Source organism: Rhodococcus sp. MT28, assembly GCF_058792695.1.
This window is the reverse complement of the sequence record NZ_JBXAFD010000003.1, coordinates 430,554-545,896: the sequence shown is the minus strand read 5'-3', so window position 1 is coordinate 545,896 and position 115,343 is coordinate 430,554. Positions and strand designations below refer to the sequence as shown.

Here is a 115,343-nt window from a genome sequence, read left to right as displayed (position 1 = left end):
GCGGAATGACCCGCGTCGACATCGATCCGGTCGGCTGCCATGTCGTGTGGGACAACACGATTCGCAGCTCCGCGGTACCCCACCTCTCGACGGCTGACGGCTCGATTTACACCGTGACACGGGACGGTGCTCCGAACACCTCTCCGCTGGACGGTTACTCCTTCGCGGTGATCGACTCGAAGGACGGGTCGCAGATCGGTTCGACTCCGCTGCCGTCGACGATCCTCAACGACACCCTTCAGATGTCTGCACTCATCACCGAGTCGGGCGAGTACTTCCAGGGAACGATCTCGGGAATCGTGCGAGTTCGCGCGAACTGACGCGAGCTGGCCCCACGGCCGCGCAGTTCTGGTCTCGACGAGTCGGGGCAGGTGCGGAGCGAGCTGGCCCCAACGACGCGGGGCAGGTGCGGAGCGAGCTGGCCCCAACGACGCGGGGCAGGTGCGGAGCGAGCTGGCCCCAACGACACTGTGTAGTTGATGGGGAACTACGATCGTTGGCGTGGTGAATCGTGTGTATGCCGGATTTTTACGCTTGGTGGATCGACTACCTCTCCCCTCGCTGAAAACGCAGAAGATCATCGCGTTCATCGTGATCCTGACGCAGGGCGGCATCGCTGTCACCGGCGCGGTGGTGCGCGTGACGGACTCGGGACTCGGTTGCCCGACGTGGCCGCAGTGCTTCCCCGGTAGCTTCGTCCCGGTCGGCCACGGACAGGTCGCGGTGATTCACCAAGCCGTCGAGTTCGGCAACCGCCTGTTGACCTTCCTTGTCGTCATCGTCGCCGCTGCGATCGTGCTTGCGGTGACTCGCGCTCGCCGACGCAAAGAGGTGCTTGTCTACGCCTGGATGATGCCGCTCGGCACTGTCGTTCAGGCAGTGATCGGCGGTATCACCGTTCTCACAGGCTTGCTGTGGTGGACGGTCGCCATTCACCTGGTTGCGTCGATGCTGATGGTCTGGGTTGCCACGGTGATGTACGCCAAGATCGCGGAACCCGACGAAGCAACAACTCTGGTCGTGATGCCGAAGCCGCTGCGCTGGCTTACCGCGCTGTCAGGTGTCGCGCTCGCTGGCGTTTTGGTCGCTGGAACTCTCGTAACGGGCGCAGGCCCGCACGCCGGCGACAAGGGACTGGACCGGACGGTGCCTCGCCTGGAGATCGAGATCGTGACGCTCGTCCATCTGCACTCACAGCTTCTGGTCGGATATCTCGCGCTGGTCGTGGGTCTGACCTTCGGCCTGTATGCGGTCGGGACATCCGCAGCCGTGAAGATCCGTCTGAAGGTCCTGCTGGGACTGATCCTCGCGCAGTCGCTCATCGGTGTCGTGCAGTACTTCACCGATGTGCCGGAAGCTCTGGTGATCATGCACGTCGCCGGTGCAGGACTGTGCACGGCTGCGACCGCAGCAGTTTGGGCTGCGGGTAAGACCCGCCAGTACACGCCGACCAATTCGCCGATACCAGCTGTCTGACGCTTCAAGACACGTGTGGGGCGTAGGAACACCAAAAGGTGTTCCTACGCCCCACACGTCATTTCAGGATTCGTTGCGAGCTTTCGGGAACCGAGTCTGGTTGGCGACCCAACCGGCCATCTTCTTGAAATGGCCTTCCTGCGGGGTGACGATGCTCGTCAGTTCGCGCTCCCACTCGGCGACGGTGACGTTGTCGAAGGACGCGACGACCGCGTTTGCCCTGGCGAGGTCCTCGACGACCTGATCACCGAGGATGCCGTCGGCACCTACGAGGGTGATGCGAACGCCGGCCAGGCCGACCGGCTGGATGACGGCGCTGGCGGAGCCGCCGTGCTCGGCGACGAACTTGGTGATGGCGTTCACCGTGGACTTCGGCAGTTCCGGCGCGGACGGGGTGGCGTCCGACTTCTCGGTATCGGTGCTCATGACTCGACAATACTGGTCGGTAGCCCGGAAGCGACACCAGGCATGGACTGAGCGTCGGCCGCCTCGGGTGTAGAACAGAAACCATGCGAGCCATCTACGTGACCGAGACCGGCGGACCAGACGTTCTGACTCTGACCGAACAACCCGAACCGACACCCGGCCCAGGCGATCTACTCGTCAAGACCGAAGCGATCGGCATCAATTTCATCGACACGTACCTCCGAATGGGCCAGTACAAGCGTCCGCTCCCCTACATTCCCGGCGACGAGGGCAGCGGTGTTGTCGAAGCTGTCGGCTCCGACGTCAACGAATTCTCGGTGGGCGACCGGGTCGCGTGGGCCGCTGCCACTGGCAGCTATGCCGAGAAGGTGGCTGTTCCCGCCGCAGTCGCCGTGAAAGTGCCTGACGGTGTCCCGGCATCGGCCGCAGCGTCGGCGCTCCTGCAGGGGATGACAGCGCACTACCTCGCGAAGTCGACGTATCCGATCCAGAGCGGCGACACCGTGCTCGTGCACGCAGGCGCGGGCGGCGTCGGGTTGATCCTGACGCAGATGGCCGTCAGCCTCGGGGCGAAGGTCATCACGACTGTGTCATCGGATGCAAAGGAAGAACTCTCGCGTGGCGCGGGCGCCGCGGAGGTCCTGCGGTACGACGAGGACATCGCAGCGCGAGTCCGGGAGTTGACCGGCGGCGAAGGAGTAGCGGCGGCATACGACGGCGTCGGTGCGACAACTTTTGATTCGAGCTTGGCTTCCGTGCGCATCCGCGGCACGGTCGCTTTGTTCGGTGCGGCCAGTGGACCGGTTCCGCCTGTCGATCCGCAGCGGCTCAATTCGTCGGGTTCGCTGTTCCTGACGCGTCCGACGCTCGCGCATCACATTCGCACTCGAGAGGAACTGACCTGGCGTGCCGGCGATGTCTTCGACGCCATTGCGGCCGGGAAGCTCGATATTCGTGTCGGCGCCGATTATCCCCTCGCCGACGCGGCAACAGCCCATCGGGATCTGGAAGGTAGAGCAACGACCGGGTCGATCGTTCTGATCCCCTAGCGAAGTGCTGTGCGCCTTTATTAACCGCCCGCGGTGAAGAAAGGCGCACAGCAGAATCAGCTGAGCATGTCGCTGATCGTCTGCAGTCCGAGAACCGAGTCGACAGCGAGGCCGACGAACACGATCGCAAGATAGTTGTTGGACTGCAGGAACAGGCGGAGCGGTTTGACCTGAGCACCACCGCGAACGCTGCGGTACAGCTGATGTGCCATGAGCAGGAACCACGCACCGGCGACGATGGTGATTGCGGCGTAGATGACGCCCGACGCGGGGACGAGGACAAGCGTCGTGACGACCATTGCCCAGCTGTAGAACAGAATCTGCTTGGTGACGTGCTCTTCGGTGGCGATCACCGGAAGCATGGGAACACCGGCAGCTTTGTAGTCCTCTTTGTATCGCATCGCCAGCGCCCAGGTATGCGGCGGCGTCCAGAAGAAGATGATCAGGAACAGCACGACGGGCTGCCAGCTCAGCGACCCGGTGACAGCGGCCCAGCCCACGAGGACGGGCATACATCCGGCTGCGCCACCCCAGATGACGTTCTGCCAGGTACGACGCTTGAGAACCATCGTGTAGATGAGGACGTAGAACGCGATCGTGATCACGACGAGGATGCCGGCTAGGAGGTTGGCTCGCCACCACAGCCACAGGAACGACGCGAGTCCGAGAAGGAGCCCGAAGACGAGCGCGTTGCGCGTCGGCACCGCCTCGCGGGCCAGCGGACGCTTCGCCGTGCGCTTCATGACCTTGTCGATGTCGGCGTCGACAACGCAGTTGAGCGAGTTCGCACTCGCCGCGCCCATCCAGCCACCGAAGAGGGTGCTGAGGATCAGAACGATGTCGACCGTTCCGCGATCGGCCAGCAGCATTGCCGGAATGGTTGCCACCAACAGCAATTCGATCACTCGCGGCTTCGTGAGCGCGATATAAGCCAGAACCTTGCCCGTTGCGCGACCCCACACCGTATCGGTATTGGTCGCCCGCGGGGCGGCACCTGGGCTGCCGAAGCCATGTCCGCTCGGCTGTTGCCCTGTCCGCACGTTCTCTCCTTGCACCACGCGTTACCGCACTAACTCTTCACGACACACTGCTGACACTGTTCTCTACTACGAACGATGGTAGACCGCAGCCATTGAGGAACCGAATCGACCCGGACAGCCAGGACCATTAGGCTGGGTTACGCAGTGGAGGGACACCCCACCCTCGCAATCCACGTACACCATGTCAGGAGACATCTGCCAGTGTCGATCACAGACGAGATCCACGTCCTCACGCAACCCGTCCACCCCTCGGACTGGACCGACCTGGACACCAAGGCTGTCGATACCGCCCGCGTGCTCGCCGCCGACGCGGTTCAGAAGGTCGGCAACGGCCATCCCGGAACTGCAATGAGCTTGGCGCCGTTGGCATACACCCTCTTCCAGCGCGTCATGCGCCACGATCCTTCGGATGCAGAATGGGTCGGCCGTGACCGCTTCGTTCTCTCCTGTGGCCATTCATCCTTGACGCTGTACACCCAGCTCTACCTGTCGGGCTACGGTCTCGAGCTCGCTGACCTCGAAGCTCTCCGCACGTGGGGCGCACTGACCCCCGGCCACCCCGAGGTCGGCCACACCGTCGGCGTCGAGATGACCACCGGTCCGCTGGGCCAGGGCCTTGCGTCCGCAGTCGGTATGGCGATGGCTGCGCGTCGTGAGCGTGGGTTGTTCGATCCGGAGACCCCGGTCGGCTCCTCCCCCTTCGACCATCACATCTACGTGATCGCGTCCGACGGTGACATCGAAGAAGGCGTTACGTCCGAGGCCTCGTCTCTCGCCGGTGTCCAGGAACTGGGCAACCTCATCGTCTTCTACGACGACAACAAGATCTCCATCGAGCACGACACCACCATCGCTCTCGGCGAAGACGTCGGAAAGCGATACGAGGCATACGGCTGGCACGTTCAGCACGTCGAAGGTGGCGAGAACGTCTCCGGCATCCTCGACGCGGTTGCCGCGGCCAAGGCCGTCGTCGATCGTCCCTCCATCATCTTGCTCCGCACCATCATCGGTTTCCCGGCTCCGAAGAAGATGAACACCGGCGACGTCCACGGCTCCGCTCTCGGTGCCGACGAAGTTGCAGCGGTCAAGGAAGCCCTCGGCTTCGATCCGGCCAAGTCCTTCGACGTCGACGCCGACGCTCTGGCTCACGCCCGTGAGGTCGTCTCCCGCGGCGCCGACGCACGCAAGGCATGGCAGGTCGAGTTCGACGCGTGGGCTGCACGTGAGACCGAGCGCAAGGAACTCTTCGACCGCCTGTTCGCCGGTGAGTTCCCCGCCGGCTGGGCCGACGCTCTCCCGACCTACGAGGCCGACGCCAAGGGCGTTGCGACTCGCAAGGCCTCCGGTTCGGCACTCAACGCGCTCGGACCGATCCTGCCCGAGCTGTGGGGCGGCTCCGCCGACCTCGCCGGCAGCAACAACACCACCATCAAGGGCGCAGATTCGTTCGGCCCGTTCTCCATCTCCACCAACGACTGGAATGCGCAGCCTTACGGCCGCACGCTCCACTTCGGCATCCGCGAGCACGCGATGGGCTCGATCCTCAACGGCATCGCGCTTCACGGACCCACCCGCCCGTACGGCGGAACCTTCATGGTCTTCTCCGACTACATGCGTCCGGCGGTTCGCCTGGCCGCACTGATGAAGACTGCCGTCACCTACGTCTGGACCCACGACTCCATCGGTCTCGGCGAAGACGGCCCGACTCACCAGCCGGTCGAGCATCTCGCTGCTCTTCGTGCGATCCCGAACCTCGCCGTCGTCCGCCCGGGTGACGCCAACGAGACCTCGTTCGCATGGCAGGCAGCACTAGAGAACAAGACGGGCCCGACGGCTCTGGCACTCACTCGCCAGGACATCCCGGTTCTCGAAGGCACCAAGGAGAAGGCTGCCGAGGGTGTCAAGCGCGGCGCTTACGTCCTCGTCGACGCAGCCAACGGTTCGCCCGAGGTCATCTTGCTGGCGACCGGTTCCGAACTGCATCTGGCCACCGAGGCTCGCGAAACCCTCGAAGCCCAGGGCGTCGCAACCCGCGTTGTTTCCGTGCCGTGCCTCGATTGGTTCCTCGAGCAGGATCAGGCGTACCGAGACGAGGTCATTCCGCCCGCCGTGCGCGCGCGTGTGTCCGTCGAAGCCGGCATCGCGATGCCGTGGTGGCGCATCCTCGGCGACGCCGGTCAGGCCGTCTCGCTCGAGCACTACGGCGCTTCCGCCGATTACAAGACCTTGTTCCGGGAGTTCGGCATCACTGCCGACGCGACTGTCGAAGCCGCGCAGCGCTCCCTCGCAGCTGTGAAGGGATGATCTCGATGACACAGAACGTGAATACCGAAAAGCTCTCCGCTGCAGGCGTTTCCATCTGGCTCGACGACCTCTCGCGGGATCGCATCCAGTCCGGCAACCTGCAGAACCTCATCGACACGAAGTCGATCGTGGGTGTCACGACCAACCCGTCGATCTTCCAGGCGGCACTGTCCAAGGGATCGGCGTACGACGCTCAGGTCCGTGAGCTCGCACAGCGCGGCGCCGATGTCGACGCCACCATCACCGCGGTGACCACCGACGACGTGCGTGCTGCGTGCGACATCCTGGCTCCGCAGTTCGAGGCGTCGAACGGCGTCGACGGCCGCGTGTCCATCGAAGTCGATCCTCGCCTGGCACACGACACCGACGCCACCGTCGCGCAGGCGATCGAGCTGCACAAGATCGTCGATCGTCCGAACGTCCTGATCAAGATCCCCGCGACGCTGGCAGGCATTCCCGCCATCGCCAAGGTGATCGGTGAGGGCATCAGCGTCAACGTCACCTTGATCTTCTCGGTCGAGCGCTACGAGGCAGTCATGGGCGCATACCTGGAAGGTCTGGACACCGCCAAGGCTGCCGGCCGCGACATCTCGTCCATCGAGTCGGTCGCCTCGTTCTTCGTCTCCCGCGTGGATTCCGAGATCGACAACCGCCTCACGGCAATCGGCACGCCGGAAGCCCTCGAGCTTCGTGGCAAGGCTGCACTCGCAAACGCGCGTCTGGCGTACAACGCGTACCAGCAGATCTTCGAGGTGCAGCCGCGCTTCCAGGCTCTTCTGTCCGACGGCGCCAAGGCTCAGCGTCCGCTGTGGGCGTCGACCGGCGTGAAGAACCCGGATTACCCCGACACTCTCTACGTCACCGAGTTGGTTGCGCCGAACACGGTCAACACCATGCCGGAGAAGACGCTCGACGCTCTCGCCGACCACGGCGAGATCACCGGCGACACGATCTCGGGCACCGCTCAGGAGTCACAGGCGGTCTTCGATCAGCTCGCTGCAGTCGGCATCGATCTTGCGGACGTGTTCAAGGTCCTCGAGACTGAGGGCGTCGACAAGTTCGAGGTGTCCTGGAACGAGTTGCTCGACGCAACCGCCGAGCAGCTCCGCGCAGCAACCCAGAAGAGCTGAGCCTGTGAGCGATTCCGCGGCGGCATCAGATTGGGTGAATCCCCTTCGGGACAGCACCGACAAACGGCTTCCGCACATTGCGGGGCCCTGCGCCCTGGTGATTTTCGGTGTTACCGGCGACCTTGCCAGGCGCAAGCTCATGCCCGCCATCTACGACCTCGCCAACCGTGGACTGTTGCCGCCCGGATTCGCTCTGGTCGGGTTCGCCCGGCGTGACTGGACGGACGAGGACTTCACGAACGTCGTCCTCGAAGCAGTCAAGGACGGCGCTCGCACCAAGTTCCGTCAGGACGTCTGGGAGAGGCTCGCCGAAGGTATCCGGTTCGTGGAGGGCAGTTTCGACGAGGCCGAGGCCTTCCAGAACCTGTCCGACACGTTGGCCACGCTCGACAACGAACGTGGTATCGGCGGCAATCACGGTTTCTACCTTGCGATTCCGCCCAACGCGTTTCCTCAGGTGCTCGAGCAACTGTCGGCGTCGGGCCTCGCGCAGGCCGAGGACGGTCAGTGGCGACGAGTCGTCATCGAGAAGCCGTTCGGCCACGACCTCGAGAGCGCTCGCGAACTGAACGCCGTCGTCAACAAGGTGTTCCCCGAGGACACGGTCTTCCGTATCGACCACTACCTCGGTAAGGAAACCGTCCAGAACATTCTGGCTCTGCGCTTCGCGAACCAGTTGTTCGATCCGATCTGGAACGCGCACTACGTCGACCACGTTCAGATCACGATGGCCGAGGACATCGGCCTCGGTGGACGCGCGGGGTACTACGACGGCATCGGCGCGGCCCGTGACGTGATCCAGAACCACCTGCTGCAGTTGCTCGCGTTCACGGCGATGGAAGAACCCATCAGCTTCGAGCCGCTCAATCTGCAGGCGGAGAAGATCAAGGTCCTCTCGGCCACTCGCCTTGCCGAGCCCCTCGACGAGACCACCGCCCGCGGCCAGTACGCGGGCGGCTGGCAGGGTGGGCTGCCGGTGGTCGGGCTCCTCGAAGAAGACGGCTTCGCAGCGGACTCCATCACGGAGACCTTTGCCGCCATCACCCTCGAGGTCGACACCCGCCGCTGGGCGGGTGTGCCGTTCTACCTGCGCACGGGCAAACGACTCGGACGCCGTGTCACCGAGATCGCGGTGGTGTTCAAACGTGCACCGCACCTACCGTTCGACAAGACGATGACCGAAGACCTCGGCCAGAACGCTCTGGTCATCCGCGTGCAGCCCGACGAGGGTGTCACCATGCGGTTCGGTTCGAAGGTTCCCGGATCGAGCATGGAAGTCCGTGACGTCAACATGGACTTCTCGTACGGCCAGGCTTTCACCGAATCGTCACCGGAGGCGTACGAGCGACTCATTCTCGACGTGTTGCTCGGTGAGCCGTCACTCTTCCCGGTCAACGCCGAAGTCGAATTGTCTTGGGAAATCCTCGATCCCGTCCTCGAACACTGGGCAGCCGGCGGCAAGCCGGAACCCTACGAGGCCGGAACGTGGGGACCACCGTCTGCGGACGAAATGATGCAACGCACCGGACGCGAATGGAGGCGACCCTAGTGATTCTCGATTTGCCCTCCACCACCACGGTCCAGGTCAGCAAGAAACTGGTCGAGGTGCGTAAGACCGGCGGCGCTGTCACCTTGGGGCGAGTGCTGACGCTCGTCGTCTGCACCAGGGACACCGGGAATGCCGAGGAAGCCATCGAGGCCGCCAACGAAGCAAGCCGCGAGCACCCTTGCCGCGTCATCGTGCTTCTGCGTGGCGACGAGCAGAGTGAGCCCAGGCTCGATGCTCAGATCCGTGTCGGCGGGGACGCCGGCGCCTCGGAGGTTGTCGTGTTGCGTCTCTACGGTCCGCTTGCGGATCACGAGAGCAGCGTCGTCATCCCGTTCCTGCTCCCCGACACCCCGGTAGTCGCGTGGTGGCCCCTCGAGGCACCCGAGATTCCGGCGAAGGACCCCGTCGGGAAGCTCGCGATACGGCGTATCACCGATGCCACCGGCGCCCCCGATCCGACCGCCACCATCAAGGGGCGACTCGCGTCGTACACCGCCGGCGATACCGATCTCGCCTGGAGTCGCGTCACCTACTGGCGCGCGCTCCTCGCGTCGGCTCTCGATCAGCCGCCGCACGAGAAGATCACCTCAGCGGTGGTCTCCGGTCTCAAAACCGAACCGGCACTGGATATTCTCGCCGGTTGGTTGGCGGCCAAGATCGACGGTCCGGTCATTCGACGTACGGGTGAGCTGACGGTCGAGTTGAAGCTCGAGACCCGCAGTATCTCCATCAGTCGTCCGCAGGAGGGCACGACCGCTACGTTGATCCGCACCGGTCAGCCTGACGCGCTGGTTTCTCTGGGTCGTCGAGAGACACGCGATTGCCTCGCCGAGGAATTGCGTCGGCTCGATCCGGACGAGATCTACGAAGAAGCTCTGGCCGGATTGGAGAAGGTGAACTATGAGTGATGTTGTCGTGGAGAAGTTTTCCGACGCCGGCCAACTTGTCGACGCTGCCGCCGCACGCCTGGTCACGACCATCGTCGATGCCCAGAAGGCTCGCGGGTTTGCGTCCATCGTGCTGACTGGCGGTGGAACCGGCATCGCACTTCTCGAGAAGTTGCGTGAAGCTCCCGGCGACATCGACTGGTCGCAGATCGATCTGTACTGGGGCGACGAACGGTTCCTGCCGTCCGGCGATCCCGAGCGGAACGAAGTGCAAGCACGTGAGGCGCTTCTCGATCATGTGCCGGTCGATCCCGACAGGGTACATGCGATGGCCGCATCCGACGGTATCTACGACGGTGATCCACACGGGGCGGCGACGGCGTACGAACAACTGCTGGGCGCTCAGGCACACGGGAATCAGGTTCCGACGTTCGACGTGCACCTGCTCGGTATGGGCGGCGAAGGACACGTCAACTCGTTGTTCCCGCACACCGACGCTGTTCGCGAAGAAGCGCGTTTCGTAGTCGCGGTGACGGACTCCCCCAAGCCGCCACCGGTGCGGATCACCCTCACGTTGCCTGCTGTTCGGCGAGCCAAAGAGGTCTGGCTGCTCGTCTCGGGTGCTGCAAAGGCCGAGGCCGTTGCCAAAGCCGTCGGAGGTGCTTCGGCCGAGGACTGGCCGTCCGCCGGCGCCACCGGTTTGGTTGCGACACGTTGGTTCCTCGATACGGACGCTGCCTCGCAGCTTCCCTGATCTGATTTCACAGATCTGATTTCACACCGGTCGGGAATCGTCTTCCGGCGATTCCCGGCTTGGTGGTACGTCGACGACTTTCTCACCGTGGCGACTTTCGACTACCCGCCGAGTCCGGATCCGATGCGAATTTCCTTTTGACGGAACGGAACTCAATCCCGAGATCCCGTTTCTCCAACCGGCACTGCGCCCCACACAACGATTCATCTCTCCCCTTGCCTCCTTCATCCGAGTGATTACTACCTTGGACGCCGCGAAGTAAGGTTCGGTTCCGCAGATCGCGTTCACTCTTGAACGAAGCAATCCAGGCGAGAACAATCGAACAATGTCGTGGACACCGAATCCGGACGCACTTCGCGGGCGAGTGGCTGTAGTTGCCGGGGCGACGAGGGGCGCCGGACGCGGAATCGCCGCGGCCTTGGGCGAGGCCGGTGCAACCGTCATCTGCACTGGTCGGAGCACATCTGCCGGAATTCTTCAGTCGGACTATCCGCGCGGAGAGACCATCGAAGAGACGGCAGAGTTGGTCACCGAACTGGGCGGCGTCGGCGTGCCGATTGCCGTCGATCATCTCAAGAGCAAACAAGTGGCTGATCTCGCCGAACGCTTGCGAATCGACTATCACCATATCGACATCTTGGTCAACGACATCTGGGGCGCGGAATTACTCAAGGGTGGGCCGGCGGAGTGGAACACGCCGGTATGGGAACACGATCTGGACAAGGGGTTTCACATTCTGCGCCTGGCGATCGACACCCACATCACCACGTCGCACCACCTCCTGCCGCTCATGACCGATAGGCCAGGCGGACTGGTCGCCGAAATAACCGATGGCACTACCGAATACAACGCATCGAACTGTCGTATCTCGGTGTTCTACGACTTGGCCAAGGTGTCCGTGAACAGGCTCGCATTTTCGCAAGGCCACGAACTTGCCCCGTTCGGATGTACTGCCGTCGCCATCACTCCCGGGTTCCTGCGATCGGAGATGATGCTGGACAATTTTGGTGTCGGCGAATCGAATTGGCGGGACGCTCTGTTGCCGGAGCGGGATGGTCCGACTGCGCCCGCGGATTTCGCACGCTCCGAGTCACCAAGATTCATCGGACGTGCGATCGCGGCCATCGCTGCCGATCCGAATCGACAGCGATGGAATCAGCGATCGGTCAGTTCAGGCGAACTCGGAACGGAATACGGGTTCACCGACGCGGACGGCAGCCGCCCCGATTTCTGGCGGACCAAATGAATCCGGCTGCGACTATGATCCGCGCATGGCCGAATTCGCGACGATCGACGAATACATCGCTTCGTTTCCCACCGACGTGCAACCAGCCCTCGAGAGTATCCGCGAGACGATTCACAACACGGTTCCAGGCCTCGATGAGACCATCAGCTATCAGATGCCGACCATGACGGTGAACGGAAAGAACCTGATTCACTTCGCAGGCTGGAAAATCCACATCTCGATGTATCCGCTCCCGGCGGGTGACGCCGAGTTCGAGAAGTCCGTCGACCCTTACCGGGCTGCGAAATCAACGGTGAAGTTCCCGCTGAACAAACCGATCCCTCTCGATCTCGTGGCTCGGATCGTCGAATTGCTCGCGCAGCGCCACTAACATCCGTTCTCGTCGGAGCCTTGTGAGAACGTATGGCCGTGCAGAGACAACCCATCCGCCGCATCAAGGCTGGGCCATCGTCGGGCGCCGACGTAGGCAGCTGGCCGATGACGGTACCCGCTGTTGCGCAGATCGTTCAGGACGGTCTCGAACTTCCACCGGGTGTCACCATTCTGGTCGGCGAAAACGGAGCGGGAAAGTCGACCGTCATCGAAATTCTTGCCGCCGTTCTCGGTCTCAATGCCGAAGGCGGGTCGACCAATACGCGGCATCAGACTCGATCGAGTGAACCGGGCGGCCTCGACCTTGTGGTCGAGCGGAGTCCCGGCGCATCGAAGTGGGCGTACTACCTCCGAGACGAAACCCTGCACGGTTTGTACACGTACTTGGAGGACAACCCCAATCCCAAGCGACCTGAACCGCTTTACCATCACCTCTCCCACGGTGAGGCGCTGCTCGAGATCCTGTCGTCGAGGACCTCCGACGGCGGCTTCTATCTCATCGACGAACCCGATGCCTCACTCTCCTTCCAGGGGACCCTGACACTGGCGGCGCTGCTCGGCGAGCTGGTGGAATCCGGCGCGCAGGCGGTGATCGCGACGCACTCGCCGATCATCGCGGCGCTGCCGAACGCCAACCTGCTCGAGATCGGAGAATGGGGAATCCGAGCCTCGAGCTGGGAGGACCTCGATCTGGTGTCGAACTGGCAGCGGTTCCTCCACGACCCGCAGACGTACCTGCGCCATCTGATCTAACCTGGAACTCCACCCAAGGAGGCCTCCATGGCATACGACAAAGCGCTGGCTGAGCGTATCCGCGATGCGCTCTCGGGCGAGGACGACGTCGAGGAAGTAAAGATGTTCGGTGGGCTGAGCTTCATGGTGAACGGGAAGCTGGCCGCCAGTGCGAACTCACACGGCAACATCATGGTTCGGTGTGACCCCGATCGAGTCGACGAGCTTCTGACGCACAAGGGTGCAAGTTGGCCCGAGATGCGGGGTAAGCCGATGAGCAAGGGATGGATCGTCGTCGACCGAACCGGGACGAGTTCGAACGTCGAATTCAACGCGTGGATCAAGGAAGCTCTGGACTTCGTTCACTGACAGTTGGGGTGCGTTGCCGAAGATATCTGACGAGACTGGTGTGGCCGCGGGCTCTCGCGTCGATGAGGGACTGAACCGTGCCCGATCGACCTGAGATTGTCTGTATCTGCGGCTCTGCGCGATTCGCTGAAGAGATGCGGGAGGCGAACCGCGACCTGACGTTCGCGGGCGTGATCGTCGTCGCGCCGGTTGAAGCAGACGAGGCGGTCTCTGTCGAGCAGAAGAACCTGCTCGACGCGCTCCATCTGCGCAAGATCGACCTCGCCGATCGGGTTCTGGTCGTCAACCCTCGCGGATACATCGGTGAGTCCACGCGCCGAGAGATCGCGTACGCGCGCGCCGCCGGCAAACCAGTGTCGTTCACGACGCCGTTTGAACAGTAAGCGCCTCGTCGGTGCGGGCTGCAACGAATGTTCTCACGCCGAGTTGCTCGAGCCCTAGCGCCGGTTCAATCAATTTCGCTCGATTCGGCAAAAGTGAACTGGGCGGCCCTTAGACTCCGGAAAAGCATTGGATTGGGCGGCTCGACGCCGCGGAGGAAAGGTGGTCCGTCCCGTGACGTTCACACCCAATCAGCCGGATCACCAACGCGCCTTCGGGTTTCAGCTGCCGTCGACCCGCGCAATTCCCTCCCTCATGCCCGACCGTTTCGGACCTAGCCTCATCGGATCGCTCTGGGCGTGCGCCGGGATCGTCGCCGGAAGCCTCGGCCCGTGGACGTCATCCTCCGCACTGGACCACAGTGGTATCGACGAATGCGGAGTGATCACTCTCGTCCTCGCTCTGTGTGCGGTGACCGCGCTGATCACCCTCATGGTTCGAGACGTCACGCCCGAGATCAAGAATCACTGCACCGGCCCTTTGGTCGGAATCGCGGTCTTGATCGTTGCCGTCGGAAACGCCGCGTCCATCGTGCGACGTAGTACCGAGTTCGCAGGGCACACTGCCGGACCGTCCATCGGGTGGGGACTGTGGGTGGTCATCGCGTCCGCAGTGATCCTGTGCATCACGTCGTCGACCGTCGCGCACATGATCAGGTTTCAGGCAGCAATGATCACAAGGTCTTGATCAGACCGCCGTCGATCACGAAATCCGCGCCTGTCACGTTCCCCGCACGATCGCTGGCGAGGAACAACACCAGGTCGGCAACCTCTTCGGGGAAGGTGAACCGCCCAGTCTCGGCTCCGGCCGCGGCGCTTTCGACGATGTCGTCGGCGGCTGATCCGCTCGCCTTCGCCAGCGTCGAGGCCACTCCGTGCTTGCCGAGCCACAACTCCGTTTGCACCGGGCCAGGGCTGACGGTATTGACGCGGATCCCCTGCCCGCCCAGTTCTTTGGACAACGACTTCGAGAAGTTGGTCAACGCCGCTTTGGCGGCGCTGTAGTCGATCACCGTGGGGTCAGGTAAGAATGCGTTGACCGAACTGATCGTCACGATGCTCCCGCCACCTCGGCGGATCAACTCCGGCAGCGCAGCGCGAACAGTGCGTACAGCCGACAAGAACGTCAGATTGAACGACGCCGCCCACTCTTCGTCTGTGATGGCCGCGAAACCGCTCGTTCTCGGGGTGACGGCGCCGACGTTGTTGACCAGGATGTCGACGCCGCCCCTCGCTGCTGCAACCTCGAGCAGTCGGGTTGATCCTTCGACACTCGCGAGGTCGACGCCGACAAAGGTGACGGCGCCGCCGGACTGCAGCGATTCGAGTTCCGGCGAGAGCGTCCGCGAGCCCGCGACGACGTGGACTCCCTCGGCCACCAGGGCCCGAGTGATCGCCAACCCGATACCTTTTCCCGCGCCGGTAACGACGGCAGTTCGTCCGTCCAATTGCAGATCCACTGCGGTCCCCGTTCGGTCCGGTGCGCAGCGTTGGGTGTGCGTGCGACAGCTCTAGAGTCGCCGCACGCACACCCTGGTAAACCTGCAGAACCAGCCGCTGTTACCTAGCCACTGTTACGAAGCGCAGTGGCAAGGCCGTTCATCGTCAGCTGGATACCCCGACGCACCTGATCGCTCTCGTCGCCGGAACGGTACCGACGGATCAGCTCGACCTGTAGATGGTTGAGAGGTTCGAGGTACGGGAACCGGTTGTGGACCGACCGCTCGAGGCCCGAGTTGTCGGCAAAGAGGTTCTCGTTGCCCGTGATTGCCTTGTACATGCGAATTGTGCGTTCGTGCTCGTCGGTGATCATTCCGAAGACTCGATCGCGCAGTTCGGCGTCGGGCACGAGGTCCGCGTACCGGGCCGCCAAACCGAGATCCGACTTCGACATCACCATGGCCATGTTCGAGAGCACGGTTCGGAAGAACGGCCACTTCTCGTACAGGGCCGTCAACGTGGCAAGCCGAGTGTCGTCTCCGTCTATCCATCTTTCGAACGCGGCGCCGGTTCCGTACCAACCCGGAAGCATCACGCGAGACTGACTCCACGAGAGCACCCAGGGAATCGCTCGCAGATCGGAGATCGCCTTGGTCTGCTTGCGCGAGGCCGGACGAGAGCCGATGTTGAGTGCCCCGATCTCGGCGACCGGTGTCGACGCTTCGAAGTACTGCACGAATCCTGGTGTGTCGTGGACCAATTCGCTGTACGCGGTGCGGGCGAGGGCCGCGAGCTCGTCCAGTACCGCGTAGGCAGCGTCGGCATCGCTGCCGAGTCCTTCGACGTCGAGCAACGTCGACTCGATAGTCGCGGCGATGAGTGTTTCGAGGTTGCGATGTGCCAGACGCGGTTCGGCGTACTTGGCCGCAATCACCTCACCCTGCTCGGTGATTCGCAGAGAACCAGCGACTGCACCGGGAGGCTGAGCCAGAATCGCTTCGTAACTCGGTCCGCCGCCACGTCCGACGGTTCCGCCGCGGCCGTGGAAGAGCCTCAACCTGATTCCGCTCTTACGCGCGGCATCGACGAGGTCGAGCTCGGCACGGTACAGCGCCCAGTTGGCAGCTAGATAGCCACCGTCCTTGTTCGAGTCGGAGTACCCGAGCATCACTTCCTGACTGTCACCGCGAGAACGGACGATCGCACGATAGATCGGGATGTCGAGCGTCGCCAGCAATGTGTCGGCGCCGCCCTGCAGATCCTCGATCGTCTCGAACAACGGGACGATTCCGATCGGGCAGGAGGGTTCGCTGCCGACGCCCGGATCGAGCACCCCGACCTCTTTGAGCAGCACTGCGGCCTCGAGCATGTCACTGACCGAGGTACACATGCTGATGATGTAGTTGGGTACCGCACCCGCTCCGAGAACCCGCACTGCCTTGGCACCGGCCGCCATGATGGCCAGTTCCTTGGTGGTCAATTCGCTGAACTCGGCGTCCGGCGAAGTCAGTGGTCGCCGCGTCGTCAACTCGGCCGACAGCAATTCGACTCGATCGGCTTCCGGCAAGGACGCGTAGTCCGGGTGAACTCCGGCCCACGCCAGAAGTTCTGCGACGACGCTTTCGTGTACCTCGGAGTTCTGCCGCATGTCCAGACCGGACAGGTGAAAGCCGAACACCTCCACCGCTTCTCGGAGCCGATCGAGTCGATCGTCGGCGATGGTCTCGTCACCGAAACGACGCAACGAGGTGTCGATGATTCCGAGATCCCGCTGCAACTGTGCCGGGTCGGTGTACGCCTCGAGTCCGTCGTCGGAGCCGTGGGCGGGCAACTCCCCCAGTACCGTCAGTGCTGTGGCGCTCAAGCGCCCGCGGATACCGCGAATCGCGCGACGGTACGGCTCGTCGGCCCGGAAGGCAGAGTCGTCGCCGGAGGTAGACGCCAGCAGATCGAGTTCGGGCGTGACGGAAACCAGCCGCGCCGACATCGACAGTTCACGCTCGAGATGTTCGAGTTCCTCGAGGTGATGCTCGAGAGCAGTCGCCGCAGCGCGCGACGTGGCGCGCTGGACGATTTCGCCGGTCACGTACGGATTGCCGTCTCGGTCACCGCCGATCCACGAACCCGGCCTCAGGATCGGTTCCGGCAGCAGGCCAGCTTCCGGCCAACGCGCGCGCAGAGCTTTGCGAACCTCCGCATTGATCTTCGGAATCACCTCGAACAACGCTGCGTCGTAGTAGCGCAGGCCTACCTCGATTTCATCCTGGATGCGGAGGCGGCTGAGCCGGATCAGAGCCGTCTGCCACAGGGTCAGGATCTGACGGCGCAATTGCAGATCTACATCAGCGGTTTCTGCGACGCTCAGCGCCGTGCGCTCGCGGTATCGCATCAACTCGGTGATCCGACTCTGCGTCTCGAACACCGTACGGCGTCGAGTCTCCGTCGGGTGAGCGGTGATGACGGGTGAGACCAGGGCGCCCCGAAGCGCTTCTTCGACGGTGGCCGAATCGATATCGGCTGCATCAAGTTTGGTGTACGTGGCCGCGAGAGTGCTGTCGCGGGGCGGTTCCCCCGCATTGACGTGGATGGCCCGTCGACGCTCGCGATGGATGTCCTCGGCCAGGTTGGCGAGCAGTGCGAAGTGACTGAACGCCCGGATGACGGGAATGGCGTCGTCCGTACTGATTTCGGCGAACAGCGACACCAGTTCGGCGCGATCGATCTCCGAACGACGGACTCGGAACGACTCGACACGGGCTCGCTCGACCAGATCGAACACATTGTCGCCGGCTTGCTCTCGCACTATTTGTCCGAGTATTCCGCCGAGAAGCCGGATGTCTTCGCGCAGCGGCTCGGTGGCCTCTCGCGGTGTTTCTCGATGCGACGCGGTTTCAGTCATCACACAATTATCGACCGAAACAAAGAACCCCGCTCGATAGGCGGGGTTCCGTGTCTGAAATTCGTGTGTGAAAAACTACCGGCTGTAAGTCATGAGCCGAGAATCAGGCGAACTTGATCTCCAGGCCGATGCCGACGATCGAAATGAGCCAGATCAACGCGGTGAAGACCGTCAACCGATCGAGGTTCTTCTCGACAACAGTCGATCCGGACAGGCTGGACTGGACACCGCCACCGAACAGACTCGACAAACCGCCGCCCTTACCGCGATGCAGGAGCACCAAGGCGATGAGGAGCAAGCTGGTGATGACCAGCAGGATATCCAGGAACAGTTTCATGTCTGTCTACGTCCACCAATCCAATAGGGACAACTACAACCGATAACACCATACAGGCGCGCGCAGATAGCCTGACCACATACCCGCCTCGCACATGACTTTGCACCCGGCCAGGCACGACTCTTGGTCAGTGGCATCGATCACACTGTCGAGATACCGATTCAGTAGTTTTTCAGTTGACGCGACTCTACCTCCGAAAGGCCGGCTCCATGCTTTCCGACACTGCCCTGCCCAACACTGCCCTGCCCGACACACCCCTGCCTGACACACCGCGTCTGGCTTCGATTCACAACTTCCGCGACGTGGCCGGCCCCGGGTACGTCACGACCAGCGGACAGGCGATGAGCCGCGGAGTCTTCTACCGTGCAAACGTACTGACGCCCTCGCCCGAGGATCTTGCAATCGTGGAATCGCTGGGGCTGACCGCCGTCTATGACGTGCGCTCCGAAACCGAGGCGAACGAAACTCCCGACATCGTGCCGGCGCCGGCGATGTACGCCCACATTCCCATCCTGTCCGGAAACATCCACGCCGAAGCGATGGCTCTCCGAACAGCGGACGCTGCAACAGCTTTCATGCAGAACATCAATCGCAGCTTTGTCGCAGACCCCGTCACTCGGAACGGATTTTCGCAGTTGTTCGCCGCCCTGGCGACCACCGAGGGGCCGCAACTCTTCCACTGCACGGCGGGCAAGGACCGAACAGGTTGGGCGGCAGCACTACTGCAGACACTCGCTGGTGTACCGCGCGAAACGATCACGGCGGACTACCTGCTCACGAACACGTACTCGGCCGAGTACATCGATGCAACAGTCGCGAAGATCGCCGCTGCCACAGATGCAGACAAGGGCGAGGTGATCCGGTTGCTGCTTTCCGTCGACGCGAGTTACCTGGGCGCTGCCTTCGAGCAGGTCGAGCACCACTACGGGACCGTCGAGAACTATCTGACCGCCGGGTTGGAGCTTGCTCCCGAACTCGTCGGCGCTCTGGAAACCAAACTGGTGAGCTGACTCGCGAACAAAAAACTGCGGGTGTGTGGCCTACTCGGTCACACACCCGCAGTCTTAGTCTCGAGCAGTTTCAGCTCACTACCCGATCATCACGGGAGTGGACCGCCTGCAGCGATCGCAGACAGTGTCGCGAACTCGTCAGCCTTGAGTGACGCGCCGCCGACAAGAGCGCCGTCGACGTCGGTCTGGCCGACGATCTCTCCGACGTTCTTCGAGCTGACGCTACCGCCGTACAGAACGCGAACGCCGGCCGCGACCTCGGCGTCGGCAAGTTCGGCCACTGTTGCTCGTACCGCAGCACACACTTCCTGTGCATCGGCGGCAGAAGCGACACGGCCGGTGCCGATGGCCCAGACAGGTTCGTACGCAATGACGATCTTGGAGATCTCCTCCGCGCTCAGGCCCGCCAACGAACCCTTGAGCTGTTCGACGTTGTAGGCGACATGCTCGCCCGCTTCGCGGATCTCGAGGCCTTCGCCGATGCACACGATCGGCGTGAGGCCGTTCTTGAGAGCGGCCTTCGTCTTCGCGAGGACGGTCTCGTTGGTCTCACCGTGAAGGGTGCGACGCTCGGAGTGACCGACCACGACGAAGGTGCAACCGAGCTTGGCCAGCATGGAGCCGCTGATCTCGCCCGTGAACGCACCCGAGTCATGAGCCGAGACATCTTGCGCGCCGTACGTGAGGAGGAGCTTGTCGCCCTCGATCAGCGTCTGGACGCTTCGGATGTCGGTGAACGGCGGGATGACCGTGACGTCCACTTTGTCGAAGTACTTCGCAGGCAAAGAGAAAGCGATCTTCTGCACCAGGGCGATAGCCTCGAGGTGGTTCAGATTCATCTTCCAGTTGCCGGCGATCAACGGCTTACGTGCCATGTCGGATCAGCCTTCCAGTACTGCGATGCCAGGCAGCTCTTTGCCCTCGAGGTACTCGAGGGAAGCGCCACCACCGGTGGAAATGTGCGAGAAGCCCTCGTCCGGGATACCGAGCTGACGAACGGCTGCTGCGGAGTCGCCGCCGCCGACGACGCTGAAGGCGCCCTTCTCGGTTGCCTCCACGATTGCCTCGGCGACACCGCGGGTGCCTGCCTCGAACTTCGGGAACTCGAACACGCCCATCGGGCCGTTCCAGAACACCGTCTTGGCGCCGGTCAGGATCGCGGCAAAGCGCTTGACCGACTCCGGTCCGATGTCCAGACCCATCCAGCCGTCGGGAATCTTGTCGAACGGAACGATCTTCGACTCGGCATCGGCCGAGAAGGAGTCCGCGACGACAACATCCTGAGGGATGTGGATGACGTCGGCGTACCGGTCGAGGAGATCCTTGCAGGTCTCGATCATGGACTCTTCGCACAGCGAATTGCCCACGGACACACCCTGAGCCGCGAGGAACGTATAGAACATTCCGCCGCCGATCACCAGAGTGTCGACCTTCGGCGCCAGTGCCTCGATGACGGCCAGCTTGTCCGAGACCTTGGAGCCACCGAGCACCACCGCGTACGGACGCGCCGCGTCCTGCGTGAGCTTGGCGAGCACCTCGACCTCGGCGCCGACCAGGTATCCGGCGTAATGCGGGAGCAGCTTCGCGACGTCGAAGACCGACGCCTGCTTACGGTGAACAACACCGAATCCGTCGGAGACGAATGCGCCGTCGTCACCGACCAGCTCGACGAGAGCCTTGGCGAGCTTGACCCGCTCGGCTTCGTCCTTGCTGGTCTCGCGAGGGTCGAAACGGATGTTCTCGAGCATCAGGACGTCACCGTCGGTGAGTCCTTCGGAACGAGCCAGCGCGTCCTGTCCCACGACGTCACCGGCGAGTTGCACGTTGCGACCGAGGATTTCGGCCAACTTCGCGGCAACCGGTGCGAGGGAGAACTTGGGATCGGGCTGACCGTCGGGGCGCCCGAGGTGCGCGGTCACGATGACCTTCGCTCCACCCTCGGCAAGTGCCCGCAGGGTGGGAGCGGACGCGACGATGCGACCCGGGTCCGTGATTTCTCCGCCATCCAACGGGACGTTGAGGTCGGAACGCACCAGTACGGTGCGCCCTTCGACCCCAGCGTCCAGCAGATCCTTCAGCGTCTGAACTGCCACTGTTATCGAAACTCCGCTCAGAGAGACTTGGCGACGAGGCCGATGAGGTCGGCGAGGCGGTTGGAGTAGCCCCACTCGTTGTCGTACCAGGAGACGATCTTGACCTGGTCGTCGATGACCTTCGTCAGACCCGAGTCGAAGATCGACGAGTGCGGGTCGGTGACGATGTCCGAGGAGACGATCGGTGCGTCGGTGTACTTCAGGATGCCCTTGAGGGGTCCTTCGGCAGCAGCCTTCATCGCAGCGTTGATCTCGTCGGCGGTGGCCGACTTCTTCAGGTTCGCGGTGAGGTCGGTGACCGAGCCCGTGGGGATCGGCACGCGCAGTGCGTAGCCGTCGAGCTTGCCGAGCAGCTGCGGGAGAACCAGGCCGATTGCCTTGGCTGCACCGGTACCGGTGGGAACGATGTTGAGGGCAGCTGCGCGGGCGCGACGGAGGTCTGCGTGCGGAGCGTCCTGCAGGTTCTGATCCTGGGTGTACGCGTGGATCGTGGTCATCAGACCCTTGACGATGCCGAACTCGTCGTCGAGAACCTTGGCGATGGGGCCGAGGCAGTTGGTGGTGCACGACGCGTTGGAGATGATGTTCTGGCTGCCGTCGTACTTGTCGTCGTTGACGCCCATCACGATGGTGATGTCTTCACCCTTGGCCGGAGCCGAGATGATGACCTTCTTGGCGCCGGCTTCGAGGTGTCCCTTGGCCTTTGCGGCGTCGGTGAAGATGCCGGTGGACTCGACGACGACGTCGACGCCCAGCTCGCCCCAGGGAAGTTCGTTCAACGGGCCACGGTGTGCGAGGGCCTTGATGCGCTGATCGCCGACGACGATCGTGTCGTCACCGTCGAGCGACACGTCGTACGGCAAACGGCCGAGGATGGAGTCGTACTTCAGCAGGTGAGCGAGCGTCGCGTTGTCAGTCAGGTCGTTGACTGCCACGATCTCGATATCGGTGGTTCCGAGCGCCTTCTGCGCATCCACCGCCCTGAAGAAGTTACGTCCGATACGGCCGAAACCGTTTACGCCAACCCGGACAGTCACAATTCGCTCCTTTGACCATGATTCTGGTGTGCAACTTGACCCACGCATACTCCGAATCCGTGTGTGCACGACGCGGACGTGGGGTTCATCGGTCGATGTGACTCATACCCTAATGCGCGTGGCCCGAACGTGCGCAGCCCACCCTGACGGAGGGCAGGTCACCCCTCTTCGAGTAGCTCCACATTCACTGCGGATTCGGTGTCGGGTATGCCCGTTTCCTTGGCCTTGCGATCAGCCATCGACAGCAGGCGACGGATACGTCCGGCAACGGCGTCCTTGGTCATCGGCGGGTCGGCCAACTGGCCGAGTTCTTCGAGGGACGCCTGCCGATGCTCGACGCGCAGTGCACCCGCCGCCGCGAGGTGATCGGGCACGTCCTCACCGAGGATCTCCAACGCACGCTCGACGCGCGCAGCAGCCGCAACGGCAGCGCGAGCAGAGCGTCGCAGGTTTGCGTCGTCGAAATTGGCGAGACGATTGGCGGTGGCGCGGACCTCGCGTCGCATCCGCCTCTCCTCCCACACCAGACGTGTGTCCTGGGCTCCCATTCGGGTCAGGAGATCGCCGATGGCCTCACCGTCGCGGATCACCACACGATCCGTTCCGCGAACCTCACGTGCCTTCGCCGAGATCCCCAGACGCCGCGCAGCTCCAACCAGAGCAAGTGCAGCTTCCGGGCCGGGGCAGCTCACTTCGAGCGCCGACGAACGGCCGGGTTCGGTCAGGGAACCGTGCGCGAGGAACGCACCGCGCCACGCTGCTTCGGCGTCGCCGACACTTCCGCCGACGACCTGCGCAGGCAAGCCGCGAACCGGGCGCCCGCGAAGATCGAGCAGTCCCGTCTGGCGCGCGAGGGCCTCACCCTCCTTCGCTACACGCACGATGTAGCGAGCGGACTTTCGAAGCCCGCCCGCACTGAGTACGTGCACATCGGCACTGTAGGTGAACAGGTCGAATATCTCCCGGCGCAGACGTCGCGCCGTGGAGCCCAGATCCACCTCTGCTTCGACGACCACCCGGCCGCCGACGATGTGGAGCCCACCGGCAAAGCGCAGCAACGCGGAGACCTCTGCCTTGCGGCAGCTGACCTGAGTCACCACTAACCGGCTCAGTTCGTCCTTGACCTCCGCTGTCATTGCCACGAAGCGTTCTCCCTCTGTTCTTCGGATTGCTGTTCTTGCAGGGAAGACTGTGTCGAATCCCCTACTGCCGCACTGCTCGACAGTTCAGCCAGTACATCGGCCAGTTTTGCCGGATCGTGTACATGCGCTGCGCCCGGTGAGGTGTCCGCGACATCCGCGTACCTGACTTCGGCTGAAAATTGATCCGCCGCACGCTGCAGATGTTCACGTTCACGCCCGGCCGGTACCGACGCCGAGTCGACCACCACGTAGTCGACCCGGAAATCGGGCACGTGTTGGGAGAGTACGTGCAGGTGACGCTCTGCGGAGAATCCGGCGGTCTCCCCCGGCTCGGGTGCGAGATTGAGCACCAGTACCTTTCGAGCCTTCGTCGACGACAGTGATTCGACGAGTTCGGGTACCAGGACGTGTGGGATCACGCTCGAGAACCACGATCCCGGGCCGAGAACCACGAGATCGGCACGATCGATCGCAGTCACGGCATCGGGGCACGCGGGCGGATTGGACGGGAGCAGTCTCACACGCCGAACCTTGCCCGGGGTCGTCGCGACGGCAACCTGTCCACGAATGCAGCGGCTGACGCGGGGGTCCTCCTCGAGTCCCTGAACGTCGGCTTCGATCTCGAGCGCGATCGGCGACATCGGCAGCACACGACCACGGATTCGCAGCAGTCGCGCCATCTCGTCGAGCGCGGCGACCGGATCGCCGAGCACCTCGGTCAGTCCGGCCAGGATGAGATTGCCCACCGAATGCCCGGCAAGTGCGCCGACACCGCCGAAGCGATGCTGAATGGTCCGAGTCCAGTCGACTATCTCGGGTTCGTCCGACGCGAGAGCAGCCAGCGCCATCCGGAGGTCTCCAGGCGGGATGACGCCGAGTTCGGCGCGCAGCCGGCCCGACGAACCACCGTCGTCGGCGACCGTGACCACGGCGGTGACGTCGACCGTCAAGCGTCTGACGGCCTGGAGCGTGGCGAACAATCCGTGCCCGCCGCCGAGCGCGACGATGGCCGGCCCTTCGGGTGTCTCCCGCGAGCGATGTGTCGGTTCACTCATTCGCGCCCCAGATCCCGGTGCACGATGCTGACCGAGATGTCGTCCTCGGAACCCAAACGCCTCGCGAGAGCTTCGGACATGGCTACGCTTCGGTGCTTACCGCCGGTGCATCCGACCGCAATTGTCATGTAGCGCTTTCCTTCTCGTCGATATCCGGCGATCGTCAAATCCACCAGATGTCGGTAGGTGTCGAGATAGTCTTCCGCGCCCTCGCGGGACAACACGTAGTCGCGGACGTCGGCATCCTGACCGGTGTGCGGGCGAAGTTCAGGGATCCAGTGGGGATTGGGCAGGAAACGAACGTCACAGACGAGATCGGCGTCCATCGGCAGGCCGTACTTGAATCCGAACGACTGGACCGTCACCTTCATCGTGCGGTTGGCATCGTTTCCGAACGCCGTTTCGATCTTCTGACGCAGCTGATGCGCCTTCAGTGCCGACGTGTCGATGACCAGATCGGCGGCCGCCTTCACCACGGCCAACTGCCGACGCTCGGCTGCGATCCCTTCGGACAACGTGCCGTCGATGCCGTCGTTCTGCAACGGATGACTGCGGCGCACCTGTTCGAACCGTCGGATCAACACGTCGTCCGACGCTTCGAGGTACAGCACCCGAGTATGGATCGGTTCCGCCTCGAGTTCGGTGAGCACCCACCCGAGATCGCCGGTGAAGAGTCGACTCCGCACGTCGATCACGACGGCCAGACGATCGACCGGCGGATCGGAGGTCAGGCTCAGACCGACCATTCGGGAAATGAGCTCAGGTGGCAAATTGTCCGCGACATACCAGCCGAGGTCTTCGAGCACCTTGGCAGCGGTACTCAAACCTGCTCCGGACAATCCCGTCACCAGCAGGAAATCCATCGTTCGACTGTCTTTGGCGCTGTCGGTAGTCACTGTGCACTCGGCCCCGTCGTCGGCATGGACAATTCTCGCGACTCGGAGCCCTCGTCACCGCTACCGGATTCGGCGCTGGGCGCGTCAGCAGACGTAACAGACGATTCGGATTCCGTGTCCAGCTCATCATCCCCTACCGCGGCTGGCAGCGCTCGAGCTTCAGCACCCGCGTCGGCTGCAGCCGAATCCGTGCCGAGTGCGGCCAGAACTGCTGTGGCGGTGGTCTCACCGATACCGGGGACCTGCATGATCTCCTCGACCGTTGCCGTTTTCAGCTTCGCCACGGAACCGAAGTGAGCCACCAGAGCGGTTCGACGAGTTTCACCGAGCCCCTTGACCGAATCCAGAGCCGAAGCCGTCATCCGCCTCGAGCGTTTGCTGCGATGGAACGTGATCGCGAAGCGGTGGGCTTCGTCTCGGATGCGCTGCAGTAGGTACAACGACTCGCTCGTCCGAGGGAGGATGACCGGATCTTCTTCCCCCGGCACCCATACCTCTTCGAGTCTTTTGGCCAACCCGACTACCGCGACGTCAGTGACCCCCAGCTCGTCGAGGACCGCCGCTGCCGCCGTGACCTGAGGGGCGCCGCCGTCCACGACGAACAGATTGGGCGGATAGGCGAACCGCCGAGGCCGGCCCGTCGCCGGGTCGATCGCCGCTTCGGGAGCCAGGTCCCCACCGTCCGAGTCCATGGTCGACGCCGACGCCGCGAGGACGCCCAGGTCGCGGTTGTGGCGCAGGAACCGCCGACGCGTGATCTCGGCGATACTCGCGACGTCGTCGGAATGACCGTCGCCGGCAGCTTCCTTGATCGCGTAATGGCGGTAGTCCGACTTACGCGGGAGCCCGTCCTCGAACACGACCAGTGACGCCACGACGTCGGTTCCCTGGACGTGACTGATGTCGATGCATTCGATTCGTAGCGGAGCCGAGTCCAGGTCCAGTGCTTCCTGGATGCCCTGCAGCGCCGCGGAACGCGAAGTGAAATCGCCGGCGCGCTTGAGCTTGTGCTGCGCCAGAGCCTCTTTCGCGTTTCGCTGGACTGTTTCGGCGAGGTCTTTCTTGTCGCCGCGTTGCGGAACCCGCAGTTGCACTTGCGATCCCCGAAGCTTGCTCAGCCACGCCTGGATCTCGGTCGCGTTTGCCGGCAGAACCGGCACCAGAACTTCCTTGGGAACTGCGCTGATCCCGGCCTCGGAACCCGCTCCCGGGTCGAGGGCCGCCTGCTCCCCGTAGAACTGGGTGAGGAACTGCTCGACCAGGATCGGCAGGTCGGACTCGGCGTCGAGTGCGGCCCAGTCGATGGCGTCGCCTGCCTTCTCCACGACCCATCCACGCTGACCCCGCACGCGTCCGCCCCGCACGTGGAACACCTGAACGGCGGCTTCGAGATCATCGGTGGCAAAGGCGACGAGATCGGCGTCGGTGCCGTCACCGAGTACGACGGCCTGCTTCTCGAGCGCCTTGCGCAAAGCCCCGATATCGTCACGCAGACGGGCTGCGGTCTCGAAGTCGAGATCCTCGGAAGCCTGCTGCATGCGCTTTTCGAGATCTTTGACCAACTTGTCCGTGCGGCCGGCGAGGAAGTCGCAGAAATCTTCGACGATCTGACGATGCTCCTCGGCGCTGACTCGCCCGACGCAGGGCGCCGAGCACTTGTCGATGTAGCCGAGCAGACACGGACGACCGATCTGGTTGTGCCGTTTGAAGACTCCGGACGAGCACGTTCGTGCGGGAAAGACTCGTAGCAGCAGATCGAGAGTTTCGCGGATCGCCCAGGCATGGGAGTAGGGACCGAAGTACCGGACACCCTTGCGCCGCGGACCGCGGTAGACGAACAAGCGCGGGAACTCTTCGTTGAGCGTCACCGCGAGAACCGGATACGTCTTGTCGTCGCGGTACCGGACGTTGAACCGCGGATCGAATTCCTTGATCCAGTTGTACTCGAGCTGAAGCGCTTCGACTTCGGTACTGACGACGGTCCACTCGACGCTGCCGGCGGTGGTCACCATCTGCCGAGTACGGGGATGAAGTGTCGTGACGTCCGCGAAGTACGAGTTCAAACGTGAACGGAGGCTTTTCGCCTTTCCGACGTAAATGACCCGACCATGCGGATCGCGAAATTTGTAGACGCCCGGCGCAGCCGGAATGGTTCCGGTAGCGGGGCGGTAAGTCGAGGGATCCGGCACGGTTTCAGGTTAGTCGCCGCCACCGACCGACTCGGAAACGCGCAGGATGCGGGCACCGAACCGGTCGGAAGACGTCAGTTGCTCTTGTGCGCGACCGGTGCGTAGCGGTCGGCCAGTTCGCGGAACTTACCGACCGTGTCGACGGCGTACTCGCGGTCGTTGGACTGGATCGCCATCACTGCCATGTACTCGTCGTCGGGCAATTCGATGCGTGCCCAGGCGGCACCGTCGGGGAACGAGAGTCCCTCGAACAGATCCCAGTCGACGATCTTCTCGCCCAGGATGTTTCGTACGGCAATACCCTGCTTGCCCACCTTGACCCGGGGCCGCGTCAACATCAGCACACCGAGAGCCAGAATGGTGCCGATGCCTGCCATCGCGATCTGGTCCGCGGCACGGAAGTACACGCCGGTGGACCCCTGGCGAAGCAGGAGTGCCAGTGTGACGTGAACGATCACCAGGAGGACGGCAACTCCGATCGCGTATCGCGTCGACTTACGCGGTGACGCAATCAGTTCCCAGTTCTCGTTGTCGCCGGGTGTACTCATCGAAACGAATCCTCGGTCCATGGTGCTCGGAGATGGCGCAGGGTCACTGCGGTGTCCAGTGCGGCGGCGCAGGCCTGTGCGCCCTTGTCCTCGACGCTACCCGGCAGACCCGAACGGTCAAGAGCCTGCTGCTCGGTGTCGGTGGTCAGGACACCGTTCCCCACGGGGGTGCTTTCGTCGAGCGAGACGCGTGTGAGGCCCGCGGTGACCGCGTCGCACACGTACTCGAAGTGCGGCGTGCCGCCGCGGATGACAACACCGAGAGCGACGACGGCGTCGTGCGTGCGCGCCAATGCCTGCGCAACGACCGGCAGTTCGATCGCGCCGGCGACACGGACCAGTGTCACGTCCTTGATCTGTGCCTCCTGCGCGACGCGCTGCGCGCCGGCGATCAGAGCCTCGGAGATCGTCGCGTGCCACTGCCCGGCAACGATCGCCAGCTTCAGATCCTTGGCCTCGGCGATCGCGAGCTGCGGCTGACCTTCCCCGCTCACAATGCGGTTCCCGGCTGTGCGGTGTTCTGGTTCGCCTCGTACTCGTCCAGTCCGATCAGATCGTGCCCCATCCGATCGCGCTTGGTGCGCAGGTAGGTGAGGTTCTCCGCATTCGCGCGCAACGGCATCGGAACACGATCGGTGATCTGCAGGCCGTAGCCGTCCAGACCCACACGCTTGGCCGGGTTGTTGGTCAGCAGACGCATCGACGAGATCCCCAGATCGACGAGGATCTGGGCACCGATGCCGTAGTCACGGGCGTCCGCCGGTAGGCCGAGTTCGAGATTGGCGTCGACGGTGTCGGAACCGGCGTCCTGGAGCTGGTAGGCCTGCAGCTTGTGCATGAGACCGATGCCACGACCCTCGTGCCCGCGCATGTACAGAACAACGCCGCGGCCCTCTTGGGCGACCATGTCCAGTGCGGCGTCGAGCTGCGGGCCGCAATCGCACCGCAGCGAACCGAAGACGTCGCCGGTGAGGCACTCGGAGTGAACGCGGACGAGCACGTCGCTACCGTCTCCGTCGGGGCCTGCGATGTCGCCACGCACCAGCGCAACGTGCTCGACCTCGTCGTAGATGCTCGTGTAGCCGACAGCGGTGAACTCACCGTGGCGGGTGGGGATGCGGGCCTCGGCGATGCGCAGTACGTGCTTCTCGTGCTTGCGACGCCACGCGATGAGGTCCGCGATCGAGATCAGAGCAAGGTTGTGTTCGTCGGCAAATACTCGCAACTCGTCGGTCTGAGCCATCGCGCCTTCGTCCTTCTGGCTGACGATTTCGCAGATGACGCCGGCAGGACGCAGGTCCGCCATGCGGGCGAGGTCGACTGCAGCTTCCGTGTGGCCAGGACGACGCAGTACTCCGCCTTCCTTCGCGCGGAGCGGAACGACGTGACCGGGGCGAGTGAAATCGTTGGCACCGGATTCGGGGTTGGCGAGCAGACGCATCGTCGCAGCGCGGTCCGACGCCGAGATGCCGGTACCGATTCCCTCACGGGCGTCGACGGTGACGGTGTACGCCGTGCCGTGCTTGTCCTGGTTGGTGGCGTACATCGGGGGCAGGCCCAGCCGATCGCAATCGTCACCGTCGAGCGGCACGCACAGGTAGCCGGAGGTGTACCGGACCATGAACGCCACCAGTTCCGGGGTGGCTTTCTCGGCGGCGAAGATGAGGTCGCCCTCGTTCTCGCGATCCTCGTCGTCCACGACGACAACAGCTTTACCTGCAGCGATATCTGCTACTGCGCGCTCGATACTGTCGAACCTGGTCACGTGCTCGCACTCCAAAGTCTTGACTTTTCACATCATCGAATACAACAAGTGCATCCGACGGATGCACTGACAACCCTACGACCAATCGGACGGGTCCGATCAGCCTGGTCCTACCGACCGGCAGAGTGAAGCCGCTCGACGTACTTGGCGATCACGTCCACCTCGAGGTTGACCGGCGTACCGACCACAGCGGTTCCGAGCGTCGTCAACTCGAGCGTTGTCGGGATCAGCGAGATCTCGAAGTACTCGAACCCGCGGTCTCCTCCCAGCGCGGAGACCGTCAGCGAGACTCCGTCGACGGTGATCGAACCCTTCTCCACGACGTAACGGGAAATGGAGTCGGGCAGTGCGATCCGCACTACCTCCCAGTTCTCGGACGGCGAGCGGGAAATGACGTGGCCTGTTCCATCGACATGCCCTTGAACCAGGTGGCCGCCGAGTCGGCTGTTCAGCGCCGCGGCACGCTCGAGGTTGACGCGAGAGCCGACATCCAATTTCGCCAGGCTCGAGCGGTTCAGGGTTTCCTGCATGACATCTGCGGTGAACGAACCGTCGGCAAGCACGTCGACCACCGTCAGGCACACTCCGTTGACCGCGATCGAATCACCGTGGCCGGCGTCGGAGGTGACCAGTGGCCCGCGCACCGTGAAACGTGCAGCATCGACCAGTTCTTCCTTGGCGACAATTTCGCCGAGTTCTTCCACAATTCCTGTGAACACGCGCCCTACTCCTCGTTCCCCGGAGCAGAACTCTCCGGAACCAGACTCAACAAAATATCGGGGCCGATCGTTACCGCGGACTCCAAACGGAATCGGTGGGCGTCGGTGATGGTGTGCACTCCGGCATCGACGAGTGCGGAGGCGCCCGCGCCGAGCAGGATCGGAGCGATGTATGCCTCTATGACGTCGACATATCCGGCGGCAAGGAATGCTCCGGCCAGACGGGGCCCACCCTCGAGAAGTACGTCCGTGTACTCCCCCAACGCCTCGACTACTTCGTCGATGTTGTCGGTGTTGAGCACCAGAGTCGGTGCGGTGTCGTCGAGAATGCTTGCCGTCGAGGGTATTTCGCGCTTTCCGACGACGACGCGAACGGGCTGGTGCGCCGCGAGCTCACCGGTGGGCTGACGTGCGGTCAGCCACGGATCGTCGGCGAACACGGTGCCGGTACCGACCACGATCGCATCGATCTGCGCTCGCTGCGCATGCACGCGCGCCCTCGCCTGCGGACCGGTGATCCACTGACTCGTTCCGTCCTCGGCGGCGCTGCGTCCGTCCAGACTGGCCGCGTACTTCCACGTTATGTGCGGGCGACCGGTGCGCTGTTTGTGCAGCCAGGCCCGCAGTGGACCAGCTTCCACCTCGGGTGCTCTCAGTCCGGCCGTGACGCTGATTCCAGCGCGCATGAGCGTCGCTGCGCCGCCGGAAGCCTCGGGATTGGGATCACCGACGGCGTAGACAACCGCCGAGACTCCGGCATCGATCAATGCCTGTGAGCAAGGGCCGGTTCGTCCCTGGTGATTGCACGGTTCCAGTGTCACCACTGCCGTACCGCCACGCGCTGCATCGCCGGCCTCGTCGAGAGCCACGACCTCCGCGTGCGGTCCACCGGGCGGTTGCGTCATACCGACGCCCGCGATGGTTCCGTCGGCAGCGAGGATGACCGCGCCGACCGGTGGGTTGGGGCTGGTGAATCCGCGCGCGGAATCAGCTGCGGCCAGCGCGATCTGCATCGCGGCGTCGAGATCAGCCGTCGACGCCTGTCCACCCTTTGCCATCGAGCGGCTCAGACCGACAGCGTCAGGTGCGGCGACGCCGAGGCGGCCTGCGCGCGCAGCTTGCGCACCGCCTCACCGGGATCACTCGCTCCGTACACCGCCGAACCGGCGACGAAGCAGTCGATCCCTGCTTCAGCGGCCTGCTCGATCGTGGAAGCGTTGATGCCGCCGTCGATTTCGACAAGGAGCGTCAGCTCACCCGAGTCGACGAGCTTTCGAACTGCGCGTGCCTTGTCGAGCACCTGAGGCATGAAGGACTGACCACCGAATCCGGGTTCGACGCTCATGATCAAGAGGGTGTCGAAGTCCTCGAGGATTTCCAGGTAGTCGTCGATCGGTGTTCCAGGCTTGATGCTCAGCCCCGCCTTGGCACCAGCTGCACGAATATCGCGGGCAACCGAACGCGGATCGTCGGTGGCCTCGGCGTGAAACGTGACGTTGTACGCACCGGCCTCGGCGTACGGCGGCGCCCAGCGCTCCGGATTCTCGATCATGAGATGGCAATCGAGCGGAATATCCGTCGCCTTCAGCAGACTCTCGACCACCGGCAGACCCAGCGTGAGATTGGGAACGAAATGCGCGTCCATCACGTCGACGTGAAGCCAGTCGGAGCCGGACACGGCAGTCGCTTCATCAGCGAGTCGAGCAAAATCTGCGGACAGAATGGACGGTGCAATCATCGGGGAAGCCACGACGCCGAGTTTAGCTGTGTCTCATTGCCGACCGTGCATGCACATCGGAGCCGGTGCAATCAGATCAGTTCTTGACGACGGTGTGGAGCTTTCGCACCTTGGCCGGTGCCTTGATCCGCCACGCGTCTTCGAGCATCTCACCCAACTGCACCTCGTCGATCAGTTCGAGGTGCACGAGGATCGAGCCGTGCCCGTGATAGTGATCGGTGGTGAAGAAAGCCGCCTCGCCACTGGCGAGTAGCGCCTCCTTCTCGTCCAGACCGCACATCACGACCAAAGCGCCCTCCGCTTCGGTGCGGAGCCGTGCAAAAGTCTTACCTGCCACCTTGAGTGCCGGGGTGTTGTACGAGGTCGACTCTTCCACGGAGGGAAGAGCCGAACCGAGTACTACAACCTGTTCCCACGTAACCATGTAGGCACCATACGACTACCGATGCCCAGAAGTCATCCGATCAGGCCAGCGGCTTGCGCAAAGCGGCCATGAACATCGCATCGGTCCCGTGTCGGTGCGGCCACAACTGAACCGACGATCCGTCGCCGACGTCTGGGACACCTGGCACCAATTCCTTGGTGTCGAGTTCCACGACGCCGTGACGTCGCACTGCATCGGCGACCACTGCCAGCGTTTCCGACAAGTGCGGCGAGCACGTGGAGTACAGCACCACTCCGCCGGGGCGAACCAGTTCGATTGCGGCAGCGAGCAATTCGCGCTGCAACTTCACGAGCGGAGCCACATCGGACGGCTGGCGACGCCAACGTGCCTCCGGGCGCCGACGCAGCGCACCCAACCCGGTGCAGGGAGCGTCGACGAGGATGCGGTCGTATCCGGGTTCGAGCCCGGATTCGCGGCCGTCCGCCACGTGTACGTCCACGGGAAGCTCGCGAGTGGTCTTGCGAATCAACTCGGCACGGTGTTCGACGGGCTCGACGGCGTCGAGTCGCCCGCCTTCGATACCGGCGAGAGCGCCGAGAAGCGCTGCCTTACCGCCCGGACCTGCGCAGAGATCGAGCCAGCGTCCGGAGTCTTCACCTTCGATAGGAGCAATGCTGAGGGCGCGGGCCACCAGCTGACTGCCCTCGTCCTGCACGCCCGCCAAGCCTTGGCGGACCGCCTCGAGCTGTCCGGGGTCACCGCCGTCGAGATGCACGGCGTACGGCGAGTACGGCCCGATCTCGCCGCCGGTCACCAGTGCTAGCTCCTCGGCGGAGATCTCGCCGGGGCGGGCGACGAGGTGTACTGCAGGGCGGGCGTCGTCGGCGATCAGGACGTCTTCGAGTTCACCGGCAGCAGCGCCGAGCGAGTCGGCAAATACCTGCGCGATCCACAGGGGGTGAGCGTGCTCGAAGGCGAGCCGGCCGACCGGGTCCTTCGGGGCCAGCAGCTCGACCCACTCCTCCTGGGTGCGTTCGGAAACACGGCGCAGGACCGCATTGACGAATCCTGCTCGGCCCTGGCCGTTTTCGGCGCGGACCAGATCGACCGAAGTTGCGACGGCAGCGTGCGGTGCGACACGAGTGCGCAGCAATTGGTACGAGCCGAGTCGGAGAACATCGAGCAGCGTTCCGTCGATCTCTTCGATCGGCCGACCCGCTGCATGCGCGATCACCGCATCCAGCAGCCCCTGAGCACGTGCCGCGCCGTACGCCAGTTCGGTTGCCAGCGCAGCGTCGCGTGCGTCGAGTTTGCGGTCACGCAGGAGCCCTGGCAGAACCAGGTTCGCGTACGCGTCACGCTCACGGACCGCGCGCAGGACGTCACGCGCCGCCAGACGCGGTTGATCGAGCCCGGCGGTTGCCGGATCAGGCCGCTTGGCCTGCTTCGGCTTGGTGTTCTTGGCGCCGCCGCCGGTCTTGGCTCCGGGACCCTGTGTCCGCCGTGCCGGTCGTCGTGATTCGGTCACTGTGCTCGTACCTCCGCGTCGAGTCGGGCACCGCGTGCCCAGTCCCCTGCCGACATCAATTTCTTGCCCGGGGGCTGAATCTGCCCGAGTCGCACCGCGGTGGTCGCGGTACCGATGTACAGACCATCCTTGCGTACCGAGATCTCACCGACTGCCAGGGTCTCGTCCGTGACTGTGATCGGGCCGACCTTGACTCGAAGATCACCGATCATCGTCCATGCCCCGGGTGCGGGTGTGACGGCTCGGATATGCCGGTCCACTGTGCGAGCGGGCAGTTCCCACCGCACGCGGGCCGCGTCCACCGTCACCTTGGGGGCATACGAGACGCCGTCGGCAGACTGCGGAACCGCGTTGATCTCGCCGGCCTCGAGTCCGTCGAGTACCGATTCGAGGAGGGCAGCGCCGTTTTCCGCGAGACGTCCGAGCAGGTCGCCCGCCGTATCGGTGTCGCGAATCCGCTCGGTCATCACTCCGTACACGGGGCCGGTATCCATCCCGGCTTCCAAACGGAACGCGCTCGCACCCGTCACCTCGTCACCGGCACTGATCGCGGCCTGCACCGGCGCGGCGCCGCGCCACGCGGGAAGCAACGAGAAATGCAGATTGACCCAACCGTATTTCGGAATGTCGAGGACGTTCTGTGGCAACAGGTTTCCGTAGGCGACGACGGGTGCACAGTCCGGTTCGAGGCGGGCGAGTTCGGCCGCGAAGTCGGGATCGGACGCCTTGGCCGGCGTCAGCACCGGGATGCCGTGCTCGTCGGCAAGCAGACCGATCGGCGATCGGGTGACTTTTCGACCGCGGCCCGCCACAGCGTCCGGACGCGTGACGACGGCTACCACTTCGTGGTCGGCGGATTCGATGAGCCGACGCAGTGAAGGAACCGCGGGTTCGGGTGTTCCGGCGAACACGACGCGCATGTCAGCTCTCCCGTTTCGTTGGGCTCTTCGGACTCTGATCAGCCGATCGGCCTGTCGAACGCGGTGGACTGCAACTCACGAAAATGCTCCCGGATGTGTCGGTGGGTGGAACTGTCAGTCTAAGGACTGCGAGAGCTACGACCTACCTCGCGCCGCACCGAACCACTTTCTCAGCAATTTCTTTGATCAGAACCCTGCACATTCACCGGTCCTCGGTATTGACTGTTTCTGTCGTCGCCACTCGGCGGAGGCTGATACGGGATACACCGATCACACGGAGGAACTTAGATGGCAGGCATCGACAGTAAGTTCGACAAGGCCTACGCAGGAAAGTCCGTCGAAGAATTGGCGGACGCCCCGGTCGCGGCACTCAACGGCGTAAGCGATTCGGACGCAGAACATTTGAAGGCAGCGTTCAACATCAAGACCGTCCGCGACCTCGGAACGAACAAGTTCTTCCTGTGGGCGCAGGCCACTGCCAAGCTCGCCGAGTAAACATCCCGACCCACGTGATCTCGGTGCTCACGAGTTAGCAGCTCACGAAGTTGCAGCTCACGAAGTTGCAGCTCACGAATTTGCGTCGATGACCACTTGCGGAATATCCGTGCCGAGCGGCACCACGCTGCACGAAGCGTGCCGCTCGGCATCGGGGTCGAGGACCGTCCGGATGACGTCGATCACGTATGGGTCGTACGGCATGCGGAAGTGGCCGGTCAGGTTAGACGGGCACAGATCCTGGAGGACGATGTTTTCTGCGCCGGCACCGCGGAGCGCGATGTTCGAGGACGGCTGGATCATCTCGTCGACAGTGGACCCGATGGTCGTGTAGCGCACTCCGGGTACGGTGTCACCGCCGGCGTTGAGGGTGTTCAACATATCCGACCCTTGCATCTGCTCGCGGACAGCTCGCGAAAAGACGTCTTCGACAAAGTCTTCTCCGCCGGGGATCGCACGGACAATGGGAACCAACCCGAACATCACCCCACCGTAGGTCGGCGAAGCCAAACCGACCCAATGATCGACGTAGGCGTCGCCGCCCATCTTGTTGACGTAGTACCGCGTCACCGTCGCGCCTTGGGAATAGCCGATCACGTCGACCTTGTCCGCTCCGGTCGCGGTCAGCACCTGATCGACGAAAGAACCGAACGCGGTGGCACTACCGACTATGTCGCCGACGCCGTAGGTCTCGTGTGCGACGTCCCCGTCTTCTTCTTTGATCGCACCGCCGTAATTGAGAGCGAAGACGCAGTAGCCGTCAGCTGCCAGTGCCGGCGACAGGGCCGCCCAATCCGCGTACGCCTCGGTGTCGGTTCCGTGGGCGAGTACAACCGGTCGGGGATGCGTGGCGGAAGGCTCACAACCGAAATCGTTCGACCCGGCAGGTGCGGATCCTGGATGAGCATGAGCGAATGCGGTGGCTACCGAACGCGACACCTGGCCTGGGCCGATAACGAGGGGAACATCCATCGCGTCGGCACTCGCAGACGGGAGCGTCGGTGCTGCAGCCGATATCGCCGGCGGTGCTCCGATCAGCAGCGCCACTGCTACCGAAAATGTCAGTCCCACAGACCGTTTGACGCCAGACATTGTTCCTGCTCCTGCTCTGATCCTACGAGGGAGCTGACCGTAACACCAGAAACTTCGAGGCGCATACCCTACCGAACAGTAGGTATCCGACGTCTCAATTGCCGCCTTCATCGGAGTCATCACCGGCAAGCACTCGGTAGAGCGATTTGCGCGCCTCGACAAGCACGTCGGCTGCGGCCTTGACCTGCGCTGGTGTGCCTACAGCAGCCACTTGACCGGCCGCGCCCATCAGCTGGCCGATCAGTTCTCGAAGGTCCTGCTCCGGCTCCCCTACGCTGAGACGAACGTCATCCCACGGCGCCCCGAGATCGGCGCGATGTTCCTCGACGTACGCGACGCCTTCTTCTGTCAGCTTGGCGGTTTTGCGGCCGGCAACCTTTTCGATGATCACCAGTCCTTCGTCCTCGAGTTGGGACAGCGCGGGATAAATGGAGCCCGGACTCGGCTTCCAGACGCCGCCGCTGCGCTCGACGATCTGCTGAATCAATTCGTAGCCGTGCATCGGCTCTTCCGCGATCAACAGCAGAATCGCAGCGCGCACATCTCCTCGACGACCTCGTCCGCCACGTCCTCGCCCGCGACCGAACTGAGCGCCCGGACCGAAGCCGGGGCCGGGTCCGCCGTCTGGACCGAAACGCCCCCGCCGATGGCCTCTGCGTGGCATGTCACCGAAGCCCGGCCGCTCGTGCGGTCGACCGCGTCGTCCACCGTCTCGATCGCCGGGACCATCGCCCGACGCGCCGTCGTCCGTCGGCACCCACATCACAAATGGTGGCCGTTGCTCACGGCCGAAACCGCCGAAGAAACCGCGCCGGCCGAACATCCCCTCGTTCGGGAAACTTGCATCCATCGTCGAACCTCCATCACTATCGTTGATAGTTCGACGATATATCGTCATATCGGGTAGCGCAAGGATTCCTCCGACAACTCGAAAATCAGCCGATGCGGCGTGGGTCGATCTGAATGCGGACCGGACCCGAAGACTTCCGCGCACTGCGCGCGGCCCTCGCATGTGCCAGAGCGTCCGCAAGGCCGCGACCGTCCTTGCGTGGAACGCGGACCAGCATTCGCTCCGGCGCGACACCGCTCTCGTCCTCACCCGAATACGGAAGCCTCTCCCCCGCAGGCAGTTCCACTGGTCCGAGCAGTACAGCACTTGCCGGCAGATCAGCCGAGTCCACCAACTCCGCAATTGCTGCGGATCCACCGTCGATCGCAGCCATGTGAACGGCCGGAGGAAAGCCGACCTCGTCTCGCTCCTCGAATTGAGACTGTGCGTGCCCCACTGGATCCCATCGGACCAACGCCTGCACCGTCGGGATACCCGAGTCTGCGACAACCACAACTTCACCGCCTTCGGACAGCGGAATCACCATGGCAGCAGCCGACATCCAGCGTCTGAGTGTTTCCTCGGCGGCGCGAAGATCGGGCCGGCCGAGAAGTGCCCAACCGTCGAGCAAGAGCGCGGCGCCGTAGCCGCCGGTCATCACCGGCTCCGCACCCACTGTCGAGACCACCAACGCGGGCCCATGTGGCAGTTCCTTGACCACATCACTGCCCCCGGACAGAACAACTTTCACACCGGGAAACGCCCGCCCGAGTTCTTCGGCGGTCCGGCCGGCACCGACCACCACAGCGCGCAACGCTTTCGCCCCGCACGCGTGACATCGGTAGGCGGCATCGGCAACCCCGCACCAGCGGCACGCCGGTGTCCCGGCGCCGTCGGGACCTGCCGCAGCGGGAAGAGCCAGTGGGCCGTTGCACCGACGGCACCGTGCCGGGGCACGGCACTTTCCGCAGGCCAGGGTCGGTACGTACCCCCGCCGAGGCACCTGCACCAGGACTCCGTTGCCCTCCCCCAGAGCGCGCCGGGCGGCCGCGAATGCAATAGCGGGCAAACGAGCCGCTCTGGCTCCCGGATCGCGGGCCAAGGCTTGATCGCTGTCGGCAAGCGCGGTGATCTTGGGTGCGTGGGCACGAACGACGTCCCGCGTAGCGACCAGATCGTGCGCCCATCCCGAGTCGACGAGTACCTGCGCTTCCGCCGTACGGGAGAACCCACCGATCACGACAGCGCACCCGGCGACGTAGCCACGCAGGACGGCAACTTCGCGGGCATGTGGATACGGCGACCGCGGCTCGGACAAGTTGTCGTCGCCGTCGTCCCAGACGACGACAAGACCGGTCTCGGGCGTCGGCGCAAAAACAGCACTCCGTGTGCCGACGACGATCCGGGCGGTCCCGCGCAGTGCAGCGAGCCACCTCCGATATCGCATGGCCGGCCCCAGGCCCGCGGACAGACCTACCACCGCATCCGCTCCGGAGAGTTCGGTACAAGCGGCGACGACGCGGTCCAGGTCGCGTTGATCGGGCACAACCAGGATCGCGGATTTACCACTTGCCGCTACGGCCCCGGCCAGTTCGGCCAGGCGCAGTGGCCAGTTTTCACCAGGCAACGCCTGCCAGACCGCACGCGGGCTTTTCGACTCGCGAATGGCGGACAGGAAGGCGTCACCGAATCTGTAGAGATGCCAACCATTTTCGATCGGTTCAGGAGCGGACGGTGACTCGGCGGGCTCCCACGGTTCCGCCTCGACCTTCGCGTGGCGCGGCGGTACCGCCAAACGGAGAACATCGGCGCGGGTTCCGGCATAACGCTCCGCCACACGATCGACGACTTGCGCGATTTCGGCCGTCAGGACCCGCTCGGACGAGATGACGCGTTCGAGCCAGCCGAACTTCCCCTGATGGTCACTGGTCGCCTCGCGCGAGACGATGAAACCGTCCACCAGACGACCAGCGAAGCGGATGCGCACCCGGACTCCGGGCTGCGCATCCGCTTCGAGTTCACGAGGAACGAGGTAGTCGAATTCACGGTCGAGGTGAGCGAGCGGGAGCATCGGCAGCACCCGGGCGACCGGATCGACTTCTGCCGCTACTCTTTCCGCGCCCACCCGCGCCCCGTCTGTACGTCAGTGATCAGAGACCAGCTGCGCTACGCAGCTTGTCGGCGCGATCGGTGCTCTCCCACGGGAGGTCGATATCGGTGCGACCGAAGTGACCGTATGCCGCCGTCTGCGCGTAGATCGGGCGCAGCAGGTCGAGGTCGCGGATGATCGCTCCCGGACGCAGGTCGAAGATCTCGGTGATCGCCTTCTGGATCCGTGCCGGATCGGTCTTCTCGGTGCCGAAGGTTTCGACGAAGAGTCCGACCGGAGCTGCCTTGCCGATGGCGTAGGCGACCTGAACCTCGATGCGGTCGGCCAGACCTGCGGCAACAGCGTTCTTGGCCACCCAGCGCATGGCGTAGGCAGCGCTGCGGTCGACCTTTGACGGGTCCTTGCCGGAGAACGCGCCGCCACCGTGGCGAGCCATTCCGCCGTAGGTGTCGACGATGATCTTGCGGCCGGTCAAACCGGCGTCACCCATCGGGCCACCGAGGACGAACTTGCCCGTCGGGTTCACCAACAGGCGAACATCGGAGGTGTCGAGATCGGTGAGGTTGACGTCGGTCAGCACCGAGTGAAGCACCTTCTCGCGAAGATCGGGCGTCAACAGGTTGTCGAGGTCGATGTCAGCGGCATGCTGGGTGGAGATGACCACGGTGTCGAGACGGACAGCCTTGTCACCGTCGTACTCGATGGTGACCTGGGTCTTGCCGTCCGGGCGCAGGTACGGCAGCACGCCGGACTTACGGACCTCGGTCAACCGGCGAGAGAGACGATGAGCCAGCGCGATGGGCAGCGGCATCAGTTCCGGCGTGTCGGTGGTGGCGTAGCCGAACATCAGGCCCTGGTCGCCCGCACCCTGACGGTCGATCTCGTCGTCGCTGATTCCGTCGACGCGAGCCTCGTGCGAGTGATCGACACCCTGCGCGATCTCGGGCGACTGGGCGCCGATCGCGACGTTGACGCCGCAGGAGTTACCGTCGAAGCCCTTTGCGGAGCTGTCGTAGCCGATTTCGAGGACCGTGTCGCGCACGATCTTCGGAATGTCCGCGTACGCAGTGGTCGTGACCTCACCGGCTACGTGAACCTGGCCGGTGGTGACCAGTGTCTCGACGGCCACGCGGGCGCGCGGGTCCTGGGTGAGCAGCGCGTCGAGGATCGAGTCGCTGATCGCGTCACAGATCTTGTCCGGGTGCCCCTCGGTGACGGACTCGCTGGTGAATAGCCGACTGCCGGACTTGCTCACAGATCTCCCTCTCGACGACTGAGTTCTTGACTACAGCTTATTGAAGTATCCGAATCACCGTTCGGTGACCGTTTTGTCATGCTTTGTTAGCTGGGGGCTGAGCCGACGATAACGGTTGGACCGCCTGCGCAACACCCTTGTACTCACCCGATTATCGTGGGGTAACTCTCACCACCGGGCGCGTGTCGCTACTCGGGAAAGAGCTTGACCAGGGCGTCGAGTACTCGACTGGCCATCAAAGCCTTGGATCCGTGTTCGAGAGCGGACTCCGAGCCGTCGGAACCGAGCAACCAACCGTCGTTGTGATCGACCTCGAACGCCTTGCCCTCGCCGACCGCATTGACCACGAGGAGATCGCAACCTTTGCGGGCAAGCTTGGAGCGGGCATAGGTGAGAACGTCACCATGGGCGTCACCGGTCTCAGCGGCGAATCCGACGATCACCGTTCGAGCATCCAAGTCGCCGTCACGACGCGCTTCGACGAGACCGGCGAGGATGTCGGCATTTCTGGTGAGGCTGATCGAGTCGGGTTCGTTTGCGCCCTTCTTGATCTTGCTGCCTTCGACGGTGGTGGGGCGGAAGTCCGCGACAGCCGCAGCCATGACGACTCCGTCGTGTCCCGGTGCGTGCTTTTCCACTGCCAACCGGAGATCTTCGGCCGTCTTGATGTGCACGACGTCGACAGCGGCGGGGTCGGCGAGATCAGCCGTGTACCCGGCGATCAGTGTCACGTGCGCGCCGCGTTGCGCGGCAAGACGGGCGAGCGCGTAGCCCTGTTTGCCCGAGCTGCGATTACCGAGAAAGCGCACGGGATCGAGCGGCTCGCGAGTACCGCCGGCGGTGACCAGAATGCGGCGACCCTCCAGGTCGCGCGGCAACGCGTCCGAGCGCTCGAGGAGCAACGATGCCAACCCGACGATCTCGTCGGGTTCGGGAAGTCGACCGGCTCCGGTGTCTTTCCCTGTCAAACGCCCGGAGGCAGGTTCGATCACGTGGACGCCGCGCGAACGCAGTGTCGCCACGTTCGAGACCGTTGCGGGGTGCTCCCACATCTCGGTGTGCATTGCTGGGGCGAAGACGACCGGACAGCGCGCGGTCAACAAAGTGGCCGTCAACAGGTCGTCTGCGCGACCCATGACCGCTCGCGCCATCAGATCAGCGGTTGCCGGCGCGATGACGACCAGATCGGCTTCCTGTCCGAGACGGACATGCGGAACCTGCGGGACGTCGTTGAAGACGCCGGTGTGAACCGGGTTGCCGGAGAGTGCTTCGAACGTCGCGCGCCCGACGAACTCCAGAGCGGATTCAGTCGGAATCACGCGGACGTGATGACCGCTCTCGGTGAAGCTGCGGATGATCGAGCACGCCTTGTAGGCGGCGATACCCCCACCGACACCGACGACAATGCGCTTACGTATCGATGTGGGCGCGTCGGACACTCCCCCGACACCCGAACGAGGTTCGGGTGCGGCAGATGTGGTGCTCACTCGCCTTCGGTGTGCTCGAGGAGATCAGCGTGGATTTCACGCAACGCGATGGACAGCGGCTTTTCCTGCAGACCGGGCTCGACCAGAGGTCCGACGTATTCGAGGATGCCGTCACCGAGCTGGTTGTAGTAGTCGTTGATCTGGCGCGCGCGCTTGGCCGAGTAGATGACCAGGGCGTACTTGGAAGAGGTGCGTTCGAGCAACTCGTCGATCGGCGGGTTGGTGATGCCGAGCGGGGTGTCGTAGGCAGGCAGAGCGCCCTGACCTGCTGCGGACGCGGCTGAAGTGCTGCTCACTCTTGTGTCTCCTGAATTAGATCTTCATTGAAGAACTAGTTTTATCGATCCGGATATCTGAGAAACGGGGTGGAAATCGGTTCCCGAAGGGTGCGGAATCAGTTCCCAACCAACAAGGATACCAACTCATCGCAAGCACGGCTTACATCCTCGTTCACGATGACCGTGTCGAACTCGTCCTGTGCGGCCAATTCCACTCGGGCCGTCTCGAGTCGGCGCGCCACGACGTCTTCCGTTTCGGTTCCACGTCCGGTCAGCCGTTGCACCAGAACGTCCCAGCTCGGTGGAGCCATGAACACCAACAGAGCCTCGGGCATCGCCTTGCGGACAGCTCGTGCTCCGGCGAGATCGACCTCGACGAGAACGGGCTTTCCAGCTTCGAGCGCTTCTTCGACCGGAGCTGCGGGGGTGCCGGAGCGCTGCAGGCCGCCGTGGATTTCCGCCCATTCGAGAAGTTCACCGGAGTCGATCATCCGTTGAAATTCTTCACGGGAGGTGAATCGGTAGTCCTTGCCGTCCACTTCACCTGGACGGGGATCGCGAGTGGTCGCCGAAACACTGAAAACGAGTTCAGGCAACCGAGTTCTCAGCTCGCGAACGACGCTGGACTTACCGACAGCCGAAGGGCCGGCCAGTACAACCAGCCGACCCCTCCGCACTGCGGTCTTGCTCTCTGACACTGTTGCGTCAGCAATCATCAGACACTGCCGCGTCAGCAATCATCACTTGTCGGCTCAGGCCTCGAAGTCGAACTTGGTGAGCAGAGCCTTGCGCTGCCGATCACCGAGGCCACGAAGGCGACGGGTCGGTGCAATCTCCAGCTCGGTCATGATCTCCTGAGCCTTGACCTTGCCCACCTTGGGCAGCGCCTCGAGCAGTGCCGAAACCTTCATCTTGCCCAAGATTTCGTTGTCTTCGGCGTCCTTGAGGACCTGCTTGAGGTCGGTGCCGCCACGCTTCAGGCGCTCCTTGAGCTCAGCCCTGGCCTTGCGGGCAGCAGCTGCCTTCTCCAAAGCAGCAGCGCGCTGCTCATCAGTCAACTGGGGAAGGGCCACGGTTCCTCCGTCTCGTCGTGTGCAAATTTTGTCTATTCCGCTGATAACCAGCAGCGATAGCGACCGTACTCACGCCTGGCGCGAATTGCTAACCCACCCCCCGCGGTCCGATGCAGATCGCGGTGGGTTATGCGCGTCGAATCGATGTCACGGATCGTCACCGTTTTCGGCTGGATCGAGACGAATTCGACGCCACACGAACGTGCGTACAGTACCGAAATAGACTGTAACACAATGTATTTCGACCCATAGCGTGCGACACCCCCGTGCGAGTGTGCGAAATCGTTACCTGCGGGAATGAACGTGGTCGCCGACACATCCAAAATTTTCGAGCATTTTCGACGCCTATGCGCGTGTCGCGGCCCGTTTTCAGGTCTGCAGCGACGATTTCGGATCGCCGGCGTCGACCGTCTCGGGTTCGATTCGACTCACGCCGGGGGCGGCCAGAGCGAGCACTACCGCGAGGCTCGCCCAGAGCAATGAATTCTCCAGCACGAAGCCGACTACCGGGATATCCATGTCCGCGCCGACTCGAGGAAGCCGAAACAGCACTACGACAGCGGTGAGACCGATCGCGATCCAGGACCACACAGGGACCGATCGAGTGCCCTCCCCCACGCCCGACTTGATCGGAACGAGGAGTACACCCACCGCCGGCACCAACCACACGAAGTGGTGCGTCCAGGCAATGGGAGTCACGATTGCCGCCAGCAGAGCCACCACCGTGAAACCGGCGAGATCGCCCCGCAGGCGCTGAGCGCGCCGCGTCGCGACAATTCCGAGGACACCCAACACCGCACAGGCGACGAGCCAGGCCGGACCCACCAGGCCCTCGGGAAGTAGCCGCAAGGCCATTCCACGCACGGACTGGTTACCGAACACGGACGGGTCGCCGACGGCGACGCGCCCCGAGAGTGAGGCGATGTCGCCGAAGTAGTCGATCGTCTGGCGCTGGAGAACCGCAAAGCCCAGAGCCGTGGCGCCGAGGAAGCCGGCGAGGCCGCCCGCAACTGCTTTCCAGCGCCCGGTGATCACGTAGTAACCGATGTAGACGAGTGGCACCAGTTTGACCGCGCCGGCGATCCCCACCAGCACGCCCTCGGGAATCCACCGTGGTCGAGCCAGCACGTCGATCAAGCACAGGAGAGTCAGAAACAACCCGACCTGGCCGTACCCGAGGTGATCGGAGATCGGCGATGCCGCCGTCCAGAGGACCAGGAAACCCACGTAGACGACGACTGGCCGCTTACGTGTGAACGGGACTTCGCGATAGCTGAGCACGATGATCGCGGCCAGCATCAGGAGGCTGACGAAACTCCATCCCCACTGGACCGCACCCCAGGAACCCAATGCGACGGGAACGGCGACGAGCGCAGCGAAGGGCGGATACGTGAACGGCAATCTCGCGTTGAACGACTCGTCGTACAGGTTCGAGCCGTCGAGGACGGCCTGACCCGCTGTCCGGTACACGGCAAGATCGTCGCCGTGTACGCCGGTGACGGATTGGAACCCGGTGGCCAGCAGCGCGCACGCCGCGACGAGAAGTCCGATCTGCCACCAACGATTCACCGACGGACGGTACCACCGGGTTCCACCGCTCGAACGAGCCTCGAGGTCACTCACGGATCAGTTCGCCAATGCGGCTTCGATCTCGTCTCGGTCACGCATTGCTGCCTCCCGAAGTGCCGATACCGAAGGACCATGCTTGAGCACCCCGCGGGAAGTGTTCGGCAGCAGGAGCTCGGTCGATCCCGCGAAGATGTCTGCGAGATCCGCTGCCGTCGCACCCTGCGCGCCGAGTCCCGGAGCGAGAATCGGGCCGTTGAACTGCGACAGGTCCAGACCGTGGTCCCGAGTTGCACCGACCACCAGTCCGACGGTGTCACGGCCGTCGACGTTCGCATCGACCGCAGCGTCGACGATCGACTGAGCCACGCTCACACCGTCAGCCGACGACTGTTGAAGTACGCCGCCTTCCGGATTGGAGGTTCGTGCCAGGACGAAGATCCCGCGTGCGTTCTGCCGTGCCAGTTCGAGTGTCGGAGTCAGCGCCCCGAATCCCAGGTACGGCGAAACGGTGACCGAGTCGGAGGCCAACGGCGAATCACCCAACCAGGCTTGCGCGTACGCGTCCATCGTCGAACCGATGTCACCGCGCTTGGCATCCGCGACGACCAGCGTTCCCGCATCACGAAGAACCGAGATGGTCCGCTCCAATACGGCGAAGCCGGCGCTGCCGTAAGCCTCGAAGAACGCGACCTGCGGTTTGACCAGTCCGACCTCACCGGTGAACGCCTCGACGCAGATCTCGGCGAAAGTCTCGAGACCTTCGGCCGTACGCGGCAGTCCCCACGCGTCGAGAAGCGCGGGATGCGGGTCGATACCGACGCACAGCCGCCCCCGGTCCGCGATCGCGGACCGGAGACGCTGCCCCCAACTGTGACTCACGACTGCTGTGCCGGCTGACGAAGACCTGCGTGCAATTCCTGCAGGGAGTGAACTCCGATGTCGCCGCGAATGGCTGCTTCGATGCCCTGCACGGCAGCCGAGGCGCCCTGCACCGTCGTGATGCACGGGATGTTCGACGCAACCGCTGCGCTTCGGATCTCGTAGCCGTCGACACGCGGGCCGTTGTTGCCGTACGGCGTGTTGATGACCATGGCGACCTCGCCGCTGCGGATCTGGTCGACGATGGTCTCGGCACCGGCCGGAACATCTTCACCCGACTGCTTGTACACCTGCTTGCACTCGATACCGTTGCGCCGCAAAACATCTGCGGTTCCTTCGGTGGCAAGAATGGTGAATCCGAGGTCTGCCAGGCGCTTGACCGGGAAGATCAGCGAACGCTTGTCCTTGTTGGCGACCGAGACGAACACCGCGCCCGTGGTGGGCAACGAACCGTAGGCGGCAGTCTGCGACTTGGCAAAAGCCGTACCGAAGTCGAAGTCGATTCCCATGACTTCACCGGTGGACTTCATTTCCGGGCTGAGCAAGGTATCCACGCCGGTACCGTCGGCGCGGCGGAAGCGGTTGAACGGCAACACAGCTTCCTTGACCGCGATCGGTGCACCGGCCGGGGTGTTTCCGCCGTCGCCCTTCGCCGGCAGAATGCCGCTCGCACGCAGTTCCGCGATGGATTCGCCGAGCATGACGCGGGCGCATGCCTTGGCCAGCTGGACGGCCGTCGCCTTGGACACGAACGGAACCGTGCGGCTGGCGCGGGGATTTGCTTCCAGCACGTAGAGGATGTCGTCCTTGAGGGCGTACTGGACGTTGAGCAGGCCCTTGACGCCGATGCCCTTCGCGAGAGCCTCGGTGGAGCGGCGGACGTTCTCGAGATCCGCCCGGCCCAGAGTGATGGGCGGGAGCGCACACGCCGAGTCACCGGAGTGAATGCCGGCTTCCTCGATGTGCTCCATGACGCCGCCGAGGTACACCTCGGTGCCGTCACACAGAGCGTCGACGTCGATCTCGACCGCGTCTTCGAGGAAGCGGTCGACCAGGACCGGACGATCGTCGGAGATCTCCGTGGCGCGCGAGATGTAGTCGGCGAGGGAAGCCTCGTCGTAGACGATCTCCATGCCGCGACCACCGAGCACGTACGACGGACGCACCAGCACCGGGTAGCCGATACCTGCCGCGATCTCGCGGGCGCCGTCGAACGTGGTGGCGGTACCGAACTTCGGTGCGGGCAGACCGGCTTCGGTCAGTACGCGGCCGAATTCGCCGCGGTCCTCCGCCAGGTCGATGGCTGCGGGGCTGGTTCCCACGATGGGGACGCCGGCAGCTTCGAGACGCTTCGCCAGTCCGAGCGGGGTCTGGCCGCCGAGCTGGACGATGACGCCGGCAACGGTGCCCGACTGCGCCTCCGCGCGGTAGACCTCGAAGACGTCCTCGAACGTCAGCGGCTCGAAGTACAGGCGATCAGCGGTGTCGTAGTCCGTGGAGACGGTCTCGGGGTTGCAGTTGACCATGACGGTCTCGTACCCGGCCTCGGACAGCGTCTGCGCCGCGTGGACACACGAGTAGTCGAACTCGATACCCTGACCGATGCGGTTGGGGCCGGATCCGAGGATCAGAACCTTGGGTCGCTCGGTCTGCGGAGCAACTTCGGACTCGGCCTCGGGATCGAGCTCGTAGGTCGAGTAGTGGTACGGCGTCTTGGCCTCGAACTCTGCGGCGCAGGTGTCGACGGTCTTGTAGACAGGGCGCACGCCCAGCTGATCACGCAGAGCGCGAACGGCGTCCTCACCTGCGTGCGTGTCACCACCGAGTTCGGGGCGCAGAGCCGCGATCTGGCGGTCCGAGATGCCGTGGTACTTGGCCTGACGCAGGGAAGCCTCGTCGAAAGACTCTGCAGCGCGCAGCTTTTCACCGAGCTCGTGAATCTGCTGGAACTGGTCGAGGAACCACGGATCGATCTTGGTGGCGTCGAAGAGCTGCTCGACAGTTGCGCCGAGCGCGAATGCCTTCTCGATGCCGTACATGCGGCCGTCCTGCGGAACGCTCAGATCGGCGAGCAGTGCATCCAGGCTCTCCGTCTCGATGTCGGCGCCGGTCCAGTAACCCGCACGCTTGGTCTCGAGCGAACGCATGACCTTGCCGAAAGCCTCGGTGAAGTTGCGGCCGATGCTCATGGCCTCGCCCACCGACTTCATCGTGGTGGTCAGAGTTCCGTCGGCACCGGGGAACTTCTCGAAAGCGAACCGCGGAGCCTTGACGACGACGTAGTCGAGCGTCGGCTCGAAGCAAGCCGGGGTTTCCTTGGTGATGTCGTTGACGATCTCGTCGAGCGTGTAGCCGATGGCAAGCTTGGCCGCCATCTTCGCGATCGGGTAACCGGTCGCCTTCGACGCCAGAGCCGACGAGCGGGAGACACGCGGGTTCATCTCGATGACGACCAGGCGGCCGTCCTTCGGGTCCATCGCGAACTGGATGTTGCAGCCGCCGGTGTCGACGCCCACCTCACGCAGAATGTCGATGGAAAGGTCGCGCATCGCCTGGTACTCGCGGTCGGTCAGCGTCATCGCCGGGGCGACGGTGACCGAGTCTCCGGTGTGGACACCGACCGGGTCGACGTTCTCGATGGAGCAGACGATCACGACGTTGTCGCGACTGTCGCGCATGAGCTCGAGTTCGTATTCCTTCCAGCCGAGGATGGATTCCTCGATCAGGACGTTCGCCGTCGGCGACGCGGCCAGACCGCCACCGGCGATGCGGTTGAGATCGTCGACGTCGTACGCCATGCCGGAACCGAGGCCGCCCATGGTGAAGGACGGACGCACGACAACCGGGTAACCGAGTTCGGCGACCGTGGCGTGTACTTCGTCCATCGTGTAGCAAACTGCGGACTTCGCGGATTCGCCACCGACCTTGGCGACGATGTCCTTGAACTTCTGGCGATCCTCGCCGCGCTGGATGGCGTCGAAGTCGGCGCCGATCAGTTCGACGTCGTACTTCTCGAGGATGCCCTGCTCGTGCAGCGCCACTGCGGCGTTGAGCGCAGTCTGACCGCCGAGCGTCGCGAGGACGGCGTCGATCTTGTTGCCCTGCAAGGCTTCCTTGGCGATGACCTTCTCGAGGAACTCGGCCGTGATCGGCTCGACGTACGTGGCGTCGGCGAACTCGGGGTCCGTCATGATGGTGGCCGGGTTGGAGTTGACCAGGCTGACGCGCAGGCCCTCCTCCTGGAGGACGCGGCAGGCCTGGGTGCCCGAGTAGTCGAACTCGCAGGCCTGACCGATGACGATCGGACCGGAGCCGATTACCAGGATGTGCTTGAGATCTGTACGGCGTGGCATTAGTTCTTGACTCCGGTTTCTTTCCGTGCGGAGAGCAGGCTGGTGAAGCGGTCGAAGAGGTACGCGGCGTCGTGCGGGCCGGCTGCCGCCTCGGGGTGGTACTGCACCGAGAAGGCCGAATCGTCCAGCAGGCGAACACCTTCGACGGCTCCGTCGTTGGCGCAGGTGTGGCTGACCACCGCGCGGCCGAACGGGGTGTCGAATTCCTGACCGGCTTCGCCTTCGAGCGCGAAGCCGTGGTTCTGAGCGGTGATCGCGATGCGACCGGTCTGATGCTCGATCACCGGGATGTTGATTCCGCGGTGGCCGAACTTCATCTTGTAGGTGCTCAGGCCCAGGGCGCGGCCCAGGATCTGGTTACCGAAGCAGATACCGAACAGCGGCAAGCCCTGTCCGATGACCTCTTTCGTGAGGTGGACTGCGCCGTCGGCGGTGGCCGGGTCACCGGGACCGTTGGAGAGGAACACTCCGTCGGCCTTCAGGTCGAGGATCTGTTCGAGACTCGCATTGGACGGCAACACGTGGACGCGGATACCGCGCTCGGCGAACATGCGCGGGGTGTTGGTCTTGATACCGAGGTCGATGGCGGCAACCGTGTACAGCGCCTCCCCGCCCTTCGGCTCGACGACGTAGCCGCTGGTGGTGCTGACCTCACCGGCAAGATCAGCGCCGAGCATGGTCGGCTGATCCTGAACCCGTCGGACCAGTTCGTCATCGGCGGCGATGGCTTCACCGGAAAAAATTCCGGCCTTCATCGAACCGCGAGTACGCAGGTGGCGAACCAGGGCACGAGTGTCGATCCCGGCGATTCCGACGATGCCCTGCTCTTCGAGCTTGGCCTGCAGCGAACCAGTTGCACGCCAGCTCGAGGTGACGCGCGAGGGGTCACGAACGACGTACCCGGCAACCCAGATCTTGGCGCCGGCACGCTCGCCGGTCGGTCCGACCGACTCGTCGTCTTCGTCGTTCCAGCCGGTGTTGCCGATCTGCGGTGCGGTGGAGACGACGATCTGGCGGTGGTAGCTGGGATCGGTGAGCGTTTCCTGGTAGCCGGTCATTCCGGTGCTGAACACCGCTTCGCCCAGGGTCTGTCCAACCGCACCGAAGGTGGTTCCGCGGAACACCCGTCCGTCTTCGAGGACCAGTACTGCGGGGCTGTTGTCAAAGCCGCTCATGCGTTCTTTCCGTTCTGCTCGATGTCGCCAGAGCTTGCGTCTTCGTTGTCATTCGTCTTGTTCGAAGCGGTCTTGTTCGAAGCAGTCACCGGCTTGACCCAGTCCGGATAAACCGTCTTGTCGTCACCGCGCACGCCCGTGTCGATCTCGGTTCCGCTCGGCAATTCCCAGCGAATCACCAGGACGCCGTCCTTGCTCATGACCTTGCCGGCAAGACCGTTCTCCGTGCGGATCGCGCGGATCGACTTCTCCGGAATCCAGATCGCCGACGCGCCGTCACGCTCGACCAGAATTCCGCCGCTGTAGCGGCTGATCTCGCAGGTGGCGCGGAAACCGAGGTCGCCGACGGCGATACGGTCCTGCCAACTGGGTGCGATGGTGCTGCCGACGTACAGGCCGGTGGTCGGCAGGACGAGCAGTTCACCCAGGGTTGCCGGGACCGTCGGCAGTTCGCCGATCTTGTCTTTCTGGCGTCGAGCGCGTCCACGCCAGCCGACGTACATCAGGCCGATCATCGCGACCCAGAAGATCGCCAGACCGATGATCCACAGTGCTCTGTCCATGACGCGCTACTCCTCGCTACTCCGCAGCCGCACATTCCCGTCGTGTGCGGTGATGCGGCCACGTAACAGTGTGGTCGTGACCCGAGCGGGCAATGTCATCGACTCGTACGGAGTGTTATGCGCGACACTCGCCAGGTCGGGACCGTGGACCGTCCACTCGGCCGATGGATCGACCAATGTCAGGTTCGCGGGCTCCCCCACCTCGATGGGACGGCCCTGATCGTCGAGGCCGACGATTGCCGCGGGGCGCTCGCTCATGACCCGGGCAACACCGCGCCAGTCCAACAAGCCGGGCTGGACCATCGTCTGCACGATGATCGAGAGTGCGGTCTCGAGGCCGAGCATTCCAGGGCGAGCGGCTGCGAACTCGCAGCACTTGTCCTGCTCGGCGTGCGGAGCATGGTCGGTCGCGACGCAGTCGATGATTCCCTCGGCCAGACCCTTGCGCAGCGCGGCAACATCACTGGCCTCACGCAAGGGCGGGTTGACCTTGTTGATCGCGTCGTACGTCTCGAGCCGTGAATCGTCGAGGAGCAGGTGATGCGGGGTGACCTCGGCGGTGATCGAAATCCCTTGGCTGCGAGCCCACTTCACGAGTTCGACGGTTCCGGCGGTGGAGGCGTGGCAGATGTGAACGCGGGCGCCGGCGTCACGCGCGAGCAGTGCGTCGCGGGCCACGATCGATTCTTCGGCTGCTCGCGGCCATCCGGCCAGGCCGAGACGCGCGGCCGTGGGGCCCTCGTGGGCGACCGCACCGACGGTCAAACGCGGCTCTTCCGCGTGCTGGGCGATCAGGACGCCCAGTGAGCTGGAGTATTCGAGCGCGCGACGCATGATCAGTGGGTCGTAGACGCAGTGGCCGTCGTCGGAGAACATCTTGACCTTGCCGACGCCTGCGGCCATGGTCGCCATCTCGGCGAGTTGCTTGCCTTCCAGGCCCGCTGTGACTGCGCCGACGGGGTGGACGTCGACGAGGCCGACTTCCTGCCCGCGTCGCCAGACGTGATCGGTGATGACCACCGAATCGGCGACGGGACTCGTGTTGGCCATCGCGAAGACCGCGGTGTATCCACCCAGAGCCGCTGCCGAGCTTCCGGTTTCGATGGTCTCGGTGTCTTCGCGGCCGGGCTCACGCAGATGTGTGTGCAGGTCCACGAAGCCGGGAAGCAGGATCTGCCCGCCGGCATCGATCACCTCGGATGCCGTGGCCGGATCGAGGTCCACGCCGATCTCGAGGATCGTGCCGTCGCCGACGAGTACGTCGGTGGGCTCACCTTCTCCGTAGATCAGGACTCCGCGGAGCAGGACACTCACGGGTGATTCTCCGTTCTCGTTTCTGGTCACAGCGCACCGTCCTCCGACCCGACCAGCAGTCGGAACAAGACAGCCATGCGCATGTGTACGCCGTTGGTAACCTGTTGCAGTACAGCAGTTTTGGAGGAATCGGCAACGGCGGATGCAATCTCCATGCCGCGCAGCATCGGGCCGGGGTGCAGGACCACCGCGTGATCGGCCAGCATCGCCAGCCGCTTCTCGGACAGGCCGTAGTTGATCGAGTACTCGCGCTGCGACGGGAAGAAGCCACCGTTCATGCGTTCGGCCTGAACCCGCAGCATCAGCACCGCGTCGAGTCCGGGCAGTTCCGCGTCGAGCGAATGCGAAACCGTGACCGGCCACGTGTGCGCACCGACCGGCAGCAGTGTCGGCGGCGCAACAAGAACAACCTCGGCACCGAGCATCGAGAGCAGCAGTGCGTTGGAGCGGGCGACACGGCTGTGCAGGATGTCGCCGACGATGGCGATCCGCTTGCCCTCGATGTCGCCGAGACGCTGGCGAAGGGTCAAAGCGTCGAGAAGCGCCTGAGTGGGGTGCTCGTGCGTGCCGTCACCTGCGTTGATGACTGCCGGGCCACCGTCGTCGGCCGCTCCGGTCCACTTTGCGATCTGGTGGGCGGCGCCCGAAGCCGGGTGGCGCACGATGAGTGCGTCGGCACCGGCCGCGCGCAGGGTCATCGCGGTATCGCGCAGGGATTCACCTTTGGACACCGAGGAACTGGATGCGCTGACATTGATGACGTCGGCACTCATCCATTTGCCTGCCACCTCGAAAGACACCCGGGTGCGCGTCGAGTTCTCGAAGAACACCGTCATGACCGTGCGTCCGCGCAGCGTCGGGAGCTTGCGTACCTCTCGTCCCAGAAGTGCCTGCTCGAACCGTTCTGCCTCGTCGAGAAGTTCTACCGCGGACTCACGATCGAGGTCCGCGATGGAAAGTAGGTGCTTCACGCGCTCTTACCCCCGGAGATGACTACCGCTTCCCTGCCGTCGTGCTCCTGGAGGAGAACCTTGACGTCCTCGGACCTCGCGGTCGGGACGTTCTTGCCGACGTAGTCGGCGCGCAGCGGGAGTTCGCGGTGACCACGATCCACGAGCACTGCGAGTTGGACCGCGCGGGGGCGGCCCAGATCGCGCAACGCGTCGAGTGCCGAGCGCACGGTGCGACCGGAGAAGAGGACGTCGTCCACGAGAACGACCAGCGCATTGTCGACGCCACCCTCGGGGACGGACGTGCGCTCGAGCGGGCGGTGCGGCTTGTTCCGGAGATCGTCGCGGTAGAGGGTGATGTCGAGAGATCCGATGGGAAGTCGCACACCGGAGAATTCTTCGATCTTGGCGCGCAGTCGCGTGGCGAGGGTGGTTCCACGCGTCGGGATACCGATCAGGACCACACGAGGGGCAGTTCCCTCGGGTCCGTCGAGTGCGGTCTTCTCGATGATCTCGTGAGCGATCCGCGCGATGGTCCGGCCCACATCCTGGGCGGACAACAATTCGCGGGTTTCGCTACCTGCCTCGGCACCGACCGGCGCCTTCGAGTTACCTGGACCTGCAAGATCGGATGGGCGAGACCCTTCGGGCACGCTCATGCAGCGACCTCCTTCTCCGCCTCACTGGACGGATCGTTAAAGGATGTCTGACGGTCCCCACCCTATCAGCCGACAGACCTGATCCCGCCGTGCGAGCAGCGACTCCGACCGGTTGTGTGCAGACACACAACGCGCTCGGTGACACTCGCACGGCGGTGGTGGAACAAAACTTGCTACTCGGTACCCGAATCCGATTCCTGCGCGCGCTGGGAGGTCGCGGCCGCAGCCGATCGAACCTGCGGCGCAACGAGAACGACCTGGCCGAGGATTCCGTTGACGAATCCCGGAGAGTCGTCCGTCGAGAGCTGCTTCGCGAGTTCGACGGCCTCGTCCACGGCGACAACCGGCGGAACGTCCGTCGCGTGGAAGAGCTCCCACACGGCGATACGCAGAATCGCACGGTCGACGGCGGGCAGACGCTCGAGCGTCCAGTCCTGCAGATGCGAGGAGATGACCTGATCGATCCGGTCCAGATTCTCCGCAACGCCGGACACCAACGTGACGGTGTAGGCCGCGACGGGTGCTACCGCGTCGTCCTTGACGGACAGATCGGAACGCTCCGACGCCAGTGCGACCGGATCGAGGTCACGTGCCTCGGCTTCGAAGAGGAAGTCGACGGCACGCTTGCGCGCCTTGTGGCGTGCACCGAGTTTCTTATGTGTGCCGGACACTCAGGAATTCACACGCCCGAGGTAGTTGCCGTCACGAGAATCGACCTTGAGCTTGTCACCGGTGTTGATGAAGAGCGGGACGTTGATCTCGGCACCGGTCTCGAGGGTCGCAGGCTTGGTGCCGCCGGTGGAGCGGTCGCCCTGCAGGCCCGGATCGGTGTGCTTGACGACGAGCTCGACGGTGACCGGAAGCTCGACGAAGAGGGGAACGTCTTCGTGGGTCGCGACCTGGACTGCCATGTTCTCGAGCAGGAAACGCGACTGGTCGCCGACGGTGGATTCGCTGATCGACACCTGGTCGTAGGTGTCGCCGTCCATGAAGATGTAGTCGCTGCCGTCGTGGTACAGGTACGTCATGTCACGACGGTCGACCGTGGCGGTCTCGACCTTCACACCGGCGTTGAACGTCTTGTCCACTACCTTGCCCGAGAGCACGTTCTTGAGCTTGGTGCGCACGAAGGCAGGGCCCTTGCCGGGCTTGACGTGCTGGAACTCGATGATCGTCCACAGCTGGCCTTCGATCTGCAGAACCAGACCATTCTTGAAATCACTGGTGGAAGCCACTTGCTTCGCGTCTCCTAGGGGTCGGGAAACCGTCTCAGACGACGGTAAGGTCTTTTGCGGTCAGTGTGAGCAGCTCTGGCCCCTGCTCACGAACAACGAGCGTGTCCTCGATCCGTACACCTCCGCGCCCGGAGAAGTACACGCCCGGCTCGACGGTCACCGCCGCGCCGGAAAGAAGTGTACCGGTGCCGAGCTTGCCGATCCCCGGTGCTTCGTGGATTTCGAGCCCCACACCGTGGCCGAGGCCGTGCAGGAACAACTCGCCGTAGCCTGCATCGTCGATCACCGCACGGGCGACGGCGTCGACTGCCGCACATTCGACACCCGGCGCGAGCGCGTCGCAACCGGCAGCTTGCGAACGCGCGACGAGCTCGTAAATCTCCCGTTGCCAATCGGAAACGGACTCGAGCACGTAGGTCCGTGTCATGTCCGAGTGGTACCCACCGACCTGGGCTCCGAAGTCGAGTTTGACGAAGTCACCCGACGCCAGGATCGCATCGGTCGGTCGGTGATGCGGAATCGCCGAGTTGGCGCCGGCCGCCACGATCGTCTCGAAGGAAATACCGTCCGCCCCGTTGTCGAGCATCAGATTTTCCAGCTCGCGGCCGACCTCTCGTTCCGTTCGGCCAGGTCGCAGGCCACCGCGAGCGATCAACTGCGCCAACGCGACATCGGCTGCGGTGCACGCGGCTCGCAACAACTCCACCTCGTACTCGTCCTTGACCATGCGCAATTGTTCGACGAGTCCGCTCACCGGTTCGAACCGGATCTTCGGCGCTGCTTCGGTCCAAGCCCGATGTTCGGCGAACGTCGCCACATGTGACTCGAACGCGAGAACGGGCGCCGTGGACTTCTCGATCAAGTGCGCAGCACTCGAACGGGCGATTTCGGCCCGAAGGTCCGGCACCTGCTCTGACACCTGCGTCACGTAGCGGCCGTCGGTGCAGATCACCGTCTCACGCTCGTCGGACGCTGAATCGGATGCACTGACGACGAGCGCCGCATTGGAACCGGTGAAACCGGTGAGGTATCTGATGTTGAGGAGATCTGTGACGAGAATCGCGTCGAGTTCGCGCTCCGAGAGGAGACGTCTGAGGGATTCACGGCGTGTTCTGAAGTCGACCGGCATCCCTCGAACCTACCGCCCGCGCAGACCTGCCGATCAACTCGAAACTCGCGGTTACAGCAATAAGTGTGGGTTAGGCCACAAGGTGTAATGGGTTCTAGTTAGGCTGTACCCATGAATGCGTGGTTGGTACGTGGCCTCGGCATGGCCCTGATACATGTTGTGTTTCGTGCGTTGCTCGGTGCAGCGATCGCACAGTGGCCACTTCAGGGGTCCACCCTGCGCTGGCTGTCCCTGTTGATCGTCATCGTCTTCGCCGCGATCTGGGGTGGTATCGACGGCATTCGTGACCGCCGGAATTTCCCCGAACCCGAGGACGGCGCCGATCTGACCATGCTGTGGCTCAAGGCCGCATTGGTCGGCGGGTTCGTCGCCGGCGCTGCCAGCTGGGCACTCAGCCTGGTCCCCTCCCTCGAACTCACCCAGCAGGGCTTGTTCTTCGAGGTGACCTCCGGTGCGGCGTTCACGATCCTTCTCATCTTCGTCCCCGCCATGATCGCCATCACCGTCGGACGCTTCTTCGTCAGCCGTGAACAGCGCAAGAACGGAACAGCTCCGCAGACCCCGTCCCACGAGCGTCACCACGAACCGGTGCCCGTCAGCGAGGGCTACGACTCCCCCACCGAGCAGCACGCATACAGCGGAGCCGCGATGTCCGTCGAGGAATCCGACGCCGATACCGCGGTCTTCCCGGCGATCGATCTGGGCAAGCGCGAGCAGTAACGCCCACCGTCCACACAACCGAATGCGGCCCCGAGGATATTTTCCTCGGGGCCGCATTCGTGTGGCTGTTTTTTCGACTTCCCTCGTTCAGCCTCGCTCGGCGAGGAACCTGATCGCCAGCGGATACGCGGCGACGCCGAGTCCGACGATCACTCCGGTCGCAATCGGACTCAGGTAGGAGTGGTGCCGAAACTCTTCTCGCGCATGAACGTTCGAGATGTGTACCTCGACGAGACCTGCGGTCAGTTCGGCGCATGCATCTCGCAGGACCACCGACGTGTGCGTCAAGCCACCGGCATTGAGGATCACCGGTTCCCCCGCGTCCGCCGCGTCGTGGATCCAACCGAGCAGATCGCCTTCGTGATCGCTCTGACGGACGATCACCTCGACGCCGAGCTCCTTGCCTGCCGCGACGCACAATTCGATCAGATCGTCGTGTGTGGTCGCGCCGTAGACCTCGGGCTGACGCTTACCCAGACGCCCCAGATTGGGTCCGTTGACGACGTTGATCCTCACAACAGGACCGTTCCGCCGGCCGGCCGCGCATCGCGGGCAATCGCGGAGTACGCCGCAACCAGCAGACTCGGATCCGGCCCCTCGAGGCGACCCGGCTTGGCCAGTCCGTCGAGGACCACGAAACGCAGCAGCCCGGCACGGTTCTTCTTGTCGGTCTGCATTCCCTTCATCAGATCGCCGAACGCATCACCGTCGTACGACGTCGGCAGCCCGACGAGATCGAGGATCGACTTGTGACGATCCGCGGTGGCGTCGTCGAGTCGGCCCGCGAGCCGTCCGAGTTCGGCAGCGAAGACCAGGCCGACGGAGACAGCGGCACCGTGGCGCCACTTGTAGCGCTCACGACGTTCGATCGCGTGGCCGAGGGTGTGGCCGTAGTTGAGGATTTCGCGCAGATCCGACTCGCGCAGATCCGCGGCCACGACCTTGGCCTTGACCTCTACGGAGCGCCGAATCAACTCGGGCAGAACAGTTCCCGACGGATCGAGAGCTGCCTTGGGATCGGCTTCGATGAGATCCAGGATCACCGGGTCGGCGATGAATCCGGTCTTGATGACCTCGGCCATGCCTGCAACGATCTCGTTGTGCGGCACAGTCTCGAGCGTCGCGAGATCGATGAACACCGCTCCCGGCTCGTGGAACGAACCGACGAGGTTCTTGCCCGCTTCGGTGTTGATACCGGTCTTGCCGCCCACTGCTGCGTCGACCATCGCGAGCAAGGTGGTGGGGACGTGAACTACCTTGACACCGCGCATCCACGTAGCCGCGACGAAGCCGGTGAGGTCGGTCGCCGCTCCCCCGCCCAAGCTCATGATCGCGTCGCTGCGAGTCAGGCCGATCCGGCCGAGCACGTCCCAGCAGAAGCCCGCCACAGCAAGATCCTTGCCGTCCTCGGCATCGGGGATCTCGATACGGTGGGCGTCGATTCCCTTCTCCGCCAACGCAGCTCGTACGGCCTCCGCGGTCTCTGCCAGCGGCGGCTGATGGAAGATCGCGACAGTGCGCGCGCCGTCGAACTCGGCAACGAGATCACCGAGCAGGCCGCGGCCGATCACGACCGGGTAAGGACTTGCGGTCTTCACCTCTACACGTACGGGTTCGGTCACTGCTCCACTACTCCGCTCCGGTTGTTCATTTGTCTTGAAGTTTCGACACCAGTTGCCCGACGACGCGCGCCGGACTTCGGCCGTCGGTCCGAATCCGAATCGTGGCCGAACGCCGGTACAGCGGACGACGACGCCTCATCAACTCCTGGTACTTGACCTTGGGATCTCCGCCGGCCAGCAGCGGGCGATGATTGTTCGCCCCCGTGCGGCGAAGCCCTTCGGCGACACTGATCTCGAGGTAGATGACCGTGTGCCCCTGGAGCAGTTCGCGCGTGCGATCGGAGAGGATCGCACCACCGCCGAGCGAGACGATTCCGTCGGTGGCCTGCAACGCTTCGCGAACCACCGATTCCTCGATTTCACGAAACCGAGGCTCTCCGTCATGGGTGAAGATCTCCGGGATCGTCCTACCCGTGGTCCGTTCGATCTCGGCGTCGGTATCGACCAACTCGAGTTCGAGTGCCTGCGCGAGACGTCGACCGATGGTCGATTTGCCGGCACCGGGCGGACCGATGAGTACAGCCTTCGGCTTCATCGATACGTGAGTCCTATCGAGGCGGTCGGGCTGCGATGCCCTCGGCGTAACGACGGTAGTTGGCAGTGGTTTCAGCAATGGAATCACCACCGAACTTTTCGAGTGCGGCCTGAGCCACGACGAGCGCGACCATCGACTCGGCGACGACGCCGGCGGCCGGAACCGCGCACACGTCGCTGCGCTGGTGGATGGCAACCGCTTCCTCGCCGCTCTCCATGTCGACCGTCGCCAGAGCGCGCGGAACCGTCGAGATCGGCTTCATCGCGGCGCGAACTCGAAGAGCCTCACCATTGGTCATGCCACCTTCGATTCCGCCTGCGCGGTTCGTGGAGCGCACGATGCCGTCCGGGCCCGGACGGATCTCGTCGTGAGCTTCGCTGCCACGACGGCGCGCGGTCTCGAAGCCGTCGCCGACCTCGACGCCCTTGATGGCCTGAATTCCCATGAGAGCAGCAGCAAGTCGTGAATCGAGACGCTCGGCGCCGCTGACGAAAGTGCCGAGTCCGACCGGCAGGCCGTGGATGACGACCTCCACGACGCCACCGAGGGTGTCGCCGTCCTTCTTCGCCGATTCGATTTCGGCGATCATCGACTCTTCTGCAGCCTTGTCGAATGCGCGGACCGGGCTCGCGTCGATCGCGTCGAGATCCTTGCCCTCCGGCACGGGGCCGACGTACGGCTCGGAAGCACCGATGGAAATAACGTGTGAAACGACCTCGGCACCGAATACCTGACGCAGGAAGGACCGTGCGACGGTTCCAGCGGCTACGCGGGCCGCGGTCTCGCGAGCGCTGGCACGCTCGAGGACGGGACGCGCGTCGTTGAAGCCGTACTTGAGCATGCCGCTGTAATCGGCGTGTCCGGGACGCGGGCGCGTCAACGGGGCATTGCGAGCCTGATCGGCGAGCAGGTCCGGGTCGACCGGGTCGGCGGACATGATGGTTTCCCACTTGGGCCACTCGGTGTTGCCGATCTCGATGGCCACGGGGCCACCGAGCGTAAATCCGTGGCGGACACCGCCGATGATGGTGACCTTGTCGGCCTCGAACTTCATCCGTGCGCCACGGCCGTAACCGAGTCGACGACGGGCAAGTTCGGACGAGATGGCCTCAGAGGTCACTTCGACCCCCGCGACCATGCCCTCGAGCATCGCGACGAGGGCGGGACCATGGGATTCTCCGGCAGTTATCCAACGCAGCACGCCGACCATCTTTCCACGTCGCAGACCTCAGTTGTCACAGTGGTCCTCCCGGTGAACACAGATGGCCCACACGCACGAGGCGTGTGGGCCATCTCAGAGGTACCTGTGGGTCTAGAACAGGCGGAATCCTCCACCGTTTGCGTTGATGTCAGCCAAACCGATGTTGATGTCCGCCGAGTTGTCGGGAGCGTGGAACGGCGGCGGAAGCGGCTCGAAGCAGTACGGCGGGTAGCCATTGCTGATCAAGCCCACCAGGCGGTCACCGACGACGAGCGGTCCACCGGAATCACCGGGAATCGAGCACGTGTGCTCGACGATCTCACCGTAGACGGAGTCGTAACCCCAGGTGATACCGCACGTGTTGCCGGTCGAACGGCCTTCCTTGCACACGATGGTGCCCGGTGCCGGCGGGGCGCCGATTCCGTTGATCGTCGTGCCGCCGACGGTACGCAGCGGAGCTACCTTGGCGTCGTCGAGATCGATCACGGCGATGTCCGAGACCGGACTCGAGTAAGAGAACCGACCGATGGGTCCGGCCTCGGGCAGGTACTCGGCGAACACCCGGTCCCCGACAACTCCGCAGTGTCCGGCGGTGAGTGCCACGAGAGAACCGGCGTTGTCGTAGCCGACCGCGGTCAACGTGCATGCTGCAACTCGGTCAGGATCGGAGTGATCCACGTCCGGCAGCAGGATTCCTGAGCCCCCGCCCAGTGCCACCGATGAAGGTGCAGGCGCGGCGCCGGCGACGCCCGCTCCTGCAGCCACAGCCGCCAAACAGGCTGCCGCGGCGACGAAAAGCCTTGTGCGCATAGGTTCCCCCGATAATCGAGTGCGAAACGAGATTCGTTTTGTCCCATTTCCGAAACCTCAGTGAACGTCAGGATGTGGACATTCGGCAAGTCCGACTCGCCGCATATTGGGACCGCGCGCTGGCAATACCCGCATTTATGAAACCGACGGTTACGTCTTTCCTGCAGTTCACCGTCCGTCGTTGAACGGTCAATAACGCCAGACTTCTCGCGGATGTTGCACTCGTCACGTCAGCCAGGCAAACGCAATCGAACCGCAGGCTGCCAGGCACATCGAGGGTCCGTGCGCAATGGGCGAATTGTGGGCTACCGGCCCTCGTCTTCGCAGTTCCAGCGCGGTGCCCAGCGTTGCGGTGAGCACCGAGGCAGACACCAACGACCACAGCCAGGCGTCCGCTCCCACCAATCCGGTCACGGCGCCCAGAGGAAGCGACAGCTTCACATCGCCGACGCCCATGGAACCAGGCGACATCACGTGCGCCAGGAGGTGGATTCCGGCGAGCAGTGCCGACCCCACCACCGCCACCCACACCGTTCCCGACACCGTCGCGTAGACCATCACGACGGCGTAGCCCGGCAGCGTGAAACTGTTGGGCAGCCGACGCACAGCCAGGTCGACAGTCGAGATCGCGACGCACCACCACACCACGGCGAGACCGGAAAATAGCTGCACCACCGAGGTATTCAGCGCACCGACGACAACCCAGCCTGTTGCGACGGCGCACTGCGGCACACAACAGAAAGTCACGACTGGTCGATAACCGTGTCGCCGCAACCAATTGTCGACGATCGCCCGAGCACCGAAACCAGCGATTACCCCAGCGCCTGCCAAGACCACCAACATCCACATGGTTTCGAGCTTGGCGTCTGCCGTTCACCAGCGGCAGACTACGAATCGCCTTGTGGACTACCTCGACACTGTGAACAGAGCTAGGCGATAGCGGCTGCCATCGCCTCTCGCGGAGCGGGCTTGCCCGTGAACTGCTCTACCTGCCCGAAGGCCTGATTGAGCAACATCTCGAGGCCGCCGATCACCGTGCCACCAGCCGCCTCGACAACCGAAGCGAGTGGCGTCGGCCAGGGGTTGTAGATCGCGTCGAGGACAAATCGCGCCTTCCCCAATTGCTGGGCAAAGGGCGCTGCCGCTTCCGCGGGAACGGTACTGACCAAGACCGAGGATTCGGCGCAGATCCCGCCTAGCCGTGCGTCGTCGAAGGCGACCAGATCAATGTCCAACCCGACCGCGCCGCCGCATTCGATGGCACCGGATGCGCGCCCCGGATCACGCGCGACCACGGTGACCGTCCGAACTCCCATGTCGGCCAACGCGACCAATGCCGGCCGCGCGGTGCCGCCCGCGCCGACAACTACCGCCGAAGTGCCGCTGAGATCGCCGACACCGCCGGCGATCAACGCACCGCTGACTCCGTCGACGTCCGTGCAGTCGGCACGCCAACCGCCGTCGATGCGAACCAGGGTGTTGGCCGAGCCGATGGTCACCGCTCGCGGTGTGCGTTCGGTCGCATATTCGAGTGCTGCGATCTTGCCCGGCATCGTCACCGAGAGGCCGATCCATTCGGGGCCGAGTGAGTCGACGAGGGCAGGCAACTGCTCGCCGGTGCATTCGATCCGCTCGTAGGTCCAATCGCTCAGCCCCAAAGCCGCGTACGCCGCAAGATGCAGCAACGGGGACTTCGAGTGAGCGATCGGGCTTCCGAGAACTGCCGCCTTACGTGGCGTCGCGAGCGAAGTCGCGGTACTACCGTCCACTGTCGAGAATCCCACTTTGCTGTGCCAGTTCGATGTTGGCCAAATGCTCCTCGTAGCTCTTGGTGAAGAGCGTCTGGCCTTCCTTGTTGATCGTGACGAAGTACAACCAGTCACCGGCCGCCGGCGATTCCACGGCCTTCAGCGCGTCGATGCTCGGCGAAGCGATGGGCGTTGCAGGCAGACCCGGCATTGCGTACGTGTTCCACGGCGTGACGCGCTCACGGTCGGCATCCGTGGTTGCGACCTCGGTGGTGTCGAGTGAGTAGTTGACCGTGGAGTCGAACTGCAGAGGCTGATCGACTGCGAGTCGGTTGACGATCACCCGCGCGACCTTGGCCATGTCTGCGGGCAACGCCTCACGCTCGACCAGCGACGCTGCCACCAACAACTGGTACGGAGACATTCCGACCCCGCTGCCGGCTGTCAGAATTCCCGTGGCCTCGTACTTGGCGGCGCTACCCTCGACCAACGACCGCAGGATCTCGGTGGGCGTCGAAGTGGGATCGAAATCCCAACTGCTGGCGGCGATCAGGCCTTCGAGCTGACGGTCCTTGTCCGGCACGCTCTTGACCGACGACATCGCCCATTCGGGCACGCCGAGCGAAGCCAGATCGGAAGATGCTCCCGCAGTGTTCAATTCGTCTGTCGAGACACATTTCTGAGCGGAAACCGGGCCGACACAACTCGCCTCGGAAATGAGGTTGTAGATGCCCTTCTTGAGCGAGCCGGTCTGCGCGTCCGAACTGTCGTGCAGCTGACGCCCTTCGGCGATGACAACACTGCCGACTCGGGAGTCCGGGGCAACCAAGGTGTCGAGAGCGCTCGCGGCGCTACTCTGCACCGGCACCTGGTAGAAGCCGGGTTGCACCTTCTGGATCTCAGACGGATTGGCGATCGCCGCGTTGTAGAAAGCAGCGGAACTCGCGACGACGTTCTTCGCCTCGAGCGTCGCACCGATCTCCGATGCGGTTTCTCCACTGTTGATCTGGATGACCACGGGTGCGCCGCCGGGGCCGGCAAAATCCTCCGCGGTCTTGTTGCGATCCATGTACCAGAGAGCGCCGTATGCACCGACACCGAGGACTGCGATCACCAACACCAGCAGGGCGAGAACGCCGACCTTCTTGCCACGCTTGGCGCGCTTGTTGCGCGCTTCGCGTTGCTTGCGTGCCTCGGCTCGCGACATATGCGGCGGATCGATGTTCTGCGGCAGTGCACGCATGACCATGGTCTCGTCGTTGTCGAAGTCGAACGAACTGGTGGGCCGGCTTCCGCCGCCCTCATCCCACCGCGCGTTCACAGATCGCCCTCCAGTGCAGCGTCCTTCGACGACTCCCCTGGTTTCACAGCTCTACTCCGCTCGTCCAGCCAGCCTTGCAGGATTTCCACCGCCGCAGCCTGATCGATCATCGGTCGCTGGCCGCGTGCCTTGACTCCACTTTCGCGGAGATTGCGCGCAGCCGTGACGGTCGTCAGTCGTTCGTCGGACAGTCTCACCGGGATCGGTTCGACGGCCCGCTGCAGTCGTTTGGCGAATGCAGTCGCGATACCGGCGGCCTTACCTTGCTCACCGCGCAGCGTCTGTGGCAGTCCGACGATAACCTCAACGGCCTCGTATTCGGACACGATGGCGATAATGCGCCGGATATCCGGCGCGTCGGGCCCACGCTCCTTCGAGCGTGGAACCGTTTCCACCGGTGTCGCGAGGATGCCGTCGGGGTCGCTGGACGCGACGCCGATGCGAACACTGCCCACGTCGATGGCGATGCGCCGCCCGCGACCAGGGTCGTCGATGCCGGGGCGATCGGGACCCTGTTGCGTAGCCACCACCGTCAGCTGCCGCCCGCCAGCTCTCCGACTCTGTCCCGGATCGCATCGAGCGCCGCCGGGATTCCGGCGGAGTCCGAACCCGAACCCTGGGCCATGTCGGGCTTTCCGCCGCCGCGGCCGCCGATCTTGGGACCGAACGACGCGACCAGCTCACCGGCCTTCACACCGAGACCTTGAGCTGCCTTGCTCGAGGCGACCACGAACGGAACCTTGCCGTCGACATCACCGAGCAGAGCTACGACGGCAGGTTCGGAGCCGAGGCGACCCTTGATGTCCGTGACGAGGCTGCGCAGGTCGTTTCCGCCGACTCCGGCGGGAGCAGGCTCGGCGATGACGAGGACACTGCCGATGCGCTTGGCCTTGGCGACGTACTCGCCTGCCGACGCCAGCACAGCCTTGGCCTTTGTCTGCTCGAGTTCCTTCTCGGCCACCTTGAGTCGCTCGACGAGCGCCTCGACGCGGGCGGGCACCTCTTCCGAAGGAACCTTCAGCGAGGAGGAGAGTCCGGCCAGGAGCGCGCGTTCCTTGGCGAGGTAGCGGTAGGAGTCCAAACCGACGTACGCCTCGACGCGTCGGATTCCGGAGCCGACCGACTGCTCACCGAGCAGCGTTACCTGACCGATCTGTGCGGAGCTTCCGACGTGAGTGCCACCACACAGTTCCATCGAGAACGGGCCGCCGATTTCGACGACACGAACCTCGTCGCCGTAGTTCTCACCGAAGAGTGCCATCGCACCCATCGCCTTGGCCTTGTCGAGATCCGTGACAAATGTGTTGACCGCGTAGTTCGACGCCACGGCTTCGTTGGTGAGTGCCTCGATGTCCTGCTTCTGGGAGTCGGACAGCGCGCCCTGCCACGAGAAGTCGAAGCGGAGGTAACCCGGCTTGTTGAGCGAACCCGCCTGCACCGCGTTGGGGCCGAGCACCTGACGCAGCGCCGCGTGCACCATGTGGGTGCCGGAGTGCCCCTGGGTTGCACCCTTGCGCCACTCGGCGTCGACGTGCGCGAGTACGACGTCGCCCTCGGTGATCTCGCCCTTCTGCACCGTCACCTTGTGCGTCCAGACCTTCTTGGCGATCTTCTGTACGTCGTTGACCTTGGCTTCGAGGCCCGGAGCGGTGAGCGAACCGATGTCGGCGATCTGTCCACCGGACTCTGCGTAAAGCGGGCTGCGGTCGAGGATGACCTCGACGTCCTGACCGGCCTTCGCGACCGGCACGCGGACACCGTCGACGATCAGTGCGAGGACGTGAGCCTCGGAGACGAGCTCGTCGAAACCGGTGAACTCGGTGGCGCCTCGGTCGAGCAGTTCCTTGTAGACCGTGAGGTCGGCATGGGCGTGCTTGCGCGCTTGAGCGTCGTCCTTGGCGCGCTTGCGCTGCTCGGCCATGAGCGTGCGGAAGCCGTCCTCGTCCACGGTGAGACCGGCCTCGGACGCCATCTCGAGCGTGAGATCGATCGGGAAGCCGTAGGTGTCGTGCAGTGCAAATGCCTGATCGCCGGCGATGACCGACTTTCCGGACGACTTGACCGTCTCGGCAGCATTCTCGAACAGAGCAGAACCCGAAGCCAGCGTCTTGAGGAACGCGGTCTCCTCGCCGACGGCGACGTTCTCGATGCGCGTGAAGTCGGTTTCCAAAACCGGGTACGACGGCGCCATCGTGTCGCGGACGACGACCATGAACTCGCGCATGGTGGGCTGCTCGCTGCCGAGCAGTTTGGCCGAACGCACGATGCGACGCAGCAACCGGCGCAGGACGTAGCCGCGGCCGTAGTTGCCGGGGTTCACACCGTCGGCGATCAACATCGCTGCGGTGCGTGCGTGGTCGGCGATGACGCGGAAACGGACGTCTGAAGTGTGGTCGGTCCCGTAGACACTGCCGGTCAGTTCGGCGGCCTTGTCGATGACGGGGCGGAGAAGATCTGTCTCGTAGACGTTTTCGACGCCCTGCAGGAGGAACGCAACGCGCTCGACGCCCATGCCGGTGTCGATGTTCTTCTTCGGCAACGGTCCGAGGATCGGGTAGTCGCCCTTGTTGGTGCCCTCGCCGCGCTCGTTCTGCATGAACACGAGGTTCCAGATCTCGATGTAGCGATCCTCGTCGGCTTCGGGGCCACCCTCGACGCCGTATTCGGCGCCGCGGTCGTAGAAGATCTCCGAGCAGGGGCCGCACGGCCCGGGAATGCCCATGGACCAGTAGTTGTCCTTCATGCCGCGGCGCTGGATGCGCTCTTCGGGCACTCCTACCTCGTCGCGCCAGATCGAGAACGCTTCGTCGTCGTCGAGGTAGACGGTGGCCCACAGGCGCGTGGGATCGATGCCGTATCCGCCGTCCTCGACCGAACCTGTCAGCAACTGCCAGGCGTGGGAGATGGCTTCCTTCTTGAAGTAGTCACCGAAGGAGAAGTTGCCCGCCATCTGGAAGAAGGTGTTGTGGCGGGTGGTGATGCCGACCTCTTCGATGTCCAGGGTGCGGACGCACTTCTGCACGGACGTCGCCCGTGAGTAGGACGGCGTCTGCTGCCCGAGGAAGAACGGCACGAACGGAACCATGCCCGCGTTGACGAACAGAAGGTTCGGGTCGTCGAGAATCAGCGAGGCGCTGGGCACCTCGGTGTGGCCGGCCTTGACGAAGTGGTCGAGGAATCGCCTGCGGATCTCGTGGGTTTGCACTAACCGGTCCTTACCTTCAAGAGCGTCGAGCTATGGGTGTCCAGACTAACGCGTCGGCCGGTGGAACCTGGCAGGCGTCAGCCACGAACTATTCGGCGAAGTTTGCTCACCCGATCGGCGATCTCCCGCTCGTTGCCGTGCGCGGTGGGCTGGTAATAGTCGACACCCACCAGATCGTCCGGTGGATACTGTTGCCGCAGAACACCATCACGTGTGTCGTGCGGGTACTTGTATCCGACTGCGTTGCCCAATTGCTCGGCGCCCTTGTAGTGCCCGTCACGCAGGTGCGGCGGTACCAGTCCGGATTTTCCGGCGGCCACGTCGGCCATGGCCGCGCCGAGTGCGGCGATGACCGCACCCGATTTGGGAGCCGTCGCCAGATGAATGGTGGCCTGTGCCAGCGCCAGACGAGCCTCCGGCATACCGATCAGCTGCACTGCCTGCGCCGCGGCGGTGGCAGTCTGCAGCGCCATCGGATCAGCCATGCCGATGTCTTCGCTGGCGTGAACCACCAGACGCCGTGCGATGAAGCGAGGGTCTTCGCCCGCGGTCAGCATCCGTGCGAGGTAGTGCAGGGCGGCGTCGACGTCTGATCCACGAATGCTCTTGATGAATGCACTGATGACGTCGTAGTGCTGATCTCCGGCACGGTCGTACCGAACCGCGGCCTTGTCGACACTGGCCTCGACGGTCGCGAGGTCGAGCACCACCGGGCCCGAAGCGTCACCGGCCGTGTCCAGTGCAGCTCCGGCGGCAGCCTCGAGTGCCGTCAGGGCTCGGCGGGCGTCGCCGGCCGCCAGACGAACGAGGTGTTCCATCGCGTCGTCGTCGATCGTGATCGCTCCGCCGAACCCGCGTTCGTCGGCGACAGCGCGCTCGAGCAGTTCCTGGACATCCGCAGCGGTGAGCGATTGCAGTTGCAGGACCAACGAGCGCGACAACAGAGCGGAGACGACCGAGAACGACGGGTTCTCGGTGGTCGCGCCGACCAAGAGCACGATGCGGTTCTCGACCGCGGCGAGCAAGGCGTCCTGCTGGGTCTTGGAGAAGCGATGAACTTCGTCGATGAACAAGACGGTTTGTTCGCCGTTCAGCAGGCGGCGGCGCGCGAGTTCGATGACACCGCGGACTTCTTTGACTCCGGCGGACAGAGCCGACAGAGCCTCGAACCGGCGGCCGGTAGCACCCGAGATCAACGATGCGAGCGTGGTCTTGCCGGTGCCGGGAGGTCCGTACAGAAGTACCGATGCGGCGCCGGACCCCTCGACCATTCTGCGGAGTGGCGCGCCGGGCCCGAGTAAGTGCTGTTGGCCGACAACTTCACCAAGAGTGAGCGGACGCATGCGGACAGCCAGAGGAGCACCGGGCGGCACCGAGGACAGGGCGCGCTCGGCTACAGACACGACATCTGGTTCGTCGACGATCGCGGATTCCTCCGGAGTTGCCTCGAACAGGCCGTCTTCCGCCACCACGCCGTCTTTCGCCCCCACACTGTCTTCCGCTTGCCAATCGCTCACGAATCGACGCTACTAGAGACCACCGACGCCCGACACAATCCGCTGTTCCGCCAGCCCTCACCCAGTCGTGAATCCGCATTGGATAGCGTTGTCGCCATGAGCACCTCCGAGATCGCCACCGTCCTCGCGTGGCACGATGCACTCAACTCCCAAGACGTCGACACTCTGCTGCAGTTGTCGAGTGACGACATCGAGGTAGGCGGCCCCAAGGGCGCGAGCCAGGGACTCGCTGCCCTGCGCGAGTGGGCCACCAACGCCGGCATCACGCTCGTCCCCGGAAAGATGTACGTCCACCACGGCGTGGTCGTCGTCGAACAGACCGCAACGTGGGCGGCCGAACCGGACAAGTCCGCGACCCTGGCCTCTGCTTTCCGAGTCGTGGCCGACCAGGTGACGTCGACGTTCCGGCATCCCGATCTGGCGTCAGCGCTCGCGGCGACGGACCTGTCCGAGAACGATCTGGTCTCCGACAACTGAGCGGACTCGACCGAGAAAGGGCGCTCGTGCTTCGTGCACGGGCGCCCTTCTGTGTGTGATCGGTCAGCTGAACTCGGTCCGCAGCGCCGCCACGACGTCGCGGGCGTGTGCCTCGACGGCGTCGTTGCCGGCGAGCTGAGCCGAGCGTGCGAGCCTGGCCCAGCGTCCGACCAGTGCGTCGGCGCGTGGAATCGAGAGATAATGTTCGCGGACGGCGGCGATACGCGAATGATCCTCGGGCAGGTACAGATAGGTACTGAGCCAGACCCAGATGAGTTGGGCCTCGACGATCCTGCGCCCCAATTCGGCCTCGTCGGCCAGGGCGGGCCACATCCCCACTACCTCGGCCCGCCAGGCATCGACCATCGCCGACGCCCGCTCTTCGGTCAGGTCGATGTTGCACAGGCAGCCGGGAAAAGACACCAACGCGTAGGTGATGTCGAGGAGGGCGTCGCGGTAGCCACCCCACTCGTAGTCGAGGAACTGCACGCCGTCGTCGTTGACGATGATGTTGTCGGGGCACAAGTCCGACGGACTGAAGGCACGGAACCGACCGCCACTGAACAGTGTCTGCGCGTGCTGAACCTGCTCGAGAATGTCCGAACTCACATCGATCCCGAGACTTTCCACCAACATCGCGGGAACACCGGTCACTGCGCGTCCCACCTGATCCGCAACTTCATCGGAGCAATGGGCAACCTCGGCTCGACGCAGCAGTGCGGTGAAGTCGTCCTCCCGGCCGACGGTCGCGGCGTGCATGCGTCCCATTGCCTGAGCCATGGCCATCAACGTGTAAGTGACGGTGTCCGGGTCGGAGTCTTCGAGTCGGACGCTGATTGCGGTGGCGTCGCCGAGATCACTCAGGATCAGGAGGCGAGCATCGAGGTCGGACGCCAACAGTTCGGCGCCGGGGCGTGCGTCCTTGGCAAGCGCGTTGGCGAACTGATACGACACCGCTTCACGAAGGAATGCGGTCTCGACGTCGAAGTCACCTTCGGACGCGGCCGGGAGCGCAATCGCTGTTTTGGTAGCTCCCTGGAAGTTGTCGCGGACTTGCTTGATCACCAAAGTTCGGGGCAGGGAGAACGGGTTCTCGGCGACACGAACGCGCAGCACGACGGTGCGGCCACTCCCCCCGAGATCTACGGGATCCACCAGGGTTACGGGTGCCCCTGTGCGGCGTGTCAGCAACTGCTCAGCAGCTGCGACGACTTCGGAAACGGGGTCTGCCAGTAATGCGGTCATCACCGACCAACTTACCCGTTAGTGACTCCGATCATGCCCAGCTCGTCCGCTCGCAGCGGAGAATTCAAGGCCTCACAGCAACAGAAATTGCCGACTACCTGCGGCGATGACAAAAGTCCCCAATCGCCACACCGGCACACAGTTCTCTCGAGAATTTTGCTGTCGGTGAGCAGAACTCCGAACCGGCGACGTCATGGAGTTTTGTCCTCGTCGACAAATCGAGAAATGCCTTTCAACGCTGCTTCGAATTCCTCGTCGGCCCGGGTTCTGAGCCAGAGAACAAGCACGCAGGCAGTGACGATCCCAAGCAGGTTGACAGCCAGTTGCAGAGACGACAACCCGGCGATCCGCCATTCTCCGTTTGCTGCCGCAACCACCGCGAAACCGGCGGCAGGAACCGTGGTGACAGAGATGAACACCCCGACCAAGGCAGCGGACTTCGACGAGACGAGTGCCAGCATCCCAGCCGCACCGGCAAGAAGCGCGACGACAAACGAAATGGGCCCGACCTTGTATACGAAATCGACCTCGTGGAGTGACTCGAGACTGACGACGTCCATCCATCCGAAGAACTTCACCACGAACGTTGCGGCAAGCGTCACGCCCATCGCGATGGGGAATCCGACGGCAAGCGCGAGAATCGAACGTCGACGCAACCGTCGATCTCGCCGTACGAGTGCGACTGCCAAAGCAGCCAGCGGACCGAACTCCGGACCGACGACCATGGCGCCGACGATCGTGATCTGAGAGTCGGTGACGACGCCGATCGCGGCCAGCAGACACGCAATGGTCAGGAACGCGACGAACAATCCGTTGAGAGTCGACTCTTCGCGAGTGCGGGACAGCAATTCCTCCCACACGACGGAATCCGCGGGATCACCAGGCACGTCACGCTCGGCTTTGCGCGCCGACGCCGACAACACCGTCTCGACCGGTACGAGCGTCATTCCGCCGTCCTCGGCGACGCCGAGTTCGTTCAGGGCATCGACGACGTCGTTTGCCGCCTCACGGGCGACGTCGGCCTCCACCATGTCGCCGGCAGGATGAACCGCGACATCGCGCATCACGACGATGTGTGTCGCGCCCCGCTGCGACGCGAGCGCACCGAGAACTTGCTCGGTGCGCTCGGTCGGGCAGATCACCCGCAAATGCAGCATGGCGATCCGGTGTCGGCTCTACTTGGCTTCGCCGGTGTCGCCTTCGGACTTCTTGTCCTCCGACTTCTTCTCGGGCTTCGCGTCGATACCCGATTCCTTGCGCTGCTGAGCCGAGATCGGTGCCGGAGCATCCGTCAGCGGGTCGACGCCGCCGCCGGATTTCGGGAACGCGATGACCTCACGGATGGAATCCATGCCGGCGAGGAGCGCGGTGATGCGGTCCCAGCCGAATGCGATTCCGCCGTGCGGCGGCGCACCGAAGGCGAAGGCGTCGAGGAGGAAGCCGAACTGCTCCTGCGCCTCTTCCTCGGAGATACCCATCACCTTGAACACTCGTTCCTGAATGTCCTTGCGGTGGATACGAATACTGCCGCCGCCGATCTCGTTGCCGTTGCAGACGATGTCGTAGGCGTAGGCGAGAGCGGAATCCGGATCGGTGTCGAACGTGTCGAAGAACTCCGGCTTCGGCGACGTGAACGCGTGGTGCACGGCGGTCCACGCGGAGTGGCCGAGAGCGACGTCACCGGATGCAGTGGCGTCGGCGGTCGGCTCGAACATCGGAGCGTCGACGATCCACACGAAGGCCCACGCGTCAGGATCGATGAGGTCCTTCTTGCGGGCGATCTCACCACGGGCAGCGCCGAGGAGGGCGCGCATCGGCTTCGTTGCACCAGCTGCGAAGAAGACGCAGTCTCCCGGCTGAGCTCCGACGTGGGCGGCCAGGCCCTCACGCTCGGCGTCGGTCAGGTTCTTGGCAACAGGTCCACCGAGAGTGCCGTCTTCACCGACCAACACGTACGCCAGACCCTTGGCCCCACGCTGCTTGGCCCATTCCTGCCAGGCGTCGAGTTGCTTGCGCGGCTGGCTTGCACCGCCGGGCATCACGACGGCGCCGACGTACTCCGCCTGGAACACGCGGAACGTCGTGTCCTTGAAGAAGTCCATGCACTCGACGAGTTCGATGTCGAAACGCAGGTCCGGCTTGTCGCTGCCGTAACGACGCATTGCCTCGGTGTAGGTCATGCGGTCGATCGGCGTCTTGATCTCGTGGCCGACGAGCTTCCAGAGCGCCGTCAGGATTTCCTCGGCGAGCAGGATGATGTCGTCCTGGTTGACGAAAGCCATCTCGATGTCGAGCTGAGTGAACTCGGGCTGGCGATCGGCGCGGAAATCCTCGTCGCGGTAGCAACGTGCGATCTGGTAGTAGCGCTCGATGCCGCCGACCATGAGGAGCTGCTTGAACAGCTGCGGGCTCTGCGGCAGTGCGTAGAAGCTACCGGGCTGAAGGCGCGACGGCACCAGGAAGTCACGGGCACCCTCGGGCGTCGAGCGCGTGAGCGTCGGAGTCTCGACCTCGACGAACTCGTGATGCGCGAGAACGCCGCGCGCTGCAGCACTTACCTTGGAGCGCAAGCGAATTGCGGAGCCGGGGCCTTCACGACGCAGGTCGAGGTAGCGGTACTTGAGGCGCGCTTCTTCGCCGACCTGATCGTCGAGCTGGAACGGCAGCGGTGCGCTTTCGTTGAGAACCTCGAGTTCTGTGGCGTTGACCTCGATCGCTCCGGTGGGGATCTCGAAGTTCTGGTTGCCCTCTGGGCGAACCTCGACCGTTCCGGTCACGCGAACGCAGTATTCCGCGCGCAGACGGTGCGCCTGCTCGGCCACGTCACCTGCCCGGAAAACTACCTGCGCAACTCCGGATGCATCACGGAGATCGATGAAGATCACTCCGCCGTGATCACGACGCCTGGCTACCCAACCGGTGAGCGTTACGGTCTGCTCTGCCTGCTCGGGTCGCAATGAACCGGCGAGATGTGTGCGCAGCACGGGATTCCTTTCGAACTACTTCCAATAACCGACGACCGACTACTTTGCCTGCGATCCTACGGAGCGAACTGCACAGAGCGGAAACGCGGACCCGCATCGCATGCGAAGCTATCTCCAGAAGTGACGGCAAGCACTTGTTCACGACAGCAGAAAGCGGACATAGATGACCTTCAACGAGGGGGCCCGCGGCGAAGCGGGACGCGTTCAGGTTCAAGGCGGCGGGGGTGGCGGTGGCCGCGGCGGCAAAATCGCGATCGGCGGTGGCGCGGGCGGCATCATCGTTCTGATCCTGGCGCTGTTGTTCGGCGGCGATCCCGGCTCATTACTGGGCACGTCCACCGAGACTTCGAGTTCGTCGACCGGACTGTCGTCGGTCGACGAGTGCACCGGCGCTCAGGCCAACGCCGATGTGAACTGCCGAGTAACGCTGACCGTCGGAAGCCTCGACGACGTTTGGGAACAGCAGTTGGTGAAGCAGACCGGCACGGCGTACGTGCGTCCCGAAGTTGTCTTGTTCAGCGGTTCGGTCAACACCGGTTGCGGCCAGGCGTCGAGTGACGTCGGTCCGTTCTACTGCCCGGCGGACCAAACGGCGTACTTCGACACGAGTTTCTTCCAACTACTCGTCGACCGTTTCGGTTCCAGCGCCGGACCGCTCGCACAGGAGTACGTGGTCGCGCACGAGTTCGGACATCACATCCAGAATCAGCTCGGCGACATCGGCCGCGCGCAGGCCGACCCGCAGGGTGAGCAGTCGGGTGCGGTTCGCACCGAACTCCAGGCCGATTGCTACGCCGGCGTCTGGGCACATTTTGCGGACACGATTCCCGACGAAGCGACCGGTCAACCATTCCTGAAGCCCTTGTCCGAGAGCGATATTCGAGACGCCCTCTCGGCGGCGTCATCGGTGGGCGACGACCGCATCCAGAAGTCCACGACCGGTCGGGTCAACCCCGAAGGCTGGACACACGGCTCCTCCGCACAGCGGCAGGCGTGGTTCAAGACCGGATACCAGACCGGCCAGATTTCGTCGTGTGACACGTACTCGGCGCGGGATCTGAACAACCCGCCCGACCTCAAGCGATAGCGAACCTCCGAAACCATCCCACCGACAATTTTTTCTGTCTTGACAGATTCAGTTGTCGGTGGGATGGTTTTCTCATGTTGGACGTAGCAGTCATCGATCGCCCCGGAGCTGCCGAGGCGTCGCTCGATCCGATTCGGCAACGGATTCTGGCCGAATTGGCGGTGCCGGGATCGGCATCCTCGCTGGCGCCCCGGATCGGGCTGACACGCCAGAAGGTGAACTACCACCTGCGCACTCTCGAAGACCACGGACTTGTCGAGCTCGTCGAGGAACGCAAGCGAGGCAACATGACCGAGCGAATCATGCAGGCCAGTGCCGCGTCGTACGTCATATCCCCTGCCGCCATGTCGGCGCTCGCCCCGGACCCGGGCCGGTTCCCCGATCAACTCTCGGCGCGCTGGCTCGTCAGTCTCGCAGCGCGGATCGTCCGAGAGGTCGGCGAACTGATCGCCGGAGCAACTGCAGCCGGAAAACCGTTGGCGTCCTTTGCCATCGACAGCGACATCACCTTTGCCACGGCGGCCGACCGTGCCGCCTTCGCCGGCGAACTCGGCGAGTCGATCAACTCACTCGTCGCCAAGTATCACGACGGCAATTCCGAAGGCGGACGCAAACACCGCCTCGTTGTCGCCCTGCATCCCAGCCTCACCACACCCCAAACCATCACAACCCAAGCGATCGACGCGCCCGAAACGGAGAAGTAGCAATGTCCGAGAAATTCGAAATCCGCCGCGAGGTGGTCGTCCCAGGAACCCCCGAGCAGATCTGGGCCGCCATCTCGGCCGAAACGGCCGGCTGGATGTTCCCCTCCCCTCTCGAGATCCCCGCCGACGGCAGCCGCCCGGACAGCCCGATCATCGCCACGTGGGAGCCACCCCGCGAACTCGCCATCCACATGCAAGGCCCCGACGGCTGGTTCAACAACCTTGAATACGTCGTCGAGGCCCGCGACGAGAGCACCGCCGTTGTCCGCTACGTCCACGCCGGAGTGTTTGCCGATGACTGGGACAACCAGTACGACGGCGCGAGCAAGCACACGGACTTCTACCTGCACAGTCTCGGCCAGTACGTGCGGTACTTCGCCGGCAGGCCCACCACCTATGTCTCGGCTGAAGGCCCGGAATCCTCTTCCGCGCCGCAAGCGATGGGAACGCTTCGCAGCGCCCTCGGAATCACCTCGGGCGCCGCTGTCGGTGACTCCGCGTCGGTGGAAGTCCCCGGAATCGGAACCGTCGACGCGATTGTCGACTACATCAACGACTGGTTCATCGGCTTGCGCACCCAGGACGCATTGCTGCGGTTCTACGGCCGAAATGCTTTCGGCGGCACCGTCGACGCGGCCCATCACCTCTTCGCAGAGGGTGCTGACGGTGGATCAGCAACGGCAGCGTGGCAGGGCTGGCTCGACGGCGCGTTCGCCTGAGTCGTCACACTCCCCGCTCTGCTGACACGCGACCGTCGTCGATCGCGGTCAGCAGAGCGGCGTGATCGCGAGCATTGCGCTTGGCGTAGGCAGCCGCGAACTCCCCGATCGCGAAATCGAATTCGGTTCCGTCACCGAGATATTCGGCGATCGCTATCCGATCGGACGAGCGAGCGTGTGCGTAGGCAAGGACCCTGGCGCACAGGCGCCCGTAGAGTTCCAGCCCCTGCGGCACCATCTCTTCGATGACTGCCGACCCTTTACCGTCACGCAGTTGACGAATGTAGAAATCGTGCTCACCCTCGTCGAGCCCCGGCCCTCGTTCCCAGCCGAGAAAGATGTCGCTTGTCGCTTGCATCAAGCGTTGCCCGTTGACGACGCGTTCCCCTTCGTTCTTGAAGGTCGGACCATCGACGTAGCCGGACAATACCGAGGGTTGCGCTTCCTTGACCTGCAGGATCAACGGATCGTCGTCGTCGACGCCTTTCATGAGGATCATCCATGCGCGTGTTCCGACGCTCCCGACACCGACAACCTTCCGCGCAATGTGCGTCATCTCGAAGCTTTCGAGCAACACCCGACGGTCCCACTGCAGCGTGCTCCGATACGACCGAACGCGCTGACGTAGCAACTCCTCGATCTGCGTGAGATCGGTCCCTGCGAACAACTCGTTTGCGGGCACGATCAGCGGCGGATCACTGATGAATTGCCGCCGGCCGTCGACGATTTCGGTGAACTTGCCTGCCGCCTGCACACTGTCGCGGCGACGAGCCTTGTCCAGCGTCGCTTGTGTGCGAGCAAGCATGCGCTTCTTCAGGTCGATCTGGAGAGCCTCGAGCCCGTCCTCGGGTGCGATGTGCGAGTACCAGACTGCAAGATTTCCCAATCCTGCCTGGGTGATCATGGTTTCCCGATACTCGGCCGCGCATCCGCGAACGATCTTCTTTCGCTCCTTGCCCGAAAATCCGTTGTCCTTTGCGGCGATCACCAAACTTGCGGCCAGACGCTTGACGTCCCATTCGAACGGTCCCGGGTACGTTTCGTCGAAGTCGTTGATGTCGAACGCGAGCTTTCGCTCGGGCGTCGCATAGATACCGAAGTTGCTCAGGTGCGCGTCGCCGCAGAGTTGGCTGGCAAGACCCGAATCCGGACTGCGTGACAAATCGTCGGCCATCACCAGCGCAGCGCCGCGGAAGAACGAGAACCGCGATGCCGACATCCGCCCGTATCGGATGGGCACCAGGTTCTGTACCCGCGACTTCGCCTGCAATTCGAGCAGTGATATCGGATCACGGTCACTCTCTGCCAGATCCGCGAGCGCGGCCAATGGCGTATCTCTACGCGCCTGGCGCCCGCGCGCCCGCCTTTCGTCGACCGTGAGATGCTCGGTACGCACTGCTGTCATCTGCCCGACCTTTCACTCGCAACGGCTATCGCTACGAACTCGACGCGTCGGGCGTCGTGCGGCCTCCTGATCCGCGCGCTGCGCGTACCAGGAGTTCCGGACTTGACACCAACGCCTTGCGCCACGGAAGTACCCCGTCGATCTCAATCTGAATCGACAGGCTCAGCACGGTCCTAATAAGAACGATCATGCCCAGAACTGCGGCGTCTGTCAGCGACGGCGACGACGTCACCGTCTTCACCAGATCAGCGGCGACAAGGATCTCGAGGCCGAGAAGGATGACCGCGCCCATGGTCTCGCGCAGAGTACGAAACGCCGAACTACCGTCCCGCGTTCGACTCCATGCGCGCCCCGCGATCACGAATGCGAACACGAACCCGAGAACCATGGCGACAACACCGAGTACCTCGAACCATTCGGTGACCAGCTCGAAGAACCTGATTTTGTCCATGGTCATGATTCTCGAGGTAATGCACCGATAAGTCGAGGTGACACGACGGCGTCAGCTGAAGATCCGCTCGATGTCGTCGAGTCGCAGCTCGGTCGCGCGGGGAGAATAGCCCGAGCCCCACAGGCTGTCGTCGACGTAATGGACGTTCCCCGAGCGGACAGCGGGAAGACGCTCCCAGAGCGGGTTCATCGCCAACTGCGCGCGGACGTCCTGCTGGTCCTGGAATGCGCCCACGATGATCACGTCGCTGGTCACCTGATCGAGTTGCTCCGCTGTGAGTGTGCGCGTGAACTCCTCCGATGTAGCTCGATCGCCGGGGAAACCGAGGGCGTCGAGAAGAGCGTCGACCTGGTTGTAGACGACACCGTTCTCGCCGGTGCGGAGGAGGGTCACCGACGGCAACGAACCGAGGGCGGAGAGTCGATCCTTGATTGTGAGGAGGCGCTCTTCCGTTCTCGCGTTCAATTCCGCAGCAGCGTCTTCGCGTCGGACCGCGACGCCCATCGAGGTGACCAATTTCTTCATCTCGTCCCACGTGAGGTACCCGTTGAAGCCGGCGAATACTGGAACACCGGTCGCGGAGAGTTCGTCGTAGGACTTTGCCGCATAAGCATTTCCGGCGGTCAGGAGCATGACGATCAGATCCGGCGACGCGCCGATGATCGCTTCCTTGTTCCACGTCCCCGCCGTGCCGAGGTTCGGGATGTTCGCAGCCTCCGGCATCGTACGCAACACCGCGTCACCGCTCACACCCTCGAGACCGAAGAAGCCGCCGACGATCTTCTCCGGCGGCACACCGAGGTCGAGCACCGTCGCCATGGCGCTGACATGGGCGATGACCATTCGCTGCGGATCCGACGGAATCTCGACACTGCCCGTCTCATCCTGCACTGTGACGAGACCACTTGGCGCCGAGCCGTTTTCGTCGCTGCTGCACGCTGCCAGCAATGTCGCGGCCGCGACACCGAGCCCGGCGCCGAGGAAACCCCTGCGCGTCAGCGCATCGACGATGCGTCTCCACTGCTCGTCTGTATCGAGTGCGGTGTTATCGAGTGCGGGCACCAGGCAGATCGAGTTCGGCACAGTTCGGTCCATTCGTTCGAGCGGTCGAGAATCACCTCGATTGTGGCTATCGAACCGTCGAAACTGAACAGGATTTCGAGCCGACAACTATCGCTGTCCGGTCACACCTTCTTGACGACGCTCGACTTCAATTGCATCGGTCCGATGCCGTCGACCTTGCAGTCGATGTCGTGGTCACCAACACCCTGAACAAGGCGGATGTTGCGAACTTTCGTACCTGACTTGATGCCGGTCGGACTGCCCTTCACCTTGAGCGTCTTGACGACCGTCACCGTGTCGCCGTCCGCAAGAATGTTGCCTACGGCATCTTTCACCACACCCAGGTCCTCGCCGGCACTATCGGTCAGCGCCCACTCGTGCGCGCAGGACGGGCAGACCATCAACGCGCCCATCTCGTAGGTGTATTCGCCGGCGCATTCAGGGCAAGGGGGCAAGGTGTCTTCCACGCGGTTCATCCTATCCACCAGGCACCCGATCCCCATTTTTGCATTTCATGAGGCATTCTTGGGCGAAATATTGCATTCGATGAAACTTTGCACTCTGTGCAATTATGGATGAAATGGGAACCGAAACTCTCGGATTGCGCGAACGAAAACGAATTGCGACGAGGCAGCTGATCGAGCACACCGCCGTCGAACTCGTTCTCGACCTGGGCTATGACGAAGTGACCGTCGAGAAAATCTGCGAAGCCTGCAATCTGTCGACCCGCACGTTCTTCAACTACTTCCCCACCAAGGACGCAGCGATCGGTGGGCTCATGCTCGTCGTGCCAAGTGAGACGACCATGCTCACGCTCATCGGCGAGCACCCGGACGATCCGCTGCGCGGCGCTCTCGCGGTATTCGAGGCGGCGATGCAAATCGTCGACGAGCGACCCGATCTGCTCGCGCATCGACGCGAATTGTTCGAGCGTCATCCCACGCTGTTGCAACAACATCTGGCCACCTTCCACGATCTTGAAGACACGCTCACCCGGATCCTCACGCGGGAGTTGTCGAACAGAACCGAGTATCGCCGCCTGCACTCGGACACAGCCGCTGCCGACGAAGCCACAGCAACGGTCATCACCGCAGGCGCCGCGATGCGTTACGTCTTCCGAAAATGGCAGAACAGTGAACGGGCAAGCCCCAGAACAGATTTGCTCGATCCGGCACTACTCCTGATGGCTCGAATACTGAGGTCCGAGAGCTGATCCACACTCTCGCACCCGCCGTCACTCAACTAAGGAACTACATGTCCACTCGAGAAGCTGCGACCGTCGAGCCCGACGGCACGCATACCGACACCGAGGCCTCGCCGGACAAACGGTCGATCATCCTCGTTTTTGTCGGGCTGATGATCACGATGCTTCTGGCTTCGCTCGACCAGATGATCTTCAGTACCGCTTTGCCCACCATCGTGGGCGAATTGAACGGCGTCAACCACATGGTCTGGGTGACGACGGCATACATCCTCGCCTCGACCGTCATGATGCCGGTGTACGGAAAACTCGGTGACCTGATCGGCCGCAAGGGCCTCTTCATCGGCGCCATCAGCATTTTCATCGTCGGTTCGGTGATCGGCGGTCTGTCCCACGACATGACCACACTCATCGCTGGTCGAGCCGTGCAGGGACTCGGCGGCGGCGGATTGATCCTGCTGTCCCAGGCGATCATCGCCGACGTCGTCCCCGCCAGGCAACGCGGCCGGTACATGGGTGCGATGGGCGGGGTGTTCGCACTGGCTTCGGTTGCCGGTCCCCTACTCGGCGGCTGGTTCACCGAGGGCATCGGTTGGCGTTGGGCCTTCTGGATCAACATCCCCCTAGGCCTACTCGCCATCGCGAGCGCGATGGCATTTCTGCACCTGCGGAAGCCGAACCTCGGCAAGCCTCGCATCGACTATCTGGGCATGGTTCTCGTCGCGACGGCAGCGACGTGTCTGATCCTGTTCACGACCTGGGGCGGAAACACCTACGCCTGGGGATCGGCCGTCATCATCGGGTTGATCGTCGGCTGCGTCGTGACGGCAGTGGCTTTTGTCTTCGTCGAAAAGCGTGCCGACGAACCGGTGATTCCGATGCACCTGTTCGCTCAGCGCAACTTCGTGTTGACCACCGTCGCCGGCCTGATCATCGGAATCGCCATGTTCGGTGCGCTCGCCTACCTGCCGACCTACATCCAAATGGTGACAGGCAAGAACGCCACCGAAGCTGGATTGATGATGATTCCCATGATGGCGGGCCTGCTCGTCGCCTCCATCGGGTCCGGCCAGCTGGTCAGCAAGACCGGCCGCTACAAGATCTTCCCCATCGTCGGAACATCCATCGTCGCTGTTGCTCTGGTCCTGCTCTCACGTCTGACGCCGTCGACCTCACTGCTGGTCTTCGGTTGCTACATCGCACTCATGGGTATCGGACTCGGCCTCGTCATGCAGATCTTGATCTTGATCGTGCAGAACACCTTCCCCGCGGCCGAAGTGGGAACGGCCACCGCGTCGAACAACTTCTTCCGCCAGATCGGTGCGTCGTTGGGCAGCGCGATCGTGGGCAGCCTGTTCGCCTCGCGTCTGACCAATCTCCTGGCCGAGCGACTCCCGGCGAATGGCGGCGCGGTCGGTGGTGACGAGAACTCCTTGACCCCGGGAATCCTCTGGAAGTTGCCGAGCCAGGTTCGCGAGATCATCGTCGGTGCATACAACGACGCGCTGGCGCCGATCTTCCTGTACCTCGTCCCCTTGGTCATCGCGGCGGTTGTCCTGTTGCTCTTCGTCAAGGAGAAGCCCCTCGCGACGACGATCGATCGCTCGGCGCCCCCGCTCGAGTAATTGACTATCGTGGCGTGATGTCGCACGCACCGAATACGCCCAGACGCACTCTCGCTGTTCTGGGCGTATTCGGCGTTGTGGTGGTCGTAGTTGTCGCCGGCGCACTGTGGTGGTTCGCGCGCGGCGACGACGCTCTTGCCGGCGAGAATCTCGATTCGTTCCCGGCCGTCGACCACAGCATTCTCAGCGCTCAGCAGAGTGCGCTACTGGGCGTCCTCGAGCAGGAGTGGGAGTCAGGGAGTCCCGGCACCAAATACGCCGAGGGTGTCGAAGAATCGTGGTGTGCCGATTTCGTGAGCTGGTCGATGAACCAGATCGGCACGCCGTTCTCGAACCCCAACTCAGGGTCGTGGCGCATCCCCGGGGTGTACACGCTGCAGGAGTATTACGAGTCCGTCGACGCGTTTGTCCCCTACGGTCAGGACTACCAACCCAAGGTCGGCGACACGATCCTGTACGGCGACTCGAGCCCCTTCGGCCAACACGTCAACGTCGTTCTGGTCAACGACGCCGGCACTCTGACGACCGTCGGCGGCAACGAGAACAACAAGGTCATGCTCCATCGCATCGTCCCGTCGGAAGTCCCGGGGATCGTCGGGTTCGGCGTCATCTGAGCCCGAGCCCCACCGTCGTTGCTTGATGGTTCTTGCGATGTGCAGAGGTGAGGCTACAGATTGGGGGTTGCCGTTGGATGGCACTTGCTTTCAACCAATATTCGGATAATTCCGTGTTTCCGTCATTGACAGATATTGGACATCTGTGAAGAAGTTTCCCTGCCAACTAGATTCGTATCCAGCTGTCCCCCACCCAGAACAGGAATTCGATGCGCCCTGGTGAGCTCACCACTCTCGAGCAGATACAACTCATGGCCCGCGCGGCTGCTGCGCAGGCCATGAGTGCTCCGTCGATGCTCCGACTCCGGCTCGGCCGCTACCCCACTCGCACACCCGAGCTGCGCAAACGCCCACTCCCCGACACCAAGCTGTGCAGCGAAGCGCTCGATCACGCCAGAGGAACCCTCTCCCCCGCGGTCTTGAACCACAGCCTGCGCTGCTGGATCTGGGCCGACGCCTTCGCGCAGATCGATGCGATCGAGTACGACCCCGAAGATCTCTTCACTGCGTGCGCCCTTCACGATGTCGGACTGGGCGCAGAAGGATCGGCCGAGCACGGGTGTTTCACCTACATCAGTGCCGCAGACGCAGAAGAACTCGCGACCCGAGTGGGAACTTCGGAGAGGTCGGTACAGCGAATCGGCGAAGCGATCCGTCTGCACATGGATCTGACCGTCGACCGCGGCGCGGGCGCTGACGCCTATCTACTGCATGCCGCAGCGCATTTCGACGTTGCCGGTCGGCGTGCGCCCGAAATTCCGCGAGCAACTGTTGATGCAACAATCGCGGAGTACCCGCGAACAGGGTTCACCGACGAGTTCACGCAGTCGATGCGGCGCGAGGTCCAGCTCCGTCCGCACTCTCGCGCGGCGACGCTCTGGAGATCGGGCATGGCACTGCCGCTCCGAACCAATCCCCTGGATTGGAAGAGCCGCTAGCTACGTCCAGTCCTCGAGCACCGCGGTTCGTGATCCTCCGACGTTCCCGGTATTCACCACGCCCACGGGTTCGATCAACATCACCTCCGCTTCCTCTTCGGCGATGGGACAATGCTCGACTCCGCGAGGTACAACGAACAATTCACCGGGCCCCAGCGAAACATCTCCGTCGCGCAGTTGGATTCGGATCTGCCCCTTTGTCACCAGAAACATTTCGTCGGTGTCGGTGTGGGAGTGCCAGACGAATTCACCTTTGATCTTGACGATCTTGATCTCGTAGTCATTGAGGCCCGCAATCTTCTTGGGCGACCAGTGCTCGGTGAACTGACCGAACTTCTCGCGGAGCGATACCGCTGTTGCCGAACTGTTCATGTTGTTCCTCCCTCGGGCGCGCCACCACTGCGATGACGACCCCGCCACTCTTCGTCACCCGAGGCAGCTGCGTCTTGTACGTTTCTGACATGGATCCCCGCGGCGCACAGATCACCGCGTGGGCACCGGGCCTCGCGGGAATCACCGAGGTCTTCCATGCCGATTTCGTCGGACACGCCTATCCCAAACACACGCACGATCAGTGGTCCCTGATGCTCGTCGACCGCGGCACGATTGCATACGACCTCGATCATCGCGCTCATGGCGCAGCACCAGAGATCGTGACTCTGTTGCCGCCAGGCATCGCACACGACGGAGTTCCGGTCACCGAGGCCGGATTTCGTCAACGAATCCTCTACCTCGACACGTCAGTTCTCGGCGAGGTCCTCATAGGCCCGGCGGTGGACAGCCCCGAGATTCGAGACCCTCTGCTGCGCCACCGCATTGATCAACTGCACTCTGCACTCGGCCCACACGGCGAATCACTCGAAGCCGAAAGTCGCCTGGGGTTCCTCGCTGAAAGATTGAACGAGATCCTCACACCGGCCACAGGTCGATCCCGTCACACGCCGACCGTTGACGAACGCGTTGCCGATCAACTTCGGGACCTGCTCGATGCGCGACTCACAACGGGAATCACGATGCGGGAAGCGTCGAACATCCTGCAGCGGAACCCCACGTATCTGATCAAGAACTTCGCGAAGCATTTCGGGCTTCCGCCTCACAAGTACGTGACGGGACGTCGAATCGATCTGGCGCGACGCACAATCCTCGCCGGGCGCGAATTGGCGGACGTGGCCGTCGACGTCGGATTCCACGATCAATCCCACCTGTCGCGGCACTTCGTCAAGCATGTCGGGGCGCCGCCCGGTAAATACGCACTGAACGTGGTCGGCAGAGCGCGCTAGTCGAAGCACCTGGCACCGGTTTCGTCGAGCAGACACTGACTCCGATCAGCTGGAGTCTGTGTCCACTGAATGAAAACGGTGTCAGGTCCCAACGATCAAGCAGCCGTCTCGAGGTCGACCAGGAGGAAGTCCTCGCGCCGCGGCCCGTATTCACGATCGGTCAGCTGATACGAGCGCAACGCACGAGGTGCACGGGCCAACTCGTAGAACCGCTCGGAGCCAGGCACGAATTGCCTCGTAGCCCAACCCCAGTTCGGGCCGTGCGGAAACTTCGGGTCGGGCAGCATGTCGGACTCCATCGACATGAGCCGCAGGCGCCGAACTACCCCGGTCGTGGCGGCATCCGCGCCGAAGTCTATCCACGCCTGACGCGCGTTTGGGTCGTCACGAGGAGTTCCGGCGCGTAGTTGCAAAGCGCCCGCGGCTTCGATCCGAGAAGGCAACGGTGGTTCGGCGTCGAACATGAATTGCAGTGCAGCGACGCGAGCGATCGCCGGCTGGACCGGCTCCCGAATGCCTGACCCGTCGCGAGGCAGTCTCCACATCAATGGTTTCGAACTCGTGCGCACTTCCGCCGTCAAGACCCACGCCGGCTCGACTACCGCCCACCTGCTCGGGCTGTCGACATTCCAGGAGAGTCCCCACCGGACGGTCTCCCCCAATTCTGGAGGAACAAACCACCGAAAACGCAGACCGTCGATGACTACCGGCGTGATCATCGTGTCGAGGTTCGCCGACGCACCGACCATTCGACCGGCTCGACCGCATCGTCCAGCCCGAGAACCACGCGAGCTGCATTGCGCCCTTGATCGAACAGGGACTGGCGAACCGTTGTCAGGCCGGCGTCCGATGCGGCTGTTGTGTCGTCCCATCCGACGACTGCGACATCGTCGGGCAGCGCGAGGCCGAGTTCGCGGATCGCGTCCAAAACCCCCAGAGCCAGTTCGTCACTCATCGCCAAGATGACATCGGGCCTTCGGCTCTCGGGAACGTCGAGCAGGGACCGAGCCATTCGCGCACCCTCGCTCCGCTCGTTGACGGTGACCACCCCCACCCGCACCGAGGACCAATCGAGGCCCGCATCGCGGACGGCACGCTCGTAGCCCTCGAGCCGATGGCGGGACACCGGAAAGAACGCTTCACCTGGATCCACGTCCATCCGAATCTCGGACCGACGCTCACGATCCCACGGAAGGCTGATCACCGCGGGCCGCTGCGCCCCCGACAACCCGACTGCCGCGATCGCAACGGCGCCGGCAACATCGTCCATCCCGACGAGATCCACACCCTCGTGCACCGGACCACCCTGGATGCATGCGGGTTTTCCGGTGCCGACAATCGCGTCGAGGATGGGATCGTCGAAGACGGTGGTCCAGACGACAAAACCGTCTACTGCCGCGTCGCGAACTCTGTCGACGTCTCCCGGTTTCCCCGAGTTCGGCAGCATCATCAGCCCGGCGTTCGCATCCAGGCACGCTTCGGCGACTCCCGAGAGGAATCGCCGAGCTACTGCGTCTTCGAAGGCGTACGTCAGCTTCTCGCTGAAGACGACCGCGATGTTGTTGAATTTCCCGCTCCGCAAGGACTGCGCCGCCCGGTTCGGGCCCGCGTACTCGAGCTCTTCGGCGGCGGCGAACACCTTGGCCCGCGTTGATTCAGACACGCGCTCGGGCTGCGCGAAGGAGTACGACACCGACATCACCGACACGCCTGCGGCCTTGGCGACGTCGGCCATCGTCGGACGACTCGAACGCTGCGCACGTATGGCCATGAGCATCAGCATAGCGAGTGAAAAGTATCCATTGCGCAGGTGTGTATCGATACATGTATCGTTACACACCATGAGTGCTCGACTGCCGAAGGCAACCACGCTACGGCTGATGACACTGGCCGGAGCAGCCTTCGCCTACGTGACGGCCGAAATGCTCCCCGTCGGACTGCTCAGCGAAATCTCGACGGACCTCGACGTCACCGAAGGGCGTGTCGGCCTACTGCTGACCTTCTACGCATACGGTGTCGCGGTCTTGACGCTTCCGCTGATCGGAGCGGTCAAAACCTGGCCGCGACGACGCGTCGTCGTTCTGACGGTGGCCACCCTCGCGGTGTCGCAACTGGTCGCAGCATTGGCCGTCAACTATCCGATGCTGGTGATCGGACGATTGCTCTGCGCTGCGACGCACGGAGTGTTCTGGGCTGTCGTTGCACCGGTCGCAGCCACCCTCGTTCCGCGCGGACAACAGGGCAAGGCCATCGCGATGGTGTATGCCGGAACGTCTCTCGCTTTTGTTCTCGGAGGGCCACTGTCTTCGGCGATCGGCCAGTCCTGGGGTTGGCGGACCGCATCGGCGGCAATCGGTGTGGTGGCAGTGGTCATTGCTTTCTCACTGCATCGTGCGTTGCCCGAAATGCCGGTCGATCAACACCATCGGAGTAGGCGAGACAAACCGAAGCCGACACCGGCGATGAAACGGGCACTCGCCGTCATCTGCGCGGCAACGCTGTTTGCCGCCCTGGGGCAATTCGCTTCGTACACGTTCTTCACACTTCTGGTGGAGGAAAGCCTCGGCTCGTCCGGTGGCATCCGTACCGCGATGCTTCTGGTCTACGGCGCCGCCGGCGCCGTCGGAGTGTGGGTCGCCGGCAAGTACTACGACCGCCGACCGCGCCTCTTCACGCTCATCGCGATCGCGACGGTGGCAGGCGCGCTGGCCATCTTCTGGCTCTTGGCGCCGTCGATGGGAGCGTTCGCTGTCGTCGCCACGATCTTGTGGGGTGCGGCGTTCACCACCGTTCCGATCTGCCTCCAGTCCTCGGTTCTGCGTGCCGTCCCGATCGGGACCGACCGTGCCTCGGCCATCTACGTCGTCGTGTTCCAGATCGCGATTGCAACGGGCGCTCTGCTCGGTGCGGCCGTCGTCGACAGTGGCGGGCTCTCACATCTGGCGGGCATCGGGGTCGCTCTGATGATCGCTTCGTTGGCGATAGTCGGGTTCGGCCGACGCGCGTTTCCCCAGGAACCGGAACGGTCTACTCACTCCCCCACCGACGCGCCGGCCGGACTCTCGTCGTAGATCAGGGTGTATCGCCAGAACAGTCGTCTCCTGATCCGGCTACCTGGCAGACACAACGCGGCCGCGCGCCGGACGTCAGCCATCGACTCACCCGGTTCCGCGGTGGGAGCTGTCATCGCCTTCAGTGGCTCGGAGGCAACCCGTCGATGCTTGACGACGCCGACGACGGGATTGCACACGGTCGCCAACACCGACAGGAGTGCGTCGGTGGCTGTGGTCGATCGATAACACCCGACCACGACGAGCCGCCCGCCCGGTTCGAGCAGGCTACTCAGCTGCTTCATCGATTCTTCGAGTGGAAGATGATGCAACGCTGCGACGACTGTGATCGCGTCGTACTTCGCCTCGGATGCAAAGTCCTCGATCCGCTGCGCGTCGATGATCACGTTCCCGTCGTCGACAAACCTTGCGCGCACGGCGGCCGAGGTTGTCAGGTCGGGTTCCACACCGACCACCACGTCGAACCGCCGACGCAAGAGGTCGATCAGATTGCCGGTCCCGCTCCCCACGTCGAGAGCGCGACCGGACCTGACCCCGCGCAGATTACGTAGAACCCACCGGCCGTAGTGATCGTTGTGACTCCACGGATGGCGTCGATTGAAACCGTCCAAGCGAGCAATCACACCCATACCCGACGGTATCAATCCGAGCCCGCGCACCGGCCGTCACAACCGCGGGTCGACCGGCTCCGATTCGAGAGCCAGCACCGCGAACACGGCCTGGTGCGCTCGCCACAAAGGTTCACGGTCGACGAGCCTGGATACCGCCTCCATGCCGAGCGCGTACTCGCGCAGCGCCATCGACTGCTTGTGTCCGAGGTTGCGGTTACGCAATCTCGCAAGCGTCGACGGTTCGAGGTAGTCGGCACCGTAGATCAATCGCAGGTACTCCCGGCCGCGGACCTTGATCCCCGGCTGAACCTTCGCGTTGTACCCCCGCGGTCCGTGAATCTGATTCGCCAGCGGTTTGACGACCATCCCCTCACCACCGTCGCCGGTGAGCGACTCCCACCACTTCGTCGCTTCGAACACCGAGTCCTCGGAACCGAGATCGACCACCAGGCGACGTGTAGTGGTAAATCGACTCGGGTCGGCCGCGGCCAGGCGGTCCGAAATACCGAGGTGCCATTCGTGATCCCGTTCCCCGTACGACTGGCCCTCGGCCGCCAGAATCTGGAACGGCGCGATGGTGACGCCGTCCAGTCCGTTCGTCGGCCACACGTACCGTCGGTACGCCTCGCCGAAGCGCTCGATACTGGCGGCCCGAACAGTTGTCTGTTCGAACATCTCCGCCACGTCCAGGCCCCGCGACCCGGCCCGCGCCAGCACGGCCTCGCGAGCTGTGAGGTCTGATCGCCCGGCCGCCGCGACCGACGCGTACTGCGAGCGCAGCAGACCTTCCGCTTTGACGTTCCACGGCAACAGTTCGCAGTCGAGGAGCAGCCAGTCGGTGCCCAGCTCTTCCCACAACCCAGCGGAGGTGACTGCGGCGGCGATGTCGTCGATCAACTGCTGAGTCAGGTCGTCGTCGAAGAACTGGCGGCCGGTGCGGGTGTGCACCATCCCGGTGAGCGCATCCGGTGCATCGAAGCGGGACTGAGCAACCGATCGATCACGGCACACGAGCACCACTGCCCGCGAACCCATGTGCTTCTCTTCGCAGATCACTGTTCCGATTCCGCCGGCCCGGTATGCGTCGAACGCGGTCGACGGGTGTTCCAGATAGTCATCGGATTGGGCGCTCGCGCAGGGCGCCATGGTCGGCGGTAGGTACCGCAGCCATTGCGGCGCGACCGCGAATCGGCTCATCACTTCCAAGGCGCCGGCAGCGTTGTCGGTGCGAACGGACACTCGACCGCGCAGTTCGGTGTCGACGCCGGTCGTTTCGAGGACGTCGGCGAGATCGAGCACGTCCGGATCACGAGTCGGCGGTGCCAGCGGTACCACCGGCTCGTACCAAACCCGCTCCGCCGGAACCGACACGATCTCTCGTTCCGGGTATCGAAGAGCCGTGAGGGATCCACCGAACACACAGCCGGTGTCGAGGCACGCGGTGTTGTTGATCCATTCCACCTCGTGCACCGGCGTGTGACCGTAGAGGACCATGGCTGATCCTCGGTAGTCCTGCGCCCACGGGTATCGAACGGGTAAGCCGAATTCGTCCGTCTCACCGGTAGTTTCACCGTAGAGCGCAAAGCTCCGGACTCGGCCGGACGCCCTGTTGTGGTAGTCCTCCTTGAGACCGGCGTGCGCAACCACGAGTTTGCCGTCGTCCAGAACGAGGTGCGCGACGAGCCCGTCACAGAAGTCGACGACGCTGTCCCGGAACTCCGCCGACTCGGTGGCCATCTGCTCGAGGGTCTCGGCGAGTCCGTGACTGGCCGTGACCTTCTTACCGCGCAAGGCCTTGACGAATTTGTTCTCGTGGTTACCCGGAACCGCTATCGCATGTCCCGCCGCGACCATCCCCATGACCAGACGCAGCACACCGACCGAATCCGGTCCTCGATCCACGTAGTCACCGAGGAAGACGGCAGTTCGCCCTTCCGGCGGCACCGCATCGACAGCTCTGCCGTCCGTCCCGTAGTCGACGGTGTAGCCGAGTTTCACGAGGAGCGTCTCGAGCTCACTTCGACATCCGTGGATGTCACCGATGACGTCGAACGGACCACGCTCGACACGCAGATCGCTGCGGAGCGGGTGGCGCAAGAATGTGGCTTCGGAAACCGCGTCCTCACCTCTGAGGATGTGAACCGAACGGAAACCTTCCTTACCCAGCCCGCGGAGCGAGCGAGTCAACTGTTGGTGCTGACGGCGAATCACGTCGCGTCCGAACGTCCGATCAGAGCGAGCGTCGTTTCGTGCAGAACAGACCGATTCCGGAACATCGAGCACGACTGCCACCGGCAGTATGTCGTGCTCGCGAGCCAACGCAACGAGTCGCTTGCGCGCGGCGGGCTGGACGTTGGTCGCGTCGACCACCGTGAGACGTCCGCGTCGCAAACGCTTGGCCGCGACGAACTCCAGCACTTCGAAAGCATCGGACGTCGACTCCTGTGAGTTCGGATCATCACTGACCCACCCTCTGAATGTGTCACTCGAGAGAGTTTCGAACTCACCGAAGTGGCGCGCCGCGAAGGTCGACTTTCCCGAGCCACTGACGCCGATGAGTACTACCAGGGCGAGATCTGGAATCTCGTACACCGTCATGACGTTCGTGCCTCCTTCGTGAAGATTGCCATCTGTGTCGGTCCGCCAAGGACCGGATCAATTGCTCCGACAAATTCGAACTCCACGCAATAGCCGTGGACTCGGGCCGTTTCGGTTGCCCAGTCGCGGAATTGGGTTCGGGAGAACTCGAACCTGTGATCGGGGTGCCTGAACTCTCCCGCGGCCAATGCCGGATACAGCACGTTGTAGTCGGCATTCGGAGTAGTCAGCAGCACATACTGCGGTGCTGCGTCCACGAAGACCGATCTGACCAGCGCCGGCAGGCGCGCCGTGTCGACGTGCTCGACCACCTCCATCAGCACGGCTGCGTCGAAGCCTTTCAAGCGTGCGTCGCGGTACGTCGCGGACGACTGCATCAAAGACACACGTTCACGTTGGGCGTCGGACATTTCGGTGAACTTCAATCTGCGTTGCGCCCGTGTCAGTTCGCGCGCGCTCACATCGACGCCGACAAGTTTGTCGAATTGAGCGTGCGGCATCAGCGCCTCGATCAGTTTGCCTTCGCCGCAACCGATGTCGACAATCGTTCTGACGTGCAGTCGCTGAAGTGTCGCCAAAACTGCGTCGACGCGAAGCCGTGCCAGCGGCGGATCCGGTCGCGGTAGTTCGATCTGCGCCTCTGCTTGGTCGGGAATCAGTCGATCGACCACCGATTCGACCAGGTCGCGTCGACGCGCCAGGTAGCGGGACATGATCAGCGCGGAATCCGGATGCGACGCCAACCACTCTCCAGCGACGCGGATCAACTTGTCTGCCTCGTCGGGTCCCACCCAGTAGTGCTTCACGTCGTCGAGGACCGGCAACAGCACGTAGAGGTGCCGAAGGGCACTCTGCACCGTGTGTTCCCCGGTGAGCGTCAACGACACGAAGTCGGAGTTTCCCCACGTCGGCAGGTGCGGATCAAGCTGCACCGGTATCGCGGCCACATCCCAGCCCAGCGGCTCGAACAACCGACGAGGCAATTCCGCATCGCCGCCGCACGGAACCACCGGAATCGAGACGGTCAACGCGAGTTCGGTTCCGACGAGTTCCGGGTGCGACTTGCACGTTCCCGTCAACGCGGTGCGAAACAGCTTCGACAGAGCAACCGAGAGTATGGACGACGCCGCATACGGCCGATCGTTGACATACTCACCCAGCGAAAAGTTGTCGCCACTCTTGCCGCGTCGATACCTACTCTGCACAAGTTCGATGGGGTCGACGTCCACAATCACTGCCACCGTGGTCTTTTCGGCTGAGGCCTCCGGGTACAGAACCGTGGCGGTGCCGATCGCCAAGTCGAAGCTTTGCACGCGGTCGGGATGTTTGTGCAGCAGGTAGCTCAACGCGGTCGCATCAGGAGTCTGCGGGGTCGGGGTGGACGTCAGTGTGAGTAGCACCAGGCGAATGTAGCCCGGCAAACGTCCGGGGCGCCTCCGATTTACGCGCCCGCGGCCGTCAGAACAAAGTGAGAGCTGCTCCCGCACCCACCAGTTCCCGGGGCGCCTCACGCGGCTCACTGCCAGCTGCACTGACGTCTCGATGCTCCGAACGACCACCCAACCCATGGCGCTCGACCAATGGCTCGACACGGCTTGCGAGCCAACGCTTGTATTCGGGAGTGACATACGCGCCCCGCCCGTACAGCTCGCGGTAGCGACGGATGAGCGCCGGATGTTCCTGAGCAAGCCAATTCATGAACCAACCCCGAGTACTCCCCCGCAGGTGCATCGGGAAGACCGTCACACTCGTCGCACCGGCTTCGGACAGTGCCTCGAACAGCCCGTCGAGATGACTGGTGGAGTCGGTGAGGAACGGAATGACCGGCGCCACCATGACATTGCACGAGAATCCCGCGTCGGTGATGGCGCGGATCATCTCGAGACGCGCCCGCGGCGACGGGGTACCAGGCTCGATCTGCTTCTGAAGTGCAGCGTCGTTGATCGCCAACGACACTCCGATTCCGACGTCGACCTGCGCCGCCGCCATTTTCAACAGCGGCAGGTCCCGTCGGAGCAAAGTTCCCTTCGTCAAGATCGAGAAGGGAGTTCCGGATTCGGTCAACGCGCGAATAATGCCGGGCATCAAGCGGTATCGGCCCTCCGCTCGCTGATAGGGATCGGTGTTGGTACCCAGTGCCACCGCCTCCCGCTTCCAGGACTTTCGCGCCAACTCTTTGCGGAGCACCGCGGCAATGTTCGTCTTCACGACCACTTGGGAGTCGAAATCCGCGCCGGCGTCGAGGTCGAGATACTCGTGACTCGGTCTCGCGAAACAATATCGGCATGCGTGCGAGCAACCACGAAAAGCGTTGACGGTGAAGCTGAACGGCAACGTCGACTCTTCGGGCATCTTGTTGAGCGCGCTCTTGCAGAGCACCTCGTGAAACGTGATTCCCTCGAACTCGGGAGTCTGCACGGAGCGAACCAACCCGGCTCGTTCGAGTCCGGGTAGCGCTCCGTCATCTGCATCCAATGCCTGACCCGACCACCTCATGGCCCCAAGTCGAACACTTGTTCTAAGGTATGTCAAGATGGAGCGAATACCTGACCGTGCCTCACCACGGCCGGGAAGTTGTTGGCAGAATTCGGTGCATGTCGAACAGAATCAATATTTCGTCCGGTTCCGAATGGGAACCCAAGATCGGTTACTCCCGTGCCGTGCGCATCGGTAACCAGATCGCAGTCTCCGGCACCACCGCTCCTGGTGAGACCCTCACAGATCAGACCCGCGCAGCGCTCGAAACTATCAAGGCAGCACTTGCCGAGGCCGGCGCCTCGCTCGACGACGTCATCCGCACTCGCATGTACCTGCGCGACATGACGCAGTGGGAGCAGGCCGCTCTCGCGCACGGTGAAGTGTTCGGCGAGATTCGTCCCGCCACGACGATCCTCGAGGTCAGCTCGCTGATCGACCCCGCTCTGCTCATCGAGATCGAGGCCGACGCGGTTCTCAGCTGATCGCCAATCCGGACATTTGTGAAATGGGCGCCTAGTCTGAGCCGATGAAACCGATGCGGCTGTATCCGTTGACGCTCGCGCTCGGCATCACCGCCGCTTTCCTCTCGCCCGGTTCTGCACTCGCAGAACCGGGCGAGAGTCTTTCGACGGCTTGCGGCAGCCAGTTGAGCAATGCCGAGGTGGGCCGGATTGCCGAACTCAGCGACGTCACGACCCTGAACGGTGCCGGACTGCCTCGGCTCGAGACCGCTGTCGAACGTCATCGTGAGATCACGTCGATCCTCGTCTCACACCACGATTGGCGAGGCTTGTTCTCCATCGGCCTCGACGCTGTCGAACACGAGGCGGTGATGCCGCTGCAGCGAGACCCTGCGGCCTTCGCCGATGACGAGTGGGCCCATTCCGTCAGCTTCGAATTGCTGCGCAGGTACCTGGTGAACGTCCATGCGGAGTTCACCGGTACTCCCACCGATCCGGCGTGGAGCAACTACTTCGCCCTGACACGTCAGTGCGACGCCAGTCCAGCACGGGTCGCCATGGCCGGCTACAACGCGCATCTCACCGTCGACCTCGCTCACGCCGTCGCCACGTCCGGAACCACTGCGGAGGATGTCCCCGATTTTTACAAGATCGTCGATTCCATTGCCGTCAAGGGTGGTTCGATCGTGACCCTCACCAAGGCCGAGTACGACGCCGATCTGGGGCCGCTCTGGCGGTTCTACTTCGTCGGCGAAGGACTCGACCGATTGGCCGGAAACTCGCAGCCCTCGGAACTGCTGCTCCGCGCCGCCGACAGCGGATACAACACCATCACGCTGGCCAACGGATTCGCCCTCCAGAATCCGCAGACACGTCCGGGCGCAGAACAGGAGATCGACGCACTCTGGCGTACTACAGATTCCGCTCTCGACGTACTCTCGCGACTCGGTGGTCTCTGACATCTCACCCTCCGCTGCCTGAACCGGACACACCTGCGACAATGACCCCATGACGGGGCACTCGACGGGGCAAGGCATGCAGAGTCCCGCCATGCGCCGGGTGCGAGACCTGTTGCGCGGGCCCGCAATTGTCTGCGATGGCCGAGCAACCATCCGCGAGGCCGCGAAGTTGATGACCGACGCGGGCCGCCGCGCTGTTGTGATCCCGACGGAGACAACCGGTTTCGGAATCTTCACCGAAGGTGACCTACGTGCTCGTGTGGTAGTCGGTGGTATCGACAGCAATCAGCCGGTATCAACGGTGATGACGCCGTCAGCAGTGACAGTCGATCCGGATCGATTGGGCGCCGACGCCGTGACCGACATGCTCGAGTACGGATTGCGCCATCTCCCGGTCGTGACCGAGGCAGGCGCACTGATGGGTGTGCTCGAACTCAGCGACCTCCTGACTTCGGCCACCAATCAGGGTTTCGAACTGCGCGCAGCGCTCGCCACAGCACAGGACGACGCCCACCTCGTCGAAACAGCCCGCGCGGTCCCTGTTCTGGTGACGGAATTGGTGGCGTCACGGGTCTCTCCGCTCGACATCGGCGCGACGCTGGCCGTGCTGATCGACGTAACAGTCAGGCGAGCCATAGAATTGGTGGTGGGCGGAGACGAGCGACCGGATTTCGCGTGGCTGTCGCTCGGCAGCGTCGCCAGGCGTGAAGCGCTCCCCTCTTCGGATATCGACAGTGCGCTGGTGTGGGGGGGCGAATCTCATCACGAGGGAGCCGACGCCGCGAAGACCATCCACGACATCCTCGATCTCTGCGGGTTCCCTCGCGACACCAAGAACGCCGTCGCGACCCAGGCCAGGTTTGCTCGGACGCTCCCACAATGGCGCACTGCGCTGCGGAAATGGGTGTCCAACCCGTATCAGGACCAAGCCCTGGTCATGTTGTCGATGCTGGCGGACGCCCGTGTCGTCGCAGGCGATCCGGCGTTGGATCCTCGCCCTGCGGCGTTGGATCAACTGCGACTGCACCCGGCCGTCATGCGACTGCTCCTTCGCGAAGCCGTCGGGGACAAGGCAAAGCTCCATTCGTTCAAGGACGTGATGACGCGTCGGACCGGAACCGTCGACCTCAAAGCCAGCGCCGTCCAACCGATCGTGAACATCGCTCGTTGGGCGGGGATTTCCGTGGGCGCCCGCACGAGTTCGACACTCGAACGCCTCAAGGCTGCAGCGGGAAGCGGTTTCCTACTCGACGACGACGCCCAGGTACTGATCGAATCTTTCGAGGTGTTGCAGCAGATTCGTGTCCGCCACCAGACCGATCAGTTCGCGGCAGGTCGGCCACCGACCGACGAAGTCGTGATCTCCGAACTCACTCCGCTCTCGCGGAGCTTGCTGAGCAATGCAGTGCGCGAGGTCGCAGGTGTGCAACGACGACTCGAATATGCCGCGTCCGCGTCGGCGCTACCCGACATCGATCCGTGAATCGCACTGCGCTCGAACAGGTTCTGGCGGCGGAGCGCCTCGAAGGCTGGGATCCGAGCGATGAACAGATCGCGGAACTCGAGGCCGTGATGATCGGGATGCTTTCTCGGCGTGAGTATTTCGAGCAGGAATTGGCGCGAGCCGTCGGCCTCTCGTCTGCGATTCCCCCGCGGATCCGCTGGCGACGATCAGCGCCGTACGTCTATCGCGGTACATCGGTTCTCGAGAACAATTTCGACGTACGAGATCCCGCCGCACTGCAATCACTCGAGTTCGCGGCGACCGCGCTTCGCCTGGGTGAGGCGCATCTCGGCAGCGACCTCGTACAGCACACGCGAGACACAGCCGAACTTCTCCTGCTTCACCAGCACGTTTTCCAAGATCTGTACCAGTGGGCCGGCCACATCAGAACCGTCGACATCAGGAAAGGTGCGGCAACGTTTGCTCCGGTCTCGGCGATTCGGAACTACCTGTCCGAGGTGGAAGAGATCATCGCCGCCGTCGATTGGGTAGCGCTCGATAACGGCGCTGCGTCGTTCGCGCTCGCATCGGTGTACTCGACGCTCAATCATGCCCACCCGTTTCGGGAAGGAAACGGGCGAACCGGAACCCTCTTCCTGCACCGACTCGCCGCGGACACCCGGTATCAGCTCGACTTGTCGCGGGTGAGCAGAACCGAGTGGGTATCCGCGTCGAGGGATTCTGCGCCTTTCCGGCCCACCGGAACCCCGTCGCCTCGCCCGTTCATCGATCTGTTCAATCGCGCGCTGACTCGCTGACGCAGACATCTGCAACCGTTCCAGGCGGACTGAACACCGTTACTGCTGAGTGAGCACCGCTTCCGCCACACTCGAAGCGGTGCTCACTCTAAGACGACTGTGCTCACTCGACCATCAACCGGGCAGCGCGAACTCCCCTGCGTCGGACCAGCGCTGACGCTCGGCCCCGAACGCGACGGACTGCATCGCGCGGAACTCCTCGATCGAGCGCGAGTTCGACGCGAGGAACTCCTGATGCTCGGCCAGCGAGAAGCTGCCGTCCTCGATCTCGACGCCCCCGCCGCGGCCGGCGGCGGTGTCCGCGCGCAGATCCATCAACTCTTCCGGCTCGACGGGGTACCAGGAGATCCGGTCGAAGAATCGCAGCAACCACGGAGTGCCCTCCTCGAACGGCCCGGACTTCGCGGGGTGGCGGTGATTCCACACCTGCGTCGTACGTCCGACGAACTGGTACCCGCCTGGGCCTTCCATGCCGTAGATGCAGAGGTACGCCCCACCGATCCCGACGGCGTTTTCGGGGGTCCAGGTGCGGGCGGGGTTGTACTTGGTCGTGACCAGACGATGACGCGGATCGAGCGGCGTCGCGACCGGCGCTCCGAGGTAGACGTCACCGAGTCCGAGCACCATGTATTCGGCGCCGAAGACGGTGTCGAACACGTCGTTCACGGATTCGAGACCGTTCATCCGGCGGATGAACTCGATGTTCCACGGGCACCACGGCGCGTCGGCGCGAACCCCGTGCATGTACCGCTGGATCGCTTCGCGCGTTGCCGGGTCGTCCCACGACAGTGGCATCCGCACAGTGCGACTGGGCACAACGAGTTCGTTGGCCGCCGGCAAGGTGTCCTCCGCCTCGGCGAGCATTCCCATCAGCTTGCGGACGGGCAGCACGTCCGGGTCAACGCGGACCTGCAGGCTGCGGATTCCCGGGGTGAGATCGAGTAGTCCGGCCGGCTTCTCGGCTTCGAGTCGCTGATGCAGTGCATGAGCACGCGCACGTAACGCCAGGTCGAGATTCATGTCGCCGTATTCGACCAAAACGTTGTCGTCGCCTGAGCGCCGGTACGTGACCGTGGTGTCGCCGTCACGACGGGCTATGACGCCGTCGTCGCCGTCACCACCGGAGGAATGAACAACCGAATTGGACGCTCGACGCGATACTCCGAGGTCACGCCGGGAGGCTGCCCGTTCGGCGCGGACCGGCACGAAGCGAATCTTGTTCCCGGGAGCCAACTGTCCGAGCTTCCAGCGATCAGCGGACACCACTGTGATCGGGCAGACGAAGCCGCCGAGGCTCGGTCCGTCTGGTCCGAGGAGGATGGGCGTGTCGCCGGTGAAGTCGAGTGCACCGATCGAATACGCGTTGTCGTGGATGTTCGAAGGGTGAAGTCCGGCTTCGCCGCCGGTGGTTCTGGCCCAGTCTGGTTTCGGACCTATCAACCGGACACCGGTGCGGTCGGAGTTGAAGTGGACCTCGTACTCGGTCGCGTACAGCGTGTCGATGTCGGAGCGGGTGAAGAACTCCGGCGCCCCGTGCGGGCCCTCGGTCACCGCAAGTTCCCAGCACGTGTGTATCGCCGGAACATGCTCGGCGGGAACAGCTCCCGCGACCCCGGTCGCCTGTCCGAGTTTGAGAACGTCTCCTGCCCGCAGAGTCCTACCTTCGTGTCCCCCGAACCTGCCCAGGGTGAAGGTCGACGCACTGCCGAGATAGTCGTCGGTCTCGATTCCGCCCTGTACGAGTACGTAGATGCGCAGTCCCGGGCCGCTGACCGTTCCGACGTCGAGCACCGATCCAGCGGGGACGAGAACGGGACGCCACTGACCGTGTACGACGCCGTCGACGGTCACCGACACCGGGGCACCCGTGATGCAGACCGTGGTGTCTTCGTCGAACGTCATGGCAGGTCCGGCCATCGCGCATTCGATGCCGGGGGCGCCTTCGGGGTTTCCGAGTGCGGTGTTTCCCAACCGAAACGACAGGTCGTCCATCGGGCCCGATGGTGGGACTCCGATCTGCCAGTATCCGACGCGTCCTGGATAGTCCTGAACCGTCGTCAGCATTCCGGGACGCACGATGGTCAGTTTTGCGTTCATTCGTCTGCTCCCGGCCGTGTGACGATCATGCGGACGGCCGTGGGATCGAAGCCGTTGCACGGGTTGTTGATCTGCGGGCAGTTGGACACGAGGACGAGCACGTCACGTTCGGCACGCAACGCGAGCCGCTTGCCTGGTGCCGACAGTCCGTCGACGATTCCGAGTGTGCCGTCGGGGTCGACCGGGACGTTCATGAAGAAGTTGATGTTGGACACCAGGTCCCGCTTACCGAGCCCCCATTTTGCGCCCTCGACGAGGAAGTTCTCGACGCACGCGTGCTGATGCTTGGTGTGGTGGCCGTATCGCAGGGTGTTCGATTCCTGTGAGCACGCGCCGCCGACGGTGTCGTGGTTTCCGACCTCGTCTGCGACCAGGGTCATGAGTGGAGTTCCGTCGTCACTGCGGAGCACGGAGCCTGTGGACAGAAACAGGTTCTTCTGGGCTGTGACCGTCGCTGCTGCCGAGTACCGAACGCTGTGATCGTCACCGGCGTAGACGAGGGTGTCGACGGCTTGATTTCCGTGTAGATCGACGACGGTCAGAACGTCACCGGCACGGACAACTGCGGACCACGGCCCGAATGCGTCAGCAATCTCGTCGAGGATCACCGTTCCGGGAACGAGGGCGGGGACATCCAAGGTGGTGGTCATGCGATCTCCTCCAGGTTCGAAGCCGTCCAGGCATCTTCGGTATTGAGCACTGCGCGTTGGTATTCCGGCCCGAGATCGTCAAGGCCGCCGAGTTCGTCGGCCGCGTTCCACGCGAGCACTTCGAGGGACGTGGTGGGAAACTGCGGCGCCGGATCGAGTGGGTGCGCGGTGTTGGCGATCATCACGATGACGGGCAGGTGGATCAGAAGGTCGACCGTTGCGCCTGAGCCGGCGGACCCCGTACTGGTGAGAGCGCCGTCCGCCTCGACGCGGACACCATGGAAGAAGGACAACGGAGGCGCGATGTCCTGCGGCCCGAGCCCGTTCTTCGCGGCAGCGACGGTGAACAGTTCACGCCCGGCGGGTGAGGCACTGTGCAGCGAGCCCTGCCCGTACTTCGCCTCGTTGGTGGCGCGTGACGTCGTTCCGCAGAACGCGTCGTGGTGACCCGACGTGTCTGCGACCACGGTCGCAAGTACTCGCCCCTGATCGGAGAGCAACGGGTGCCCGACGCCGAGATAGGCCTGCCATGGCACCTTGACGGTATCGGCGACGTTGAGACGCTCCCAGGGGGCGTCGGCGCGATAGAGCAAGATGTTTGCGCAGGCGCTGCCAGCGATGTCGCGAAGTCGCAATCGGGTTCCACGTGCGAGAACCTTGGTCGTGTACCGCCCACCCGGCACGGTCTCAGCCCAGGTCAGACGTTCGGGAGCGACGTCTTCGGGTGGGTTCGGCCAACGCGTTGCCGGCAATACGGGCATGGAATCGGTGATCGTTCCAGCTTGAGACCGGGCATGCTCGCGCGCTCCGGCGGTGGTCTGAGTACTCATGGTCAGGCTCCGATCGTGACGGGATTCGGGGTGGCGCGGCCACGCGGGAAGCAAGCGACTCCCAGCCCCACCACCAGCGCTATCGTGATGGGCGCGGCCCACTGCAGAATGGGGTACTCCCCCGTGGGGTTGAAGATCTCGGCTCGTGGCCAGGACAGGTTGATCACCATCAGCGCGCCGTACACAACTGCGGCGATGTTGACCGGAACTCCCCAGATGCCCAGGGAGAAAAGCTTTTTGCCTTCGGCGTCGAACTTGGGGCCGACAGCGGTGCGCGGCCATCCCTTGAGACGCTGAACCAGCAGCGGCACGGTCACCATGAGGTAGGCCAAGTAGATCAAGATGATGCATACGCTGGACAGGGTTGCAAAAATTGCCGAGTTGCCTACGTTGACGGCCAGGACGGCAATGCAGACCAGACCGATGAGGACGGACGGCGCGATAGGTGTTCCGGTTCGGGGGTTGACCTTTGCCAGTATCTGCGAGGCAGGCAGGCGCCCGTCGCGGGCCATGGAGAACATCAGCCGTGAAGCAGCAGTCTGAATGGCCAAGGTGCACACGAACACTGCGATCGAGACGTCGATCAACAAGACCGTGCCCCACGGCGAACTCAGAATGGAGGTCAGTACGTACGGCAAACCTTCCGTGGCCAGGCGTCCGTCGGTCAGTGAGGGCGCTGCCATCAACGCGCCGAGGATCATCAAGCCGCCGCCGAGCGCGGAAGCGGAGAGTGCAAGGCGGATCGTACGAGGTGCGACGCGTCGGGGGTTGCGGGTCTCTTCGGCCAGTTCGCCTGCCGAACCGAAGCCGACCATGACGTAAGCAGCCATCAGTCCGGACATGATCCACGCCCAGGCGTATCCGGGCTGACCGCCGGCACTGCCGGTGTCGAAGACGACGTCCGGTCCGCGCTGAGCGTGGGTGAAGAACATCCCGATCACTGCGATGACACCGACGATTTCGCAGGTCACGCCAATGTTGTTGATACGCGACATCCAGTTGACGCCGATGCAGTTGATAAAGGTGGTCAGAACCAGAAGTACCGATCCGAGCAGCACGGCGTTGGCGGCACCACTCGATGAGGTGAGTGCGCTGTCCTCGCCGATGATCTGGAACCCGCTCCACACATTGGGGAGCACGACCTGCAAGGCGATCGCGGCGGCCGATGCAGTGACGATCTGAGCGATAATCATGAACCAACCGGCGAACCAGCCGACGATCTCACCACCCATCCGCCGCGACCACTGGTAGATGGCACCCGAAATCGGATATCTGGCAGCAAGTTCCGCGAAGTTGAGAGCGACCATGAACTGACCGATGAAGACGACCGGCCACGTCCAGAAGAATGCCGGACCCGCGAAACCGAAACCGAGGCCGAACAATTGGAAGATCGTGGTGAGGATGGAGACGAAGGAGAAGCCCGCGGCGAAAGACGCGAACTTTCCCAGCGATCGATGCAGCTGCTGCTCGTAGCCGAACTCCGCGAGGTCACCGTCGTCGTGAGGCGAAGAGGCGAGTGCGGATGCGGTGGTGGGCTGCGCAGCCGGGGTGGTTGCACTCAACGGCGTACTCCTTCGGCGAAGCGATTCAGAGGCGAATAACTGTCGATTGATAGTTTTCGCGAAATCCACTCGCCGCAGGTGACGCCCGCGTATACGATTCGCCTGATTCTGTAACAGGCTCGTTGAGTACGTTTCGAGCACGTGACCGAATGCTCACAGCGGCGGCCATCCCGCACGTAAGGCCGCAGCCTGCCACTATGGAAGGCGTGACCAACGCCGGCCCCGGACGACCCCGCCTGACCGCTCGCCGACGCCCGGGTGGCACTGCCCGGGCGGAGATCTTGGATGCAGCCGCTGAACTGTTCACCACCCGAGGCTTCGCCGCGACGTCCACACGCCACATCGCCGAAGCAGTCGGAATGCGTCAGGCGTCGCTGTACAACCATTTCGCCACCAAGGACGACATTCTGGTTGCACTTCTCGCCGACACCGTGACGCCGGCGCTCGACTTCGCGGAGAATCTCAGGCCACTCGACACCGCACCCGAGGTCAAGCTGTACGCACTTTCGTACATCGACGCGGCACAACTGATCACCGGACGGTGGAACCTCGGCGTCCTTTATCTCTTACCGGAACTGAGAAGTGACAGGTTCATGTCGTTCCGAGCCGATCGCGATCGGCTTCGCGAGCAATACCGGGCACTCGCCCAGGATGTGCTCGACGCGATTGACGATCCATCATCAACGCACCTGGCCGAGCTTCCGTTTCGCCTGGTAGAAAGTGTGATCAGCGCGCGAGCCGACGCGCTCGAAGGCACCCCGATTCCCGACGCCGCTGTCATCGCCGGGTCGGCGCTGCACATTCTTGGGTGGCGCCAGGATCTTGACCCCATCCATACGGAAGCGGCAACGATCATTGCGAACGCAGAAACGCCGAAACTGTCCGGGGCTGCATCAGCTCCGGACAATTTCGACGCATTGAGGACCTAAACGGCCACGAGACTAGACCGAGAGGGACTGTCCCGGGAAGATCAGGTTGATGTTCGGAACCTGGCTGGCGAGGTTCTCGAGCGAGATGCCGTGTGCAGCAGCGATCTTCGACAGGGTGTCGCCTGCCTTGACCACGTAGTTGCCGCTTCCGGTGCTTGCTGCCGGAGCCGACTCGACGGAAGCCTCAGCGGTGACGGGGGCGGCTGCGGCCTCGTAGTTGCCTGCGGTGGTGCCGGTGGTCAGGTACTGACCGCAGACGGGCCATGCGCCGACGCCCTGGCCTGCGAGAACGTTCTCGGCGACACGGATCTGCTCGGCCTGGCTGGCGTTGGCAGCGTTGCCCGATCCACCGAATGCGTTCCAGGTGCTCTGCGTGAACTGCAGACCACCGTAGAAGCCGTTTCCGGTGTTGGCGGCCCAGTTACCGGAGGACTCGCAGTTTGCGACTCCGGACCAGTCGTGGCCGGCTGCCGAAGCGGTGCCGGTGCTCATGGCGAGCGGGATCGCGACGACTGCGCCTGCGGTTGCAACTGCGCCGAGGGCGCGCTTGAAGGTGATGCTGGTCATTGGGTAAATCCTCTCCGCTACCGCGGACGAGGTCGGCCCGGACGCTTTCACGTCTCGTCGATCGACTCGTCTGTTTCACTCCTGCCCCGCGAAGGTTTCGGGAGTACCGGACCCGCGGGGCAGAAGCACGCAGTTGCGGGTCGGTGTTTGCCCGGTAGTTTCGGGCTGTCAACGACCGTAGGTGATGGTCACGGATTGGTCACGGGGCAGTTTTCCGGCACTGCTGTACCAGACTCAGTCGAAACTCGAGCAATAACCACAGGTCAACTAATTGATTCGAGCTTCAACCATACCGATCGTTATCCGTCCGTTATGTGGCAACCGTCACGGTGATTTTGTGACCCACCACACCGAAACAGGCCGTGTCGGACCGCCAACGAGGATCCTGGGGATGTTAAGAGATTCCTGGCAACGGGAAAAACCAACCGCCCCAATCATTATGGAGAATGGACTGGTGATCATCGCAGTAGAAGGACCCAGCGCCGCCGGCAAGACCACCTGGTGCCGAACCCAACTCGGTGGCGAATCCGCGGCGGAGAGATTCGTCGCCGAGTATCAGCCCACCGGGTTCGAGCCGGACGGTACGGATCTCGACCTTCAGGCAAGTTACTGGACAACGGTCAATTCGAAGCGATGGTCGCAAGCGGAAGATCTCGAAGCGAGAACCGGTATCGCGCTCTGCGACAGCGACCCGCTGAAACTGCACTACAGCTGGTGTCTCGCTGCGGTGGGCGCAGCACCTCGGGAGCGATTCGAGTACGAGCTCGCGGCAGTCGAGACAGCTTTCGAGCACCTCGAACTGGGTTTCGCGGATCTGACCGTCATCTCGATACCGTCACCGGAGCAGCTTCTACTTCAGCGCGAAGGCGACCCCAGCCGCCGCCGACGGCATTTCGAGCTTCACGCGGCGCTCGCCGAGCCCCTCACCCACTGGTACTCGGCGGTGAACAGGGTAGATCCAGGTCGCGTTGTGTGGCGCTTTCCGACACAGCTCGATCTTTCGCGCTGTCCCCCGCCTCGATCGGATCGCAGCGATCCGGGCCTCCTTCGCGCGATGATCAACGAGCTGCCGCCTCTCCCCAGGTAGGGAGTGGCTGCTCGATCTCAGCGCGCTCGTTCGACCCTGGCCTCGTCCCACACCGGCGACTCGCTCTCGTACACGTTCCCATCCGATCCGAAGACGAGGAACCTGTCGAACCCGCGCGCGAACCAGCGATCGTGCGTGACCGAGATGACCGTGCCGGCAAACTGAGCAATGCCTTGCTCGAGCGCGTCAGCCGAATGAAGGTCGAGGTTGTCGGTCGGTTCGTCGAGCAACAACATCGTGGCGCCGGAGAGCTCGAGGAGCAGGATCTGCAATCGTGCCTGCTGACCGCCGGACAGGTCGTCGTACTTCTGTTCCGCAGCCTGGGACAATCCGTAACGGTCCAGCGCGCGGCTCGCCGCTTCGCGTCCCATTCCGCTGCGGTGTTCGTCGCCCATGTGCAGGATCTCGAGCAGCGTGTTTCCGGTCAGATCGGGTCTGGAGTGTGTCTGCGCAAACAATCCGGGACGTACCCGAGCACCCAGCGTCGCAGTACCCCCGTGCTCGACCGGCGCGATGTCGAGCGCCTCGACAGGCAGATGCTCGCTCCCCGGATCGGTCCCCCCACCCGCCAAGAGCCGAAGGAAATGCGACTTTCCGGATCCATTGGAGCCCAGCACGGCAACCCGATCTCCGTACCAGATCTCGGTGTCGAAAGGCTTCATCAATCCGGTCAGCTCGAGATCTTGACATACCAACGCGCGCTTGGCGGTTCGCCCGCCCGCCAGCCGAACCGTCACCTTCTGCTGAAGTGGAATCGCTTCGGGTGGCCCTGCCTCCTCGAACTTCGCCAACCTGGTTTGCGAGGCGTGATAACGCGCAGCGACGCCGTCGTTGAACTTGGCCTTTTCACGCAATCGCAGAACCAGGGCACGCAGTTTCGCGTGCTCCTCGTCCCAGCGTCGGCGCAGTTCTTCGAATCGAGCGTTGCGATCCTCGCGGGCTTGGTGGTAGCTGGCCAGCCCAGCACCGTGGGTCCACGACGTTGCGCCGCTGATTCCGGGCTCGAGCGTCACGATGTGGGTGGCCGCGTTGGCGATCAGTTCGCGGTCGTGGCTGACGAACAAAACCACTTTCGACGATTCCGAGATCGTCTTTTCCAGCCATCGCTTGCCCGGAACATCGAGGTAGTTGTCCGGCTCGTCCAGCAGGAGTGCGTCGTCGGGCCCAGCGAACAGTGCTTCGAGAACCAACCGTTTCTGCTCGCCACCACTGAGGGAGTTGGCCGCGCGCCACTTCGCACGGTCATAGGGAACACCGAGAGCCGCGGTAGTGACCTTGTCCCAGAAGTCTTCGGTCTCGTAGCCGCCCACGTCGGCCCAATCGGCCAGCGCATGCGAATACTTCATTTGAGTTGATTCCTCGTCGCGCTCGATCATCGCGTTTTCTGCCGTATCGAGCGCCAGTGCTGCGTCCCGGATCCGTGCCGGCGAGACGGACAACAGAAGATCGCGCACGGTGGACTCGTCGCGAACCTGGCCGACGAATTGCCGCATCACGCCCAGTGTTCCGGATCGAGTGACAGCGCCCTCGTCGGCGACGACGTCTCCGGCGATAATGCGGAGCAACGTCGTCTTACCAGTCCCGTTGGGGCCTATCAGTGCAGTTTTTGCACCGTTGCCGACCCGAAAGCTGACACCGCTGAGCAGTTGCCGACCATCAGGGAGAAAGTAGTCGACGTCGGCGATGTTGAGGTGGGTCACGCTGTCAAGAGAACCCTACCCACGGCGATCTGCCAAACCATTATTCCTGCCTTCGGTCTCGAGCTCACTACCGTCGTGGGATCGTCCGACCGCATCGAGCGCCGCCAGATATCCGAAAACCATTGCGGGACCGATAGTTGCACCTGGACCGGCATAGGTATGACCCATCACCGGTGAGCTGGTGTTACCTGCTGCATAGAGCCCGTCGATGACCGAACCGTCGGCGCGCAACGCTCGCGCGCGAGCGTCCGTGTTGATGCCGCCTTTGGTCCCCAGGTCTCCAGGCACCATCTTCGCGGCATAGAACGGACCCTTCGTGAGTTCTCCGAGGCTGGGGTTGGGCTTGTTGGTGCAGTCGCCGTAGTAGTGGTCGTATCTGCTTGTCCCACGGCCGAAGTCGCGATCGACTCCGTCGCGCGCGTGACTGTTGAATCGTGTGATGGTCGCGGACAGCGCATCGCCCGGCACTCCGATCTCGGCAGCGAGTTCGGCAATCGATCCAGCTCGCACGATCGCACCCGATTCGATCCACGACCGAGGTATCGGCCTGCGCGCCGGAACCCCCGCGAACAGGTAACGGTCACGGTACGTCTGATCGAAGATCAGCCAAGCCGGGATGTTCTCAGCGGGTCCTTCACCTCGGCCGTACTTTCCGCCGAACATGGCGTGTGCCGCTTCGACATAGGGAAGTGACTCGTTCATGAAGCGCTGACCGCTGGCGTTGACCATGAGGCTGCGAGGCAACGAGCGTTCCGCCAAGGCGAACCACGGGCCATTGGGCAGTGGAATCGACGGGGCCCACCACGCGTCGTCCATGTACGAAATCGCGGCGTCGACGCGTAGAGCTGCACGGATACCGTCCCCGGTATTGGTCGGTGCCCCGAGAGTCCACTGCGCGCTACTCGGCCGGCGCTGGTACTCGCCTCGCATGTCGTCGTTGTTGTCGAACCCGCCACACGCGAGGATGACACCGCGTCGAGCGTGCATGGTGGTCTGCACTCCCCCGGACTCGAGTCGCACACCCACGACACGATCACTGTCGGTCACCAAATCCACAAGCCTCGTCCCGAGCTCCACCGTCACTCCGGCGTCCCGAACTCCGAGCATCAGTTCGGCCATGAGCGCCGGCCCGAGCCCGATCAGCTTCTTCCTCCGAGCTCTTGCGGCCAGGGATCTCATTCCTACCCGAAGCATCCGCACCGGACCCCGCCAATGCCGCATCCCCGTGCTCAGCCAACGGTAATCAGATTGTTGGACAACCATGTTGAGCGGAACCTTCATGTACGGCGGATGAAGTGTCGCAAGATCGTCGCCCAGAGCTCGCGCGTCGAACGGGCGCGGCTCGCACGAGCGGCCGCTTGCACGTCCGCCAGGTGCCTCGGGAAAGTAGTCGGAGTACCCCTTCACCCATTCGAGCTCCAACGCAGAGTGACGAATCAGGAAATCGAGGGCTTCCGGACCCCGATCGATATACGTGTCGATTCGGTCGGCGTCTGCATCCTCTCCGACAATGCTCTTCAGATATGTTCGCGCAGAGTCGATATCATCTGTCGGTGCCTCGCGGCGAAGTATCGAGTTTCCCGGAATCCACACGCCGCCCCCGGACCGGGACGACGAACCGCCCCAGTATTCGGACTTCTCCACGAGTATCGTCGAGAGTCCGTTGCGGGCTGCGGTGATGGCTGCAGACATGCCGGCAGCCCCCGATCCGACAACAACGACATCCACTACGGGCGGCACGGCGCCCTGAGGGTTCTCGTCCATCACTGGTCACGACCTTTCGTGTCATCTTCGTCCTGCGTGTGCCACCGGGATCCTCGAACAGCGTCGAGCGCCCCCTCGACGCACACGGGAAGTGATGCCCCGCGCTTGTGAGGGTTACGTATCCATTGCCGATAACCGAACTCCGCCGCCGCCAACATCAAATGAACGAGAAGTCCTGGGCGGCTGTCGTTTTCCGGATCGAGTTGCATACGTTGCGCCACCAACTCGACCAACCGATCACGATGCTCGGGCGCGATCAGAGCGACACGATCCATCAGGTGCGGCGCGGTACGGAACGCCGATCGCCACTGATCGATCTCCGCGGACTCGAAAGCATTGGAACGCTCGAGGATTGCCCGTGATATCGCAAGATCAGCCGACTCGGCCGGTGGGCGATCCTCGAGCAACGTCACGATTCCGGCACCGCCCTGCCTGACCGGATCCAACAGCAGATCCTCCTTGTTACGAACGTGCCGAAAGTACGTACTCGCCGACACCCCCGCTGCCGCCGCAATCTGCTCGGTGGTCACGTCCTCGAAACCGTCACGCGCGAACAGATCGAATGCCGCACGTTGAATGTCTGCTCGCACCTGCAACCGCTGTCTCTCCCGTAGTGACATCAGCAACGTCCTCCCGCCTCGGCCGAGATCCGGCCGTTCTCGTTAATGCGAGTCTCACCTATTGTGACAGTCACTGTCAATATCCAATTCTCTGTCAGATATCAGCAGACCCGGGCATTTCGTTGACAGGGCATTCGATGCCACGACAAGCTTCGAAGATGAAACGATGGGGACCGAATCGAGACGTTTCTCCAAGAATTTGTCGATGCGGGGCTTCAAGGCGCGGTCACCGAAGCGTATTTCGGTGGTCCACTCTGGCGCATGACCCTGCTCGCCCGTTTCGACGACCGAGCCCTCGGCCCCGACGGCGCCGTCATCTATCGAAATCGAACAGTGCTTCTCGTTCGGACCAAGTGGGAAAGATCATCGAGCAAGAGGACTACTACGAGGACACCGCCAGAATCGGTGACTTCGACAGGCGGCTCCGCGAAATCGAAGCCGGACGAGCCTGTGGCACAGTCGTGGAATGACAGACGTCAGGATTGACCGCCACCGAATGCTGTCGGCGTTCCTGTCTTCCCAGAACGATGTCGAACTGGCCCGACTGGTCGACACCGTTCAAATCTCGAGTGTCGGTGTAGGTGGCGCCGCAGGAGTGATCAGGGTCTATGACAACAGGCTCAACGGCGTTCCGGTATTCACCAAACGCATCCCACTGAGCGTGCGGGAAATCGCCGAGGTGGGCTCTACTTCCAACCATTTCGATCTGCCGACGTTCTGCCAGTACGGCATTGGTGGCCCAAGCTTCAACGCCTGGCGAGAACTGGCCGCGAACATCGTGGTCACCGATGCCGTTCTGGCCGGCGAAACACAGTCGTTCCCAATGCTTTACCACTGGCGGATACTTCCCGGACGTTCGCCCGTTGCGGCCGAACACGCCGACATCAATTCCGTTCACACCGCCGGCGCCAGCCGTGAAGTGCGGACCCGTCTCGAAGCGCTTGCCGCTGCGCCGTGCAGCCTCGTACTGTTCTGCGAGTACATCGAACACCCGATCTCGAATTGGCTGGAAGACAACCCGTCCGCCAAAGCTGCCGAAGTCGAGCGACAGTTTTCGGAGATCGTGGCATTCTTGCGCGATCGACAGTTGCTGCACATGGACGGACATTTCGGCAACATGCGCACCGACATGGAGCGGATCTATCTCACCGACTTCGGACTGGCCACATCCCCACACTTCGACCTGTCGACTGCCGAGCACGACTTCGTCCGGCGCCACGCCACTCATGACGCCGACTACGCCGCCATGCTTCTGGTCAACTGGCTGGTGACCGAGGTCTGCGGGGTACCGAGGCCGACGAGCGGCGGACCAGTCGCCCGCAACCAGTACGTACGACGATGCGCCACAGGTCATATTCCAGGTGATGTGACACCAGAGGTGGCCGCGATCGTGACACGGCACGCGCCCGTCGCTGCGAGGATGAACGACTTCTACTGGCGATTGTTCGACGGCGACTTCGATGCGCCCTACCCGCATGCCGCGCCAGTTCCGACTTCCGGTCGAGCACAGGGTTTTCCCTGAACTGCCGTATTCACATCTCAGGGTTCATGTCATCCTCGGGACCGATGTGCTGGTCAGTGCCGGTAGGGCACAGTTCTCCTCATGATTGAACTGAGGGGATTGACCAAGGTTTACGGACCGACGAAAGCGGTGGACGACTTGTCGTTCACGGTCAAGCCGGGCATCGTGACGGGCTTCCTGGGCCCGAACGGTGCAGGCAAGTCGACGACGATGCGGATGATCCTGGGTCTGGATCAGCCGACGTCGGGTGCGGCGTTGATCGAGGGCAAGCCGTACCGGGAGCTCAAGACGCCGTTGCGGACGGTGGGTGCGTTGCTGGATGCGAAGTGGGTGCACCCCAATCGCAGTGCGCGTGCACATCTGCAGTGGATGGCTGCTTCGAACGGGATCCCGAAGTCCCGCGTCGACGAGGTGCTCGGGTTGGTCGGATTGTCCGAGGTGGCGGGCAAGAAGGCCGGCGGGTTCTCGCTCGGTATGTCGCAGCGTCTGGGGTTGGCGGGTGCGTTGTTGGGGGATCCGAAGGTGTTGTTGTTCGACGAGCCGGTCAACGGTCTCGATCCGGAGGGCATCGTCTGGATTCGTAAGTTCATGCAGCGGTTGGCGGCCGAGGGCCGCACGGTGCTCGTGTCGAGTCACCTCCTGTCGGAGATGGCGCTCACGGCGGAGCAGTTGGTGGTGATCGGTCGGGGTCGGTTGATTTCGGATTCGACGGTCGCGGAGTTCGTGGATCGTTCGTCGGAGTCGACGGTGCGCGTGCGCAGCCCACAATTGGACGCTCTCCATGCCGCATTGACTGCCCAGGGACTGACTGTCCGCGAGGAACATTCAGGATCGGAGCCGGTGTTGGTGGTCGTGGATTCGACCACCGATGTGATCGGTGGTTTGGCTGGTTCGCAGGGAATCGTGTTGCACGAGTTGGCTTCTGTGCAGGGATCGCTCGAGGATGCGTTCATGAAGTTGACCGGAGACGATGTCCAGTACCACGCATCCGGTATCGATCCGGGCGCCGGAGCCCACCACGCAAACACACAGCACGCTATGGGAGGTGCACTGTAATGGCTGTTCTCAGTGCTGAACGTATCAAGATCACCACGACCAAGTCGCCGCTGTGGTGCACGATCACAATCATCGTCCTAGGGTTGGGCGTCGCCTGGATGATCGGGCGTTCGTCGAGTTCGAGCATTCAGGCGTACAACGACGAAGCCGCATCAGGAACTCCTGATTTCGAGAAATTCCTCCCCACGTTCAACGACGCGGGGCTAGGAGTATCCGGATTCGGCGTCATGGTCCTGATGATCATGGCGGCGCTCGCGATCACCAGCGAGTACCGCTTCGGCATCATCCGTACCACCTTCCAGGCCATCCCGAGTCGGGCTTCGGTTCTGATCGCCAAAGCCGGCCTGATCGGGGCTTTCGGCGCGGTACTGTCCTTCGTTCTCATGCTCGGCGCGGTATTCATCACCAAAGCTGCGGCAGGCTCTGAAGGTTCCACCAATCTGGCACTGGACAACGCCGATGCCTGGCGTGCCGTTTACGGCGTACCGATCTTCGCGTTCCTCTGCGTCGCCCTTGCCATCGCCGTCGGAGCACTCCTTCGTCAGTCCGCCGGCGCGATTGCACTACTGCTGCTGTGGCCACTGCTCATCGAGAGCCTGTTTGGCATGTTCGGATCCTTCGGCAGAAACGTCACACCGTTCCTCCCGTTCGCCAACGCCGACCACTTCCTCTCTTCGGGTTCGAGCACCAATTTCCATTGGGGCCCTTGGGGAAGCCTGTTCTACTTCGCAGCGTTTGTGCTGGTGATATTCGGAATCAGCATCGCCGTCGTCAACAAGCGCGACGCCTGACCGAGTCGCAAACCGACCAAGACCGAAACTGGCCGCACCGGAGCCCTTCCGGTGCGGCCAGTTTCGCGTTGACAGAACCCGCAGCGCTTGTCGATCACGCCAAGGAACAGGGCACGCGCGGGTTCGCGTCACTCTGCCCCGCGGACGCGGCACCTCGAAATAAGACCTGGTCGAGTTCTTGGCAGACTGACCTCACATGTCAGCGTTCCAGTTGCGCGGCAAGCTCTTTCATCCAATCGAGGAATGCCTGCGGGCCGTCGAACTGGACGCCGTCGACAGCAGCCACTTCCGGTGCGATGTCGTCGCCCTTGACCACCAACGCTTCTCCACCCGAGGCAAGGACAGCGGCAAAGGCCGGTAGGTCACCCCGGTCGTCGCCCGCGTACGCGACGACGTCGACCCCTGCGGCCGCGATCGCGCGAAGGAGGCCTGTCCCCTTGTCCTCCTCAACGGGTGGGCGCAATTCCTCGACCAACTTGCCGGGCTCACGCCGCAACCCGGTCCGGCTCGCGATTTCTGTCGTCGCTGCTTCCACCAGGCGCTGCGCGACCGCACGATCCGCGGCCCGACGCCAATGCACGGCCACCGCAAGGCCTTTGCTCTCGACATGGATGCCAGGAACTGCCGGAGAGTCGAACAAGCGGCGCAGGTCGGCTTCTGCTTCAGCGACGGCATCACTAAACGCCGCGACGGCCGGAAGCACCTCGATTCCGTTGTCCGTCCAGGTCTCGACACCGTAGGAACCCATGAGTACAACCGAATCCAGGCTCAGCCGTTCTCGCAGAAACGACACCGGCCGCCCCGAAAGCAGGCCGACTACACCGAGGTGTTTCGTCAGAGTCGCGAGCACGTCCTCGGCGCCGGGCAGGAGTGCACTCGCCGACGGATCATCGACGATGGGTGCAAGCACACCGTCGAAATCCATCACCAGTCCACAGCGAGCTGGATCGGACGTGAGTCGGAGGATGACGTCCGCAGCGGTTCGCATGGTTCGAGTGTGCCAAATCGATCGCACCCGCAATACCAACACCGGATCCGAATGTAATCTCCGCCACTTCGTCCAGGTTGTCCGGAACCGCTGGCGAACTCGCGTTCTCTCCCTGCAAGGGCGGACTGTGGTCCGATACAGTTCTCACCACGCTTACCAACTGGGGGGTAATGATGAGCGAATTGACTGTCGCCACTGACGGCATCCGAAAGTACGGCTCGACGTCGACCGAAGCGGCAGGACGCATCGCGCAGGCCGCCGCCGTCGATCTGGGTGCAAACATCGCAGCAGTCGCACCGGCCGTGGGCCCCGTCGGGATCGAATTTCTCGAAGCATTCGCGCGCGCTCAGGCCACACACACCAAAGATGTTGCAGCACTCGCCACGTTCTACGCCGGCAACGCCGCGACGGCCGGTGCAGCCGCGCAGGCCTACGACACCACAGATCATGCAATCGCAACAGATCTGACCGCTGTGGCCGGATCGACGGGCGCGACCGCGTGAGCACCGAAGACGACTCGACGACCGTCATCGAATTCCCTCACGGTGGCGCTCCTGCCCCGGCACTGCCGAACAATGTGGTCGAATCGATGCTCGCCGGCATACCGGTACCGGCACTCCCCGGAATCGAAGATCTGTTCGCGCCCTTGATCGAACTCGGGAAGAGTCTCGGCACAGGCACTTTTGCGGGCATCGATCCCGTCGGCATCTTCGATCAGGCGTCCACTCTCATCGACCACGCCATGGGACTGTCCCGAAGCGCGGTCGCCGAGGTAAGCCAGACCTGGAACAGCACCGGCAGTGACGCCGCGACCGAACTGTCGCGATCCGCCCAGAACAGCGGCGCAGAATTGAGCGAACGCGGAACCGCGATATCGAAAACTGCTGCTGCCGCCGCGGAATCGGTGCAGCGAGGCAACGCGAATCTCGCGGCAATCGCGCAGTCCTTCGCCACCACGGTTGCAGCTGCCGCGCCCATCGCGTGGACACCACCAGGACAGGCGATGTTGCTTGCCTCGGCAGCTGAACACATGCAGGCAGCCGTCGCGGCGGTGACTCGGACGCGCGGGGAGATGCTCGGGCACACCGCAGCCATGAACGCCCTTGCCGGACCGATCCCCGTGCCGACCCCACCGACCAGTGAGGCACTCTCCAACCTGATCACTGCGGAGGCAATCAACAACGCCGCCCGTCAGATCGCCCAACCTCTGTCTGCCTCAACCGATGCCGGTGATGCGCCGTACTCCACCCACCCGGACTCCACTCAGCCAGGCACCGAGGCTGTTCGAACCTCGGCTGCACAGGCCGGCGCCGGGCTTCCGACCGGCGTCGACAAGCTGTGGGGCGCAGGCAATCCGTCGACGTCACTCGCAGCCGGCGCGTCGCCGTCACCCAGTGCGACGGCAAGCT

At 63.4% G+C, this 115,343-nt stretch carries 112 protein-coding genes (2 of these 112 cut by a window edge); 38 read left to right on the top strand and 74 right to left on the bottom strand.

The window, feature by feature from the left end:
- Positions 1-320, top strand: partial view of a hypothetical protein gene (locus AC1Q6C_RS15325; protein ID WP_230359906.1) — the final stretch only. 1,075 nt of this gene lie to the left of the window's left edge; 320 of the gene's 1,395 nt are visible here — the last part of the coding sequence; the start codon falls outside the window, past its left edge; it ends in the stop codon at positions 318-320.
- Positions 321-501: 181 nt separating this feature from the next.
- Positions 502-1,476: a COX15/CtaA family protein gene (locus AC1Q6C_RS15320; protein WP_230359861.1), complete on the top strand. Its 975-nt coding sequence runs from the start codon at positions 502-504 to the stop codon at positions 1,474-1,476.
- A 63-nt stretch (positions 1,477-1,539) separates the two neighbouring features.
- Here AC1Q6C_RS15320 and AC1Q6C_RS15315 read toward each other — a convergent pair whose 3' ends face one another.
- Positions 1,540-1,902 carry a hypothetical protein gene (locus AC1Q6C_RS15315; RefSeq protein ID WP_492666683.1) on the bottom strand — a complete coding sequence of 121 codons (363 nt, stop codon included), beginning with the start codon at positions 1,900-1,902 and terminating at the stop codon, positions 1,540-1,542.
- An 83-nt stretch (positions 1,903-1,985) separates the two neighbouring features.
- Here AC1Q6C_RS15315 and AC1Q6C_RS15310 point away from each other — a divergent pair, with 83 nt between their 5' ends.
- Positions 1,986-2,951 carry a quinone oxidoreductase family protein gene (locus AC1Q6C_RS15310; RefSeq protein WP_230359860.1) on the top strand — a complete coding sequence of 322 codons (966 nt, stop codon included), beginning with the start codon at positions 1,986-1,988 and terminating at the stop codon, positions 2,949-2,951.
- 56 nt (positions 2,952-3,007) lie between these two features.
- Here AC1Q6C_RS15310 and AC1Q6C_RS15305 read toward each other — a convergent pair whose 3' ends face one another.
- A complete protein-coding gene (locus AC1Q6C_RS15305) occupies positions 3,008-3,991 on the bottom strand; it encodes a heme o synthase (RefSeq protein ID WP_003944994.1) in 984 nt (327 codons plus the stop codon).
- Between the two features lie 201 nt (positions 3,992-4,192).
- Here AC1Q6C_RS15305 and tkt point away from each other — a divergent pair, with 201 nt between their 5' ends.
- The 11 genes from tkt (at position 4,193) to AC1Q6C_RS15250 (ending at position 14,402) form a co-directional block, all read left to right on the top strand.
- A complete protein-coding gene (gene tkt, locus AC1Q6C_RS15300; protein ID WP_003944976.1) occupies positions 4,193-6,295 on the top strand; it encodes a transketolase in 2,103 nt (700 codons plus the stop codon).
- A gap of 5 nt (positions 6,296-6,300) precedes the next feature.
- The gene (gene tal / locus AC1Q6C_RS15295) at positions 6,301-7,425 is read left to right on the top strand and encodes a transaldolase (protein ID WP_064114350.1); all 1,125 of its coding nucleotides are present in this window, start codon (positions 6,301-6,303) and stop codon (positions 7,423-7,425) included.
- A 4-nt stretch (positions 7,426-7,429) separates the two neighbouring features.
- Positions 7,430-8,974: a glucose-6-phosphate dehydrogenase gene (gene zwf, locus AC1Q6C_RS15290; protein ID WP_030536404.1), complete on the top strand. Its 1,545-nt coding sequence runs from the start codon at positions 7,430-7,432 to the stop codon at positions 8,972-8,974.
- Positions 8,974-9,882 carry a glucose-6-phosphate dehydrogenase assembly protein OpcA gene (gene opcA, locus AC1Q6C_RS15285; RefSeq protein ID WP_230359858.1) on the top strand — a complete coding sequence of 303 codons (909 nt, stop codon included), beginning with the start codon at positions 8,974-8,976 and terminating at the stop codon, positions 9,880-9,882. Before zwf ends, opcA begins: the two co-directional genes overlap by 1 nt.
- Positions 9,875-10,615 (top strand): 6-phosphogluconolactonase, encoded by a 741-nt coding sequence (gene pgl, locus AC1Q6C_RS15280; RefSeq protein ID WP_007727943.1) that lies wholly within the window; start codon positions 9,875-9,877, stop codon positions 10,613-10,615. Before opcA ends, pgl begins: the two co-directional genes overlap by 8 nt.
- A 325-nt stretch (positions 10,616-10,940) precedes the next feature.
- Positions 10,941-11,861 carry an SDR family oxidoreductase gene (locus tag AC1Q6C_RS15275; RefSeq protein WP_230359857.1) on the top strand — a complete coding sequence of 307 codons (921 nt, stop codon included), beginning with the start codon at positions 10,941-10,943 and terminating at the stop codon, positions 11,859-11,861.
- A 25-nt stretch (positions 11,862-11,886) separates the two neighbouring features.
- Positions 11,887-12,231, top strand: coding sequence for an iron chaperone (locus AC1Q6C_RS15270; protein ID WP_230359856.1), 345 nt, complete (start codon positions 11,887-11,889; stop codon positions 12,229-12,231).
- A gap of 32 nt (positions 12,232-12,263) precedes the next feature.
- Positions 12,264-12,986: an AAA family ATPase gene (locus tag AC1Q6C_RS15265; protein ID WP_230359855.1), complete on the top strand. Its 723-nt coding sequence runs from the start codon at positions 12,264-12,266 to the stop codon at positions 12,984-12,986.
- A gap of 27 nt (positions 12,987-13,013) precedes the next feature.
- Positions 13,014-13,334, top strand: coding sequence for a TfoX/Sxy family protein (locus tag AC1Q6C_RS15260; protein WP_003944891.1), 321 nt, complete (start codon positions 13,014-13,016; stop codon positions 13,332-13,334).
- 134 nt (positions 13,335-13,468) lie between these two features.
- Positions 13,469-13,717 (top strand): hypothetical protein, encoded by a 249-nt coding sequence (locus AC1Q6C_RS15255; RefSeq protein WP_230359854.1) that lies wholly within the window; start codon positions 13,469-13,471, stop codon positions 13,715-13,717.
- Positions 13,718-13,889: 172 nt separating this feature from the next.
- Positions 13,890-14,402 (top strand): hypothetical protein, encoded by a 513-nt coding sequence (locus AC1Q6C_RS15250; RefSeq protein ID WP_007727952.1) that lies wholly within the window; start codon positions 13,890-13,892, stop codon positions 14,400-14,402.
- Here AC1Q6C_RS15250 and AC1Q6C_RS15245 read toward each other — a convergent pair.
- The 3 genes from AC1Q6C_RS15245 to secG all read right to left on the bottom strand — a co-directional run bounded on the left by AC1Q6C_RS15245 (position 14,389) and on the right by secG (position 18,390).
- Positions 14,389-15,174 (bottom strand): oxidoreductase, encoded by a 786-nt coding sequence (locus AC1Q6C_RS15245; RefSeq protein ID WP_042919818.1) that lies wholly within the window; start codon positions 15,172-15,174, stop codon positions 14,389-14,391. The two genes, AC1Q6C_RS15250 and AC1Q6C_RS15245, sit on opposite strands and share 14 nt — an antisense overlap.
- A 104-nt stretch (positions 15,175-15,278) precedes the next feature.
- Positions 15,279-18,053 (bottom strand): phosphoenolpyruvate carboxylase, encoded by a 2,775-nt coding sequence (ppc, locus tag AC1Q6C_RS15240; protein WP_050656345.1) that lies wholly within the window; start codon positions 18,051-18,053, stop codon positions 15,279-15,281.
- A gap of 103 nt (positions 18,054-18,156) precedes the next feature.
- Positions 18,157-18,390, bottom strand: coding sequence for a preprotein translocase subunit SecG (gene secG, locus AC1Q6C_RS15235; protein WP_003944946.1), 234 nt, complete (start codon positions 18,388-18,390; stop codon positions 18,157-18,159).
- Positions 18,391-18,599: 209 nt separating this feature from the next.
- Between secG and AC1Q6C_RS15230 the strand changes: the two genes are divergently transcribed.
- Positions 18,600-19,400, top strand: coding sequence for a tyrosine-protein phosphatase (locus AC1Q6C_RS15230; RefSeq protein WP_039972891.1), 801 nt, complete (start codon positions 18,600-18,602; stop codon positions 19,398-19,400).
- A gap of 89 nt (positions 19,401-19,489) precedes the next feature.
- Here the strand turns inward: AC1Q6C_RS15230 and tpiA are convergent, their stop codons facing one another.
- The 16 genes from tpiA to fmt all read right to left on the bottom strand — a co-directional run bounded on the left by tpiA (position 19,490) and on the right by fmt (position 35,415).
- On the bottom strand, positions 19,490-20,275 hold the full coding sequence (gene tpiA, locus AC1Q6C_RS15225) for a triose-phosphate isomerase (protein ID WP_042919821.1): 786 nt from the start codon (positions 20,273-20,275) through the stop codon (positions 19,490-19,492).
- Between the two features lie 6 nt (positions 20,276-20,281).
- Complete coding sequence (locus tag AC1Q6C_RS15220; protein WP_003944901.1) at positions 20,282-21,493, bottom strand: phosphoglycerate kinase; 1,212 nt, start codon at positions 21,491-21,493, stop codon at positions 20,282-20,284.
- 17 nt (positions 21,494-21,510) lie between these two features.
- A complete protein-coding gene (gene gap / locus AC1Q6C_RS15215; protein ID WP_003944851.1) occupies positions 21,511-22,530 on the bottom strand; it encodes a type I glyceraldehyde-3-phosphate dehydrogenase in 1,020 nt (339 codons plus the stop codon).
- A gap of 158 nt (positions 22,531-22,688) precedes the next feature.
- Positions 22,689-23,666, bottom strand: coding sequence for a DNA-binding protein WhiA (gene whiA, locus AC1Q6C_RS15210; protein ID WP_021344225.1), 978 nt, complete (start codon positions 23,664-23,666; stop codon positions 22,689-22,691).
- A complete protein-coding gene (locus AC1Q6C_RS15205) occupies positions 23,663-24,727 on the bottom strand; it encodes a gluconeogenesis factor YvcK family protein (protein WP_054188215.1) in 1,065 nt (354 codons plus the stop codon). Before AC1Q6C_RS15205 ends, whiA begins: the two co-directional genes overlap by 4 nt.
- Positions 24,724-25,623, bottom strand: coding sequence for an RNase adapter RapZ (rapZ, locus tag AC1Q6C_RS15200; protein WP_003944872.1), 900 nt, complete (start codon positions 25,621-25,623; stop codon positions 24,724-24,726). The genes AC1Q6C_RS15205 and rapZ overlap by 4 nt, the downstream gene beginning before the upstream one ends.
- Complete coding sequence (gene uvrC, locus AC1Q6C_RS15195) at positions 25,620-27,812, bottom strand: excinuclease ABC subunit UvrC (protein WP_003944805.1); 2,193 nt, start codon at positions 27,810-27,812, stop codon at positions 25,620-25,622. Before uvrC ends, rapZ begins: the two co-directional genes overlap by 4 nt.
- A 74-nt stretch (positions 27,813-27,886) precedes the next feature.
- Positions 27,887-28,360 (bottom strand): PH domain-containing protein, encoded by a 474-nt coding sequence (locus AC1Q6C_RS15190; protein WP_003944987.1) that lies wholly within the window; start codon positions 28,358-28,360, stop codon positions 27,887-27,889.
- A complete protein-coding gene (gene ribH, locus AC1Q6C_RS15185) occupies positions 28,357-28,854 on the bottom strand; it encodes a 6,7-dimethyl-8-ribityllumazine synthase (RefSeq protein ID WP_003944999.1) in 498 nt (165 codons plus the stop codon). The genes AC1Q6C_RS15190 and ribH overlap by 4 nt, the downstream gene beginning before the upstream one ends.
- The gene (locus tag AC1Q6C_RS15180; RefSeq protein WP_003944833.1) at positions 28,851-30,125 is read right to left on the bottom strand and encodes a bifunctional 3,4-dihydroxy-2-butanone-4-phosphate synthase/GTP cyclohydrolase II; all 1,275 of its coding nucleotides are present in this window, start codon (positions 30,123-30,125) and stop codon (positions 28,851-28,853) included. The genes ribH and AC1Q6C_RS15180 overlap by 4 nt, the downstream gene beginning before the upstream one ends.
- 110 nt (positions 30,126-30,235) lie before the next feature.
- Positions 30,236-30,844: a riboflavin synthase gene (locus AC1Q6C_RS15175; protein WP_003944892.1), complete on the bottom strand. Its 609-nt coding sequence runs from the start codon at positions 30,842-30,844 to the stop codon at positions 30,236-30,238.
- Between the two features lie 5 nt (positions 30,845-30,849).
- On the bottom strand, positions 30,850-31,902 hold the full coding sequence (gene ribD, locus AC1Q6C_RS15170) for a bifunctional diaminohydroxyphosphoribosylaminopyrimidine deaminase/5-amino-6-(5-phosphoribosylamino)uracil reductase RibD (RefSeq protein ID WP_030536416.1): 1,053 nt from the start codon (positions 31,900-31,902) through the stop codon (positions 30,850-30,852).
- 8 nt (positions 31,903-31,910) lie between these two features.
- The gene (rpe, locus tag AC1Q6C_RS15165) at positions 31,911-32,594 is read right to left on the bottom strand and encodes a ribulose-phosphate 3-epimerase (RefSeq protein ID WP_030536417.1); all 684 of its coding nucleotides are present in this window, start codon (positions 32,592-32,594) and stop codon (positions 31,911-31,913) included.
- A gap of 64 nt (positions 32,595-32,658) precedes the next feature.
- The gene (locus tag AC1Q6C_RS15160) at positions 32,659-33,006 is read right to left on the bottom strand and encodes an MmcQ/YjbR family DNA-binding protein (protein ID WP_003944924.1); all 348 of its coding nucleotides are present in this window, start codon (positions 33,004-33,006) and stop codon (positions 32,659-32,661) included.
- A gap of 40 nt (positions 33,007-33,046) precedes the next feature.
- Positions 33,047-34,495, bottom strand: coding sequence for an RsmB/NOP family class I SAM-dependent RNA methyltransferase (locus AC1Q6C_RS15155; RefSeq protein WP_230359851.1), 1,449 nt, complete (start codon positions 34,493-34,495; stop codon positions 33,047-33,049).
- Positions 34,492-35,415 (bottom strand): methionyl-tRNA formyltransferase, encoded by a 924-nt coding sequence (gene fmt / locus AC1Q6C_RS15150; protein WP_042445672.1) that lies wholly within the window; start codon positions 35,413-35,415, stop codon positions 34,492-34,494. Before fmt ends, AC1Q6C_RS15155 begins: the two co-directional genes overlap by 4 nt.
- Positions 35,416-35,703: 288 nt before the next feature.
- Here fmt and AC1Q6C_RS15145 point away from each other — a divergent pair, with 288 nt between their 5' ends.
- The gene (locus AC1Q6C_RS15145; protein ID WP_003944900.1) at positions 35,704-35,910 is read left to right on the top strand and encodes a hypothetical protein; all 207 of its coding nucleotides are present in this window, start codon (positions 35,704-35,706) and stop codon (positions 35,908-35,910) included.
- Positions 35,911-35,982: 72 nt separating this feature from the next.
- On the opposite strand, the gene AC1Q6C_RS15140 is transcribed toward AC1Q6C_RS15145, so the two are convergent.
- The 19 genes from AC1Q6C_RS15140 to AC1Q6C_RS15050 form a co-directional block, all read right to left on the bottom strand.
- Positions 35,983-37,002 carry an esterase/lipase family protein gene (locus AC1Q6C_RS15140; RefSeq protein ID WP_042445675.1) on the bottom strand — a complete coding sequence of 340 codons (1,020 nt, stop codon included), beginning with the start codon at positions 37,000-37,002 and terminating at the stop codon, positions 35,983-35,985.
- 94 nt (positions 37,003-37,096) lie between these two features.
- Complete coding sequence (locus AC1Q6C_RS15135; protein ID WP_370333985.1) at positions 37,097-37,765, bottom strand: PadR family transcriptional regulator; 669 nt, start codon at positions 37,763-37,765, stop codon at positions 37,097-37,099.
- Between the two features lie 172 nt (positions 37,766-37,937).
- Positions 37,938-39,956 carry a primosomal protein N' gene (locus AC1Q6C_RS15130; RefSeq protein WP_080726519.1) on the bottom strand — a complete coding sequence of 673 codons (2,019 nt, stop codon included), beginning with the start codon at positions 39,954-39,956 and terminating at the stop codon, positions 37,938-37,940.
- 25 nt (positions 39,957-39,981) lie between these two features.
- A complete protein-coding gene (gene metK / locus AC1Q6C_RS15125) occupies positions 39,982-41,196 on the bottom strand; it encodes a methionine adenosyltransferase (protein WP_003944827.1) in 1,215 nt (404 codons plus the stop codon).
- Positions 41,197-41,384: 188 nt separating this feature from the next.
- Positions 41,385-42,683, bottom strand: a complete 1,299-nt coding sequence (gene coaBC, locus AC1Q6C_RS15120) for a bifunctional phosphopantothenoylcysteine decarboxylase/phosphopantothenate--cysteine ligase CoaBC (protein ID WP_003944888.1) — start codon at positions 42,681-42,683, stop codon at positions 41,385-41,387.
- Positions 42,680-42,979, bottom strand: coding sequence for a DNA-directed RNA polymerase subunit omega (gene rpoZ / locus AC1Q6C_RS15115; RefSeq protein ID WP_003944996.1), 300 nt, complete (start codon positions 42,977-42,979; stop codon positions 42,680-42,682). Before rpoZ ends, coaBC begins: the two co-directional genes overlap by 4 nt.
- 98 nt (positions 42,980-43,077) lie before the next feature.
- Complete coding sequence (gene gmk / locus AC1Q6C_RS15110; RefSeq protein ID WP_003944801.1) at positions 43,078-43,677, bottom strand: guanylate kinase; 600 nt, start codon at positions 43,675-43,677, stop codon at positions 43,078-43,080.
- Between the two features lie 36 nt (positions 43,678-43,713).
- Positions 43,714-44,034: an integration host factor, actinobacterial type gene (gene mihF, locus AC1Q6C_RS15105; RefSeq protein WP_003944825.1), complete on the bottom strand. Its 321-nt coding sequence runs from the start codon at positions 44,032-44,034 to the stop codon at positions 43,714-43,716.
- 369 nt (positions 44,035-44,403) lie between these two features.
- Positions 44,404-45,603, bottom strand: a complete 1,200-nt coding sequence (locus AC1Q6C_RS15100) for a glycosyltransferase 87 family protein (protein ID WP_230359849.1) — start codon at positions 45,601-45,603, stop codon at positions 44,404-44,406.
- Positions 45,604-45,660: 57 nt separating this feature from the next.
- On the bottom strand, positions 45,661-46,482 hold the full coding sequence (pyrF, locus tag AC1Q6C_RS15095) for an orotidine-5'-phosphate decarboxylase (RefSeq protein WP_054828348.1): 822 nt from the start codon (positions 46,480-46,482) through the stop codon (positions 45,661-45,663).
- Positions 46,479-49,835 (bottom strand): carbamoyl-phosphate synthase large subunit, encoded by a 3,357-nt coding sequence (gene carB / locus AC1Q6C_RS15090; protein ID WP_003945010.1) that lies wholly within the window; start codon positions 49,833-49,835, stop codon positions 46,479-46,481. The genes pyrF and carB overlap by 4 nt, the downstream gene beginning before the upstream one ends.
- Positions 49,835-51,010, bottom strand: a complete 1,176-nt coding sequence (gene carA / locus AC1Q6C_RS15085) for a glutamine-hydrolyzing carbamoyl-phosphate synthase small subunit (RefSeq protein WP_007728009.1) — start codon at positions 51,008-51,010, stop codon at positions 49,835-49,837. The genes carB and carA overlap by 1 nt, the downstream gene beginning before the upstream one ends.
- Positions 51,007-51,573 carry a PH-like domain-containing protein gene (locus AC1Q6C_RS15080; RefSeq protein ID WP_003944773.1) on the bottom strand — a complete coding sequence of 189 codons (567 nt, stop codon included), beginning with the start codon at positions 51,571-51,573 and terminating at the stop codon, positions 51,007-51,009. Before AC1Q6C_RS15080 ends, carA begins: the two co-directional genes overlap by 4 nt.
- A gap of 6 nt (positions 51,574-51,579) precedes the next feature.
- Entirely contained in the window at positions 51,580-52,887 is a 1,308-nt protein-coding gene (locus AC1Q6C_RS15075) for a dihydroorotase (RefSeq protein WP_003944990.1), read from the bottom strand.
- 26 nt (positions 52,888-52,913) lie between these two features.
- Positions 52,914-53,858 carry an aspartate carbamoyltransferase catalytic subunit gene (locus AC1Q6C_RS15070; RefSeq protein WP_003944883.1) on the bottom strand — a complete coding sequence of 315 codons (945 nt, stop codon included), beginning with the start codon at positions 53,856-53,858 and terminating at the stop codon, positions 52,914-52,916.
- Positions 53,855-54,496 (bottom strand): bifunctional pyr operon transcriptional regulator/uracil phosphoribosyltransferase PyrR, encoded by a 642-nt coding sequence (pyrR, locus tag AC1Q6C_RS15065; protein WP_003944977.1) that lies wholly within the window; start codon positions 54,494-54,496, stop codon positions 53,855-53,857. The genes AC1Q6C_RS15070 and pyrR overlap by 4 nt, the downstream gene beginning before the upstream one ends.
- Before the next feature lie 173 nt (positions 54,497-54,669).
- A complete protein-coding gene (nusB, locus tag AC1Q6C_RS15060) occupies positions 54,670-55,167 on the bottom strand; it encodes a transcription antitermination factor NusB (protein ID WP_007728014.1) in 498 nt (165 codons plus the stop codon).
- The gene (efp, locus tag AC1Q6C_RS15055; protein ID WP_003944958.1) at positions 55,168-55,731 is read right to left on the bottom strand and encodes an elongation factor P; all 564 of its coding nucleotides are present in this window, start codon (positions 55,729-55,731) and stop codon (positions 55,168-55,170) included.
- A 34-nt stretch (positions 55,732-55,765) separates the two neighbouring features.
- Positions 55,766-56,860, bottom strand: coding sequence for a M24 family metallopeptidase (locus AC1Q6C_RS15050; protein WP_003944812.1), 1,095 nt, complete (start codon positions 56,858-56,860; stop codon positions 55,766-55,768).
- A 111-nt stretch (positions 56,861-56,971) separates the two neighbouring features.
- Here AC1Q6C_RS15050 and AC1Q6C_RS15045 point away from each other — a divergent pair, with 111 nt between their 5' ends.
- Positions 56,972-57,580 carry a B-4DMT family transporter gene (locus tag AC1Q6C_RS15045; RefSeq protein ID WP_019748369.1) on the top strand — a complete coding sequence of 203 codons (609 nt, stop codon included), beginning with the start codon at positions 56,972-56,974 and terminating at the stop codon, positions 57,578-57,580.
- An 87-nt stretch (positions 57,581-57,667) separates the two neighbouring features.
- Here the strand turns inward: AC1Q6C_RS15045 and aroQ are convergent, their stop codons facing one another.
- The 11 genes from aroQ to AC1Q6C_RS14990 form a co-directional block, all read right to left on the bottom strand.
- On the bottom strand, positions 57,668-58,096 hold the full coding sequence (gene aroQ, locus AC1Q6C_RS15040) for a type II 3-dehydroquinate dehydratase (RefSeq protein ID WP_003944916.1): 429 nt from the start codon (positions 58,094-58,096) through the stop codon (positions 57,668-57,670).
- Positions 58,093-59,202: a 3-dehydroquinate synthase gene (gene aroB / locus AC1Q6C_RS15035; RefSeq protein WP_003944873.1), complete on the bottom strand. Its 1,110-nt coding sequence runs from the start codon at positions 59,200-59,202 to the stop codon at positions 58,093-58,095. The genes aroQ and aroB overlap by 4 nt, the downstream gene beginning before the upstream one ends.
- A 25-nt stretch (positions 59,203-59,227) precedes the next feature.
- A complete protein-coding gene (locus AC1Q6C_RS15030; protein ID WP_030536425.1) occupies positions 59,228-59,737 on the bottom strand; it encodes a shikimate kinase in 510 nt (169 codons plus the stop codon).
- A 13-nt stretch (positions 59,738-59,750) separates the two neighbouring features.
- The gene (aroC, locus tag AC1Q6C_RS15025; RefSeq protein ID WP_003944974.1) at positions 59,751-60,938 is read right to left on the bottom strand and encodes a chorismate synthase; all 1,188 of its coding nucleotides are present in this window, start codon (positions 60,936-60,938) and stop codon (positions 59,751-59,753) included.
- 111 nt (positions 60,939-61,049) lie between these two features.
- The gene (locus AC1Q6C_RS15020) at positions 61,050-61,748 is read right to left on the bottom strand and encodes a S1 family peptidase (RefSeq protein WP_007728030.1); all 699 of its coding nucleotides are present in this window, start codon (positions 61,746-61,748) and stop codon (positions 61,050-61,052) included.
- A gap of 225 nt (positions 61,749-61,973) precedes the next feature.
- Positions 61,974-62,597: a prepilin peptidase gene (locus AC1Q6C_RS15015; protein WP_047270381.1), complete on the bottom strand. Its 624-nt coding sequence runs from the start codon at positions 62,595-62,597 to the stop codon at positions 61,974-61,976.
- A gap of 80 nt (positions 62,598-62,677) precedes the next feature.
- A complete protein-coding gene (locus tag AC1Q6C_RS15010; protein ID WP_047270380.1) occupies positions 62,678-63,517 on the bottom strand; it encodes a shikimate dehydrogenase in 840 nt (279 codons plus the stop codon).
- Entirely contained in the window at positions 63,507-64,817 is a 1,311-nt protein-coding gene (gene mltG / locus AC1Q6C_RS15005; protein WP_218749354.1) for an endolytic transglycosylase MltG, read from the bottom strand. The genes AC1Q6C_RS15010 and mltG overlap by 11 nt, the downstream gene beginning before the upstream one ends.
- Complete coding sequence (ruvX, locus tag AC1Q6C_RS15000) at positions 64,814-65,347, bottom strand: Holliday junction resolvase RuvX (RefSeq protein WP_003944838.1); 534 nt, start codon at positions 65,345-65,347, stop codon at positions 64,814-64,816. The genes mltG and ruvX overlap by 4 nt, the downstream gene beginning before the upstream one ends.
- A 2-nt stretch (positions 65,348-65,349) precedes the next feature.
- On the bottom strand, positions 65,350-68,022 hold the full coding sequence (alaS, locus tag AC1Q6C_RS14995; protein WP_030536427.1) for an alanine--tRNA ligase: 2,673 nt from the start codon (positions 68,020-68,022) through the stop codon (positions 65,350-65,352).
- 77 nt (positions 68,023-68,099) lie between these two features.
- A complete protein-coding gene (locus AC1Q6C_RS14990) occupies positions 68,100-69,512 on the bottom strand; it encodes a replication-associated recombination protein A (protein WP_003944982.1) in 1,413 nt (470 codons plus the stop codon).
- A gap of 123 nt (positions 69,513-69,635) precedes the next feature.
- Between AC1Q6C_RS14990 and AC1Q6C_RS14985 the strand changes: the two genes are divergently transcribed.
- A complete protein-coding gene (locus AC1Q6C_RS14985) occupies positions 69,636-70,016 on the top strand; it encodes a nuclear transport factor 2 family protein (RefSeq protein ID WP_064444578.1) in 381 nt (126 codons plus the stop codon).
- A 63-nt stretch (positions 70,017-70,079) separates the two neighbouring features.
- On the opposite strand, the gene AC1Q6C_RS14980 is transcribed toward AC1Q6C_RS14985, so the two are convergent.
- The 3 genes from AC1Q6C_RS14980 to aspS form a co-directional block, all read right to left on the bottom strand.
- Entirely contained in the window at positions 70,080-71,261 is a 1,182-nt protein-coding gene (locus AC1Q6C_RS14980) for a protein kinase family protein (protein ID WP_030536429.1), read from the bottom strand.
- Between the two features lie 191 nt (positions 71,262-71,452).
- Positions 71,453-72,418 (bottom strand): DUF389 domain-containing protein, encoded by a 966-nt coding sequence (locus AC1Q6C_RS14975; RefSeq protein WP_042448764.1) that lies wholly within the window; start codon positions 72,416-72,418, stop codon positions 71,453-71,455.
- 18 nt (positions 72,419-72,436) lie between these two features.
- Complete coding sequence (aspS, locus tag AC1Q6C_RS14970) at positions 72,437-74,245, bottom strand: aspartate--tRNA ligase (RefSeq protein ID WP_003944808.1); 1,809 nt, start codon at positions 74,243-74,245, stop codon at positions 72,437-72,439.
- A 163-nt stretch (positions 74,246-74,408) separates the two neighbouring features.
- On the opposite strand from aspS, the gene ypfJ reads away from it, so the two are divergent.
- The 3 genes from ypfJ to AC1Q6C_RS14955 all read left to right on the top strand — a co-directional run bounded on the left by ypfJ (position 74,409) and on the right by AC1Q6C_RS14955 (position 76,755).
- Positions 74,409-75,332 (top strand): KPN_02809 family neutral zinc metallopeptidase, encoded by a 924-nt coding sequence (ypfJ, locus tag AC1Q6C_RS14965; protein ID WP_042448761.1) that lies wholly within the window; start codon positions 74,409-74,411, stop codon positions 75,330-75,332.
- A 74-nt stretch (positions 75,333-75,406) separates the two neighbouring features.
- Entirely contained in the window at positions 75,407-76,036 is a 630-nt protein-coding gene (locus tag AC1Q6C_RS14960) for an ArsR/SmtB family transcription factor (RefSeq protein ID WP_007728048.1), read from the top strand.
- A gap of 2 nt (positions 76,037-76,038) precedes the next feature.
- Positions 76,039-76,755, top strand: coding sequence for an SRPBCC family protein (locus AC1Q6C_RS14955; RefSeq protein ID WP_063316429.1), 717 nt, complete (start codon positions 76,039-76,041; stop codon positions 76,753-76,755).
- Positions 76,756-76,759: 4 nt separating this feature from the next.
- Here AC1Q6C_RS14955 and AC1Q6C_RS14950 read toward each other — a convergent pair whose 3' ends face one another.
- The 4 genes from AC1Q6C_RS14950 to AC1Q6C_RS14935 form a co-directional block, all read right to left on the bottom strand.
- Positions 76,760-78,160, bottom strand: a complete 1,401-nt coding sequence (locus AC1Q6C_RS14950; protein ID WP_492666682.1) for a DUF2252 domain-containing protein — start codon at positions 78,158-78,160, stop codon at positions 76,760-76,762.
- Between the two features lie 31 nt (positions 78,161-78,191).
- Positions 78,192-78,611: a DUF1622 domain-containing protein gene (locus AC1Q6C_RS14945; protein ID WP_007728052.1), complete on the bottom strand. Its 420-nt coding sequence runs from the start codon at positions 78,609-78,611 to the stop codon at positions 78,192-78,194.
- Between the two features lie 51 nt (positions 78,612-78,662).
- On the bottom strand, positions 78,663-79,694 hold the full coding sequence (locus AC1Q6C_RS14940; RefSeq protein ID WP_257216611.1) for an ABC transporter substrate-binding protein: 1,032 nt from the start codon (positions 79,692-79,694) through the stop codon (positions 78,663-78,665).
- A 101-nt stretch (positions 79,695-79,795) separates the two neighbouring features.
- Positions 79,796-80,140 (bottom strand): zinc ribbon domain-containing protein YjdM, encoded by a 345-nt coding sequence (locus AC1Q6C_RS14935; protein WP_083057510.1) that lies wholly within the window; start codon positions 80,138-80,140, stop codon positions 79,796-79,798.
- A 113-nt stretch (positions 80,141-80,253) separates the two neighbouring features.
- On the opposite strand from AC1Q6C_RS14935, the gene AC1Q6C_RS14930 reads away from it, so the two are divergent.
- From AC1Q6C_RS14930 to AC1Q6C_RS14915, 4 genes are all read left to right on the top strand, one after another.
- Positions 80,254-80,886, top strand: coding sequence for a TetR/AcrR family transcriptional regulator (locus tag AC1Q6C_RS14930; protein ID WP_003944787.1), 633 nt, complete (start codon positions 80,254-80,256; stop codon positions 80,884-80,886).
- A 41-nt stretch (positions 80,887-80,927) separates the two neighbouring features.
- Entirely contained in the window at positions 80,928-82,499 is a 1,572-nt protein-coding gene (locus tag AC1Q6C_RS14925) for an MDR family MFS transporter (protein ID WP_003944867.1), read from the top strand.
- Positions 82,500-82,513: 14 nt separating this feature from the next.
- Entirely contained in the window at positions 82,514-83,113 is a 600-nt protein-coding gene (locus tag AC1Q6C_RS14920; RefSeq protein ID WP_030536433.1) for a CHAP domain-containing protein, read from the top strand.
- Positions 83,114-83,322: 209 nt separating this feature from the next.
- The gene (locus AC1Q6C_RS14915) at positions 83,323-84,051 is read left to right on the top strand and encodes an HD domain-containing protein (RefSeq protein ID WP_116056760.1); all 729 of its coding nucleotides are present in this window, start codon (positions 83,323-83,325) and stop codon (positions 84,049-84,051) included.
- Here AC1Q6C_RS14915 and AC1Q6C_RS14910 read toward each other — a convergent pair whose 3' ends face one another.
- Positions 84,052-84,423: a cupin domain-containing protein gene (locus AC1Q6C_RS14910; RefSeq protein ID WP_054781205.1), complete on the bottom strand. Its 372-nt coding sequence runs from the start codon at positions 84,421-84,423 to the stop codon at positions 84,052-84,054.
- 89 nt (positions 84,424-84,512) lie between these two features.
- Here AC1Q6C_RS14910 and AC1Q6C_RS14905 point away from each other — a divergent pair, with 89 nt between their 5' ends.
- Positions 84,513-85,331: a helix-turn-helix domain-containing protein gene (locus AC1Q6C_RS14905; protein WP_230359846.1), complete on the top strand. Its 819-nt coding sequence runs from the start codon at positions 84,513-84,515 to the stop codon at positions 85,329-85,331.
- Between the two features lie 95 nt (positions 85,332-85,426).
- Here the strand turns inward: AC1Q6C_RS14905 and AC1Q6C_RS14900 are convergent, their stop codons facing one another.
- Together AC1Q6C_RS14900 and AC1Q6C_RS14895 are read right to left on the bottom strand one after the other, a co-directional pair.
- A complete protein-coding gene (locus AC1Q6C_RS14900; RefSeq protein WP_230359845.1) occupies positions 85,427-86,050 on the bottom strand; it encodes a hypothetical protein in 624 nt (207 codons plus the stop codon).
- Entirely contained in the window at positions 86,047-87,102 is a 1,056-nt protein-coding gene (locus AC1Q6C_RS14895) for a LacI family DNA-binding transcriptional regulator (RefSeq protein ID WP_230359844.1), read from the bottom strand. The genes AC1Q6C_RS14900 and AC1Q6C_RS14895 overlap by 4 nt, the downstream gene beginning before the upstream one ends.
- A gap of 70 nt (positions 87,103-87,172) precedes the next feature.
- Between AC1Q6C_RS14895 and AC1Q6C_RS14890 the strand changes: the two genes are divergently transcribed.
- Positions 87,173-88,402 carry an MFS transporter gene (locus AC1Q6C_RS14890; protein ID WP_230359843.1) on the top strand — a complete coding sequence of 410 codons (1,230 nt, stop codon included), beginning with the start codon at positions 87,173-87,175 and terminating at the stop codon, positions 88,400-88,402.
- Here the strand turns inward: AC1Q6C_RS14890 and AC1Q6C_RS14885 are convergent.
- Genes AC1Q6C_RS14885 through AC1Q6C_RS14870 form a run of 4 tightly spaced genes read right to left on the bottom strand, consistent with a single transcriptional unit; the run spans position 88,363 to position 94,107 of the window.
- The gene (locus AC1Q6C_RS14885; protein WP_042449164.1) at positions 88,363-89,031 is read right to left on the bottom strand and encodes a class I SAM-dependent methyltransferase; all 669 of its coding nucleotides are present in this window, start codon (positions 89,029-89,031) and stop codon (positions 88,363-88,365) included. The two genes, AC1Q6C_RS14890 and AC1Q6C_RS14885, sit on opposite strands and share 40 nt — an antisense overlap.
- A 36-nt stretch (positions 89,032-89,067) precedes the next feature.
- Positions 89,068-91,611, bottom strand: coding sequence for a polynucleotide kinase-phosphatase (locus AC1Q6C_RS14880; RefSeq protein ID WP_230359842.1), 2,544 nt, complete (start codon positions 91,609-91,611; stop codon positions 89,068-89,070).
- Positions 91,608-93,032, bottom strand: a complete 1,425-nt coding sequence (locus tag AC1Q6C_RS14875; protein WP_230359841.1) for a 3' terminal RNA ribose 2'-O-methyltransferase Hen1 — start codon at positions 93,030-93,032, stop codon at positions 91,608-91,610. The genes AC1Q6C_RS14880 and AC1Q6C_RS14875 overlap by 4 nt, the downstream gene beginning before the upstream one ends.
- Before the next feature lie 37 nt (positions 93,033-93,069).
- Positions 93,070-94,107, bottom strand: coding sequence for an Rv2578c family radical SAM protein (locus tag AC1Q6C_RS14870; RefSeq protein WP_003944842.1), 1,038 nt, complete (start codon positions 94,105-94,107; stop codon positions 93,070-93,072).
- Positions 94,108-94,205: 98 nt separating this feature from the next.
- Between AC1Q6C_RS14870 and AC1Q6C_RS14865 the strand changes: the two genes are divergently transcribed.
- From AC1Q6C_RS14865 to AC1Q6C_RS14850, 4 genes are read left to right on the top strand one after another with little or no spacing between them, the layout of a single operon-like run.
- The gene (locus tag AC1Q6C_RS14865; RefSeq protein WP_019748335.1) at positions 94,206-94,571 is read left to right on the top strand and encodes a RidA family protein; all 366 of its coding nucleotides are present in this window, start codon (positions 94,206-94,208) and stop codon (positions 94,569-94,571) included.
- A 53-nt stretch (positions 94,572-94,624) separates the two neighbouring features.
- Positions 94,625-95,509, top strand: coding sequence for a DUF5995 family protein (locus tag AC1Q6C_RS14860; RefSeq protein ID WP_081305406.1), 885 nt, complete (start codon positions 94,625-94,627; stop codon positions 95,507-95,509).
- Between the two features lie 49 nt (positions 95,510-95,558).
- On the top strand, positions 95,559-96,992 hold the full coding sequence (locus tag AC1Q6C_RS14855) for a putative nucleotidyltransferase substrate binding domain-containing protein (RefSeq protein ID WP_228232711.1): 1,434 nt from the start codon (positions 95,559-95,561) through the stop codon (positions 96,990-96,992).
- Positions 96,989-97,771 (top strand): Fic/DOC family protein, encoded by a 783-nt coding sequence (locus tag AC1Q6C_RS14850; protein ID WP_050656329.1) that lies wholly within the window; start codon positions 96,989-96,991, stop codon positions 97,769-97,771. The genes AC1Q6C_RS14855 and AC1Q6C_RS14850 overlap by 4 nt, the downstream gene beginning before the upstream one ends.
- 114 nt (positions 97,772-97,885) lie before the next feature.
- On the opposite strand, the gene AC1Q6C_RS14845 is transcribed toward AC1Q6C_RS14850, so the two are convergent.
- Genes AC1Q6C_RS14845 through AC1Q6C_RS14830 form a run of 4 tightly spaced genes read right to left on the bottom strand, consistent with a single transcriptional unit; the run spans position 97,886 to position 102,910 of the window.
- A complete protein-coding gene (locus tag AC1Q6C_RS14845; RefSeq protein WP_030536445.1) occupies positions 97,886-99,868 on the bottom strand; it encodes a 5-oxoprolinase/urea amidolyase family protein in 1,983 nt (660 codons plus the stop codon).
- Positions 99,865-100,518 carry an urea amidolyase associated protein UAAP2 gene (locus AC1Q6C_RS14840; RefSeq protein WP_042919877.1) on the bottom strand — a complete coding sequence of 218 codons (654 nt, stop codon included), beginning with the start codon at positions 100,516-100,518 and terminating at the stop codon, positions 99,865-99,867. Before AC1Q6C_RS14840 ends, AC1Q6C_RS14845 begins: the two co-directional genes overlap by 4 nt.
- Positions 100,515-101,348: an urea amidolyase associated protein UAAP1 gene (locus AC1Q6C_RS14835; protein ID WP_064075360.1), complete on the bottom strand. Its 834-nt coding sequence runs from the start codon at positions 101,346-101,348 to the stop codon at positions 100,515-100,517. The genes AC1Q6C_RS14840 and AC1Q6C_RS14835 overlap by 4 nt, the downstream gene beginning before the upstream one ends.
- Before the next feature lie 2 nt (positions 101,349-101,350).
- Positions 101,351-102,910 carry an amino acid permease gene (locus AC1Q6C_RS14830; RefSeq protein WP_064114382.1) on the bottom strand — a complete coding sequence of 520 codons (1,560 nt, stop codon included), beginning with the start codon at positions 102,908-102,910 and terminating at the stop codon, positions 101,351-101,353.
- Between the two features lie 197 nt (positions 102,911-103,107).
- Here AC1Q6C_RS14830 and AC1Q6C_RS14825 point away from each other — a divergent pair, with 197 nt between their 5' ends.
- Complete coding sequence (locus AC1Q6C_RS14825) at positions 103,108-103,839, top strand: TetR/AcrR family transcriptional regulator (RefSeq protein ID WP_054188193.1); 732 nt, start codon at positions 103,108-103,110, stop codon at positions 103,837-103,839.
- A 12-nt stretch (positions 103,840-103,851) separates the two neighbouring features.
- Here the strand turns inward: AC1Q6C_RS14825 and AC1Q6C_RS14820 are convergent, their stop codons facing one another.
- Positions 103,852-104,406, bottom strand: coding sequence for a LysM peptidoglycan-binding domain-containing protein (locus AC1Q6C_RS14820; RefSeq protein WP_003944949.1), 555 nt, complete (start codon positions 104,404-104,406; stop codon positions 103,852-103,854).
- 439 nt (positions 104,407-104,845) lie between these two features.
- On the opposite strand from AC1Q6C_RS14820, the gene AC1Q6C_RS14815 reads away from it, so the two are divergent.
- Positions 104,846-105,493 carry a hypothetical protein gene (locus AC1Q6C_RS14815; protein WP_007728105.1) on the top strand — a complete coding sequence of 216 codons (648 nt, stop codon included), beginning with the start codon at positions 104,846-104,848 and terminating at the stop codon, positions 105,491-105,493.
- Between the two features lie 17 nt (positions 105,494-105,510).
- Here AC1Q6C_RS14815 and AC1Q6C_RS14810 read toward each other — a convergent pair whose 3' ends face one another.
- Genes AC1Q6C_RS14810 through AC1Q6C_RS14800 form a run of 3 tightly spaced genes read right to left on the bottom strand, consistent with a single transcriptional unit; the run spans position 105,511 to position 109,577 of the window.
- The gene (locus tag AC1Q6C_RS14810) at positions 105,511-107,193 is read right to left on the bottom strand and encodes an ATP-binding cassette domain-containing protein (RefSeq protein WP_007728106.1); all 1,683 of its coding nucleotides are present in this window, start codon (positions 107,191-107,193) and stop codon (positions 105,511-105,513) included.
- A 15-nt stretch (positions 107,194-107,208) separates the two neighbouring features.
- Entirely contained in the window at positions 107,209-108,957 is a 1,749-nt protein-coding gene (kstD, locus tag AC1Q6C_RS14805) for a 3-oxosteroid 1-dehydrogenase (RefSeq protein ID WP_064114383.1), read from the bottom strand.
- Positions 108,957-109,577, bottom strand: coding sequence for a TetR/AcrR family transcriptional regulator (locus AC1Q6C_RS14800; protein ID WP_054781208.1), 621 nt, complete (start codon positions 109,575-109,577; stop codon positions 108,957-108,959). The genes kstD and AC1Q6C_RS14800 overlap by 1 nt, the downstream gene beginning before the upstream one ends.
- A gap of 466 nt (positions 109,578-110,043) precedes the next feature.
- Between AC1Q6C_RS14800 and AC1Q6C_RS14795 the strand changes: the two genes are divergently transcribed.
- The 3 genes from AC1Q6C_RS14795 (at position 110,044) to AC1Q6C_RS14785 (ending at position 112,946) form a co-directional block, all read left to right on the top strand.
- Positions 110,044-111,099, top strand: coding sequence for a BUD32 family EKC/KEOPS complex subunit (locus AC1Q6C_RS14795; RefSeq protein ID WP_064114385.1), 1,056 nt, complete (start codon positions 110,044-110,046; stop codon positions 111,097-111,099).
- Positions 111,100-111,180: 81 nt separating this feature from the next.
- Positions 111,181-112,155, top strand: coding sequence for an ABC transporter ATP-binding protein (locus AC1Q6C_RS14790; protein ID WP_042919882.1), 975 nt, complete (start codon positions 111,181-111,183; stop codon positions 112,153-112,155).
- Entirely contained in the window at positions 112,155-112,946 is a 792-nt protein-coding gene (locus tag AC1Q6C_RS14785; protein ID WP_003943323.1) for an ABC-2 transporter permease, read from the top strand. Before AC1Q6C_RS14790 ends, AC1Q6C_RS14785 begins: the two co-directional genes overlap by 1 nt.
- A 199-nt stretch (positions 112,947-113,145) precedes the next feature.
- Here AC1Q6C_RS14785 and otsB read toward each other — a convergent pair whose 3' ends face one another.
- Positions 113,146-113,934 carry a trehalose-phosphatase gene (otsB, locus tag AC1Q6C_RS14780; RefSeq protein WP_230359838.1) on the bottom strand — a complete coding sequence of 263 codons (789 nt, stop codon included), beginning with the start codon at positions 113,932-113,934 and terminating at the stop codon, positions 113,146-113,148.
- Positions 113,935-114,107: 173 nt separating this feature from the next.
- Between otsB and AC1Q6C_RS14775 the strand changes: the two genes are divergently transcribed.
- Positions 114,108-114,437 (top strand): type VII secretion target, encoded by a 330-nt coding sequence (locus AC1Q6C_RS14775; protein ID WP_030536848.1) that lies wholly within the window; start codon positions 114,108-114,110, stop codon positions 114,435-114,437.
- Positions 114,434-115,343, top strand: partial view of a hypothetical protein gene (locus AC1Q6C_RS14770; protein ID WP_230359837.1) — the 5' portion only. Its footprint extends 326 nt past the window's final position; the window shows 910 of its 1,236 coding nt (coding positions 1-910); it begins with the start codon at positions 114,434-114,436; its stop codon lies beyond the right edge, outside the window. The genes AC1Q6C_RS14775 and AC1Q6C_RS14770 overlap by 4 nt, the downstream gene beginning before the upstream one ends.

What these genes read in the sequence shown, in the direction of transcription:
- pgl (WP_007727943.1), top strand. Translation starts at nt 9,875, where the DNA reads ATGAGTGATGTTGTCGTGGAGAAGTTTTCCGACGCCGGCCAACTTGTC.
- AC1Q6C_RS14800 (WP_054781208.1), bottom strand. Translation starts at nt 109,577, where the DNA reads ATGTCACTACGGGAGAGACAGCGGTTGCAGGTGCGAGCAGACATTCAA.
- AC1Q6C_RS15080 (WP_003944773.1), bottom strand. Translation starts at nt 51,573, where the DNA reads ATGGACAGAGCACTGTGGATCATCGGTCTGGCGATCTTCTGGGTCGCG.
- AC1Q6C_RS14820 (WP_003944949.1), bottom strand. Translation starts at nt 104,406, where the DNA reads ATGACCAGCATCACCTTCAAGCGCGCCCTCGGCGCAGTTGCAACCGCA.
- AC1Q6C_RS15310 (WP_230359860.1), top strand. Translation starts at nt 1,986, where the DNA reads ATGCGAGCCATCTACGTGACCGAGACCGGCGGACCAGACGTTCTGACT.
- AC1Q6C_RS14910 (WP_054781205.1), bottom strand. Translation starts at nt 84,423, where the DNA reads ATGAACAGTTCGGCAACAGCGGTATCGCTCCGCGAGAAGTTCGGTCAG.
- AC1Q6C_RS15050 (WP_003944812.1), bottom strand. Translation starts at nt 56,860, where the DNA reads ATGCCGGTCGACTTCAGAACACGCCGTGAATCCCTCAGACGTCTCCTC.
- AC1Q6C_RS14880 (WP_230359842.1), bottom strand. Translation starts at nt 91,611, where the DNA reads ATGACGGTGTACGAGATTCCAGATCTCGCCCTGGTAGTACTCATCGGC.
- AC1Q6C_RS14790 (WP_042919882.1), top strand. Translation starts at nt 111,181, where the DNA reads ATGATTGAACTGAGGGGATTGACCAAGGTTTACGGACCGACGAAAGCG.
- whiA (WP_021344225.1), bottom strand. Translation starts at nt 23,666, where the DNA reads ATGACAGCGGAGGTCAAGGACGAACTGAGCCGGTTAGTGGTGACTCAG.
- AC1Q6C_RS15145 (WP_003944900.1), top strand. Translation starts at nt 35,704, where the DNA reads ATGGCAGGCATCGACAGTAAGTTCGACAAGGCCTACGCAGGAAAGTCC.
- AC1Q6C_RS14945 (WP_007728052.1), bottom strand. Translation starts at nt 78,611, where the DNA reads ATGGACAAAATCAGGTTCTTCGAGCTGGTCACCGAATGGTTCGAGGTA.
- AC1Q6C_RS15140 (WP_042445675.1), bottom strand. Translation starts at nt 37,002, where the DNA reads ATGTCTGGCGTCAAACGGTCTGTGGGACTGACATTTTCGGTAGCAGTG.
- AC1Q6C_RS15190 (WP_003944987.1), bottom strand. Translation starts at nt 28,360, where the DNA reads ATGAGTACACCCGGCGACAACGAGAACTGGGAACTGATTGCGTCACCG.
- AC1Q6C_RS14835 (WP_064075360.1), bottom strand. Translation starts at nt 101,348, where the DNA reads ATGAGTACTCAGACCACCGCCGGAGCGCGCGAGCATGCCCGGTCTCAA.
- AC1Q6C_RS14950 (WP_492666682.1), bottom strand. Translation starts at nt 78,160, where the DNA reads ATGACAGCAGTGCGTACCGAGCATCTCACGGTCGACGAAAGGCGGGCG.
- AC1Q6C_RS14980 (WP_030536429.1), bottom strand. Translation starts at nt 71,261, where the DNA reads ATGACCGCATTACTGGCAGACCCCGTTTCCGAAGTCGTCGCAGCTGCT.
- AC1Q6C_RS14925 (WP_003944867.1), top strand. Translation starts at nt 80,928, where the DNA reads ATGTCCACTCGAGAAGCTGCGACCGTCGAGCCCGACGGCACGCATACC.
- AC1Q6C_RS14865 (WP_019748335.1), top strand. Translation starts at nt 94,206, where the DNA reads ATGTCGAACAGAATCAATATTTCGTCCGGTTCCGAATGGGAACCCAAG.
- pyrR (WP_003944977.1), bottom strand. Translation starts at nt 54,496, where the DNA reads ATGAGCGTGCCCGAAGGGTCTCGCCCATCCGATCTTGCAGGTCCAGGT.
- AC1Q6C_RS15315 (WP_492666683.1), bottom strand. Translation starts at nt 1,902, where the DNA reads ATGAGCACCGATACCGAGAAGTCGGACGCCACCCCGTCCGCGCCGGAA.
- ypfJ (WP_042448761.1), top strand. Translation starts at nt 74,409, where the DNA reads ATGACCTTCAACGAGGGGGCCCGCGGCGAAGCGGGACGCGTTCAGGTT.
- AC1Q6C_RS15275 (WP_230359857.1), top strand. Translation starts at nt 10,941, where the DNA reads ATGTCGTGGACACCGAATCCGGACGCACTTCGCGGGCGAGTGGCTGTA.
- gmk (WP_003944801.1), bottom strand. Translation starts at nt 43,677, where the DNA reads ATGATTGCTGACGCAACAGTGTCAGAGAGCAAGACCGCAGTGCGGAGG.
- tpiA (WP_042919821.1), bottom strand. Translation starts at nt 20,275, where the DNA reads ATGGCACGTAAGCCGTTGATCGCCGGCAACTGGAAGATGAATCTGAAC.
- AC1Q6C_RS14825 (WP_054188193.1), top strand. Translation starts at nt 103,108, where the DNA reads ATGGAAGGCGTGACCAACGCCGGCCCCGGACGACCCCGCCTGACCGCT.
- AC1Q6C_RS14975 (WP_042448764.1), bottom strand. Translation starts at nt 72,418, where the DNA reads ATGCTGCATTTGCGGGTGATCTGCCCGACCGAGCGCACCGAGCAAGTT.
- AC1Q6C_RS15255 (WP_230359854.1), top strand. Translation starts at nt 13,469, where the DNA reads ATGCGGGAGGCGAACCGCGACCTGACGTTCGCGGGCGTGATCGTCGTC.
- AC1Q6C_RS14985 (WP_064444578.1), top strand. Translation starts at nt 69,636, where the DNA reads ATGAGCACCTCCGAGATCGCCACCGTCCTCGCGTGGCACGATGCACTC.
- AC1Q6C_RS14895 (WP_230359844.1), bottom strand. Translation starts at nt 87,102, where the DNA reads ATGGCCATACGTGCGCAGCGTTCGAGTCGTCCGACGATGGCCGACGTC.
- AC1Q6C_RS14815 (WP_007728105.1), top strand. Translation starts at nt 104,846, where the DNA reads ATGGAGAATGGACTGGTGATCATCGCAGTAGAAGGACCCAGCGCCGCC.
- AC1Q6C_RS15205 (WP_054188215.1), bottom strand. Translation starts at nt 24,727, where the DNA reads ATGAGTGAACCGACACATCGCTCGCGGGAGACACCCGAAGGGCCGGCC.
- AC1Q6C_RS14855 (WP_228232711.1), top strand. Translation starts at nt 95,559, where the DNA reads ATGACGGGGCACTCGACGGGGCAAGGCATGCAGAGTCCCGCCATGCGC.
- AC1Q6C_RS14860 (WP_081305406.1), top strand. Translation starts at nt 94,625, where the DNA reads ATGCGGCTGTATCCGTTGACGCTCGCGCTCGGCATCACCGCCGCTTTC.
- AC1Q6C_RS15015 (WP_047270381.1), bottom strand. Translation starts at nt 62,597, where the DNA reads ATGTGGATGTTGGTGGTCTTGGCAGGCGCTGGGGTAATCGCTGGTTTC.
- AC1Q6C_RS14930 (WP_003944787.1), top strand. Translation starts at nt 80,254, where the DNA reads ATGGGAACCGAAACTCTCGGATTGCGCGAACGAAAACGAATTGCGACG.
- AC1Q6C_RS14840 (WP_042919877.1), bottom strand. Translation starts at nt 100,518, where the DNA reads ATGACCACCACCTTGGATGTCCCCGCCCTCGTTCCCGGAACGGTGATC.
- carB (WP_003945010.1), bottom strand. Translation starts at nt 49,835, where the DNA reads ATGCCACGCCGTACAGATCTCAAGCACATCCTGGTAATCGGCTCCGGT.
- AC1Q6C_RS14955 (WP_063316429.1), top strand. Translation starts at nt 76,039, where the DNA reads ATGTCCGAGAAATTCGAAATCCGCCGCGAGGTGGTCGTCCCAGGAACC.
- AC1Q6C_RS15230 (WP_039972891.1), top strand. Translation starts at nt 18,600, where the DNA reads ATGCTTTCCGACACTGCCCTGCCCAACACTGCCCTGCCCGACACACCC.
- AC1Q6C_RS14900 (WP_230359845.1), bottom strand. Translation starts at nt 86,050, where the DNA reads ATGATCACGCCGGTAGTCATCGACGGTCTGCGTTTTCGGTGGTTTGTT.
- AC1Q6C_RS14870 (WP_003944842.1), bottom strand. Translation starts at nt 94,107, where the DNA reads ATGAGGTGGTCGGGTCAGGCATTGGATGCAGATGACGGAGCGCTACCC.
- tal (WP_064114350.1), top strand. Translation starts at nt 6,301, where the DNA reads ATGACACAGAACGTGAATACCGAAAAGCTCTCCGCTGCAGGCGTTTCC.
- otsB (WP_230359838.1), bottom strand. Translation starts at nt 113,934, where the DNA reads ATGCGAACCGCTGCGGACGTCATCCTCCGACTCACGTCCGATCCAGCT.
- AC1Q6C_RS15160 (WP_003944924.1), bottom strand. Translation starts at nt 33,006, where the DNA reads ATGGTTACGTGGGAACAGGTTGTAGTACTCGGTTCGGCTCTTCCCTCC.
- ppc (WP_050656345.1), bottom strand. Translation starts at nt 18,053, where the DNA reads ATGACTGAAACCGCGTCGCATCGAGAAACACCGCGAGAGGCCACCGAG.
- ribD (WP_030536416.1), bottom strand. Translation starts at nt 31,902, where the DNA reads ATGGCAAAGGGTGGACAGGCGTCGACGGCTGATCTCGACGCCGCGATG.
- AC1Q6C_RS15135 (WP_370333985.1), bottom strand. Translation starts at nt 37,765, where the DNA reads ATGTGGGTGCCGACGGACGACGGCGCGTCGGGCGATGGTCCCGGCGAT.
- AC1Q6C_RS14890 (WP_230359843.1), top strand. Translation starts at nt 87,173, where the DNA reads ATGAGTGCTCGACTGCCGAAGGCAACCACGCTACGGCTGATGACACTG.
- AC1Q6C_RS14775 (WP_030536848.1), top strand. Translation starts at nt 114,108, where the DNA reads ATGAGCGAATTGACTGTCGCCACTGACGGCATCCGAAAGTACGGCTCG.
- secG (WP_003944946.1), bottom strand. Translation starts at nt 18,390, where the DNA reads ATGAAACTGTTCCTGGATATCCTGCTGGTCATCACCAGCTTGCTCCTC.
- AC1Q6C_RS15260 (WP_003944891.1), top strand. Translation starts at nt 13,014, where the DNA reads ATGGCATACGACAAAGCGCTGGCTGAGCGTATCCGCGATGCGCTCTCG.
- fmt (WP_042445672.1), bottom strand. Translation starts at nt 35,415, where the DNA reads ATGCGCGTCGTGTTCGCCGGAACACCCGAACCCGCGGTTCCTTCACTG.
- AC1Q6C_RS14915 (WP_116056760.1), top strand. Translation starts at nt 83,323, where the DNA reads ATGCGCCCTGGTGAGCTCACCACTCTCGAGCAGATACAACTCATGGCC.
- AC1Q6C_RS14795 (WP_064114385.1), top strand. Translation starts at nt 110,044, where the DNA reads ATGACAGACGTCAGGATTGACCGCCACCGAATGCTGTCGGCGTTCCTG.
- AC1Q6C_RS14905 (WP_230359846.1), top strand. Translation starts at nt 84,513, where the DNA reads ATGGATCCCCGCGGCGCACAGATCACCGCGTGGGCACCGGGCCTCGCG.
- AC1Q6C_RS15020 (WP_007728030.1), bottom strand. Translation starts at nt 61,748, where the DNA reads ATGCGCACAAGGCTTTTCGTCGCCGCGGCAGCCTGTTTGGCGGCTGTG.
- AC1Q6C_RS15030 (WP_030536425.1), bottom strand. Translation starts at nt 59,737, where the DNA reads ATGAAGCCGAAGGCTGTACTCATCGGTCCGCCCGGTGCCGGCAAATCG.
- AC1Q6C_RS14845 (WP_030536445.1), bottom strand. Translation starts at nt 99,868, where the DNA reads ATGAACGCAAAACTGACCATCGTGCGTCCCGGAATGCTGACGACGGTT.
- AC1Q6C_RS15045 (WP_019748369.1), top strand. Translation starts at nt 56,972, where the DNA reads ATGAATGCGTGGTTGGTACGTGGCCTCGGCATGGCCCTGATACATGTT.
- carA (WP_007728009.1), bottom strand. Translation starts at nt 51,010, where the DNA reads ATGAGCGGCTTTGACAACAGCCCCGCAGTACTGGTCCTCGAAGACGGA.
- kstD (WP_064114383.1), bottom strand. Translation starts at nt 108,957, where the DNA reads ATGGACGAGAACCCTCAGGGCGCCGTGCCGCCCGTAGTGGATGTCGTT.
- AC1Q6C_RS15265 (WP_230359855.1), top strand. Translation starts at nt 12,264, where the DNA reads ATGGCCGTGCAGAGACAACCCATCCGCCGCATCAAGGCTGGGCCATCG.
- AC1Q6C_RS15270 (WP_230359856.1), top strand. Translation starts at nt 11,887, where the DNA reads ATGGCCGAATTCGCGACGATCGACGAATACATCGCTTCGTTTCCCACC.
- AC1Q6C_RS14885 (WP_042449164.1), bottom strand. Translation starts at nt 89,031, where the DNA reads ATGGGTGTGATTGCTCGCTTGGACGGTTTCAATCGACGCCATCCGTGG.
- AC1Q6C_RS14785 (WP_003943323.1), top strand. Translation starts at nt 112,155, where the DNA reads ATGGCTGTTCTCAGTGCTGAACGTATCAAGATCACCACGACCAAGTCG.
- AC1Q6C_RS14960 (WP_007728048.1), top strand. Translation starts at nt 75,407, where the DNA reads ATGTTGGACGTAGCAGTCATCGATCGCCCCGGAGCTGCCGAGGCGTCG.